This is a genomic window from Streptomyces yerevanensis, from assembly GCF_000716805.1.
Taxonomy (GTDB): domain Bacteria; phylum Actinomycetota; class Actinomycetes; order Streptomycetales; family Streptomycetaceae; genus Streptomyces; species Streptomyces flaveus.
Genome location: NZ_JNWJ01000032.1, coordinates 1 through 97,687, shown reverse-complemented (window position 1 = coordinate 97,687; position 97,687 = coordinate 1). Strand labels below are relative to the sequence as shown.

The 97,687-nt window shown below is 69.8% G+C and carries 80 protein-coding genes, 1 other RNA gene, 7 pseudogenes and 1 riboswitch; of the genes and pseudogenes, 39 read left to right on the top strand and 49 right to left on the bottom strand.

Annotation, left to right across the window (positions count from 1 at the left end; all coding sequences use genetic code 11):
- Together OP79_RS29875 and OP79_RS29870 are read left to right on the top strand one after the other, a co-directional pair.
- Positions 1 to 421: LLM class flavin-dependent oxidoreductase (locus OP79_RS29875; RefSeq protein WP_033324561.1), on the top strand; the 421-nt coding region annotated here is incomplete at its 5' end.
- Positions 422 to 852: 431 nt separating this feature from the next.
- The gene (locus tag OP79_RS29870; RefSeq protein ID WP_245685498.1) at positions 853 to 1,791 is read left to right on the top strand and encodes a glutamate ABC transporter substrate-binding protein; all 939 of its coding nucleotides are present in this window, start codon (positions 853 to 855) and stop codon (positions 1,789 to 1,791) included.
- A 13-nt stretch (positions 1,792 to 1,804) separates the two neighbouring features.
- Here OP79_RS29870 and OP79_RS29865 read toward each other — a convergent pair whose 3' ends face one another.
- A complete protein-coding gene (locus OP79_RS29865) occupies positions 1,805 to 2,056 on the bottom strand; it encodes a hypothetical protein (RefSeq protein WP_033324560.1) in 252 nt (83 codons plus the stop codon).
- Positions 2,057 to 2,241: 185 nt separating this feature from the next.
- Between OP79_RS29865 and OP79_RS57270 the strand changes: the two are divergent.
- Positions 2,242 to 2,331: pseudogene (locus OP79_RS57270) on the top strand (IS5/IS1182 family transposase); the annotation flags it as partial.
- A 68-nt stretch (positions 2,332 to 2,399) separates the two neighbouring features.
- Here the strand turns inward: OP79_RS57270 and OP79_RS29860 are convergent.
- The 6 genes and pseudogenes from OP79_RS29860 to OP79_RS29835 all read right to left on the bottom strand — a co-directional run.
- Positions 2,400 to 2,483 (bottom strand): annotated as a pseudogene (locus tag OP79_RS29860) (type II toxin-antitoxin system Phd/YefM family antitoxin); the annotation flags it as partial.
- 19 nt (positions 2,484 to 2,502) lie between these two features.
- Positions 2,503 to 3,354 (bottom strand): ECF transporter S component, encoded by an 852-nt coding sequence (locus OP79_RS29855; RefSeq protein ID WP_033324557.1) that lies wholly within the window; start codon positions 3,352 to 3,354, stop codon positions 2,503 to 2,505.
- Positions 3,351 to 5,105 carry an ABC transporter ATP-binding protein gene (locus OP79_RS29850; protein WP_078492095.1) on the bottom strand — a complete coding sequence of 585 codons (1,755 nt, stop codon included), beginning with the start codon at positions 5,103 to 5,105 and terminating at the stop codon, positions 3,351 to 3,353. The genes OP79_RS29855 and OP79_RS29850 overlap by 4 nt, the downstream gene beginning before the upstream one ends.
- Positions 5,102 to 6,217, bottom strand: a complete 1,116-nt coding sequence (locus OP79_RS29845; protein ID WP_033324555.1) for an energy-coupling factor transporter transmembrane component T — start codon at positions 6,215 to 6,217, stop codon at positions 5,102 to 5,104. The genes OP79_RS29850 and OP79_RS29845 overlap by 4 nt, the downstream gene beginning before the upstream one ends.
- 11 nt (positions 6,218 to 6,228) lie before the next feature.
- Complete coding sequence (locus OP79_RS29840; RefSeq protein WP_051745025.1) at positions 6,229 to 6,852, bottom strand: SCO2322 family protein; 624 nt, start codon at positions 6,850 to 6,852, stop codon at positions 6,229 to 6,231.
- 59 nt (positions 6,853 to 6,911) lie between these two features.
- Positions 6,912 to 8,177, bottom strand: coding sequence for an SCO2321 family membrane protein (locus OP79_RS29835; protein WP_033324599.1), 1,266 nt, complete (start codon positions 8,175 to 8,177; stop codon positions 6,912 to 6,914).
- 143 nt (positions 8,178 to 8,320) lie between these two features.
- Positions 8,321 to 8,410, bottom strand: a riboswitch (cobalamin riboswitch).
- Positions 8,411 to 8,498: 88 nt separating this feature from the next.
- Between OP79_RS29835 and OP79_RS29830 the strand changes: the two genes are divergently transcribed.
- Positions 8,499 to 9,272: a phosphotransferase gene (locus OP79_RS29830; RefSeq protein WP_078492094.1), complete on the top strand. Its 774-nt coding sequence runs from the start codon at positions 8,499 to 8,501 to the stop codon at positions 9,270 to 9,272.
- On the opposite strand, the gene OP79_RS29825 is transcribed toward OP79_RS29830, so the two are convergent.
- The 11 genes and pseudogenes from OP79_RS29825 to OP79_RS29785 all read right to left on the bottom strand — a co-directional run bounded on the left by OP79_RS29825 (position 9,215) and on the right by OP79_RS29785 (position 18,564).
- The gene (locus OP79_RS29825) at positions 9,215 to 9,913 is read right to left on the bottom strand and encodes a response regulator transcription factor (protein WP_033324553.1); all 699 of its coding nucleotides are present in this window, start codon (positions 9,911 to 9,913) and stop codon (positions 9,215 to 9,217) included. The genes OP79_RS29830 and OP79_RS29825 overlap by 58 nt on opposite strands.
- An 11-nt stretch (positions 9,914 to 9,924) precedes the next feature.
- Entirely contained in the window at positions 9,925 to 11,403 is a 1,479-nt protein-coding gene (locus OP79_RS29820) for a sensor histidine kinase (RefSeq protein ID WP_169786226.1), read from the bottom strand.
- 182 nt (positions 11,404 to 11,585) lie between these two features.
- Positions 11,586 to 12,158 (bottom strand): MFS transporter, encoded by a 573-nt coding sequence (locus tag OP79_RS57265; RefSeq protein WP_281193267.1) that lies wholly within the window; start codon positions 12,156 to 12,158, stop codon positions 11,586 to 11,588.
- Between the two features lie 266 nt (positions 12,159 to 12,424).
- Positions 12,425 to 12,562 (bottom strand): annotated as a pseudogene (locus OP79_RS57260) (MFS transporter); the annotation flags it as partial.
- A gap of 55 nt (positions 12,563 to 12,617) precedes the next feature.
- Positions 12,618 to 13,214 (bottom strand): annotated as a pseudogene (locus tag OP79_RS57255) (MFS transporter); the annotation flags it as partial.
- On the bottom strand, positions 13,211 to 14,017 hold the full coding sequence (locus OP79_RS54230) for an ATP-grasp domain-containing protein (protein ID WP_051745022.1): 807 nt from the start codon (positions 14,015 to 14,017) through the stop codon (positions 13,211 to 13,213). The pseudogene OP79_RS57255 and the gene OP79_RS54230, both read right to left, overlap by 4 nt.
- Complete coding sequence (locus OP79_RS50620; protein ID WP_157857386.1) at positions 14,014 to 15,306, bottom strand: mannitol dehydrogenase family protein; 1,293 nt, start codon at positions 15,304 to 15,306, stop codon at positions 14,014 to 14,016. Before OP79_RS50620 ends, OP79_RS54230 begins: the two co-directional genes overlap by 4 nt.
- Complete coding sequence (locus OP79_RS50615) at positions 15,297 to 16,109, bottom strand: ATP-grasp domain-containing protein (RefSeq protein WP_051745020.1); 813 nt, start codon at positions 16,107 to 16,109, stop codon at positions 15,297 to 15,299. Before OP79_RS50615 ends, OP79_RS50620 begins: the two co-directional genes overlap by 10 nt.
- The gene (locus tag OP79_RS29795; protein WP_051745019.1) at positions 16,106 to 16,969 is read right to left on the bottom strand and encodes an ATP-grasp domain-containing protein; all 864 of its coding nucleotides are present in this window, start codon (positions 16,967 to 16,969) and stop codon (positions 16,106 to 16,108) included. Before OP79_RS29795 ends, OP79_RS50615 begins: the two co-directional genes overlap by 4 nt.
- Positions 16,966 to 17,355 (bottom strand): response regulator transcription factor, encoded by a 390-nt coding sequence (locus OP79_RS29790; protein ID WP_051745018.1) that lies wholly within the window; start codon positions 17,353 to 17,355, stop codon positions 16,966 to 16,968. The genes OP79_RS29795 and OP79_RS29790 overlap by 4 nt, the downstream gene beginning before the upstream one ends.
- Before the next feature lie 183 nt (positions 17,356 to 17,538).
- Positions 17,539 to 18,564 carry a Strvi_7410 family MBL fold metallo-hydrolase gene (locus tag OP79_RS29785; RefSeq protein WP_033324590.1) on the bottom strand — a complete coding sequence of 342 codons (1,026 nt, stop codon included), beginning with the start codon at positions 18,562 to 18,564 and terminating at the stop codon, positions 17,539 to 17,541.
- Between the two features lie 193 nt (positions 18,565 to 18,757).
- On the opposite strand from OP79_RS29785, the gene OP79_RS29780 reads away from it, so the two are divergent.
- Together OP79_RS29780 and OP79_RS29775 are read left to right on the top strand one after the other, a co-directional pair.
- Positions 18,758 to 20,221, top strand: coding sequence for an aldehyde dehydrogenase (locus OP79_RS29780; protein WP_033324549.1), 1,464 nt, complete (start codon positions 18,758 to 18,760; stop codon positions 20,219 to 20,221).
- A gap of 3 nt (positions 20,222 to 20,224) precedes the next feature.
- Positions 20,225 to 20,458 (top strand): ferredoxin, encoded by a 234-nt coding sequence (locus tag OP79_RS29775; protein WP_033324547.1) that lies wholly within the window; start codon positions 20,225 to 20,227, stop codon positions 20,456 to 20,458.
- A 45-nt stretch (positions 20,459 to 20,503) separates the two neighbouring features.
- Here OP79_RS29775 and OP79_RS29770 read toward each other — a convergent pair whose 3' ends face one another.
- A complete protein-coding gene (locus tag OP79_RS29770; protein WP_078492090.1) occupies positions 20,504 to 21,214 on the bottom strand; it encodes a TetR family transcriptional regulator in 711 nt (236 codons plus the stop codon).
- Between the two features lie 219 nt (positions 21,215 to 21,433).
- On the opposite strand from OP79_RS29770, the gene OP79_RS29765 reads away from it, so the two are divergent.
- Genes OP79_RS29765 through OP79_RS29755 form a run of 3 tightly spaced genes read left to right on the top strand, consistent with a single transcriptional unit; the run spans position 21,434 to position 24,677 of the window.
- A complete protein-coding gene (locus OP79_RS29765; RefSeq protein WP_033324545.1) occupies positions 21,434 to 22,861 on the top strand; it encodes a glycosyltransferase family 4 protein in 1,428 nt (475 codons plus the stop codon).
- Entirely contained in the window at positions 22,855 to 23,613 is a 759-nt protein-coding gene (locus OP79_RS29760; RefSeq protein ID WP_033324543.1) for a class I SAM-dependent methyltransferase, read from the top strand. The genes OP79_RS29765 and OP79_RS29760 overlap by 7 nt, the downstream gene beginning before the upstream one ends.
- Positions 23,610 to 24,677 carry a prenyltransferase/squalene oxidase repeat-containing protein gene (locus OP79_RS29755; protein ID WP_033324541.1) on the top strand — a complete coding sequence of 356 codons (1,068 nt, stop codon included), beginning with the start codon at positions 23,610 to 23,612 and terminating at the stop codon, positions 24,675 to 24,677. The genes OP79_RS29760 and OP79_RS29755 overlap by 4 nt, the downstream gene beginning before the upstream one ends.
- A gap of 151 nt (positions 24,678 to 24,828) precedes the next feature.
- Here the strand turns inward: OP79_RS29755 and OP79_RS29750 are convergent, their stop codons facing one another.
- From OP79_RS29750 to OP79_RS29725, 6 genes are all read right to left on the bottom strand, one after another.
- Entirely contained in the window at positions 24,829 to 25,119 is a 291-nt protein-coding gene (locus tag OP79_RS29750; RefSeq protein ID WP_033324586.1) for a hypothetical protein, read from the bottom strand.
- A 54-nt stretch (positions 25,120 to 25,173) separates the two neighbouring features.
- Positions 25,174 to 26,193, bottom strand: coding sequence for an LLM class F420-dependent oxidoreductase (locus OP79_RS29745; protein ID WP_033324539.1), 1,020 nt, complete (start codon positions 26,191 to 26,193; stop codon positions 25,174 to 25,176).
- Positions 26,194 to 26,300: 107 nt separating this feature from the next.
- Positions 26,301 to 27,206 (bottom strand): hypothetical protein, encoded by a 906-nt coding sequence (locus OP79_RS29740; RefSeq protein ID WP_033324537.1) that lies wholly within the window; start codon positions 27,204 to 27,206, stop codon positions 26,301 to 26,303.
- A gap of 161 nt (positions 27,207 to 27,367) precedes the next feature.
- On the bottom strand, positions 27,368 to 28,357 hold the full coding sequence (locus OP79_RS29735; protein WP_033324535.1) for an N-acetylmuramoyl-L-alanine amidase: 990 nt from the start codon (positions 28,355 to 28,357) through the stop codon (positions 27,368 to 27,370).
- Positions 28,358 to 28,391: 34 nt separating this feature from the next.
- On the bottom strand, positions 28,392 to 29,042 hold the full coding sequence (locus OP79_RS29730) for a class I SAM-dependent methyltransferase (protein ID WP_033324534.1): 651 nt from the start codon (positions 29,040 to 29,042) through the stop codon (positions 28,392 to 28,394).
- Positions 29,043 to 29,278: 236 nt separating this feature from the next.
- The gene (locus OP79_RS29725) at positions 29,279 to 30,826 is read right to left on the bottom strand and encodes an MFS transporter (RefSeq protein ID WP_078492089.1); all 1,548 of its coding nucleotides are present in this window, start codon (positions 30,824 to 30,826) and stop codon (positions 29,279 to 29,281) included.
- A 196-nt stretch (positions 30,827 to 31,022) separates the two neighbouring features.
- On the opposite strand from OP79_RS29725, the gene OP79_RS29720 reads away from it, so the two are divergent.
- The 3 genes from OP79_RS29720 (at position 31,023) to OP79_RS29710 (ending at position 34,095) form a co-directional block, all read left to right on the top strand.
- Positions 31,023 to 33,200 carry an acyl-CoA dehydrogenase family protein gene (locus OP79_RS29720; protein WP_033324532.1) on the top strand — a complete coding sequence of 726 codons (2,178 nt, stop codon included), beginning with the start codon at positions 31,023 to 31,025 and terminating at the stop codon, positions 33,198 to 33,200.
- Between the two features lie 95 nt (positions 33,201 to 33,295).
- Complete coding sequence (locus tag OP79_RS29715) at positions 33,296 to 33,793, top strand: hypothetical protein (RefSeq protein ID WP_033324530.1); 498 nt, start codon at positions 33,296 to 33,298, stop codon at positions 33,791 to 33,793.
- A complete protein-coding gene (locus OP79_RS29710; protein ID WP_033324529.1) occupies positions 33,790 to 34,095 on the top strand; it encodes a transcriptional regulator in 306 nt (101 codons plus the stop codon). Before OP79_RS29715 ends, OP79_RS29710 begins: the two co-directional genes overlap by 4 nt.
- 59 nt (positions 34,096 to 34,154) lie before the next feature.
- Here OP79_RS29710 and OP79_RS29705 read toward each other — a convergent pair whose 3' ends face one another.
- Positions 34,155 to 35,144, bottom strand: a complete 990-nt coding sequence (locus OP79_RS29705; protein WP_033324527.1) for a LacI family DNA-binding transcriptional regulator — start codon at positions 35,142 to 35,144, stop codon at positions 34,155 to 34,157.
- 279 nt (positions 35,145 to 35,423) lie between these two features.
- On the opposite strand from OP79_RS29705, the gene OP79_RS29700 reads away from it, so the two are divergent.
- The 6 genes from OP79_RS29700 to OP79_RS29675 all read left to right on the top strand — a co-directional run bounded on the left by OP79_RS29700 (position 35,424) and on the right by OP79_RS29675 (position 44,728).
- Positions 35,424 to 36,353, top strand: a complete 930-nt coding sequence (locus OP79_RS29700; protein WP_033324526.1) for a carbohydrate ABC transporter permease — start codon at positions 35,424 to 35,426, stop codon at positions 36,351 to 36,353.
- Positions 36,354 to 36,357: 4 nt separating this feature from the next.
- Positions 36,358 to 37,308: a carbohydrate ABC transporter permease gene (locus OP79_RS29695; protein WP_033324525.1), complete on the top strand. Its 951-nt coding sequence runs from the start codon at positions 36,358 to 36,360 to the stop codon at positions 37,306 to 37,308.
- Positions 37,309 to 37,412: 104 nt separating this feature from the next.
- Positions 37,413 to 38,747: an ABC transporter substrate-binding protein gene (locus OP79_RS29690; protein WP_033324523.1), complete on the top strand. Its 1,335-nt coding sequence runs from the start codon at positions 37,413 to 37,415 to the stop codon at positions 38,745 to 38,747.
- 196 nt (positions 38,748 to 38,943) lie between these two features.
- Positions 38,944 to 40,986, top strand: a complete 2,043-nt coding sequence (locus OP79_RS29685; RefSeq protein WP_033324522.1) for a beta-galactosidase — start codon at positions 38,944 to 38,946, stop codon at positions 40,984 to 40,986.
- A 118-nt stretch (positions 40,987 to 41,104) separates the two neighbouring features.
- Positions 41,105 to 43,156, top strand: a complete 2,052-nt coding sequence (locus OP79_RS29680) for an RICIN domain-containing protein (protein ID WP_033324520.1) — start codon at positions 41,105 to 41,107, stop codon at positions 43,154 to 43,156.
- A 159-nt stretch (positions 43,157 to 43,315) separates the two neighbouring features.
- Positions 43,316 to 44,728, top strand: coding sequence for a DHA2 family efflux MFS transporter permease subunit (locus OP79_RS29675; protein WP_033324519.1), 1,413 nt, complete (start codon positions 43,316 to 43,318; stop codon positions 44,726 to 44,728).
- 272 nt (positions 44,729 to 45,000) lie between these two features.
- On the opposite strand, the gene OP79_RS29670 is transcribed toward OP79_RS29675, so the two are convergent.
- Genes OP79_RS29670 through OP79_RS29655 form a run of 4 tightly spaced genes read right to left on the bottom strand, consistent with a single transcriptional unit; the run spans position 45,001 to position 48,675 of the window.
- A complete protein-coding gene (locus OP79_RS29670) occupies positions 45,001 to 45,633 on the bottom strand; it encodes a response regulator transcription factor (RefSeq protein ID WP_033324582.1) in 633 nt (210 codons plus the stop codon).
- Positions 45,634 to 45,685: 52 nt separating this feature from the next.
- The gene (locus OP79_RS29665; protein ID WP_078492087.1) at positions 45,686 to 46,984 is read right to left on the bottom strand and encodes a sensor histidine kinase; all 1,299 of its coding nucleotides are present in this window, start codon (positions 46,982 to 46,984) and stop codon (positions 45,686 to 45,688) included.
- A gap of 33 nt (positions 46,985 to 47,017) precedes the next feature.
- Positions 47,018 to 47,734 carry an ABC transporter permease gene (locus OP79_RS29660; RefSeq protein ID WP_033324579.1) on the bottom strand — a complete coding sequence of 239 codons (717 nt, stop codon included), beginning with the start codon at positions 47,732 to 47,734 and terminating at the stop codon, positions 47,018 to 47,020.
- A gap of 17 nt (positions 47,735 to 47,751) precedes the next feature.
- On the bottom strand, positions 47,752 to 48,675 hold the full coding sequence (locus OP79_RS29655; protein WP_033324517.1) for an ABC transporter ATP-binding protein: 924 nt from the start codon (positions 48,673 to 48,675) through the stop codon (positions 47,752 to 47,754).
- Between the two features lie 304 nt (positions 48,676 to 48,979).
- Here OP79_RS29655 and OP79_RS29650 point away from each other — a divergent pair, with 304 nt between their 5' ends.
- The 3 genes from OP79_RS29650 (at position 48,980) to OP79_RS29640 (ending at position 51,982) form a co-directional block, all read left to right on the top strand.
- Positions 48,980 to 49,852: a MaoC/PaaZ C-terminal domain-containing protein gene (locus tag OP79_RS29650; protein ID WP_033324516.1), complete on the top strand. Its 873-nt coding sequence runs from the start codon at positions 48,980 to 48,982 to the stop codon at positions 49,850 to 49,852.
- Between the two features lie 21 nt (positions 49,853 to 49,873).
- Positions 49,874 to 50,950: a Zn-dependent alcohol dehydrogenase gene (locus OP79_RS29645; RefSeq protein WP_033324515.1), complete on the top strand. Its 1,077-nt coding sequence runs from the start codon at positions 49,874 to 49,876 to the stop codon at positions 50,948 to 50,950.
- An 84-nt stretch (positions 50,951 to 51,034) separates the two neighbouring features.
- Positions 51,035 to 51,982: a 3-oxoacyl-ACP reductase gene (locus tag OP79_RS29640; RefSeq protein WP_033324514.1), complete on the top strand. Its 948-nt coding sequence runs from the start codon at positions 51,035 to 51,037 to the stop codon at positions 51,980 to 51,982.
- Between the two features lie 401 nt (positions 51,983 to 52,383).
- Here OP79_RS29640 and OP79_RS29635 read toward each other — a convergent pair whose 3' ends face one another.
- Positions 52,384 to 53,550 carry a hypothetical protein gene (locus OP79_RS29635; protein ID WP_063742014.1) on the bottom strand — a complete coding sequence of 389 codons (1,167 nt, stop codon included), beginning with the start codon at positions 53,548 to 53,550 and terminating at the stop codon, positions 52,384 to 52,386.
- Between the two features lie 282 nt (positions 53,551 to 53,832).
- Here OP79_RS29635 and OP79_RS50610 point away from each other — a divergent pair, with 282 nt between their 5' ends.
- The 3 genes and pseudogenes from OP79_RS50610 to OP79_RS29625 form a co-directional block, all read left to right on the top strand.
- Positions 53,833 to 54,687, top strand: a complete 855-nt coding sequence (locus OP79_RS50610; protein ID WP_051745017.1) for a Nif3-like dinuclear metal center hexameric protein — start codon at positions 53,833 to 53,835, stop codon at positions 54,685 to 54,687.
- On the top strand, positions 54,684 to 55,427 hold the full coding sequence (locus OP79_RS29630; protein WP_211270887.1) for a zinc ribbon domain-containing protein: 744 nt from the start codon (positions 54,684 to 54,686) through the stop codon (positions 55,425 to 55,427). The genes OP79_RS50610 and OP79_RS29630 overlap by 4 nt, the downstream gene beginning before the upstream one ends.
- 21 nt (positions 55,428 to 55,448) lie before the next feature.
- Positions 55,449 to 56,120: pseudogene (locus OP79_RS29625) on the top strand (histidine phosphatase family protein); the annotation flags it as partial.
- Here OP79_RS29625 and eda read toward each other — a convergent pair.
- Genes eda through OP79_RS29605 form a run of 4 tightly spaced genes read right to left on the bottom strand, consistent with a single transcriptional unit; the run spans position 56,095 to position 58,994 of the window.
- Positions 56,095 to 56,760, bottom strand: coding sequence for a bifunctional 4-hydroxy-2-oxoglutarate aldolase/2-dehydro-3-deoxy-phosphogluconate aldolase (gene eda / locus OP79_RS29620; protein WP_245685496.1), 666 nt, complete (start codon positions 56,758 to 56,760; stop codon positions 56,095 to 56,097). The pseudogene OP79_RS29625 and the gene eda sit on opposite strands and share 26 nt — an antisense overlap.
- 45 nt (positions 56,761 to 56,805) lie before the next feature.
- Positions 56,806 to 57,588 carry a peroxide stress protein YaaA gene (yaaA, locus tag OP79_RS29615; protein WP_033324510.1) on the bottom strand — a complete coding sequence of 261 codons (783 nt, stop codon included), beginning with the start codon at positions 57,586 to 57,588 and terminating at the stop codon, positions 56,806 to 56,808.
- Between the two features lie 12 nt (positions 57,589 to 57,600).
- Positions 57,601 to 58,206, bottom strand: a complete 606-nt coding sequence (locus tag OP79_RS29610) for a hypothetical protein (protein WP_033324508.1) — start codon at positions 58,204 to 58,206, stop codon at positions 57,601 to 57,603.
- On the bottom strand, positions 58,203 to 58,994 hold the full coding sequence (locus OP79_RS29605) for a MerR family transcriptional regulator (RefSeq protein WP_033324506.1): 792 nt from the start codon (positions 58,992 to 58,994) through the stop codon (positions 58,203 to 58,205). The genes OP79_RS29610 and OP79_RS29605 overlap by 4 nt, the downstream gene beginning before the upstream one ends.
- 163 nt (positions 58,995 to 59,157) lie before the next feature.
- On the opposite strand from OP79_RS29605, the gene OP79_RS29600 reads away from it, so the two are divergent.
- The 3 genes and pseudogenes from OP79_RS29600 (at position 59,158) to rnpB (ending at position 61,345) form a co-directional block, all read left to right on the top strand.
- Positions 59,158 to 59,997, top strand: a complete 840-nt coding sequence (locus OP79_RS29600; protein WP_033324505.1) for a helix-turn-helix transcriptional regulator — start codon at positions 59,158 to 59,160, stop codon at positions 59,995 to 59,997.
- A 19-nt stretch (positions 59,998 to 60,016) separates the two neighbouring features.
- Positions 60,017 to 60,847, top strand: a pseudogene (locus OP79_RS58625) (DMT family transporter); the annotation flags it as partial.
- Positions 60,848 to 60,932: 85 nt separating this feature from the next.
- Positions 60,933 to 61,345: RNase P RNA component class A (gene rnpB / locus OP79_RS50630), an RNA gene on the top strand.
- 459 nt (positions 61,346 to 61,804) lie between these two features.
- Here rnpB and OP79_RS29590 read toward each other — a convergent pair.
- On the bottom strand, positions 61,805 to 61,978 hold the full coding sequence (locus OP79_RS29590; protein WP_157857385.1) for a hypothetical protein: 174 nt from the start codon (positions 61,976 to 61,978) through the stop codon (positions 61,805 to 61,807).
- 254 nt (positions 61,979 to 62,232) lie between these two features.
- Entirely contained in the window at positions 62,233 to 62,739 is a 507-nt protein-coding gene (locus OP79_RS49905) for a Fic/DOC family protein (RefSeq protein WP_051745015.1), read from the bottom strand.
- A 147-nt stretch (positions 62,740 to 62,886) separates the two neighbouring features.
- Here OP79_RS49905 and pglW point away from each other — a divergent pair, with 147 nt between their 5' ends.
- Complete coding sequence (gene pglW, locus OP79_RS29580; RefSeq protein WP_078492083.1) at positions 62,887 to 67,293, top strand: BREX system serine/threonine kinase PglW; 4,407 nt, start codon at positions 62,887 to 62,889, stop codon at positions 67,291 to 67,293.
- Positions 67,294 to 67,369: 76 nt separating this feature from the next.
- On the opposite strand, the gene OP79_RS29575 is transcribed toward pglW, so the two are convergent.
- The 5 genes from OP79_RS29575 to OP79_RS29555 form a co-directional block, all read right to left on the bottom strand.
- A complete protein-coding gene (locus OP79_RS29575) occupies positions 67,370 to 67,744 on the bottom strand; it encodes a PIN-like domain-containing protein (RefSeq protein WP_033324501.1) in 375 nt (124 codons plus the stop codon).
- A gap of 7 nt (positions 67,745 to 67,751) precedes the next feature.
- On the bottom strand, positions 67,752 to 68,411 hold the full coding sequence (locus OP79_RS29570) for a DUF433 domain-containing protein (RefSeq protein ID WP_033324500.1): 660 nt from the start codon (positions 68,409 to 68,411) through the stop codon (positions 67,752 to 67,754).
- 192 nt (positions 68,412 to 68,603) lie between these two features.
- Positions 68,604 to 70,082, bottom strand: a complete 1,479-nt coding sequence (locus OP79_RS29565; protein WP_033324499.1) for a hypothetical protein — start codon at positions 70,080 to 70,082, stop codon at positions 68,604 to 68,606.
- Complete coding sequence (locus tag OP79_RS29560; RefSeq protein WP_033324497.1) at positions 70,079 to 71,476, bottom strand: KGGVGR-motif variant AAA ATPase; 1,398 nt, start codon at positions 71,474 to 71,476, stop codon at positions 70,079 to 70,081. Before OP79_RS29560 ends, OP79_RS29565 begins: the two co-directional genes overlap by 4 nt.
- 46 nt (positions 71,477 to 71,522) lie before the next feature.
- Positions 71,523 to 72,035 (bottom strand): hypothetical protein, encoded by a 513-nt coding sequence (locus OP79_RS29555; RefSeq protein WP_051745014.1) that lies wholly within the window; start codon positions 72,033 to 72,035, stop codon positions 71,523 to 71,525.
- Positions 72,036 to 72,237: 202 nt separating this feature from the next.
- Between OP79_RS29555 and pglX the strand changes: the two genes are divergently transcribed.
- The gene (gene pglX / locus OP79_RS29550) at positions 72,238 to 76,032 is read left to right on the top strand and encodes a BREX-2 system adenine-specific DNA-methyltransferase PglX (RefSeq protein ID WP_063742006.1); all 3,795 of its coding nucleotides are present in this window, start codon (positions 72,238 to 72,240) and stop codon (positions 76,030 to 76,032) included.
- A 66-nt stretch (positions 76,033 to 76,098) separates the two neighbouring features.
- Here the strand turns inward: pglX and OP79_RS29545 are convergent, their stop codons facing one another.
- Positions 76,099 to 76,287 carry a DUF397 domain-containing protein gene (locus OP79_RS29545; RefSeq protein WP_033324495.1) on the bottom strand — a complete coding sequence of 63 codons (189 nt, stop codon included), beginning with the start codon at positions 76,285 to 76,287 and terminating at the stop codon, positions 76,099 to 76,101.
- Positions 76,284 to 77,132 (bottom strand): helix-turn-helix domain-containing protein, encoded by an 849-nt coding sequence (locus tag OP79_RS29540; protein ID WP_051745012.1) that lies wholly within the window; start codon positions 77,130 to 77,132, stop codon positions 76,284 to 76,286. The genes OP79_RS29545 and OP79_RS29540 overlap by 4 nt, the downstream gene beginning before the upstream one ends.
- 160 nt (positions 77,133 to 77,292) lie before the next feature.
- Here OP79_RS29540 and OP79_RS29535 point away from each other — a divergent pair, with 160 nt between their 5' ends.
- The 3 genes from OP79_RS29535 to OP79_RS29525 all read left to right on the top strand — a co-directional run bounded on the left by OP79_RS29535 (position 77,293) and on the right by OP79_RS29525 (position 79,689).
- The gene (locus tag OP79_RS29535; RefSeq protein WP_245685495.1) at positions 77,293 to 77,724 is read left to right on the top strand and encodes an ATP-binding protein; all 432 of its coding nucleotides are present in this window, start codon (positions 77,293 to 77,295) and stop codon (positions 77,722 to 77,724) included.
- Positions 77,725 to 77,769: 45 nt separating this feature from the next.
- Entirely contained in the window at positions 77,770 to 78,915 is a 1,146-nt protein-coding gene (locus OP79_RS29530) for a hypothetical protein (RefSeq protein WP_157857384.1), read from the top strand.
- A 114-nt stretch (positions 78,916 to 79,029) separates the two neighbouring features.
- On the top strand, positions 79,030 to 79,689 hold the full coding sequence (locus tag OP79_RS29525; RefSeq protein WP_033324490.1) for a hypothetical protein: 660 nt from the start codon (positions 79,030 to 79,032) through the stop codon (positions 79,687 to 79,689).
- Here OP79_RS29525 and OP79_RS29520 read toward each other — a convergent pair.
- The gene (locus OP79_RS29520; protein WP_051745011.1) at positions 79,665 to 80,831 is read right to left on the bottom strand and encodes a hypothetical protein; all 1,167 of its coding nucleotides are present in this window, start codon (positions 80,829 to 80,831) and stop codon (positions 79,665 to 79,667) included. The genes OP79_RS29525 and OP79_RS29520 overlap by 25 nt on opposite strands.
- A 350-nt stretch (positions 80,832 to 81,181) precedes the next feature.
- On the opposite strand from OP79_RS29520, the gene OP79_RS29515 reads away from it, so the two are divergent.
- The 4 genes from OP79_RS29515 to OP79_RS29500 are packed head-to-tail and all read left to right on the top strand — an operon-like array spanning position 81,182 to position 91,357.
- Entirely contained in the window at positions 81,182 to 85,105 is a 3,924-nt protein-coding gene (locus OP79_RS29515; protein WP_033324489.1) for a BREX-2 system ATPase PglY family protein, read from the top strand.
- Entirely contained in the window at positions 85,105 to 87,900 is a 2,796-nt protein-coding gene (pglZ, locus tag OP79_RS29510) for a BREX-2 system phosphatase PglZ (protein WP_033324487.1), read from the top strand. Before OP79_RS29515 ends, pglZ begins: the two co-directional genes overlap by 1 nt.
- Positions 87,897 to 89,228, top strand: a complete 1,332-nt coding sequence (gene brxD, locus OP79_RS29505) for a BREX system ATP-binding protein BrxD (RefSeq protein ID WP_033324485.1) — start codon at positions 87,897 to 87,899, stop codon at positions 89,226 to 89,228. The genes pglZ and brxD overlap by 4 nt, the downstream gene beginning before the upstream one ends.
- Entirely contained in the window at positions 89,225 to 91,357 is a 2,133-nt protein-coding gene (locus OP79_RS29500; RefSeq protein WP_033324483.1) for a DEAD/DEAH box helicase, read from the top strand. Before brxD ends, OP79_RS29500 begins: the two co-directional genes overlap by 4 nt.
- 750 nt (positions 91,358 to 92,107) lie before the next feature.
- Here OP79_RS29500 and OP79_RS29495 read toward each other — a convergent pair.
- Positions 92,108 to 93,013 carry a fumarylacetoacetate hydrolase family protein gene (locus OP79_RS29495; protein WP_078492082.1) on the bottom strand — a complete coding sequence of 302 codons (906 nt, stop codon included), beginning with the start codon at positions 93,011 to 93,013 and terminating at the stop codon, positions 92,108 to 92,110.
- A gap of 76 nt (positions 93,014 to 93,089) precedes the next feature.
- On the opposite strand from OP79_RS29495, the gene OP79_RS29490 reads away from it, so the two are divergent.
- Together OP79_RS29490 and OP79_RS29485 are read left to right on the top strand one after the other, a co-directional pair.
- Positions 93,090 to 93,785, top strand: coding sequence for a FadR/GntR family transcriptional regulator (locus tag OP79_RS29490; protein WP_051745010.1), 696 nt, complete (start codon positions 93,090 to 93,092; stop codon positions 93,783 to 93,785).
- Positions 93,786 to 93,810: 25 nt separating this feature from the next.
- Complete coding sequence (locus tag OP79_RS29485) at positions 93,811 to 95,055, top strand: DUF3500 domain-containing protein (RefSeq protein WP_033324481.1); 1,245 nt, start codon at positions 93,811 to 93,813, stop codon at positions 95,053 to 95,055.
- 109 nt (positions 95,056 to 95,164) lie between these two features.
- On the opposite strand, the pseudogene OP79_RS29480 reads toward OP79_RS29485, so the two are convergent.
- The 3 genes and pseudogenes from OP79_RS29480 to OP79_RS29470 all read right to left on the bottom strand — a co-directional run.
- A pseudogene (locus OP79_RS29480) lies at positions 95,165 to 95,404 on the bottom strand (PIN domain-containing protein); the annotation flags it as partial.
- A gap of 15 nt (positions 95,405 to 95,419) precedes the next feature.
- Complete coding sequence (locus OP79_RS29475) at positions 95,420 to 95,734, bottom strand: hypothetical protein (protein WP_033324478.1); 315 nt, start codon at positions 95,732 to 95,734, stop codon at positions 95,420 to 95,422.
- Complete coding sequence (locus OP79_RS29470; protein ID WP_078492081.1) at positions 95,731 to 96,834, bottom strand: helix-turn-helix domain-containing protein; 1,104 nt, start codon at positions 96,832 to 96,834, stop codon at positions 95,731 to 95,733. Before OP79_RS29470 ends, OP79_RS29475 begins: the two co-directional genes overlap by 4 nt.
- 405 nt (positions 96,835 to 97,239) lie before the next feature.
- Here OP79_RS29470 and OP79_RS29465 point away from each other — a divergent pair, with 405 nt between their 5' ends.
- Positions 97,240 to 97,434, top strand: a complete 195-nt coding sequence (locus tag OP79_RS29465; protein WP_425428624.1) for a hypothetical protein — start codon at positions 97,240 to 97,242, stop codon at positions 97,432 to 97,434.
- Positions 97,435 to 97,687: the final 253 nt, after the last annotated feature.

Genomic DNA, 97,687 nt, shown 5'->3' with positions numbered 1-97,687 from the left:
GACCCTCGCCGCACTGGTCACGTCGCGGCTGGAGATCGGCACGCTGGTGGCCAGCCCGAACTTCCGCCACCCGGTGGCCTTCTCCCGCGACCTGACCGGCCTCGACGAGATCAGCGAAGGGCGTCTCACTCTCGGCGTCGGCGCCGGCGCGACGGGCGGGTACGACGTCGACGTTTTCGGGGCGGGAGCGCCGAAGAGCCGGGTGCGCAGGTTCGACGAGTTCGTCGAGCTGCTCGATCGGCTCCTGCGCGAGGACCATGTCTCCTTCCGGGGTGACTACTACTCCGCCGTCGACGCTCGTTCGGTGCCCGGGGTCGCCCCGTGGCCGCGTGCGCAGGGTCCCTTCTCCGCGCCGCGGTCGGTGGTCGACCGGATCGCCGCGGACGTTCTTCCCCGGTGGCGGACTTCGGGAAACGACTGACCGTCACCAGTGGTCGGGGCATCACAGCGATGCTCCTGACGGGCCCGCGGTCGCCAGGTCCCGTAGGACCGTGACCAGGCGGGACTTGGCCGCGTAGTCGAGGCCGCGGGTCGGCTCGTCCAGGACGCGGGACCGGGCCGGCCGGCGACCGCGATGCCACCGTGCCTTCAGGGCCGTTCGACGATCGGATGCACCGAGGGCAGGGGCAGGGGTTCAGTAACCGGTGATGACGAGGTCTACGAGTTGATGGGCAAGAATGGTGGCGGAGAAGCCCCTTCACACCTCACCCTGGAACAAGTCTGCGGGCAGAGCCCGCGTCACACCACTCCAGCAGGGGGCAGTGCGTGGGAGACAGCGGGCGCTGGAGGCACACACCTGGACAAGGGACGCCCGGCCGGGCCCCGTTCCGTCTGCGCGTACTGCTTGTGGTCATGGCGCCGCTGGTCGCCCTGGCGCTGACGGCGTCTTCCGCGGACGTACGCCCCCCGGTCCACCACTCGCCCGTCGGGGCGGACAAGCCCGCCGACACCGCGTCCGTGGTCACGCGGGCCAAGGCCGAGAACTGTGACCCACTGCGATCGCTGAAGCCGCCGGCCCGGATGCCGGAGCCAGGCGGTCGGATGCCGAGCGGTACGGCGATGGAACGGATCGTCGCACGCGGACGACTGATCGTGGGCGTGGACCAGAACACGTTCCTCTTCGGCTACCGCGATCCCACCACCGGGCAGTTGGACGGACTCGACATCGACTTGGTGCGGGAGATCTCCAAGTCCCTGTTCGGACGGCCGGACCGGGTGCAGTTCAAGACCGTGCCGTCCCGGCGGCGCATCGAGGTGTTGGAGCGCGGCGAAGTCGACCTGGTCGCCCACTCGATGACCATCACCTGCGAGCGCATGGAACGGGTGCTGTTCAGCAGCGACTACCTCGACTCCGGCCAGCGTGTCCTCGTCCCCGACGCCTCCCCCGCCAAGACCCTGGCCGACCTCGCCGGGCAGGACGTGTGCACGGCCCAGGGCACCACCTCACTGGACGCGCTACGCCGGGCCCGACCGAAGGTGCGGCCGGTTGTGGTCGCCGACTGGACCGACTGCCTGGTCCTTCTCCAACTGGGCGACGTGGCCGCCGTGTCGACCACCGACAACGTCCTCGCCGGGCTGAGCGCCCAGGATCCCGCCACCCGCATCACCGGACCCCGGTTCACCTACGAGCCGCACGGCCTCGCCGTAGCGAAGGACGCACCGGAACTCGTCGGCTTCGTCAACGGAGTCCTCGCCCAGCTGCGCACCTCGGGCGGACTCCGTGCCCTGCACGAACAGTGGTTGGGCGAATACGGCGACTTCTACCCGCCCGCACCCCGCTACCTGCCGTGACACCGCCATGGCTTCACGAGCCCGCGCCGGGGATCCAGATCCGCCAGCCGGATCCGTCGTCGGGGGCGTCGGCCGTCACCAGTATTCCGGGCAGCAGCTCCAGGTTTTTGTGCCGGAAGCGGGCCTTCGGGCCACCCGGGGCGTAGACCAAGCGCCGCTCGGAGGGATCGGGTGTGAGCGCGACGAAGCGGGCCGCGCCTTCCCACCCGGCCCACGACCGGGTGTTGGCCCGGGCTGTGGCGGCAGGCCCGGTGTAGCGGACCACCTCCCCGAAGGTGCCGCTGATTTCCCGGTCGAAGGTGCGCAGTTCATCGAGAGGGGTGATGCGCAGTTCCCAGCCGCCTTCACCCTTGGTCTGGATCAGCGTCGGCTCCGGGTCGATGCCGATTCAACGTATGGGACTGCGGCATCCCGGCGGTCGGCGGGCTCGGGCGCGCTGGGCTGAACACCGTGAGCGAGCGCAAGCCCTACAAGACCGACCTGTCCGACGAGCAGTGGTCGCTGATCAAGCCGGTGATCACCGCGTGGAAGGCCGCACGCAGCCGCCCGGGCCGCCGCTCACCCCTTCCGAAAGGGCGAAACGGATATCAACTCACGTACCGTCCTCTGAGACGGCGGGCGTTGGCCGACGATCGGAGGAGGTAGATCGTCTCTTGCCAGGCGTCGTAGTCCTCGGCGGACATGAGGATGGCCATGGCCCTCATCCTAGTTTCAGCTCTGCTGGGTGTGCGGGAGCTCGAACGTCACCGGTGTCTCGAAAGCCGCCCGGCGGGTGGCTCGGCGTAGGGCCTTGAGGATGGTTGGGCCCAGGGTGAGGGTCAGGGCGACCGTGATGGCTGCTCGGCCGAGGTCCCAGCCGAGGGAGGTGGCCAGGCAGTACGCGAGGAAACGGGCCAGGTTGGTGGTGACGTCCGCGTCCGGGTTGAAGGCGACGCTCGACGTCAGCGCGTTCATGAAGGGCCAGCCGGCCAGGTTCATGAGAGTGCCGTACGCGAAGGCCGCGACGAAGCCGTACGTGGCGAGCACCGCCAACTCCGCACGGCCGCGTAGCCGGTCGGGACCCGGGAGCAGGCCCGCGCCCATCGCGAACCAGCCCATGCTGAGCATCTGGAACGGCATCCACGGTCCGACCCCGCCGGTCAGCAGCGCGGACGCGAACATCGTGACCGCTCCGAGTACGAATCCGAAGCCGGGGCCCAGCACCCTGCCGCTCAGCACCATCAGGAAGAACATCGGCTCGATCCCGGCCGTCCCGGCCCCGATCGGCCGCAACGCCGCCCCCGTCGCCGCCAGCACCCCGAGCATGGCCACGGCCTTCGCCCCGATCCCCGACTCCGAGACCGCCGCGCCCACCACCCCGACCAGCAGCACCAGCAGCCCAGCGAACAACCAGGGCGCATCCTGCGCATGGGCGCTGACCTGGGACGTCGGCCCGGAGAAGAGGGGCCAGGTGAAGGCCGCGAGGCCGATGACGCTGACGAGCGCGAGGGCGGCGACGGAGCGGGGGCCGAGACGGATGGCGCGGGCCTGGGGGGTCGCCGGAGGGGCAGTCTGGGGGGTCACGCCTCCGCCTCCCGGTCTGCCGTCGTCGCCCGGCCTTCCGGCTCCCGCTCCGTTGCGCCCACAGCAGCGCGTACTTGAGAGACCGTCAGCCACCTCTGCGGGGCCAGGATCTTCGCCACCTGCGGAGCGAAGGACGGGGACGCCATGACGACCTCGGCGGTGGGGCCGTCGGCCACCGGTTCGCCGTCGGCCAGGATCACCACCCGGTGGGCGAGTTCGGCGGCCAGTTCCACGTCATGGGTGGCCAGGATGATGGCGTGGCCCGCGGTCGCCAGGTCCCGTAGGACCGTGACCAGGCGCGACTTGGCCGCGTAGTCGAGGCCGCGGGTCGGCTCGTCCAGGAGGAGGAGTGGGGGGCGGGCCGTGAGGATGAGGGCCAGGGCCAGGGTGAGTCGTTGGCCCTCGGAGAGGTCGCGGGGGTGGGTGTCGTCCGCGATTCCGGGGAGCAGTTCGGAGACGAGGGCGCGGCAGGTGCCCGGTTCCGCGTCCGCGTCCGCGTCCGCGTCCCGGTCCGCGGCCGTGCACTCGGCGGCCACCGTGTCCGCGTACAGCAGGTCGCGAGGCTCCTGCGGTACGAGGCCGACGCGGCGGACGAGTTCACGGGGTGCCGTCCGGTGCGGTACGACGCCACCGACCCGTACGGAGCCCGACGCCGGCTCGACCAGCCCGACGAGTGCGCTGAGCAGCGTGGACTTTCCGGCTCCGTTGCGGCCCATGAGGGCGATGGTCTCGCCGGGGGAGACGGTCAGGGTGACGTCGTGGAGCGCTTCGATGCGGCCTCGGCGGACGGTGAGGTGGTCGACCGCGGCAACTGCGGTTCCTGCCGGGGCAGTTGGTGTGTCGCGCTTGCGGAAGAGGCGGGAGCGGGGTGGTACGGGGCGGGATGCGGGCGCAGTCACCTCCGCGGACTCGTCCTCGTACGCCACCCCCTTCATCCCCTCCAGCCGTTCCCGCAGCGTCCCCGCCCTCCGGCGTGCGTCGCGCACCGTCAGCGGCAGCGGTGACCATCCGGCGAGGCGGCCCAGGGCGACGACCGGCGGGTACACCGGGGAGACGGCCATCACCTCGGACGGAGGCCCTAGCACGAGCGGGGCGCCCGGGGCCGGGAGGAGGGCGACCTGGTCGGCGTACTGGATGACGCGTTCCAGGCGGTGTTCGGCCATCAGGACCGTGGTGCCGAGGTCGTGGACGAGGCGTTGCAGGACGGCGAGTACCTCCTCCGCGGCGGCCGGGTCGAGCGCCGAGGTCGGCTCGTCGAGGACCAGGACTCTGGGGTGCGGGGTGAGGACCGAGCCGATCGCGACCCGCTGCTGCTGGCCGCCGGAGAGGGTGGCGATCGGGCGGTCGCGGAGGTCCGCGAGGCCCAGCAGGTCCAGGGTCTCCTCGACACGGCGGCGCATCACGTCCGGCGCGAGGCCCAACGACTCCATCCCGTACGCGAGTTCGTCCTCGACCGTGTCCGTCACGAAGTGCGCGAGCGGGTCCTGGCCCACCGTGCCGACGACGTCGGCGAGTTCGCGCGGCTTGTGCGTACGGGTGTCCCGGCCGGCCACCGTGACGCGTCCGCGCAGGGTGCCGCCCGTGAAGTGCGGGACCAGCCCGCTCACCGCTCCGAGGATCGTCGACTTACCGACTCCGGACGGCCCGACCAGCAGCACCAACTCGCCCTCGGGGACGGCGAGTTCAAGACCTCGTACGGTCGGCTCGGTCGCCCCGTCGTACGTCACGGAGACATCCTCGAAGCGGATCACGACGGCTCCTTGGGGGCGATGAAGGACGGGGCGAGGCCGAGCAGGATCGCGGCGGCCGGCCAGAGGGGGAGGGTGGGGGACGTCAGGGGCACGACGCCGGGGTGCAGGGCGGCGGAGTCGTACGCGGCGTACAGGATCAGCAGCGCCGCGACCCCCGCGCCGGACGCGGCGACCAGCCACGCCCGTACGCCCCACACGTCCGGCCGGTACCGGGTACGCAGCGAGCGTCGGCCGCCGAGCCAGAGCCCCGCGAGGGCCGCGCCGAGTCCGGCGAGCAGCACGGGCAGGCCGTACGTGCCGCCTTCGGCGGTGAGCAGGCCGTACGTTCCCGCGCAGACGCCGACCAGGCCGCCGAGGGTGAGTACGGCGGTGGTGCGGCGGACGGCGGGCGCCACCTCGGCGCTGCGGCCGTAACCGCGCGCGTCCATCGCCGCCGCGAGCGCGACCGAACGCTCCAACGCGCCCTCCAGGACCGGGAGTCCGACCTGGAGCAGTCCGCGTATCCCCTTGTCGGGCCGTCCGCGCAGACGGCGTGCGGCGCGTAGGCGCTGTACGTCCGCGATCAGGTTCGGGGCGAAGGTGAGCGCGACGACCACGGCGACTCCCGCCTCGTACAAGGCGCCCGGGAGGGACTTGAGGAGGCGGGCGGGGTTGGCGAGGGCGTTCGCGGCGCCCACGCAGATGAGGAGCGTGGCCAGTTTCAGGCCGTCGTACAGCGCGAAGACCAGGCCCTCGGCGGTGACCCGGCCGCCGATGCGGATGCCCTGCGCCCAGTCGGGGAGCGGGAGTTCGGGGAGGGTGACGAGGGTGTGGGTGCCGGGGATGGGGGAGCCGAGGAAGACGGCGAAGACGAGGCGGATGGCGAGTACGGCGAGGGCGAGTTTGACGAAGGCGGTGTAGGAGCGGGACCAGGGGGATTGCGTGCGGTGGGTGGCTATGACGTAGCCCGTCACCGCTATGAGGAGGCCGAGGAGGAGGGGGTTCGTGGTGCGGGAGGCGGCGGTGGCCAGGCCCAGGGACCAGAGCCACCAGGCGCCCGGGTGCAGGGCGTTCCGTCGTTGGGCCCTGCTTGCCTGCGCACCCGGTGCGGCGGGACGGCTGACCTCGCTCATCGCGTCCACCGTCAGCCGCTGCGCCGCCGACGCGTCTGCCAGACCGCCGCCGCGCCCAGCACGGCGACGGCCCCGATGCCTGCGAGCAGGCCCAGCGACGGGCCCTGGTCGTGGGAGTCGCTCTTGCCGGAGGCGCTCGTATCGCGAGACGTGGCCGAAGGCGTCGTCGTCGGCTCCGTGGCCGAGATCTGTTCGCCGCAACCCGTACGCGGGTAGCCCGCGATGGCGCACAGCAGGGCGTTCGTGTCGTAGCGGAGCGGCTTTGCGACCGTGGCGAGGGCGTCCGCCGTCGTCGCGTCTTCCGGGACGCGGGCGCAGGCCGTACGCGGACGGGGTGGCGTCTCGCCGGACGGCGCGTCCGTGCTGGTGCCGAAGTCGAGGACCAGGGCGACCCGTTTCGAGCCGTCCCGCGCGGGCGTCTTCGCGCAGATCGTCGCGAACTCCGCGGCCCCGCGCGGCTTCACGGCGTCCCGGGAGTCCTCGCTCACCGAGAAGCGGAAGCCCTGTACGTCGCCGTCGGAGGGGCTGGCGGTCGACGGACCCTGGGTCGCGTACACCCAGGTGCCGCCGTCGCGGCCCCAGAAGGACCAGTAGCGGTAACCGGCCGCGTGGGCCTGCCCTGACGAGGCGAGCATGGTGATGACGGCGAACAGTGGGGCCAGGACCAGCAGGAACGTACGACGGCGGAGGCGGATCACGGCTGCGGCTGCTTCTTGTTGCGGCTGCTGATCAGGAAGCCGACGCCGATGCCGCCGACCAGGCCGACGCCGACGATCCACCAGACGCTGACGCCGCTGTCCTCGTCCTGCTCCTTCTCCTTGCTGGGGACGGCGGTGTCGGTGGCGGTGGCGTTCGAGCCACCCGAGCCCGCCGGGCCGGTCGAGCCGAGCTGCTTCACCAGGTCCACGCCGCCGAAGGCGCGCGGGTCCGTACCGGTCGCGTGCGCCGCGAAGATCAGCTGGGCGTACGCGGCCGGGCCGCTCTGCGCCGCCCAGTCGCCGGAGTTCTTCTCCAGCCAGGCGAGCGGCTTCGCGGCGTCGGTGGTCCGGCCCGCGGCGGCGAGCGCGACGACCGCGTCGGCGGTGTTGCCGTGGTCGGGCTGGTCCTCGGCGCCTGCGAGGGCGGACTTCAGGTAGCCGTCCTTGGCGAGGGCGCTCACGAGATACGCGGAGCCGTTGTGTACGGCGTCTTCGGGCGTGGACTTGTCGCCACCGTCGGCACACGCGGGTTCCTCCGCCGCGAGTTCCCCGGTCTTCGCCACGAACCCGCTGCCCAGGCTTCCCAGCACGCCCGCCGCCGTCGCGTCGGCGTTCGCAGCGAGCTTCCCCTTCTTGTCCGGCTGGAAGGCGAACGCGCCTCCGCCGTCCTCGTCGCAGGGGACGGACAGCTTCAGCAGCGCCTGGTACGGGGACTCGCCGCCCTTGGACAGTACGTCGTCAGGCTTCTCGCCCGAGGCCACCAGCGCGCCGATCACGACCGACGTCGAGTTGGCGTCACTCGCGCCGCCCGCCGCGTAGCCCCAGCCACCGTCCTTGTTCTGCACGGACTTCAGCCAGGCCACGGCCTTGTCCGCCGCCATGTCCTGCCCGCCGAGCGACTCCAGGGCCTGCACCGCGGCGGCCGTACTGTTCGTGTCGACCATCGTCTTGGCGTCGCACTTCACGCTCACGTCGGCGCGGTACGGCGCGAACGCCCCGCTCTCACACTGCTGCCCGACGAGCCAGTCGACGGCCGACTTCGCGGGCTTCACACCCACGGTGTGCTGGGCGAGCAGTGCAAGCGACTGCCGCCACACGCCGTCGTACGTCGGATCGGCGCTGCCGAACAGCCCGGACGGCAACGCCTTGGACGACGGCGACGGCGACGGGGAGGGCGACTCGGCGGCGAGGGCGACCGGCGCGCATGCCGCACCGATCACGACGGTGGCGGCCAGTACCGCGGCGCTACGGCGAACGTTCATGATCGGCGGGTGCCTCTCTGAGCTCATCGGCTCTCCCTACAGGGAGCCGGGCAGCCCAGAGCCCCGGGCGGCTCGGCTCCGTATGCCTCGACGGTGCCGGTCACCGGCGGTTCCCGGTGACGCGAGCCGGTCACTTCCGTGCGGGGCATTCCGGCTCACCGCCCGTTGCTCTGCTCTGATGCGCCGGGCGATTCACGGCTGCGGGTCAGCGCCGGTTTTGCACCGGCTTCCCCCCGTACGGGCGTGATGACGACCTGTTTACTGTACCGGCCCGTAGAGAAACGCTGAGGCCCGGCTGTGCGGCGCCGGTAGCTTCGGCTCATGGACAGTCCCATAGGGGTGGGCGGCCTGCTCGGCTCCGGCCGCACGGCGGATGTGTACGCACTCGACGACGAGGGGTGGGTGCTGCGCCGCTATCGCGACGGCTACGGGGACGCGTCCGCAGAGGCGGCCGTCATGGAGTACGTACGCGGTCACGGCTACCCGGTGCCGCGCGTACGAGTGACCGACGCGCCGACCGACCTCGTGATGGAGCGTCTGTCAGGCCCGACGATGCTCGAAGCGGTGGCCTCCGGCGAACTCGATGCCGGGGAGGCGGGAACAACCCTCGCCCAACTCCTGACCCGCCTCCACACGATCCCGCCCCGCCTGTCGCCCGACCTCATCGCGCGCGTCCTGCACCTGGACCTGCACCCGGAAAACGTGATCGTGACCCTGTCCGGCCCGATGGTGATCGACTGGGCCAACACGGAAGAGGGCCCACCCGGCCTCGACTGGGCCATGTCCGCGGTGATCCTGGCCCAGGTCGCAGTCGCCGACGACCCCCGAGCCTCCCTGGCCCACACCATGCTGACCGCCTTACTCCCCACCTGCCCCGCCCCACCCCTCCTGCGAGCCCTGCCCCAGGCACTCCAACGCCGCGCGGCCCAACCGACGATGAGCCCACACGAGCTCGAACTCCTCACGGAGGCAGACAAGTTGATCCGTACGCTGCTGAGCCAGTGTCCTGAGTCTTTATTTCGCTATAGAAGTAGCGGTTATCGGACCGAACGGTCCTCGCCGCCGGGTCGCGGCGGCGGGTCGGCGAGGCGGTAGCCCATGCCGCGTACGGTCTCGATGCGGTCGTGGCCCAGCTTGTTCCTCAGGTAGCGGACGTAGACGTCCACGATGTTCGACCCCGGGTGGAAGTCGTACTGCCAGACGTGGGACAGCAGTTGCTCGCGAGAGAGCACCTGGCTGGGGTTGCGCAGGAAGCACTCCGCGAGGACGAACTCCCTGGCCGTGAGGTCCACGACGCGTCCGTCGACGCGTACGCGGCGGGTGTGCAGGTCCAGGGAGAGGTCGCCGTGGCGCAGCACGGCCGGCTCCGCCGTCCGGTGGTCGCGCAGCCGCAGCCGGATACGGGCCAGCAGCTCCGCGAACTGGAACGGCTTGACCATGTAGTCGTCGGCGCCCCCTTCGAGAGCGGCGACCGCGTCGTGGGGCGAGTCGCGGGCTGTGAGGATGACGACGGGCAGGTCCGCGTTGAACTGGCGCAGCCGGTGCAGCACGGTGAAGCCGTCCAGCACGGGAAGCCCGAGGTCGAGGACCAGCAGGTCGAACTCTCCGCTCGTGGCGCGGTCGAGCGCGGCGGCTCCGTCGCCGACCACGGTGGTGGTGAACCCCTGGGCACGCAGCCCTTTCTCGACGAAGGCGGCGATGCGCGGTTCGTCCTCGGCGATCAGGATTCGGCTCATCGTGATCCGGCTCATCCCACCGGCGCCCGGGCCGGGACGCGGGCTCGCCGGTCGGCGTGCGCCCGGGGGATGAGAAGGGTGAACGTGGTGCCGTGCCAGGGGTGGGAGTCGAGCATGACGCGGCCGCCGTGCGCCTCCGTGATCGCCCGGACGATGGCCAGGCCGAGCCCCGAGCCGTCGCGGCCGCATGCGGTGCCACGCCGGAAGCGGTCGAAGATGCCGGCCGCGTCGTCGGACGCCACTCCCGGGCCGGTGTCGCGGACCCACAGTCGCACGGTCCCGTCCGCCTCGTCGACGGCGGAACCCAGGGCGACCGTATCGTTCTCCCCGGTCAGCGTGACCGCGTTGTGCGCGAGCTCCAGGAGGGCCTGGGTGAGGCGCTGGGGGTCGCAGGGCAGCTCGGTCTCCGCCCGCGCGTCCACCCCCCAGCGGCGGTCGCCGAGTGCACGCGCCTTCTTGAGGACACCGTCGATCAGGCTGCCGACGTCGACCGTCTCGAGGCGCAGGAAGTCCAGTCGCTCGGCTCTCGCCAGTACCAGCAGGTCGTCGACCATGCGGGCCATGCGGTTCAGCTCGTCGATCGCCAGTGCCCTGACCTCGTCCACCTCGGCCGGTTCGAAGCTGTCGAGGAGTTCGAGGTGGCCGCGTACGACGGTGATCGGGGTGCGCAGCTCGTGCCCGATGTCGTCCAGGAACTGCCGCTGGCCGGTGAACGCCTTCTCCAGGCGGCTGAGCATGGCGTTGAAGGTGCGTCCCAGTTCGGACAGGTCGTCGTGCCCGCTGACACTGACGCGCTGGGTGAGGTCGGTGTCGGTGGTCCGCAGGGCGGTGCGCCGCAGGAGCCGGACAGGGGCGAGCAGCCGCCCGGTCACGAACCAGCCGGCGATCGCCGCCAGCAGCAGGGCCCCGAGCGCCGTGAGGCCGTAGGTTCGCATGACGTCGGTGAACTCGGCCTCCTCGCTGTCGGTCCAGTGCACGACCACCCAAGCCCCCGTGTGGCCCTGGCGGACCACCGGGTGTACGGCGATCTGCACGCGCCCCGCGGCCGTGTCGACGGCCCTCAGCGCCGGTTCCCGGTCGGCGGTCACCGTGCGTACCGTGCGCAGGAAGGCGGGGTCTGCGCTGAGCCGTTCACCCCTGGACCCTGGCGAGGAGTAGCGCACCACGCCGTCGATCACGGAGAGCAGCGCCTCGTGCTCGTCGGGGACGTTGCGCTGCGTGGCGGTGAGCAGGAGCCGGTCGAGGGACGCGAACGGCTTACCGGTCCGCGGATCGACCGCTGTGGCGAGGAACCTCTCGAACTCCGCCGCCTCCCGGTCCACGTGCAGCCGCACCCGGTGGTCGATCCGGGAGTTCTGCACCAGGTGGACCGCGACTCCCGCGAGCGTCATCCCCAGCGCGGTGAGCAGCAGGATCGAGGCGAGCACACGCACCCGGACGGATCGCAGCGCGGCGAGGGCGCGCACCCGGTTGCGTCGAGTCGTCGTCATCGACCTCATCGTGGGCCGTGCCGCCGTCTACGGCACTCCTGGTACGGCCGTCAGGGTCTGCGCCGGTCGGGGCTGTGCCGGTCCGGGCCTGCGCCGATTCGGGGGCGGCGCCGATCCCGGTCGCGCCGATCCCGGTCTGCGCAGATCCGGGGCCGCGCAGGCCCGGATCTGCGCAGGTCCGCTCACCGCGCGGGCGCGGTGCGGCGCAGGCGCCGGGTGACGAACAGTTCGGTGGCGATGCCCAGACCGGCGCGGACCAGCAGGAACGCCGCCAGACCCCATATGTCCCACAACAGCGTGGCGATGATCGGTCCGGCGGCCTCGCCGACCGACAGCGCGGTGTCGAGGGCCGCGGCGACCCGGCCCGCCCGGGGTCCGGCGCCGCGTGCCGCCTGGGCCAGCAGGCTCCCCCACGGCGGCCGGAACGCGGCCTTCCCCGCCTCGTCGACCAGTCGGCCGGTCAGCATGCCGGCGGCCGTCGGGAAGATCAGGTACAGCAGGGAGGACAGCGTGTTGGCGATCCCGCGCGCCCCGGTGAGCGGTGCCGCGCCGAACCGGTCGGCGGCCAGGCCCGCCAGTGGCCCCACGAGGAGCAGTACGAAGACGGACGCGGAGTAGATCGCGCCGATCTGCCCGGGGCTCAGGTCCGCGATCTCGGCGGCCATCACGGGGAACAGGCCGTGGGTCATGTGGGCGGTCGCCCCGGCGAGCAGCCCCAGGACACACAGCAGCCGCAGCCGGGGGTCGTGGAACACCCGTGTTCCGGCGGGGCGTTGGGGCTTAGGGGTGCTTTCACTATGCCCGCCCGGGTCGCGTGGTCTGGCACCGCACCTCGCCGCGTTGCCGAAAAGCCCTAGTAGCTCCGCTACGAGGGCTTTCCGGCGCCTTGCGATGCACGGCACCAGACCACGCGACCTGATCGGGCGCTCATAGTGAAAGGACCCCTTACGCGGCGGGCCCCCCGGCCGTGCGGCGTCGGCCGGGCAGTCGGCGGCCAGACCACCGGTACCCGGTCCGGTGGCATGCCCGAGCCGACCACGGCGCCCGGCCCGAACCGGCGGGCGAGACACGGCGCCATGCCCCCGAAGACCGCGGAACAGAGCGGTGGCGCGGAGGTGAGCAGTCCGGCGATGCTGCCGCTCGTCCCGAGCCGTGGCCGGTCCGGTGACAACCGGACCGGCCACGGCCGGACCGGCGGTCACCGCCACGTCCACCGACTGCCGTTCGGGGCGCGGAACCCAGAGCCAGATCACGACGACCGGTACGAGGGAGATGACCGCGACGACCGCCCACAGCAGCCGGAAGTCGTTGCCGCTGCCGGACAGCACGATCCCGCCGAGCGCCCCCGCGGACACGGCGCCCAGGTCCTTCGCGCCGAACGACAGCGAGAAGGTACGGCCGAGCTTCTGCGCGCCGGAGTCGGCCACCACGTTGATCGACGCCGGATCACGCGCGGCCGACGCCGCGCCCTGGACCAGGCGCACCGCGTACAGCGAGGCGGGCGTCGTGGCGGTGAACAGCAGCACCGACGCGACCAGCCGTATCGTCACCGCGGTCAGATAGCCGCGCCGGGCGCCCCACCGGTCCACCGCCCGGCCCATGAAGGGTTTGACGGCCGGCTCGACCATCGCTTTCATCGCGACGAGCACACCGATCTCGGTCAGCGACATGCCCAGCTGCAGGGCGTACAGCGGCATTGCGAAGGTCACCATGCCGAACGCCAACCGGGTGGTGAAGCCCTCCACGACCACGGCCCGCACCGGATGGCCGCCGCGGACGCCGCCCGGGCGGAGGTCTTTCAGCGCGCTCATACCGGTCTCCCGGCCGCGCCTGCGGCGGCGAGGGCGGCATCGGCGATCCAGCCGGCGGCGTCCGGTACGCCCCGGTAGCCGGGGAAGGCGTTGACGTCGACGATGACCGGGCCGTCCGCGCAGGTCACTATGTCGACGCCCCAGCAGACCAGCCCGCACAGTTCGGCGGTACGCAGCCCCAGCCGCACCAGCCCCGGGTCCGGATCGGGTACGGGGACGCGCGGCCCGTCGACGCGGCCGGGCTCGACATGGACCCGCCGCACCGCGGCCAGGCCGCCGACACCGTACAGCTTGTAATCGAATCCGGGCCCGTCGACGACCTCCTGCACCAGCCAGGGGCCGGCGCCCGCCGGACGCTCGCCCGGGCGTAGCAGGCCCGCTCCCTGACCATGCTGTCCGTGCAGCGGCTTCACGAACCGGGGCGTCCCGGCCGTACGGAGCAGGTCCGCCACCGCGTTCGCGTCGGCGGCCACGGTCGTCGCGGGGACCGGTAGCCCCGCCCGGTCGAGCAGCGCCAGCACCCGGGCCTTGTCGCCGGCCCGCAGCGTCGCGGTGAGGTCGTTGAGGCAGGCGCCCCCCGCGTCGGCCGCGGCACCGGCGGCACAGAGCACCGCCGGGTCGCCGCCCTTGACGAGGAACACATCGGCCGTCGGCAGGTCCGCGGGGGTCCATGGCGCGGTGGCGTCGAAGGCCGTGCAGCTCACGTCGCGCACGGCCAGCGCCGCGCGGAGCGGGCGCAGCAACGGGTTACGGCCCGTGTCCGAGCCGGCCTCGACCAGGACGCAGGCCCGCGCCCGGCTCACCGGACCACCTGCCCGGGGAGCCGTTCCCTCCAGTCGTCCCCCCGGTCGGACAGAGCACGGGGGAGCGGAGCCTCCAGGCCGGTGGCGGGGGCCGCCGGCGGGAACCGTACGCCGTCGTCGGTGAACACGAAGCCGTGGTAGCGGGCGGCGACCGCGGCGGCGAACGGATCGTCGGCCGCCAGGCCGCACACACTGGTCAGTACGGCGAACACGCCCCGCTCGTCCAGCAGCCGGCGCAGTCGGCGCGCCGAGGCGTCGGCCGTCGGCACCACCTCGTCGCCGTACCCGTACAGCAGCGCGGCGGCGATGCCCAGCGCGAAGTGCGCCGGTACGCGGTGGGAGGTCCGGCGCAGCAGGGCGACCGGGCCCAGCAGGCGGTCGCCGGGGGCGAGCTTGCGGAGGGGTTCGCGGGCGACCCGGGTGACCGGGTCGGAGAGTTCGGTGTTGCCGTAGCGGGCGAGCGCGTCGGCCACCGGCCCGTGCACGTCACTGCCGTGGTCCATGCTGCGTCCCTGCAGCAGGCCCGGATACGCGGCGAGGATCGCGCGCCGCGCCTCCAGCAGGGCCCCGGCCACGATCGGCCGGACGAACGGGTCGCCGATCGCCGTGTCGATGGTGCGGTGGCCGCGCAGCCAGCCGAGATACGCGGCGAGCGCGTGGCCGGCGTTGTGGACGAACAGCTTCTCGCGCAGCCGGGCCCTGTACTGGCCGGTGGTCTGCACGCCGGGCAGCGCGGGCGGCGCCAGACGCAGCGGACGGGCGTCGACGACCAGCCGTCGCGCGCCGTCGCCGACGAATTCGGGCACCCCCGCTTCGTGCCAGCTGCCGCGGCCCACGGTCACCCCGGCGACCGCCCCGGCGACCCCCACCGGCGGGAGCTGCACCCCGCGGGCCGAGGCGGTGTCGACGAGCGCTTCGCCCACCCAAGGGGCGCATTCGGCGTTCTCCACCACCCACACATCCACCGGACGCCCCCGACGGGCGGCGAGCCCGGACACCAGGTGCGGCGCGGCTCCGGCGGCGTTGGCCACACCGACGCAGAGCACGACCAGGTCCGCGGCCGCGACGGCCTCGTCCAGTTCCGTGGTGCCCACCGCCGCGGTGGCGACGCCGTGGACCTCCTCGGGCGGCTCGCCGGTGACCCGCACCCGCCAGCCGCCGGCGGATCGGATGCGGTGGGCGGTATCCGGGGTACGGCAGCCGAGCAGGACTTCGCGGCCCGCTCCCAGGAACAGGGGCACCAGGTAGCCGCAACCCAGCTTTCCGGCACCGACGATCACTACGCGCATGGCTTCCTCCCGGCCAGGTGCCCCAGGAGGTGGTCGACGAGGAGGTCGAGAGCGCCGGGTACTCCCTTGAACCCCGGGAGGGCGTTGACGTCGACGATCACAGGGCCGTCCGGTCCGTCGAGCACGTCCACCCCGTAGTCGCACAGCCCGAACACACCCCCCGCGGCCAGGGCCAGTGAGGCCAGCTCGGCGTCCAGGTGCAGCGGGCGGCCCAGTTTCTCCGTCAGCGACCGGGTCGGCCAGCGGCGCAGCGTGCCCTGGACGTACCGCCCGACCACGAACAATTTGCGGTCCCAGCCGTCGCCCGGCACCCGGTCCTGGACCAGCCAGGGACCCTGGCCGCCGATCTGCCGGCCCTCACCCCGCTCGAGGATCGCCACCCCCTCCCCGCGGCTGCCCAGCGCTGTCTTCACCACCACGGGCCCGTCGGCGGCGATGGCCGCCACCGCCCGCGGGTCGTGCACGACCCGCGCCGACGGCACCGGGAGGCCCGCCGCTCGAAGCCGCCGCCAGGTCTCCACCCGGTCGGCGACCACGGTCGTGGCCCCCGGAGGATTGCACCAGGCGGCTCCCGGCGGGGCGGCGGCCCTCGCCAGGTCCGCCGTGGCGGGGTGGACCGAGCGCAGGACGATCAGGTCGGCGTCTGCGAAGACGGCCGGAGACAGGTCCGGAGCTTCCTGCCAGGTCTGGACGCGAATTCCCTGGGCGCGCAGCCCAGCGAGCAGGCCCCAGACGATGGAGTGGGACGTCGGCTTCCTGCCGTGGACGAGAACGACGCGCGCGTCGGCCAGGGGCACGGTCACGGGTGAACCACCTCCGTGAGCCGGGACTCGACGAGATCGGCGACCACATCGGGAGCCTCGGCGATACCCGTGTAGTTCGGGAAGTCGTTGACATCGACCACCAACGGCCCGTCGGGAGACGGCAGTACGTCAACGCCGTACAGATCGAGACCGAAGACGTCCCGGCAGGCGAGCGCGAGCGTCCGCAGCTCCCTGGTGACCGGCAGGGGGACCGGCTCGGGCCACTCCTCCGCCGGAGCGAGCAGCGGCGAGGGCCGCCGCACCGCCCACACCCGCTCCCCAGCCCCGTACAGCTTCACGTCGACCCCCGCCACATCGACGTACTGCTGGGCGAGCACCATGCCCTCGGACCAGGGCAGCCGCTCCAGTTCACGCGGGGAGTCCACCCGCACGATCCCGTGGCCGTTGTCCCCGTACGGGGGCTTCAGCAGCAGCGGCCACACCGCGCCCGGCAGACCGGCCAGCGCGCCCGGCCGGTCGGCGAGGAACGTGCGCGGGGTGGGCACCCCGGCCCGGGCCAGCAGCAGCACGGCGTACGGCTTGTCCCGCACCGCCTGGACCGCCTCCCAGCGGTTGACCGTCCGCACCCCGCGAAGCTGCGCCTGGGCCAGCAGCGACAGGGCGAAGGCGTTCCGGGTCCGCGGCACCACGAGATCACCCGGCCGCAGCGCGGGCAGCGCCCGCCGCATCCCCCACACCGGCTCCGGCGCCGTACCCTCCTCCGCCCGCACCTCGGCGACCAGCCGATCCGCCCGGGCCGACACGGCGGGCATGTCCCGTGCACGCAACGCCTCGATCAGAGCGCCAGGCATGCGCTGCCCCAGATACCGGGAGTCGGTGAGCACCACCACGCGGTTCACCGGCCGTCTCCCCGCGCTGCGGCTCCCGCCACGGCGAGCTGCTCACGGACCGCGCTCCGCAGCGCGGCGACAGTGAACGGCTTGGTCAGGAACGCGTTCGCCCCGACGGCCAGACACTCGGCCCGGTGCTCCGGGTCGTCGTACCCGGTCAACACCACGACCGGCAGCTCCCGGCGCTCCTCACGCAGCATCCCCAGCATCACCGCCCCCGGCAGCCCGGGCAGGCCGAGGTCCAGAACCACACAGTCCACGCCGTCCGCCACCGCGATGAACAGCCCGACCTCCCCGTCCTCCGACAGCACGACATCGTGCCCGTCCCGCCGCAACGCCTTCGCCACGAGGGATGCGATGTGCGGCTCGTCCTCGACGACCAGGATTCGAGACAAGGTGACCTCCTGGTGAACTCCAGGCGAATCAGGAGCGTCTTCAGCTTCCCTTCAGCTTGGGCCGTCGCGGTGAGTCCGGTGTGAGAGGGGGATGAGTGTCTTCTCATGCTCCTGGCGCCGGACGTACGGGTGCGGGTACGGGGCAGCGCGTTGATCCGTACGCTGCTGAGCTAGCCTCCGCCCTCAAACCGCCACATACGTCACCGGCTCGCTCCCCGTAACCGCCTCCGCCCGCCCCAGCTTCACCAGCCGGCGCAGATGGGCCTCCGCCTCGGAGACCGCGATGTTCCGTGAGCCGTACGGGATTTGGGCCCAGGGGCGGTTCCACTCCATGCGTTCGGCCAGTTGCCAGGGGGTGAGGGGGGTGGTGAGGAGGGAGAGGAGGTCGGTCAGGCGAGACTCGTGGTGGGTCAGCAGCTCCCGTACGCGGGACGGGGCGTCGGTGAAGGCGTGCTGGTGGGCCGGGAGGACCTCGGCGGGGGCCAGGCGGCCGATGCGTTCGAGGGAGTCGAGGTAGTCGCCGAGGGGGTCCATGACCGTGGCGTCGTCGGGGTCCTCGTACAGGCCGATGTGCGGGGTGATCTCCGGGAGGAGGTGGTCGCCGGAGAACAGGCGGCCCTTGCCGGGGAGTTGGGCCGGGTGGTCCTCCTCCAGATGGAGGCAGACGTGGCCCGGAGTGTGGCCGGGCGTCCAGATCGCGCGGAGGCGGCGGCCCGCGAGGTCGAGGAGTTCGCCGGGGACTATCTCGCGGTCGGGGAGGGCGGGGGAGAGGCCGGGGAGGTTGCGGGGCTGGGCCGTGCGCATGGGCGCCACGTGTTCCTCGGGTGCGCCGGCGGCCGTCAGCTTGTCCGTCATGTACGTGAACCAGCGCTCGGGCCGCGTCTCGCGCGTGCGCCGCACGATCGAGGCGTCCGCCTCGTGCATCGCGACCCAGGCGCCGGAGGCCTCCCGTACCTTGCCGGACAGTCCGTGGTGGTCGGGGTGGTGGTGGGTGATGACGACCCCGTGGATCTCGGATGCCGAAGTGCCGCACCCGGCAAGGCCGTTGGTCAGTGTCTCCCAGGACTCGGGGTCGTCCCAGCCCGTGTCGACCAGGACCGGGCCGCGGTCGGTGTCGAGCACGTACACCAGCGTGTAGCCGAGCGGGTTGTCCGGAATGGGGACCCTGATGGACCGTACGCCCCCGCCATGGTCGGTCACTTGCGTCATCGATTCCCCGTCCATCGATTCCCCATCCTGGTCCTCATCCTGCTCCTCTTCGACATGGCCATTGCTCATGGTAACTAGAACTGGTATCAGTTCCTCGTACGCATCTGAAACAGCGTCAGAAAGTGTCAGTACCTGAGATCAGTAACTGAGATCAGCAACTGGGATCGCCCGGCTCCGCAGGAGGCAGTCGCTCATGACCGAGCTCGTGGAACACGGACAGCTGTTCATCGGCGGGGAGTTGACGGACCCCCTGGGCAAGGACGTCATCGAGGTGGTCTCGCCGCACACGGAAGAGGTCATCGGGAGGGTGCCGCACGCCTCGGCGGCCGATGTGGACCGGGCGGTCGCGGTGGCGCGTACGGCGTTCGACGAGGGGCCCTGGCCTCGCATGACGCTCGACGAGCGGATCGAGGTCATCAGCAGGATCAAGGACGCCTTCGCCGTACGGCACGAGGAGATCGCCCGCGTCATCTCCTCCGAGAACGGCACCCCGTACACCTCCTCCGTGATGGTGCAGGCGCTCGCCTCGATGATGGTGTGGGACGCGGCGATCACCACCGCGCGCGGCTTCACGTACGAGGAGCAGCGCGACGGCGTGCTCGGGAAGATCCTGGTGCGGCGCGAACCCGTCGGTGTGGTCGCGGCCGTCGTGCCGTGGAACGTGCCGCAGTTCACCGCCGCCGCCAAGCTCGCGCCCGCGCTGCTGGCGGGCTGCACCGCGGTCCTGAAGGTGTCGCCCGAAACCCCCCTCGACGCCTATCTGTTGGCGGAGATCGCCGCCGAGGCCGGGTTGCCGGAGGGTGTGCTGTCGATCCTGCCCGCCGACCGTGAGGTGAGTGAGTACCTGGTCGGGCATCCGGGCGTCGACAAGGTGTCCTTCACCGGGTCGGTCGGCGCCGGAAAGCGGGTCATGGAGGTCTGCTCGCGCAACCTCACCCGCGTCACCCTCGAACTGGGCGGCAAGTCGGCCGCGGTGATCCTGCCGGACGCCGACGCGCAGACGGCCGTGGGCGGCATCGCGCCCTTCGCGTGGATGATCAACGGCCAGGCGTGCGTCGCCCAGACCCGCATCCTCGTGCCGCGCTCCCGCTACGACGAGTTCGCCGAGGCCTTCGCCGCCGTCGCGGGCGCGCTGAAGATCGGCGATCCGCTCGACCCGGCCACCGAACTCGGCCCGCTGGTCGCCCGGCGCCAGCAGCAGCGCTCCCTCGACTACATCCGCATCGGCCAGGAGGAGGGCGCCAAGATCCTCACCGGTGGCGGGCGTCCGGCCGGCTTCGACAAGGGCTGGTACGTCGAGCCGACGCTCTTCGGCGACGTCGACAACTCCATGCGGATCGCCCGCGAGGAGATCTTCGGGCCGGTCATCTGCCTCATCCCGTACGGCGACGAGAGCGAGGCCGTGAAGATCGCGAACGACTCGGAGTACGGGCTGAGCGGCAGTGTGTGGACCGCGGACGTCGAGCGTGGCATCGAGGTCGCGCGTCAGGTTCGTACGGGCACGTACTCCGTCAACACCTTCAGCCTCGACATGCTCGGCCCGTTCGGCGGCTACAAGAACTCCGGCCTGGGGCGGGAGTTCGGGCCCGAGGGGTACGGCGAGTACTTCGAGCACAAGATGATCCACCTGCCCAACGGCTACGAGGGTGAGGCCTAGAAGATGGGTGACCGCTGGCACATCGAGGTCGACCGCTCGGTCTGCATCGGCTCGTCCCAGTGCGTCAACCAGGCACCCCACGCCTTCCACCTCGACTCCGCCCGCCAGTCCCACCCCCTGGACCCGGACACGGACGCCAACGAGAAGGTCCTTGAGGCGGCTGAGGGCTGCCCGGTGGAGGCGATCATGATCAGCCTGGTGGGGTCGGGGGAACCGGTGTTTCCGCCGGAGGAGTGACGCTCACTCGAGCCGCTCGTCATGGCCATCGTGGTCGTGCGGGAGTCAGCCCTCGTCGCCCGGGTCCGTCAGGTCGATCAGGCGGCACACCGTCTCGATGTCGATCTTGACCTGGGCGATGGAGGCACGGCCCGAGAGCCAGGTGATGAGGGCTGAGTGCCAGGTGTGGCCGATCACGCGGACCGCGGAGAGCTGGTCGGGGGTGGGGTCGTCCAGGCCCATGGCATCCAGGATGATCATGGTGGTCTGGCGGGAGACCTGGTCCACCTCCGGGCTGACGCTGCGGTCCGCGAACGTCAGGGCGCGGACCATGGCGTCGGCGAGGTGCGGCTCGCGCTGGAGGGCGCGGAAGGCGCGCATCAGGGTCTCGGCGACGCGTTCCGCCGCCGTGTCGCCGGCCGGGGGCTTCTTGCGGAGGGTGCCGTGCATGTGGGCAAGCTGGTCCTGCATCGTGGCGACCAACAGGTGGATCTTCGACGGGAAGTAGCGGTACAGCGTGCCGAGGGCGACCTGCGAGGACTCCGCGACCTCGCGCATCTGCACCGCGTCGAAACCGCCCCGGCTGGCCAGCTGCGCGCTCGCGTGCAGGATGCGCCGCCGCCGGGCCTCCTGCCGTTCGGTGAGTGGCGGCGAGTCCGACTGGACCGTTCGTACCGCCGAACTCGTCGTCGCTTGCGCGCTCTTCGGCTGCGCGGTCTTCGGCTGTGCGTTCTTCGGCAGCGCAGTCTTCGCCGGTGGGTTGGCTTCCGCTGGCATATGTCCCGTTCCGTGACGTTCGTACAGAGGGTCGGTGGGGGTGGGGTGAGCGACAGCAGATTAGGGCCTCGCCGTGGCGTGAATCACCCCATCCACCGCTCACAGGAGGACTACCTGCCGGTAGATTCAGTGCTCCCTGAACGATCAACTCTGAAACTTGTTCTAGATTACCGTCCCGAAGTAATCTCGCGGGAAACTGCTGGAAGAAAGGGGCCCGGAGTGACCGCTGAGGCCAGGGAGGCGGGTCCCGAGGAGGGCTCGGCCGCCGACGGCGACCGACCGTTGCGCATCGCGCTCCTCACCTACAAAGGGAACCCGTTCTGCGGCGGCCAGGGCGTCTACGTACGGCACCTCTCGCGCGAGCTCGCCCGCCTCGGTCACCGGATCGAGGTCATCGGCGCCCAGCCGTACCCCGTACTCGACGTGGACGTACTCGACGCGGGTGAGGGCCCGGGCAGGCTCTCCCTCACCGAGCTGCCCAGCCTCGACCTGTACCGCCCCGAAGACCCCTTTCGCACCCCGAAGCCCGGCGAGTTCCGCGACTGGATCGACGCCCTCGAGGTCGGCACGATGTGGACCGGCGGCTTCCCCGAGCCGCTGACCTTCTCGCTGCGCGCCCGGCGCCATCTCCGCGCCCGTCGCGGCGAGTTCGACATCGTGCACGACAACCAGGCCCTCGGCTACGGCCTGTTGGGCGACATCGGCGCTCCGCTCGTCACGACGATCCATCACCCCATCACCGTGGATCGCCAGTTGGAGCTGGACGCGGCGAACGGCTGGCGCGAGCGGGCCTCCAAACGCCGCTGGTACGCCTTCACCCGTATGCAGAAGCGCGTCGCGCGCCGCCTCCCGTCCGTCCTCACCGTCTCCGGTACGTCACGCCAGGAGATCGTCGACCAGCTCGGCGTACGCGACGAACGTATCCACGTCGTGCACATCGGCGCCGACACCGACCTCTTCTCGCCGGATCCGTCCGTGCCGCAGGTGCCGGGGCGGATCGTCACGACATCCAGCGCGGACGTGCCGCTGAAGGGGCTCGTCTTCCTCGTCGAGGCGCTCGCGAAGGTGCGCACCGAGCACCCCGCCGCCCACCTCGTCGTCGTCGGCAAGCGTGCCGAGGACGGACCGGTCGCCCAGGCCATCGAGCGGTACGGGCTCGAAGGCGCCGTCGAGTTCGTGAAGGGGATCTCGGACGAGGAATTGGTCGACCTCGTACGGTCCGCCGAGGTCGCCTGCGTGCCCTCCCTGTACGAGGGCTTCTCGCTGCCCGCCGCGGAGGCGATGGCGACGGGCACGCCGCTCGTCGCCACCACCGGCGGAGCCATCCCGGAGGTCGCCGGACCCGACGGCAAGACCTGCCTGGCCGTCCCGCCGGGTGATCCCGGGGCGCTGGCCGCCGCCCTGAGCAGGCTCCTCTCGGACCCCTCGCTGCGTGCGCGGCTCGGAACCGCCGGGCGTGCGCGGGTCCTTGAGCGGTTCACCTGGGCGCGGGCGGCCGAGGGGACGGTGGCGCGGTATCGCGAGGCGATCGCCGACGCCGGGGGAGCCCATCGGCCCGCCGCCGTCAGCGCTGTTGAGGCCGAAGCTGTCGAACAAGCAGCCGCAGAAGTAGTCGTAACCGATCGCGAAAGCAGGGCCACGTGCTGACCGTCGACTTCTCCCGGTTCCCGCTCGCCCCGGGCGACCGCGTACTGGACCTCGGGTGCGGAGCCGGCCGGCACGCCTTCGAGTGCTACCGGCGCGGGGCGCAGGTCGTGGCGCTGGATCAGAACGCCGAGGAGATCCGCGAGGTCGCGACCTGGTTCGCCGCGATGAAGGAGGCGGGGGAGGCGCCGGAAGGCGCGAGCGCCGTCGCCATGGAGGGCGACGCGCTTCAACTCCCGTTCCCCGACGAGTCGTTCGACGTCGTGATCATCTCCGAGGTCATGGAGCACATACCCGATGACAAGGGCGTACTCGCGGAGATGGTGCGCGTGCTGAAGCCGGGCGGGCGGATCGCCGTCACGGTCCCGCGCTACGGGCCCGAGAAGGTGTGCTGGGCGCTGTCCGACGCGTATCACGAGGTCGAGGGCGGACACATCCGCATCTACAAGGCCGATGAGCTGCTCGGCCGGATGCGAGAGGCGGGGCTGAAGCCGTACGGCACGCATCATGCCCACGCGCTGCACTCGCCGTACTGGTGGCTGAAGTGCGCGTTCGGCGTCGACAACGACAAGGCGCTGCCGGTGCGGGCGTATCACAAGCTTCTGGTCTGGGACATCATGAAGAAGCCGCTGGCCACGCGGGTCGCCGAGCAGGCGCTGAACCCGCTGATGGGCAAGAGCTTCGTGGCGTACGCGACCAAGCCGCATCTGCCGGTCGAGGCCGCTTCGACCGACGCCTCGGTGGACGCTTCGTGACGACACCCCGTACAGAACACCTCGTCCTGACCGGGGTGCTCACCGCGGAGCAGGCCGCCCAGACGGTGCGGGGCATGCTCGCCGTGCAGCGCCCGGACGGCGCCATACCGTGGTTCCGCGGGCACCACCTCGACCCGTGGGACCACACCGAGGCCGCCATGGCGCTGGACGCGGCGGGCGAGCACGAGGCCGCCGAGCGGGCGTACGACTGGCTGGCCCGCCATCAGAACGAGGACGGTTCCTGGTACGCGGCGTACGCCGACGGGGACGCCGCCGACGTCACCGACCGCGGCCGGGAGACCAACTTCTGCGCGTACGTCGCCGTCGGCGTCTGGCACCACTACCTGGCGACCGGCGACGACACCTTCCTGGACCGGATGTGGCCCACCGTCTACTCGGCCATGGAGTTCGTACTGCGGCTCCAGCTGCCGGGCGGGCAGATCAGCTGGCGGTGCGAGGACGACGGGAGCGGGGCCGACGATGCGCTGCTGACCGGGAGTTCGTCCGTCCACCATGCCCTGCGCTGCGCGCTCGCGATCGCCGAGGAGCGGGAAGAGGCGCAGCCGGACTGGGAGTTGGCGGTGGGGGCGCTGCGGCATGCGATACGGCGGCATCCCGAGCGGTTCCTCGACAAGAGCCGTTACTCCATGGACTGGTACTACCCCGTGCTGGGCGGAGCGCTCACCGGGGCCGAGGCGAAGGAACGCATCGAGCGGGACTGGGACCGCTTCGTGGTGCCGGAAGTCGGCGTACGGTGCGTCGTCCCCAACCCGTGGGTGACGGGCGGCGAGTCCGCCGAACTCGCCCTGGCGCTCTGGGTCGTGGGCGAGTCCGACCGGGCCCTGGAGATCCTCCAGTCCATCCAGCATCTGCGCGACCCGAAGACCGGTCTGTACTGGACGGGCTACGTCTTCGAGGACGGGGCGGTCTGGCCCGAGGAGCTGACGGCCTGGACGGCGGGCTCGCTGCTGCTCGCCGTTGCCGCACTGGGCGGGGACGAGGCGACGTGCGCGGTGTTCAGCGGGGAGCGGTTGCCGTGGGGGCTGGAAACGGAATGCTGCTAGCGCTGTCCTAGCGCCCCGTTAGGGGCGCGGGACTGTATCGATTTGCGGCTCCGCCGCGATGGAGGTCCCCCCGCTCGAGCGCAGCCGAGAGTGGGGGAGCGACCAGCCACAGACGGCCTGCAGCTTTCGTACTGCGTTACCCGCGGAGCGCTCAGTGGTGGCGGTATATGCGGTTGGCGATCACGTGACCCACAAAGAGGTACACGATGGCGGCCAGCCCGTACCCGGCGACGACCCGGGCCCAGTCCTCGTCGAAGGTGAACAGGTCGTAGGACCAGCCGGCGAGCCAGCGGGCCGCGTCCTGGATGAACTGTACGAAGTCGTTCGCTCGGTTCGCGTCCAGTAGGTACATCAGGATCCACAGGCCGAGGATCGCCGCCATGATGTCGGCGACGATCGCGATGGCCCTGCCTGCCTGGTTGGTGCGATATCGAGAGGGCATGCTCATCGAGTGCCCCTTGAATCCTGAATGAAACCGCCCAGGGGTTCGATTCGCCTACGCCGAGGCCACGTTGAGCTCCGCCAGGACTTGGAGGGTGTGACGGTCGGGGGACAGGACCAGCAGGTCTGTCACCGGGCCTTTCCGCCACAACTCCAGGCGTTCGGCGATCCGTTCGCGCGGGCCGACCAGGGAGATCTCGTCCGCGAACGCGTCCGGTACGGCGAGGACCGCCTCCTCGCGCCGGCCCTCCAGGAACAGGCGCTGGATCCGCCGCGCCTCCTCCTCGTACCCCATGCGCGCCATGAGGTCGGCGTGGAAATTGCGCTTCGCGTGACCCATGCCGCCGATGTAGAAGCCGAGCATCGTCTTTACCGGGAGCAGCCCTTCCGACACGTCCTCGCAGACTCTGGCCTGGGCCATGGGGGCGATCAGGAAGTCGTCGCGTACGTCCGTCAGGGACGCCTCGTACACGTCGGGGCGCAGGGGAGACCAGTACAACGGGAGCCAGCCGTCCGCGATCCAGGTCGTCTGCGCGATGTTCTTCGGGCCCTCCGCGCCCAGGAGGATGGGGAGTTCGGGGCGCAGGGGGTGGGTGATGGGCTTGAGGGGTTTACCCAGGCCTGTGGCGTCCGGGCCTTGGTACGGGTGGGTGTGGAAGCGGCCGTTCAGCTCAACGGGGGCCTCGCGGCTCAGGACTTGGCGTACGACATCGACGTACTCCCGCGTCGCCGTGAGCGGTGACTTCGGGAACGGGCGGCCGTACCAGCCCTCCACGACCTGCGGGCCCGAAAGGCCGAGGCCGAGCATCATGCGGCCGCCCGAGAGGTGGTCGAGGGTGAGCGCGTGCATGGCGGTCGTCGTGGGGGAGCGGGCGGCCATCTGCGCCACGGCCGTGCCCAGTTTGATACGGGACGTGTGCGCCGCGATCCACGTCAGCGGGGTGAAGACGTCGGAGCCCCAGGACTCGGCGGTCCACACGGAGTCGTAACCGAGGCGTTCCGCTTCCTGTGCCAGCGGGACGTGGTCCGGGTTGGGGCCGCGTCCCCAGTAGCCGAGTGCGAGACCGAGTCGCATGCCTGCCCCTTTCTGACGAAGCGTCAGCCAAGACGGTGACTGTACGACAACGGCCCCCCGCTCGGAAGAGCGAAGGGCCGTGGGCCGTGAGTCGTGCGCGGGCGGGGTCAGCCGCGCTGGATTCCGCTGGTGTCCTGCAGTACGCCTCGACGGCCGTCCTGCGTCTGGGCCACCAGACCGGGGCCGCGCTGCTCGACGGCCAAGTACCAGGTACCGGGCGCCAGTTCGGCGATCGGCGTCGGCGAGCCGTCCTCCCCGTACAGCGGACGCGGCGCCGGCACCGCGAACCAGAACGGAGAGAAGTCCGCGGCGGGCGGCTGCTGTTGCTGTGCCTGCGGGGCCTGGGCCTGCTGCGGCTGGGGAGCCTGTGCCTGCTGCGGATGGGGCTGCTGCTGACCGGGCTGCGGGCCCTGCGCGCCGAACGGCTGCCCCTGCTGCGGCTGACCGGGCTGGCCGGGCTGGCCGCCGAACGGCTGGCCCGGCTGCTGCTGGGCGCCCGGGTAGCCGTAACCACCCGGCGGCTGGGCGCCGTAGGGCTGGGGGGCGGCGGGCTTGGGGGCGGGGAGGAGGGCGCCCTTGAGGGCCGGGACGAGCGGCGTGGCGATCGCGGCGGCGGCCATGACGAGGGTGGCGATCAGGCTGAGAATTACGCCCATGCCGGCGTCGGGGCCCGAGCCGCCGCCGCCGAAGTTGTCGGCGCCGCCCGCCGGGTCGAACACGTTCCCCAGCGCGCTCCAGGCGGAGAACACGGCGAGGGCGATACCGAAGTGTCCGAGCTCGATACCGGCGACCTTGGGGGCCTGCGGCAGACCACGTCCGAGCACGATGAGTGCCGCGGCGAAGATGCCCGACAGGACCACACCCATGAGGAGCGGACCGCTGCTCCAGGCGCTCGGGATCTCGACGCCCTCGGCGCCTTCGTCGGAATAAATGGCGAGGAACGACGCGGTGAACAGCAACACCGCTGCTCCGATCACCACGCCGTCGCCTCGAGTGAGAGAGCGGATATTCACTTCAGGTCCTTCATCAGTCGTCGTCTCGTCTCCGGTGGAGGCGTCGCTGTCACCATGTCGCCGTATGGCCGCGGTGTGAAGCGCGGGAGTGGCCCCTCATCGTAGGGACGACACTATCGTCCGACCGCGAGGGGTGGGTGGCCGGATCCGTTCGCAGATCATTACCCCCGCAGGAAACTCACGATTCCCGCAGAGATTCCATGCGCCGCCTTCTGCCTCCACGCGCCGCTGGTCAGCAGGGCCGCGTCCTTGCTGTCGCGCATGTTGCCGCACTCGAGGAACACCTTGGGAACCGTTGACAGATTGAGACCGCCGAGATCCGTGCGTACGTCGAGGCCGGTGCCGTCGCCGATGTAGTTGGAGGGTGCGCTGCCGGTGGCGCTGACGAAGTTGCCGGCGATGCGTTCGCCGAGTTCGCGGGACGGGGCGACGATCGGGCGGGTGTCGGCGTCGCCCTCGTTCACGGCGCCCGGCAGGATCACGTGGAAGCCGCGGTTTCCGGCGCCCGAGCCGTCCGCGTGGATGGAGACCACGGCGTCCGCCTTCGCGTTGTTGCCGATGCGGGCGCGCTCGTCGACGCACGGGCCCCAGGGGCGGTCGCCGTCCTGCGTGAACTTGACTGTGGCGCCCTGCTTTTCGAGCAGTGTGCGGATGCGGTGCGAGAGGTCGAGGGTGAAGCGGGCTTCCGTATAGCCGTCGTTGGTGGACGTGCCCGTCGTGTCGCATTCCTTGGAGTTCGTACCGATGTCGACTTGGCGGTTGATCTCGGCGGTGTGGCGGAAGTTGCCCGGGTTGTGACCCGGGTCGATCACGACGACCTTGCCCTTGAGAGGGCCGGAAGCGGCGGGGCGTGAGGTCGAGGAGCCGGCGGGGGAGGGGGACTTGCCGGGCTCCTTGGCGTCGGCGTCGTCCGTCCCGGTGGTGGGTGAGGAGGACGTGTCCGATGCGGACGTATCCGGCGACGGCGACGACTGCGAGGACTGCGCCACCGATCCGTCCGAGCCGCCCCCGCCCGAGTCCCCCACCGCCTGCCACACCAGCCACCCCACCAACGCGCCCGGTATGAGCGCGGCGACGGCGACGGTCAGGGGCCCGCGCCGGGAACGGCGCGGCGGGCGGGGAGGATCGAAGTCCGGACCTACGTACGACACGGCAGCCACCTTACGGGGCTGCCGCCGGGCGCAGTCAGATCCCCGTGCTCGTCCGCCGGAGGACACGCAGCGAGTCGGTGGCCGAGACCTCGGTGAATGCGCCGGAGGCGAGGGCGCGGAGGTATACGCGGTACGGGGCCTGGCCGGTGAACTCGTCCTCCGGGTCGGGGAAGACGTCGTGGATCAGGAGGAGGCCGCCCTCGGCGAGGTGCGGGGCCCAGCCTTCGTAGTCGGCGGTCGCGTGCTCGTCGGTGTGGCCGCCGTCGATGAAGACGAGGCCGAGGGGTGTCCGCCAGAAGGCCGCGATCTGGGGTGAGCGGCCGACCATCGCGACCACGTGGTCCTCCAGGCCGGCCTTGTGGAGGGTGCGGCGGAAGGTGGGGAGCGTGTCCATCCGGCCGAGCTCCGGGTCGACCGTCTCCGGGTCGTGGTACTCCCAGCCGGGCTGCTGCTCCTCGCTGCCGCGGTGGTGGTCGATGGTGATCGCGGTGACGCCGGTCTCGCGGGCGGCGGCTGCGAGCAGGATGGTGGAGCGTCCGCAGTACGTGCCGACTTCCAGGAGGGGGAGGCCGAGTGCGCCCGCTTCTGTTGCGGCGGCGTACAGAGCGAGGCCCTCGCGGGTGGGCATGAAGCCCTTGGCCCGCTCGAAGGCGGCGAGGGTCTCGGGCTTGGGGGCCGCGGGCATGAGGATCCTCCTGATTGTGCGTGGGCGGCGGCCAGCCGGGGAGGGGGAGGCTGTTTCTGGGAAATGTGACAGGTGACCCCCGAAGTGTCACATTCGCGGTGGACACATGTCGCCCCGCGCCTGGACGCGCCCGGGCGGCCCGCGCAAAGGACGGGGCGCCCTTCAGGGGCGCGGGGCTGTATCCATGTTCGGCTCCGCCGCGTGGGCGCGCTCAGCCACAGTCGCTCCGCGGCGTCCTACCCGCGGAGCGGTTGGTGCTCAGCCGCAGCCAGTTCGTAGCTTTCGTGCGGCCCTTTCCCGCGGAGCGGTTGGTGCTCAGCTACAGCCGACCCGCGGCTTTTCAACCGCCCTTCCCGTGGAGCGCGTGGCAGCAGCAGTGCGAACAGCAGCCCGACCGCCACAGCCCCGGCTGCGATCAAGAACGAAACCCTGAAGCCGTGCATCGTGGGAACCGCGACCCCGTTCACCTGGTTCGCCGTGTTCGCCAGCACCATTCCGATCACAGCACTCGACACCGACGTACCGATCGAGCGCATCAACGTGTTGAGGCCGTTCGCCGCCCCCGTCTCGGACGGGTCGACGGCGCCGATGATCAGTGCGGGCAGCGAGGAGTACGCGAGGCCGATGCCCGCGCCCAGGACCACCGCGATGACCACCGTCTGCCAGGCCGCGCTCATCAGGCCGAGGCCGGCGCCGTAGCCGACCGCGATGATCAGCATGCCGATCATGAGCGTGGTCCTCGGGCCGTACTTGGCGGACAGGCGCCCGTACACCGGAGCCGTGAACATCATCGTCAGGCCGAGTGGTGCCACGCACAGGCCTGCGACGACCATCGACTGGCCGAGGCCGTAGCCGGTCGTCGTGGGCAGCTGGAGCAGTTGGGGGAGGACCAGGGATACGGCGTAGAAGGCTACGCCGACCATGATCGAGGCCAGGTTGGTGAAGAGCACGGGGCGGCGGGCCGTGGTGCGCAGGTCCACGAGTGGGGCCTGGACGCGGAGTTCCATCACGCCCCACAGGAAGAGGACGACCGCCGCCGCTGCGAACAGTCCGAGCGTCGTGCCCGAACTCCAGCCCCAGTCGCTGCCCTTCGTGATCGGCAGGAGGAAGAGGACCAGGCCCGCGGAGAGGCCGAGTGCGCCCAGTACGTCGAAGGTGCCCTTTGCGCGCAGCGGGGACTCCGGTACGAAGGCGAGGGTGAGGAGGATGGAGAGGGTGCCGAGGGCCGCCGAGCCGAAGAACAGCGCGTGCCAGTCGGCGTTCTGTGCGACCAGAGCGGCCAGGGGCAGTGCCAGTCCGCCGCCTACGCCGATCGACGAGCTCATCAGGGCCATTGCCGAGCCGAGCTTCTCGCGCGGGAGCGCGTCGCGCATCAGGCCGATGCCGAGCGGGATGGCGCCCATCGCGAAGCCCTGGAGGGCGCGGCCGATGATCATCACCAGCAGTTCGCTGGTTGAAGCGGCGATCAGCGAACCCACCACCATCACGGCCAGGCTCGTCAGCAGCATCCGCCGCTTGCCGTAGAGGTCACCGAGGCGGCCCATGATCGGTGTGGCCACGGCGCCGGCGAGCAGGGTCGAGGTCATGACCCAGGTGGCGTTGCCGGGGGAGGTGCTCAGCAGCTCCGGCAGGTCCTTGATGAGCGGCACGAGCAGGGTCTGCATCACCGCGACAACGATGCCCGCGAAGGCCAGTACCGGGACGATTCCGGCGCCAGTGCCGGCGCCTGCCCCGATCGGCCTCCGTGTGGGGCCTTGGTCCGTCGTTGTCTGGGTCTCGGGCATCGGGTTGGGCCTCCGGGGACGTGAGTGCGGTACGTGCATGGTGAACCCCGTGCGCCAAGGCAACTATTCCGTTGCTTCGGGTCCCTAACGAATTCTTGACCATCTGACCCGGCGTCAGTATCCGGGCGGTGCCTGACCTTCCATCGGATTGGAACGTGTTCTACTCTTTCGCCGACCTTGGGGAGGCGAGGCCTGTATGGGCATCGGGATCACGCGTGAACAGCGGGAGTTGGCCGAAGCCGTGCGCGGGTGGATCGCGCGTGCGGTGCCGCCCGAAGAAGTGCGCAAACTCCTCGATTCGCCCGGCGAGGGCAGACCTCCGTACTGGGACGGGCTCGCCGCGCAGGGGCTGCTCGGTGTGCATCTGCCCGAGGCGTACGGCGGCGGAGGCGGTGACCTCCTCGATTTGGCCGTGGTGGTGGAGGAGGCCGCGCGGGCCGCGCTGCCGGGGCCGTACGTCCCGAGCCTGATCGCCTCGCTCGTGCTCGTCCGCGCGGGCGTGGATGAGGCGGACGAGTTGGTGCGGGCGCTGGTCTCGGGGGAGCGGGTGGCGGCTGTCGCGTTCGGGGCGGGGTCGCTGACCGCTGTCTCGTGTGAGGGGGGCGGGTATCTCCTCGACGGGGCCGCCGCGCCCGTGCTGTCCGGGGCCGACGCCGACCTGCTGATCCTGACCGCCTCGGACAGCGCAAGCGGTCCGGTGTGGTTGGCCGTCGATGCCGCCGACCTGGTCGTACGGGCGCACGAGAGCGCCGACCCTACGCGCGCGACCGCCGAGGTCCGGGCGGACGGGGTGCGCGTCCCCGCCGAGCGTGTTCTCCCCGTCGAGGCCGTCGACTCCGCGCTGGTGCGCGACCTGGCAGCCGTCGTTCTCGCCGCGGACGCCTGCGGCACCGCCGCCTGGGCGTTGCACACCGCCTCCGAATACGCCAAGGTCCGCGAGCAGTTCGGGCAGCCCATCGGGCGTTTCCAGGGCGTGAAGCATCTGTGCGCCGACATGCTGGTACGGGTCGAACGGGCCCGGGCGCTCACCTGGGACGCGGCACGGGCGGTTCAAGAACCGGACGACGTACGGGAGTTGGTGTCGGCCCTCGCTGCCGCCGATGCCCTGGACGCCGCGTACTCCTGCGCCAAGGACTGCATCCAGGTCCTCGGCGGGATCGGGTTCACCTGGGAGCACGACGCTCATCTGTATCTGCGGCGGGCGGTGGTGGCGCGGCAGCTGTTCGGCACGGGCGACGTACACCGGCTGCGCGCCGTGCGGCTCGCGGAGGGCGGCGTACGGAGGGAGTTGCGGCTGGATCTGCCGGAGGGGGCAGCGGGCTACCGTGCGGCGGCCCGTGAGGTCGTGGAGCGGGTGCGTGGTCTTGAACCGGCTGCCGTACGGCGGGAGTTGGCGCCCACCGGATACGCCGCCCCGCATCTGCCCGCCCCGTACGGGCTCGGTGCAGGCCCCGTCCAACAGCTTGCCGTTCAGGAGGAGTTGGCAGCGGCGGGCGTACGGCTGAGTGATCTGGGGATCGCCACCTGGGTCGTACCGTCGCTCATCGCGTACGGGACGCGGGAGCAGCAGGAGCGGTATCTGCTCCCGACGCTGTGCGGGGACGTGCTGTGGTGCCAGCTGTTCTCGGAACCCGGCGCCGGGTCCGACCTCGCCTCGCTGCGGACGCGCGCCGAGCGGATGGACGACGGGCGCTGGCGGGTCAACGGGCAGAAAGTGTGGACGAGTTCGGCCCGCTGGGCGGACTACGGGATCCTGCTCGCCCGTACGAATCCGGAGGCGCCCAAGCACAAGGGGCTCACGTACTTCGTCGTCGACATGAAGAACACGGAGGGTATCGATGTCCGTCCGCTGAAGGAGATCACCGGCGAATCCCTCTTCAACGAGGTCTATTTCGACGATGCCCTGCTCCCCGCGGACGCGGTGGTCGGCTCCGTCGACGACGGCTGGAAGGTCGCCCGCAACACCCTCGGCAACGAACGCGTCCACATGGCCGACCAGTTGACCTTCGGCACCGGTATCGAGGCACTCCTGGCCAGGGACTTGGACGATGCCGTACGGCTCCGGCTCGGCGCCCTGATGGCTGAGGCGCACGCGCTGGCCTGTATCGGCCTCCGTACGACCATCCAGCAGGTGTCGGGCCTCGAGCCGGGCGCGGGGGCCTCCGTACGCAAGCTCATGCAGACGGTGCACCAGCAGAAGGTCGCCGAACTCGCCCTCGAACTCCTCGGCCCGGAGGGCGCGTTGTGCGAGGGGCCGGGGGAGCGGGCCGTGCACAGCTTCCTGCTCTCCCGGTGCCTCACCATCGCCGGCGGCACGACGCAGGTACAGCTGAACGTGGTCGCCGAGCGGATTCTCGGGCTGCCGCGGGACTGAGGTTTCTCTGCCATGCGGACGAGCCGCGCCCGATATTTTCCGTAGTGGAAAGTGATGTCTTGCCGTGCTGGAAACACACGGCTAGTCTTTCCGTTATGGAAACCAACGGAGGCGTCGTCCGCCCGACCCCGGAGCAGGCCCGCGCCGCGCTCGCCGACACTGAGCAGGTCCGAGCGTCCGCCGCCGCCTTGTCCGCCACCCCGTGGCCGGGCTGGTTCGTCACCACGCTCACGCTGTACATCGCTGCCTTCCCGCCGGTCTACGGGGGCATGGTGGCAAGCCGCGAGTGGCTGCTGCCCAATGTGGCCTGGGGCGTCCTCATGGTGGTGATGACCGCGGCTTTCTGGCTGCTGTTCGGGGTCGCCGCCGCGAACTGGCGCAAGGCGACCGGCGTGGCGCTGCGCCTGGACGTATTGCCCAAGCGCGCCGTCGTGCCGCTCATGATCGGGCTGCCCACGCTGTTGCTGGGCTCGGTCCTCGTCTTCCGCCTCACCGGTGAGCCGCTGTGGCTGTTCGCCGCTTCTGTCATCGGCGCCGCGGTGTCGATCGGCTTCCACCTCGCCTTCGTACGCCTGCACCGGAAAGCCTCGTGAACAACGCCGTCACCGACCCCATGGACGGTTTCGACACCACCATCCACGCCCCCAACCGGCTGCGCATCTGCGCCCTGCTCGACACCGCCGGCGAGGCCGAGTTCGCCGTGGTCCAGCGGCAGCTCGACGTCTCCGCCTCGGTGCTGAGCAAGCACGTCACCGTGCTGATGGAGGCCGGCTACGTCGAGCAGCGCAAGGCCGTCCGCGACACCCGCCAACGTGTGTGGCTACGCCTGACCGACCAGGGGCGCGATGCCTACCAGGCCCATCTCGCCGCCCTGCGCGCCATCGTCGGGCCGTAGCGCTTCTGCAGCGTCCGCGCACGGTCGTCGTACGGCCCGGAATGGGTGGGGTGAGGCGGTTACCGGGGCGGCGGCGGTGCCGTGCTGTCGCGTACCACCAGTCGTGTTGGGACGAGCGTGGTGCCGTGTTCGGTTTCGTCGTGGCGCATCTGCCGCAGCACCCCTTCCACGCACAGCCGCCCCACCTCGGCAAAGTCCTGGTGAACCGTGGTCAAGGGAGGCAGAAAGGACCCGGCCTCGGCGATGTCGTCGAAGCCGATGACGCTGACGTCCTCCGGTACCTTCCGGCCCTGTTCGTGCAGGGCGCGCAGCAGGCCGAGCGCCATCTGGTCGTTGGCGGCGAAGATCGCCGTGCAGTCCTTCTGGCGGGCCAGTTCGAGCCCGGCACGGTAGCCGGACTCGGCCGACCAGTCGCCCCGTACGAGAGGCGGGGTGGGGCGTCCGGCCTCGGTGAGTTCGGTGCGCCAGGCCTGGGCGCGGCGCTCCGCTGCGTACGACTCCTCGGGGCCGGCCAGGTGCCAGACCGTGTGGTGGCCGAGGTCCAGGAGGTGGCGTACGGCGGTGCGGCTGCCGCCCGCCTGGTCGCTGTCGACCACGGTGTAGCGGTCGTCGGCGTCCGAGTCGGCCACGACGATGTGGACGTGCGGTGGCAGGGAGAGGGTCACCGCGTCCAGCAGATGCACCTCCAGGATGACGATGACGGCGTCAACAGCCAGTTCCCCCAGGCGGGAGAACGCGCCGCGGACCTCGTTCTGGGTGGGGAGGGCCACGGGCAGGAGTGTGACGGCGTAGCCCTCGTGGGCCGCGGAGGTGGCGATCGCCTCCAGAGTGCGGACGTTGCCCGTGGTGGCCAAGCCGAAGGTGATGACCCCTATGGTGCGGAACTCGCCGCGTTTGAGGGCGCGTGCGGCGCTGTTGGGGCGGTAGCCCAGTTCCTCCATCGCCGCGAGCACCTGGCGGCGGGTCTCCTCGGTCACGCCTTCATAACCATTGGAAACGCGGGAGACCGTCTGTGAGGAGACGCCGGCCAGCCGAGCGACATCCGCCATGGAAGCGCTCTGTGCGCGACGACCTGCTCTTGTTCTGGTACGCACTCGTGCCCGGGGCGCCGGCGCACCGTCCGCAGTGTCCACCCGTCTCCCTTGTCGCTCGGGGCGCAGTTTCCGCTGCCGACCCTTGACCGTCGTCATCGGGGCAGTGTAGACATTCCGCCATCAGATGTTTACGTAAACATAACAGCCCATGGACCCTCGCAAAGAGGAATGTTTACGCAAACATCTTCGGCGGCGCACAACGCCGGTTCCGGGATGGATTGAACGAGGAACGACATGACGACGCTAGAACCGCCGGTGGCCGCGGACCGGCCCCCCGGCCCCCGGCCCCCGGCAAAACGGAACCGCCGCTCCTGGAAGGGGTGGGGGTTCATCGGCCCCTTCGTGGCGGTCTTCGCCCTCGTCTTCCTGGCCCCCATCGCCTACTCGATCTACCTCAGCCTCTTCCGGGACCAGCTGATCGGCGGCAACCAGTTCGTCGGCCTGGACAACTACACCCAGGCCATCGAGGACGACCGGTTCTGGGACTCCCTCATACGGGTCTCGCTCTTCCTCGTCGTCCAGGTGCCGATCATGCTCGGCATCGCCCTGCTGATCGCGCTCGCCCTGGACAGCGGACGGCTGTACGGCAAGGACTTCTTCCGGATCACGATCTTCCTGCCGTACGCGGTGCCCGCCGTGGTCGCCACCCTGATGTGGGGCTTCATGTACGGCACCCGCTACGGCCTGGTGGGCGACATCAACGAGGCCTTCGGTGTCACGCTGCCCGACCCGCTCTCGACCGATCTGGTCCTGGCGTCGATCGGCAACATCGTCACCTGGGAGTTCGTCGGCTACAACATGCTGATCTTCTACTCCGCGCTGCGGGTCATCCCGCACTCCCTCTACGAGGCCGCGGAGATCGACGGTGCCGGACAGTTCCGCGTCATCACCGCCATCAAGCTCCCCGCCATCCGTGGCGCCCTCGTCATCGCGACGATCTTCTCGATCATCGGCAGCTTCCAGCTCTTCAACGAGCCGAACATCCTGCGGCAGTTGGCGCGCAACGCCATCACCACGGACTACACGCCGAACTTCTACACGTACTCGCTGTCCTTCAACGGCCAGCAGCAGAACTACTCCGCGGCGGTCGCCATCATCATGGGGCTGATCACCATGGTGATCGCCTACATCGTGCAGCTTCGCGGCATGCGCAAGGGAGCGTGACCCGATGAGCACCCCTCTCACCGCTGCCGCCAAGACCCCGGCCGCTCCGGCCGCAGGCTCCGGCAAGGGCACCCCCCGGCTGCGTACGCCCGGCAAGAAGCACACTCCCGGGCGCCCCAAGCGCAGTGTCCTGCTGACCGTGCTCACCGGCCTGATGCTGCTCTACACCGTGGTGCCGTTGATCTGGCTGGTCATCAGCGCCACCAAGACCCAGGAAGGTCTTGCCGACTCCTCAGGGCTGTGGTTCGCCGACGACTTCGCCCTGTGGTCCAACATCAGCGACACGTTCACGTACAACGACGGCATCTTCACCCGCTGGCTGCTGAACACCCTGCTGTACGTCGTCCTCGGCGCCGGCGGGGCCACCTTCCTGGCGATCCTGGGCGGCTACGCGCTGGCGAAGTTCGACTTCCCCGGCAAGCGCGCCGTCTTCGCCACGGTCATCGGCGCGGTCGCGGTCCCGGGTACGGCCCTGGCGGTCCCGACCTTCCTGATGTTCAGCAAGATGGGGCTGACCGACACCCCGTGGGCGGTGATCCTGCCCTCGCTCGTCTCGCCCTTCGGTCTGTATCTGATGTGGGTGTTCGCCACCGAGGCCATCCCCGTCGAACTCCTTGAGGCCGCCCGCGTGGACGGAGCGAGCGAGGCGCGCACCTTCTTCCAGGTCGCCCTGCCGCTGCTCGCCCCCGGCATCGTGACCGTCCTGCTGTTCACCACGGTCGCGACCTGGAACAACTACTTCCTGCCGCTGATCATGCTCAAGGACCCGGACTGGTATCCGCTGACCCTGGGGCTGAGCGCCTGGAACTCCCAGGCCGAGACGATCGGCGGTGACGTGATCTTCAACCTGGTGATCACCGGTTCGCTGCTCACCATCGTGCCGCTGATCGCCGCGTTCCTGCTGCTGCAGAAGTACTGGCAGTCCGGGCTCGCCGCCGGAAGCGTCAAGGAATAGGGGGACCCATCAGAAGCCCCCTGACCCTCCCCGAAGGCCCCACGCCCCCACACAACGTCAAAACCCTCACCCTGTCCCACCCACGAAGAAGTGGAAGCACCTCCATGCGCAGAACCACAAGCCGCCTGATGCGCGGCATAGCAGTCCTCTCCGTCCTCGCCCTCGGCGCGACCGCCTGCGGCGGCTCCGACGACAGCGCCGGTGGGGAGCCGGTCTCCGGCGACGACATCACGGCAGCCCTGGAGAAGGGCGGCACGGTCACGGTCTGGGCCTGGGAGCCGACGCTCAAGACGGTCGCCGCCGACTTCGAGAAGAAGTACCCCAAGGTCAAGATCAACCTCGTCGCCGAGCGGTCCGGCGACAAGCACTACACCGCCCTGACGAACGCCATCTCGGCCGAGAAGGGCGTCCCCGACGTCGCGCAGGTCGAGTACTTCGCGCTGAGCCAGTACGCCCTCACCAAGGGCCTCTCCGACCTGGCCCCCTTCGGCGCCGACAAGCTCAAGGACAAGTACACCCCCGGCCCGTGGAACGCCGTGAACGAGGGTGACGCCGTCTACGGCCTGCCGATGGACTCCGGCCCCATGGCGATGTTCTACAACAAGGCGGTCTTCGACAAGCACAAGGTCGCGGTCCCGACCACCTGGGACGAGTACGTGGACGCGGCCCGCAAGCTGCACAAGGCCGACCCGAAGGTCTTCATCGCCAACGACGCGGGCGACGCGGGCTTCACCACCAGCTTGCTGTGGCAGGCCGGTTCGCGTCCCTACAAGGTCGACGGCACCAACGTGAAGGTCGACTTCTCCGACGCCAACGCCAAGAAGTACACCGACACCTGGCAGCCGCTCATCGACGAGAAGCTCGTCTCGCCCATCACCGGCTGGACCGACGACTGGTACAAGGGCCTGGGCGACGGCACCATCGCCACCCTGACCACCGGCGCCTGGATGCCCGCCAACTTCGTCACCGGCGTGCCGCAGGCCTCCGGCGACTGGCGCGCGGCGCCGATGCCTGCCTGGACCAAGGGCGACAAGGCCAGCGCGGAGAACGGCGGCAGCTCCCTGACCCTGCCCACGCTGGGCAAGAACAAGGAACTCGCCTACGCCTTCGCCGAGTACGCGAACTCCGGCGACGGCGTGCAGACCCGCATCGACGAGGGCGCCTTCCCGGCGACCAAGGCGGAGCTGGAGTCCCCGGAGTTCCAGAGCAAGGAGTTCGAGTACTTCGACGGGCAGAAGGCCAACGAGATCTTCGCCGAGTCCGCGGCCAACGTGTCCGACGACTGGTCGTACCTGCCCTTCCAGCAGTACGCCAACTCGATCTTCAACGACACCGTCGGCAAGGCGTACGTCTCCGACACCAAGCTCTCCGAGGGCCTGAAGACCTGGCAGGACGCCTCCATCAAGTACGGCAAGGAGCAGGGCTTCACCGTCGAGTAGTCGAGGTACGCCCTCACGTCGCCGCCCGTGCGACAGCGCTCCGCTGGAAGTGCAGTGATGAGGCTGCGGGCCGGTGGGGGCTAGTCGCGCAGTTCCCCGCGCCCCTTACAGGGCGCGGTACTGCACCGGCCTTCACCAAGGCTGCTCAGCCGAGGTACGCCCCCGCCGCCCCGTGCCGCACACCGGAAGGACCACCATGATCTCCACCCTCCTGTCCCAGCTGCACGGGCCGGACGGTGACTCCACCCCACGCCTCGTGTACGGCGCCGACTACAACCCCGAGCAGTGGCCTCGTGAGGTGTGGGAGGAGGACGTACGGCTGATGCGTGAGGCCGGCGTCAACCTGGTCTCCGTGGGGATCTTCTCCTGGGCCCGCATCCAGCCGGCCCAGGACGAGTGGGACTTCGGGTGGCTCGACGAGATCATGGACCTGCTGCACGCGGGCGGCATCGGGGTCGACCTCGCCACCGCCACCGCGTCCCCGCCACCCTGGCTCACCACGGCGCACCCGGAGATCCTTCCGGTGACCGCCTCCGGTGAGACGGTGTGGCCGGGGGCGCGGCAGCACTGGCGGCCCACCTCGCCGGTGTTCCGCCAGTACGCGCTCCACCTGGTGCGGAAGATGGCCGAGCGTTACGCCGGTCATCCCGCCCTGGTGGCCTGGCACATCTCCAACGAGCTGGGCTGCCACAACATCTACGACTACTCGGACGACGCCGCCCGTGCCTTCCGCGACTGGCTGCGCGCCCGCTACACCACGCTCGACGCCCTCAACCACGCCTGGGGTACGGCCTTCTGGTCCCAGCGCTACAGCGAGTGGGAGCAGATCCTGCCGCCCCGGCTGACCGCCTCCCACCCGAACCCGACCCAGCAGCTGGACTTCAAGCGCTTCTCCTCCGACGCGCTGAAGGAGTATCTGCGCGCGGAACGGGACGTACTGCGGGAGATCACCCCCGACGTGCCGATCACCACCAACTTCATGGTGATGAACGGCACCAAGGGCATGAACTACCCGGACTGGGCGGGCGAGATCGACTTCGTCTCCAACGACCACTACGTCCACCCCGGCCCCCAGGACCGCGACGAGCTGTCCTTCTCCGCCAACCTGACCGGCGGCATCGCCGGCGGGCGGCCCTGGTTCCTCATGGAGCACTCCACCAGCGCCGTCAACTGGCAGCCCGTCAACGTCGCGAAGCGCCCCGGTGACCTGGCCCGCGACTCGCTGCTGCATGTCGCGCACGGCGCCGACGCCGTGTGCTATTTCCAGTGGCGGCAGTCGGCAGCCGGCGCCGAGAAGTACCACTCCGCGATGGTGCCGCACGCCGGAGAGGACAGCGACCTCTTCCGCGCGGTGGTGGCCCTCGGCGACACCCTCAAGACCCTGGCCCCGGTCGCCGGAAGCGAGCGCGAACCCGCCCCGGTGGGCATCCTCTTCGACTGGGACTCGTGGTGGGCGAGCGAGCAGGACTCCCACCCCACCTCCCTGCTCGACTACCGCCAGGAAGCGCTCGACTGGTACTCCGCGCTCCTCGCCCTCGGCATCCGCGCCGACCTCATCACCAGCCGCACCGACCTCGACCGCCACCGGGTGCTGATCGCGCCGGTGCTCCACGTCGTCCCCGCCGAACTCGCCAAGGAGCTCACGCGGTACGTCGAGAGCGGCGGCCACCTGGTCACCACGTACTTCTCCGGAGTCGTCGACGAGAACGACCACATCTGGCTCGGCGGCTACCCGGGCGCCCTGCGCGAACTGCTCGGCATCCGCATCGAGGAGTTCGGTCCGCTGCTCGAAGGCGAGAGCGTCGACCTGGACGATGTCGGCACGGGCTCCCTGTGGACCGACCGGATCACCGTCACCGACCCGGAGGCGGAGGTCCTGGCCCACTACCGCACGGGTACGTATGCCGACCGGCCCGCCGTGACCCGCCGGTCCACGGGCAGCGGTTCGGCCGCGTACGTCTCCACCCGGCTCGGTGTCGAAGGGCTCACAGCGCTGCTGCCGCGGCTGCTCGCCCCGGCCGACGTCGAGAGCGAACTGCCCGCCGCCGCACGCGGGTCGGTCGAGCAGACCGTACGCCGCGGCACCGACGCCCGCTTCCTGTTCCTGGTCAACCGGACCGATTCGGCAGTGCCGCTGACCGGCCTCACCGGAGAGGTCCTGCACGGCACCACCGACGCCGACGGCGATCTCGTACTGGAACCCAGGGGCGTCGCCGTACTACGGCAACCCACCACTTGACCCCCGCACTTGGACTTCCTCGGACAGCACCGCACCCGTCCGAGGGCCATCCCTCCTGCCCCGACGGGTGGGAGGACCACCGCAGCTACCACCACCGCAGTTGGGAGCACACGACACGATGGCACGCCGCACCCGCAACAGACGGCTCCTCGGAGCCGCCGGCCTCACCGCCCTGGCCACCGGGGCCGCCCTGCTCTCCGCCCCGTCGTCCACGGCACAGGTCCCGGAGGCGGACACCCCCTCCGTCACCGTCCGGCCCGACCCCTCCTACAAGCACGACAAGTTCGAGGGCTGGGGCACCAGCCTGGTCTGGTTCGCGAACGCCACCGGCGACTATCCGCCGGCGGTACGGGAGAAGCTGGCGAAGCTCCTCTTCGACGACTCCGGTCTCGCCCTGAACATCGCGCGCTACAACATCGGCGGCGGCAACGCCCCGGACGTCAAGGACTACCTGCGCGCCGGCGGCGCCGTGGAGGGCTGGTGGAAGGCCCCGGCGGGCACCACCCGCGAGGACACCGACTGGTGGAGCGCCGAGGACAAGAACGACTGGAACCCGAAGGCCGACGCCACCCAGCGCTGGTGGGTGGACCGGATCAAGAAGGACATCACCCACTGGGAGACGTTCAGCAACTCGCCGCCCTGGTTCATGACCGAGAGCGGCTACGTATCCGGCGGCTTCGACTCCAAGACCGACCAGCTGAAGCCCGAGTCGATCGACGACTTCGCCAAGTACCTGGTGGGCGCCACCGAGCGCCTTGAGAAGGCCCACAAGATCGACGTCGACACCCTCGACCCGTTCAACGAGCCGAACACCGACTACTGGGGCACCAAGCTGGGACCCGACGGCGAGCCCGTCGGCGGCCGTCAGGAAGGGGCCCACATGGGCCCCGAACTCCAGCAGAAGGTGCTCCGCGCGCTGGCCCCGGTGCTGAAGAAGTCCCGTACCGACGCGGAGATCTCCGCGATGGACGAGACCAACCCGAGCACCTTCACGCAGAACTGGCTCAGTTACCCGCAGGAGGTGCGCGACCTCGTCGACCAGATGAACGTCCACACCTACGGCACCGGCGGCCGCACCAGCGCGCGCGATCTCGCCAAGGCCGAGGACAAGCCGCTGTGGATGAGCGAGGTCGAGGGCGACTGGGGCGACGGCCAGAGCTTCACGGACATGCGTCCGGGCCTGGGCCTCGCCCAGCGCATGGTCGACGACCTGCGCGAACTGGAGCCCAGCGCCTGGGTGTTCTGGCAGCCGGTCGAGGACTACGACAACATGAAGCCCGGCGGGGAGTCCGCGAAGGGCGGCAACTGGGGCTCCATCCAGCTCCCGTTCAGCTGTACCTCCGAGGACACCCTCGAGTCGTGCCCGATCTACACCAACACGAAGTTCGACACCGCCCGGAACTTCACGCACTACATCAAGCCCGGTGACCGGCTGATCCAGGTGAACGACACCTCCAGCGCCGCCGCCGTCTCCAAGAAGGGCGACGGGGCGAGCGTCGTCCACGTCAACAGCACCACCGGCGCCCGTTCGGTCACCGTCGACCTGTCGAAGTTCGGCAAGGTCAGCGGCAACGCCACCGTCACCCCCGTGGTGACCAGCGCCGACAACAAGCTCGAGCGGCACAAGGCCATCAAGGTCAGCGACCGCAAGGCCACCTTCACCGTGCCCGCCCAGTCGGTGACGTCCTTCGTCGTCAAGGGCGTGTCCGGTGTCGCCAAGGACGCCGCGCTGCTCCAGAAGGGCCACACCTACGAGCTGACCGGTGTCCAGAGCGGCAAGGCACTGACGGTCGCCGACAACGGCACCAACCTGGTCATCAGGTCGGCCGCCACGGGTGCCGCTGCGGCCGGCCAGGAGTGGAAGCTGCGGAAGATCAGCGGTAACACGGACAACCGGCAGCGGTACGTGTTCACCAACCCGGTGGAGGACAAGCGTCTCGCCGTCCGTGACGGCGCCCCGATCGTGGAGCCCGACAAGGGCGGACGCGACAAGGCCACCCAGTGGATCATGTCCACGACCGGTGACGGCACCTTCACCCTCGTCAACGCCGACACCGGCCGCCTCCTGGAGGTCGGCGGACAGGCCACCAACGAGGGCGCGGCTGTGACGCTGTGGACGCCCAACTCCGGTTCCAACCAGCGCTGGAGGGTCACGGACGTGACCGACTGATCCACTCGCACCTGTGCGTGGGGCGTGACGCCTCCGGTCCGGCGGCCGGAGGCGTCACGTTTTTCTGCCGTACCGGTGGGTGGTAGGTCCCGCGGCCTAGGGCCCACTCGGACGAAAATCCCATGTACGGGGCGCGGGCCGGTTGAGAGCATGACTGCCATGCTCAGAGCCGCTGTAGAGAGACCCGTGTCCCGCCGTTCCGCGCCGCCCGCCTGGGTGGTGGTAGCGCTCGCCTGCGCGGGGCAGTTCCTCGTGGTCCTCGACGTCTCTGTGGTCAATGTGGCGTTGCCGTCGATGCGCGCCGACCTGGGGCTGAGCGCGCCGGGCCTCCAATGGGTCGTCAACGCGTACACGATCGCCTTCGCCGGATTCATGCTGCTCGGCGGGCGGGCCGGGGACCTGTACGGGCGCAAGCGGATGTTCCTGATCGGGCTCGCCCTCTTCACGCTCGCCTCGCTCGGCGGCGGGCTCGCCCAGGCGGAGTGGCAGCTGCTGCTCGCGCGGGCCGTGCAGGGGCTGGGCGCGGCGGTGCTCGCGCCCTCGACGCTGACGATCCTGACGTCGGCCGTACCGGAAGGGGCGGCACGCGCGCGTGCCATCGCGACCTGGACGGCTGTCGGCGCGGGCGGCGGCGCGGCGGGCGGGCTCGTCGGCGGACTCCTGGTCGAGGGATTGTCATGGCGGTGGGTGCTGCTGATCAACGTGCCCGTCGGCGCCGTCGTCCTGGCCGGCGCCCTGCGGTGGCTCGTCGAGAGCCGGGCCGGTGACGGGCGGCGGCTGGATCTGCCGGGGGCGCTGCTGGTCACGGCGGGCCTCGCGACCCTCGCGTACGGAATCGTGCAGACGGAGGCCGAGGGCTGGACCTCGTCCGCGGCCGTCGCCCCGCTGCTTGCCGGGGCCGCGCTGATCGGGCTGTTCCTGCTGGTCGAGGCGCGGACGAAGACGCCGCTGATGCCCCTGAAGCTGTTCCGCATACGGTCTGTGGCGTCGGCGAACGTGGCGATGTTCCTGTGCGGCGCGGCCATGTTCTGCATGTGGTTCTTCATGACGCTGTACGCCCAGAACGTGCTCGGCTATACGCCCTTGGAGGCCGGCCTCGCGCTGATGCCCAGCTCGCTCGCGGTGGTGCTGGGCGCGAAGCTTGCGCCGCGCCTCATGCGCGTCGCCGGGGCGCGCCATGTCGCGGTGTTCGGGACCCTGGTGGCCGCCGTCGGGTTCGGCTGGCAGTCGACGATGAGCGCGGACGGTACGTACCTCACCGCGATCATGTTCCCCGGGATCCTGATGATGCTCGGCGCCGGACTGGCGGCGACGCCGCTCGGCTCGCTGGCCACGTCGGGGGCGGCGCCGGGGGACGCCGGACTGGTCTCGGGCCTCGTCAACACCTCGCGCACGATGGGCGGTTCGCTCGGCCTCTCGGTGATGTCGACGATCGCGGCGGCGCGGACCGGGGGCGGTACGTCGGCCGCGGCGCTGACGGAGGGGTACGCATTGGCTTTCCGTACGGGTACGGGTGTGCTGCTGGGCGGCGCGGTACTGATGCTGCTGTGGCTACCGAAGCGCTCCGCTTGAAGGGGCGGTTCGTATCTGCGGGTACGTCGTGGCTGGTCGCGCAGTTCCCCGCGCCCCTAAAAAGGCCTGCGGCCTCCTTCGGGGCGCTGGTCGCGCCCACGCGGCGGAGCCGCAAATGGATACAGCCCCGCGCCCCTAACCCCCGCCAGGGGGTGGAGGGTGACAGTCGTGTCGCGGCTGCGGGTGCGTCGTGGCTGGTCGCGCAGTTCCCCGCGCTCCTAAAAAGGCCTGCGGCCTCCTTAGGGCCTGCGGCCCCCTCGGGGCGCGGGGCCTCAGAGCCAGCCCTGCTGCCGTGCCTCTCGCATCGCCTCCATGCGGTTGCGGGTGCCCGTCTTGCCGATCGCGGAGGAGAGGTAGTTGCGGACCGTGGACTCGGAGAGGTGGAGTCTGGTGGCGATGTCGGCGACGGTCGAGCCGTCGGCGGAGGCCTTCAGCACGTCGCATTCGCGGGCCGTGAGCGGACTCGGTCCCGCGCTCAACGCGGCCGCGGCGAGCGCCGGATCGATCACCGTCTCGCCGGTCAGTACCCGTCGGATGGAGGCGGCCAGCTCCTCCACGGGCCCGTCCTTCACCAGAAACCCCGCGGCGCCCGCCTCCATGGCCCGCCGCAGATACCCAGGGCGGCCGAAGGTGGTGAGGATCAGCACCCGGCAGTCGGGCACCTCGTCCCGCAACCGCGCGGCGGCGTCGAGCCCGCTGATCCCCGGCAACTCGATGTCCAGCAACGCGACATCGGGCCGCGACTCCAGGGCCGCGTCCACGATCACGTCCCCCGCCGCCACCTGCGCGACCACCTCGATGTCGTCCTCAAGCCCGAGCAGTAAAGCGAGGGCGCCCCGCATCATCCCCTGGTCCTCGGCGAGCAGCACGCGGATGGACTTGGCGGGACGGTGGTCCCGGGGCATCTCGTTCACGGCCCAAGCGTAGGCTGGGCGGACACACTCCGGACCTGGCTCTTCAGGCCGCCGTCCCCGGCAGCTTCAGCACGCGCGCCCTCTCCGAAACGTCCGCCGGGTCCCCCTCCTCACCCAACTCCGCCGTCTCCACCGGCAGTTCCGCCGACACCACGAAGCCGCCCCGTGGACCGAGCCCCGCCTCCAGCGAGCCGCCCGCCGCCGCGAGGCGTTCCGTGAGGCCCTTGAGCCCGGTGCCGCCGATGCCGCGGATCGACGGGGGCGGGCCGGACGCGGGAAGCGCACCGCGGCCGTCGTCCGAGATGCGCAGGCAGACGCGTTCCGGGCCGCCCTCGACCGCGATCTCGCAGCGGGTCGCGCCGCTGTGGCGTACGGCGTTGGTGACGGCCTCGCGGATCACCCAGCCCAGTAGCGCTTCCGTCTGGGCGGCGAGCGGCGGGCCCGACTGGCGTACGACCGGTTCGATACTGGCCGCCTGCAACGCCGAGCGGGCCCGGTCGAGTTCGGTGGCCAGGCTGCCCTCGCGGTAGCCGGTCACCGCCTCGCGGATCTCCGTGAGCGCCTGGCGGCCCACCGACTCGATGTCCCCGACCTGGACCAGCGCCGCGTCCAGGTCGCGGTGGATCAGACGGCGGACCGCCTCCGACTTCACCACGATCACGGAGAGGGTGTGGCCGAGCAGATCGTGCAGGTCGCGGGAGAAGCGGAGCCGTTCCTCCTCGACCGCGCGGCGGGCCAACTCCTCGCGGGCGGCGCGGAGTTCACGTACGGCCTCGGAGAGGGAGAGGATCGCCGCGGTCACCATGGTGGAGAGGAAGGTGCCGTACGCGACGTTCACCGCACCCCAGCCGTCCCGGACCGCGGCCGTGGCCCCCGCGAGCAGGGTCAGGCCGACGCCGACCCTGCCGAGCCACGGGCCTCGTACGATCGCGCCCGTCGCCAGGCCGAGCAGCGGGAAGAAGAGCAGCCAGCTGTCGCCGTAGACGATGGCCAGCGTGCAGGTCACCACGCCCAGCGCGATCAGCATCAGGCGGGTGGAGCGGGCCTCGCGTGCCTCCTTCGAGAAGGCGCGGAACACCAGCGCGATGTAGAGGGAGTTGAAGGCCACCAGGCCGATGCCGCCGATCCAGGGGTTCGGGGTCTTGCCCTGGAACAGGTTGGAGAAGGAGCCCAGGCCCATCAGAAGCCAGGGGAGGAGGGCGAAGCCGCTGGGCGGCGGGCCGAGTTCCTCCGGCGGCCGGCCGGTCTTCTTCCGGTCGGTCTTCTTCTGGGCCCGGGCCCGCTCACAGCCCTCGGCGTGCCGCAAGGCCAGCCAGTAATTGATCCTGGTCATCCAGGACATGCCCTGCCCCCGCTCAAACGGTTCCAGACAGATTCAGACGGTTCGCGCGGTCCTGCGGTACGAAGTAACAGCGTACGAGCCGAAGGCCAGCAGCCAGAGGCTCAGCACCAATACCGCCCCCAGGGTCGGCGCATGCCCGTCGGCGACCGCCGTGCCGAGCTGCGCGAACCGGTTCGTCGGTGTGTACGCGGACACCGAGCGCAGCCACTCCGGGAAGAGGGCGATCGGGAACCACAGGCCGCCGACGACGGCCAGCACCAGATTGCAGGCCAAGTTGGCGACCCCGGTCGTCTGCGCGGTCAGCCGGTAGCCGTTGCCCAGGCCGAGCAGCGTGAACGGGATCGAGCCCAGCCACAGCAGCAGCGCGATCGCCGCCCACTTCCACAGATCCAGCCGTACGCCATTGACGAGCCCGCCCGCCGCCAGCACCGCAACGATCGCCGGCAGCACCGTCACCGCCCCGGTCAGCGCCCTGCCGATCACCACCTGGCGCGGAGTCATCGGCGTGATCCGCAACTGCCGCAGCCAGCCGGTCGACTTGTCCTCGGCGACGCCGCCACCGGTGTTCAGGGCCGAGCCCATCGCCCCGTACGCGGCCATGCCGACCATCGAGGCGGTCTTCCAGCCGCTGTCGTCGCCGCCGAGGTTGGTGAACAGCAGGTACATCGTCACCGGCATCACAACGGTGCCGATCACAAAGCCGGGATCGCGCAGCGTCCGCCGCACTTCGAGCCGCAGGTACTCCCACACCACACCAGTCACCGCCATCACACCCTTTCCAGCACGCTCGACGAGCCCGACGTCAGCGCCAGGAATGCGTCGTCCAGCGACGCGGGCGCCACCTCCAGGCCGCGCACGGCACCCATCCCGGCGAGCGCTATCACCGTCGCGTCCGAGTCCTCCGTACGCAGCCGCGCCCGGTCCCCGCGCACCTCCACCGACACCACACCGGGCAGCAGGGTCAGGCCCTCCGTGGAGCGGCCCGCCAGGTCGAAGGCGACCAGGTTGCCGCCCGCCGCCCGCCTGAGCTGCTCACCGCTGCCGTCGGCGACGATGCGGCCCCGGTCGATGACCACGATCCGGTCTGCGTTGGCGTCCGCTTCCTCCAGGTAATGCGTGGAGAAGAGGACGGTGTGGCCGCGCCGCGCGTACGCCCGCATCGAGTCCCAGAAGGCGTACCGCGCCTCGACATCCAGCGCGGCGGTGGGTTCGTCGAGCACGATCAGCGCGGGGTTCCCGGTGAGCGCGACCGCGAACCGCACCCGCTGCGTCTGGCCCCCGGAGAGCCGGTCGACGCGCCGCCCGGCCAGCTCGGCGATGCCCGCGAGCTCGAGCGCCTCGGCGACCGGCATCGGCGCCGGATACGTACGGGCGACGAATCCGACCAGCTCGCCCACGGTCACCCGCGGCACCGGTCGGCCGTCCTGGAGCATGGCGCCCACCCGGCCCGCGCGTGCGGCCTCTTCCGGCGCCGCGCCGAAGAGCCGTACGACACCCTCGTCGGGCTCGTTCAGGCCGAGGAGCAGCGAGATCGCGGTGGACTTTCCGGCGCCGTTGCGGCCGAGCAGCGCGACGGTCTCACCGCGCGCCATCTCCAGATCGATCCCGTCCACGGCGCGTACCGAGCCGAAGGTCTTGACCGCCCTCGTGAAGGACACGGCCTGATGCGTCGTCCCAGTCGTTTTCTTCATGGGTACGACGCTATGAATCCGGGGGCCGGGCACGGCAGATGCGCTTGTACGGACTCGGGCGGGACAAATGTCACTGCCCGCTCCCCACAGCCCCATAGGCCCACAGCCCTGGGCAGCTCATCTGACATAGCGTCAGGAGTCTTCACAAGTACCGGGAGCTGGGCTATACAGAGGGTCGCCGTACTGGAACGCGTTCTAGAACGGGCGGGTTCCGCGGCCCGAGGTCGACCTCGGTGCGTCCGACGGTGCGGACGGCCGCACCGAGGTCTTCTCCGCCGAAGATCCGCCAGCAGTCAGGAGCCGCATGCCCATCGACCCCGCCAAGGCCCTCGCCGCCGAGCCCCGGACCGGCGAGATCACCTGGAACCACAAGGACGTCCAGCTCTACCACCTGGGAGTCGGCGCGGGCGTCCCGGCGACCGACCCCGACGAGCTGCGTTACACCCTCGAGTCCAGGCTGCACGTCCTGCCGAGCTTCGCGACCGTCGCGGGCGCGGGCTCTCCGGGCGTGATCGGCGGACTGTCCATGCCGGGCGTCGAGGTCGACCTCGCCCACGTACTGCACGGCGGCCAGAGCATCGAGCTGCACCGCCCGATTCCCGCCGAGGGCAAGGCTGTTGCCACCGCACGGATCGCGGCCGTGTACGACAAGGGCAAGGCCGCCATCCTCGTCATGCGCACCGAAGTCGCCGACGACGAGGGCCCGTTGTGGACGAACGACGCCCAGATCTTCGTACGCGGGGAAGGCGGCTTCGGTGGCGAACGCGGCCCCTCCACCCGCCTCGACCCGCCGACAGGCGACCCGAGCAGGGAAGTCGAGCGTCACGTCCGCGAGGACCAGGCCCTGCTCTACCGCCTCTCCGGCGACTGGAACCCGCTGCACGCCGACCCGGAGTTCGCCAAGCGCGCCGGGTTCGACCGGCCGATCCTGCACGGGCTGTGCACGTACGGGATCACGCTCAAGGCGGTCGTCGACACGCTGCTCGGCGGCGATGTGGCACGGGTCCGCTCCTACAGCACGCGCTTCGCCGGGGTCGTCTTCCCCGGTGAGACCCTCCGCATCCGCATGTGGCAGGACGGCCAAGGCGGCCAGGACGGCAGGGTCCGGGTGACGGTGACGGCGGTCGAGCGGGACGACGCGCCGGTGCTGGCCGACACCATCGTCGAACACTCTTGAACTCCTGAGGGGAGCCGCACCATGCGGGCAGCCGTACTGCACGAGATCGGCCAGGACAAGCTGGAGGTCCTCGACGACGTCGAGGTGGCAGGCTTCGGTCCCGGCCGGGTGAAGATCCGGGTACGGGCCACCGGACTGTGTCACTCGGACCTCTCAGCGATGTCCGGAGTCCTGCCGCAGCCGGGGCCGTTCGTGCCCGGGCACGAGGGGGCGGGCGAGATCCTCGATGTCGGCGAGGGTGTCACGAACGTCAAGCCCGGCGACCGCGTCGTCGTCTGCTGGCTGCCCGCCTGCGGCGCCTGCCCCGCCTGCAAACGCGGCCAGACCGAACTGTGCCTGGCCGGGTTCATGAACGCGGGCACACCCAACTTCAAGCGCCCCGCAGGCGATGTCTTCGGCATGGCGGGCACCGGCACCTTCACCGAGGAGGTCGTGGTCGACGCGGGCTGCGCCGTACCCATCCCGGACGACGTGCCCTTCGACATCGCGGCCCTCATCGGCTGCGGGGTCACCACGGGACTCGGCGCCGCTCTCAACACCGCCGATGTGGAAGCCGGTTCGTCGGTCGCCGTCATCGGCTGCGGCGGCGTCGGCATCTCCGCGATCCAGGGCGCGCGGCTCAAGGGCGCCGCCGAGATCGTCGCCGTCGACCCGGTGGCCTCACGCCGCGAGTCCGCGCTGAAGTTCGGCGCCACCAGGGCCGTATCGCCGGACGAACTCCCCGACATCAAGCAGTCGTTGACCGCGGGCGAGGGCTTCGACTACGTCTTCGAGGTCGTCGGCAAGTCCGCCACAGCCCGCACTGCGTACGAGAACACCCGCCGCGGCGGCACGCTGGTCGTCGTCGGCGCCGGCGCCATGGACGACTTCCTCCAACTCAGCATGTTCGAGCTGTTCTTCGACGAGAAGCGGATCCTGCCGAGCATGTACGGCGGCGGGGACGTCCTGCGTTCGTACGAGCGGACCATCGCGCTGTGGCGTGCCGGACGCATCGACCTGGAGGGGCTGATCACCCACCGGGTGCCGCTGAGCGAGATCAACGAGGCGCTGGACCAGATGCGTACGGGGGTCGCGCTCCGTACGTGCATCGAGATCTGACCCAGGTGTATTCGCGGAATGTGACACATCGGGGTCGATGTGTCACATTCCGCCAACCGACTGCCGACGGCTGAAGGGACCTTGATGTCACTGCCACTTGAAGGGCGGGCCGCGATCGTCACCGGTGCGGGCCGCGGGCTCGGCCGGGCGGAGGCGCTGGAACTCGCCCGCCTCGGCGCCGCCGTCGTCGTCAACGACTTCGGCCAGCCGGGGCGGGACGGTTCCGGCGACGCGTCGGCCGGGCCGGCCGAGGAGGTCGCGGACGAGATCCGTCAGGCCGGCGGCCGAGCGGTCGCCCACACCGGTGACGTGGCCGACCACCAACAGGCCCAGGGGCTGATCGAGTTGGCGGTCGCCACGTTCGGGCAGCTGGACATCCTCGTCAACAACGCGGGCATCCTGCGCGACAAGATGGTCTTCTCGATGTCCGAGGACGAGTGGGACTCCGTCATCCGCGTCCACCTGAAGGGCCACTTCAACACCACCCACTTCGCCGCCGCACACTGGCGCAACCGCTCCAAGGCGACGGGAGCGCCGGTGTACGGGCGCATCGTCAACACCTCCTCCGAGGCGTTCCTCGCGGGCTCCGCAGGCCAGCCCAACTACGCGGCGGCCAAAGGCGGAATCGTCGGCCTCACCACCTCCACGGCCTTGGCCCTCGCAAAGTACGGCGTCACCGCGAACGTGATCTGTCCGCGCGCCCGCACCCGGATGACAGCGGACGTCTTCGCCGGTTCCGGGGAGTCGACCGACGGCCTCGACCCGCTCGCCCCCGAGCATGTCGCCCCGCTGGTCGGCTACCTGGCCTCACCCGCCGCCGCACGCATCAACGGCCAACTCCTGGTAGCCCACGGCGGCATGGTCGCAATAGTCGAACGCCCCCGAGTGTCAGCCAAGTTCGACACCAAACAGGACGCTTTCACCTACGACGAACTGGACACGCACCTCACCCCGTACTACGCGGAACGCCCCCCGAACGAAACGTTCGCGGCAACGGAGGTCCTGGGCCTGAAGCACGAAACGTCCACCTGATGCCTACCGGGTGGGTGGGTTTGGGTTCGTGGGCGGGTGCGGGTGTGTTGTGGTTGGTCGCGCCGTTCCCCGCGCCCCTTGGGTGCGTGGGGGGTGCGGGGTCGTGGGCCGGTGCGTCAGCCCGTCGCAGGGCGGGCATACGACCCTGGCCCGGTACAAGGCCCTGGTCCTCCGAGACCGGACCTAAGCGACGGGCATAGGACGCACCGGCCCACGACCCCTCCCGCCGGAGGGAAACTGCGGGCAGTTGGGGGTGCGGGCTTCCCCGGGGCGCCGGGGTCTTCGGGGCCCGGGCAGCCGCAGGCTTTTGCTTTTCAGGGGCGCGGGGAACGGCGCGACCAGCCACAGACGGCCCGCAGTCGCCAACGGACTGAACCCACCACCCCCGTAGGCACCCCTGCTCAACCGCCGGAGGCAGCCCGCCGCCCGGCAAAGGCGCTAGAGAGCCTCCGCACAGTGAACGGCGCCTGTTGCAAAGGCACGGGACAACCCGACGAGGACAACTCGTCGTCAGGAGGCGCGACCAACGACGCCCCGTCCACGGCTTCCACAGGCGCCACCACCCGCGAAACCCCACACGGCAACGTCTCCGTCGCGTACGGCAGCCGGAGAACCCCGTCCTTGGTCCACAGTCCGGCACCCGGCAACCACCCGTCGGGCGCGGCCAGTTGGTGCACCCGTCGCTCAACGGGCCGCCACACCCCCAGCCAACTGCCCCCGCGCCCGCCCCCGCCATCGATCCGCAACGCCACCGCGCAGTACTCCGGCATCAGCATCTGCCCCGGCTGGATGGCGAAAGGCGTCACCATGTGGCCGGCCAACCGCAGCGAGTCCGGAAAGCGCACCGGCAGCGTGCTGCCCAACACACCCCACCCGAGCCGGTCCTGACCAGGCGACGCCGCGTCCGAGCGGATCAGCAGCAGTCCGCTGTCGGCGTCCGCGAGCAGCAACCGGTCGTTGCTCTCCTCGGCGATCTGCAGCAGCGGCGACACCTCGCCGCCGCGCTCCAGGTCGACCACCACCGTCTTGGTCCGGCCGTCCAACTCCCGGTCCAGGGCGAGCAGTCGGTCCCCGCCGGACAGCCACACCCCGCCCGAGCAGCGACCCGGCACCGTGGTGAGACGCTCGGGTCCGAAGGCGCCGCCCGCCACCAGCCATACGGAGGTGGAACTGAGGCCCACGGCAACGGCGTACGCCCTAAGGCCGCCCGGCGCGGGTGGCAGCAACCGCAACTCCGTTGTCCCGTCCCGGCATTCCACCGCGCCCAGCGGCACCTCGCCCGTCCCCGGCCCTGTGGGATACAGCAGCGCGAACGTGTGCCGCCCCTGAGGCACCCGGTGGATGAGCACCCGCCCGTCCGCCATCGGCTGCACCTCCGTGCCGGGCTCCTCCGGCCGCTTGCCCGGCAGCGGCACGGCGTACGGCTCGGGGCCGTCCAGGGTCCAGCGCTCCGGGAACCAGGAGTCGCCGCGCGGGGCGAGGCGGGCCGCGTAGGACCCGTCAGCGGTGATCACACATCCTGCCCGCGTCTCGTTCTCAGCGGCGGATTCGATGGCACAGGCCGTCATCGTCTGGGTCACCTCCGGCCATGAAGGTAGTTTTCGTACGCACAGACGGAGCATCGACTGGCAGACGCTTCACACATACGGGTGGCAATGTCGCGATTCGCCTGATGAAACGGGGACAGGTGTGCTGGCCGGGATCCGACGGTTCAAGGTGAGGCTCACCTGAACATGACCTCGGGCTCGAGGGCACCGCGGCGGACAAGGTGCTGGACGACCTGCGCGGTTACCTCATGAAGTGAGCCGGCGCCGACGGGGCACGCGGGAGAGGCGAGTAGCCTTTCTTACGTGCCCCGTCTGTCTGAAGTCATCGCCGCGCTCGAATCCCTCTGGCCCCCCGAGAGGGCAGAGGACTGGGACGCGGTCGGCACGGTCTGCGGAGACCCGGACGGCGAGGTCACGCGCGTACTGTTCGCCGTCGACCCGGTCCAGGAAATCGTGGACGAGGCCGTGAAGCTGGGCGCTGACCTGCTGGTCACCCACCATCCGCTCTACCTGCGCGGTACGACGACGGTGGCGGCCTCGACCTTCAAGGGCCGCGTGGTCCACACCCTCATCAAGAACGACATCGCGCTGCACGTCGCCCACACGAACGCCGACCGTGCGGATCCGGGCGTCAGCGACGCTCTCGCGGGCGCGCTGGACATCCGGGTCGTACGGCCCCTCGTGCCGGACCCGACCGACCCCGAGGGCCGCCGGGGCCTCGGCAGGGTCTGCGAGCTGGACCATCCGCTGACCGTCCGCGAACTCGCCGCGCGCGCCGCCGAGCGGCTGCCCGCCACGGCGCAGGGCATCCGGGTCGCGGGCGACGCGGAGGCGCTCGTACGGACCCTCGCGGTGAGCGGCGGATCCGGCGACAGCCTCTTCGACGACGTACGCGCCGCCGGTGTCGACGCCTTCCTCACCGCGGACCTGCGCCACCATCCGGTGTCAGAGGCTCGCGCCCACAGTCCTCTCGCGCTGCTCGACGCGGCGCACTGGGCCACCGAATGGCCCTGGTGCGAGCTGGCCGCCTCCCAGCTCGACGAGATTTCCGACCGGAACGGATGGGGACTTCGTGTCCACGTCTCCAAAACGGTCACCGACCCCTGGACGACCCACGCGGCGTCCAACCCGACGAACACCCCTGGAGCCCCCAACTGAACGCCGAGCCCGCCGACCAGATCCGACTTCTCGACGTCCAGGCCCTCGACGTACGCCTTCAGCAGCTGGCGCACAAGCGGAAGTCGCTGCCCGAGCACGCCGAGATCGAATCGCTGAACAAGGACCTCACCCAGCTGCGTGACCTGCTCGTCGCCGCGCAGACCGAGGAGAGCGACTGCACCCGCGAGCAGACGAAGGCCGAGCAGGACGTCGACCAGGTGCGCCAGCGCGCCGCCCGCGACCAGCAGCGCCTGGACTCCGGCGCCGTCACGTCCCCCAAGGACCTGGAGAACCTCCAGCACGAGATCGCCTCCCTCGCCAAGCGGCAGGGTGACCTGGAGGACGTGGTCCTGGAGATCATGGAGCGCCGCGAGTCCGCGCAGGAGCGGGTGGCCGAGCTGACCGGGCGGGTCACCTCCGTCCAGTCGAAGACCGACGACGCGATGGCGCGGCGGGACGCGGCCACGGAGTCCCTCGACAGCGAGATCGCGACGGCGACGAAGGAACGCGAGGTCATCGCGGCCTCGGTCCCCGCCGACCTGCTGAAGCTCTACGACAAGCTCCGCGAGCAGCAGGGCGGCATCGGCGCGGCCCGCCTCTACCAGCGCCGCTGCGAGGGCTGCCGCCTGGAGCTCAACATCACCGAGGTGAACGAGGTGAAGGCGGCGGCACGGGACGCGGTGCTGCGCTGCGAGAACTGCCGCCGGATTCTGGTCCGTACGTCCGAGTCGGGGCTGTAGGGGCCGCGCGTGGGTGAGTCCGTGCGGGCGGCGCGGGGCGTCGCCTCGGCCGCCGCGCCTCCTGACCTGGGGGCGCCCGCCACCTTCGTACTCCTGCGGCATGGGGAGACGCCGCTGACGCCGCAGAAGCGGTTCTCCGGGAGTGGGGGGAGCGACCCGGGGCTGTCGGAAGCAGGCCGGGGGCAGGCCGAGCGGGTGGCGGAGGCGCTTGCCGGGCGGGGAAGCGTTCAGGAGATCGTCTCGTCGCCCCTTGCCCGGTGCCGGGAGACCGCGGGGATCGTCGCCGCGCGGCTCGGCCTTGCCGTGTGTATCGAGGACGGGCTGCGGGAGACCGACTTCGGGGCCTGGGAAGGGCTGACCTTCGGGGAGGTTCGGGAGCGGTATCCGGAGGAGTTGGACGAGTGGCTGGCGGCGCCGGATGCCGAGCCGGCCGGCGGGGGCGAGAGCTTCGCGGCGGTGGCCGAGCGCGTGGCCGCCGCCCGGGACAAGCTGCTCGCCGCCCACCCGGGCCGTACGGTGCTCGTCGTCTCCCACGTCACGCCCATCAAGACCCTCGTACGGCTGGCTCTCGGCGCCCCGTCCGAGTCCCTGTTCCGCATGGAGTTGTCGGCCGCCTCCCTCTCGGAGGTGGCGTACTACGCGGACGGCAACGCGAGTCTGCGTCTGCTCAACGACATGTCCCATCTGCGCTGAGCGCCGCCGCCTCGCGGGCCAGTGCTTCGATCCGCGCCCAGTCCTTCGTGGCGATGGCGTCTTCCGGCAGCATCCAACTCCCGCCAACACAGCCGACGTTGGGCAGCGCGAGGTAGTCGGGCGCCGATGCAAGCCCGATCCCGCCCGTCGGGCAGAACCGCGCCTGCGGCAACGGCCCCGACAGGGACTTCAGATAGGCCGTACCGCCCGCCGCCTGAGCCGGGAAGAACTTCATCTCCCGCACCCCGCGCTCAAGGAGCGCCACCACCTCCGACGTGGTCGACACCCCCGGCAGGAACGGCACCCCCGACGCCTGCATCGCCTCCAGCAGTACGTCCGTCCAGCCCGGACTCACCAGAAACCGCGCCCCGGCAGCCACCGACTCCGTCACCTGCCCCGGCGTGAGCACCGTACCCGCCCCGACCACCGCCTCCGGCACCTCACCGGCGATCGCCCGGATCGCGTCCAACGCGGCCGGTGTCCGCAGCGTCACCTCGATCGCGGGCAGGCCGCCTGCGACGAGTGCCTGCGCGAGCGGAACGGCGTCGGCGGCGTCCCGTACGACGACCACGGGGACGACAGGGGCGAGATCGAGCACAGAGACGACCATGCTCCATATCGTGCCGTCGTTGAGCAGCATGCGCAAAGAGCGTTGCGCATGCTGCAATATGTAATCAGTGGAAGCTCAATGGACCTCGTCCACCAGCACATCCAGCGCCCACGCAGTCCCCGCCCGCCCCGGCGCCTCCGCCTCCACCGCATACCCGAGATCCCGCAACGCCTCCACCAGCTCCGCCGGCCCCTTCGGCGCGGCCCCGGCCAGCAGCAGGCTCCGTACGATCCGGCCCTTCGTCGCCTTGTTGAAGTGGCTGACCACCTTCCGGGTCGGCGCGTGCAGCACCCGCACACTCGCCGTACGCCCCGCCACCTCCCCCTTCGGCTTCCACGCCGCCGCGTACGCGGAGGAACGCAGATCGAGCACGAGCCCGTTCCCGGCGGCCTCGGGCAGAACGGCGGCCATCGGCGTACGCCAATGCCCGCCCAGCGCCCCGAGACCCGGCAGCTTCACGCCCATCGAGCAGCGATACGAGGGAATCCGGTCCGTCACGCGGACCGCGCCCCACAGCCCGGAGAAGACAAGCAGCGAACGCGCCGCCCGCCGCTTGGCCGCCGTGTCGAGCGAGGCCAGGTCAAGGGCGTCGTACAGCACCCCCGTGTAGATCTCCCCTGCGGGCCGCGCCCCCGCGGTCCGCAGCACCGCGTTCTTGGCGACCTCGCCCCGCAGCCCCTCGCTCAGCCCGAGCACCTCACGCGCCTTCTCCTCATCACCCACGCACAGCTCGACCAGCTCGTCGAGCACCGCCTGCCGCGCCTCCGCCAGCCCCGGCAGCGACAACGACTCCGGCTTCAGCGGCGCGCCCCGCCCGGAGGGTGCCTTTCCTTCGGATGGCGGTAGCAGGACGAGCACGGTGGTTCTCCTTCAATGCGTACGAGGGGCAGGCGCCAGCGTACGCATCTCGCGTATCGCCCGAACGAGTACGTCCGGTTCGTCGGTGTGGAAGCGGATCAGGTGTGCGTCCCTGGGGCGGCCGAGGAAGGTCAAGTGCCGTATGGATTCGGTCAGTTCGAGGGTGATCGTGGTCTGTGAGCCGATGGCCAGGTCGAGCTCGCCCTCGCGCTTCTCGTGTGTGTAGCGCGTCTCGCGGCGTACGGACGCGATGAGGTCCAAGGGGACGCTGAGGTCCACGTGGGCGGCCCGGCGGATGCGCAGCGAGGTGTCGTCCAGGACGTGCGGGCGGCTCACGGAGGCCGCGTGCATGCCGATGACCATGAGCACGCCGTAGAGGTCGAGGACGAGTACGGGCCGCTCGACGACGGGCCAGGGCCGCAGGAGCACCGCCAGGGCGATCGTCTCGAGCACACACACGAAGCCGAATCCCAGCATGGGCGCACCCTGGCCCCGCGCGTATCCGAACGCCTTCCCGTGCCGGGTGCCGTGTGTGCGCCGGGCCGTCCAGAGGGCGATGCTCACGAGGAGCCGCAGCTCGTGCTCGGCCAGGCGCCGCGCCGGCCTGACGGCCTTCACCGCGCACCTCCTGCGTGGCGCTGCACGAGGAGCCGCATCGTGCGGCGGATCGCCTCCGCCTGCGCGGGCGCGAAGTCGTCGAGGAAGGCCCGCAGGAAGCTGTGTTCGTCGCTTACGTTCCCGATGCCGAGCCCGTCGAGAGCGGAGTCCGGCAGGCAGGAGGCGAGCAGCTCGGCGGCCTCGTCCACGCGGGGGTCGCCCGGGTCGGCGTCGACGAGTGCGTCGAGCAGCGCGTACGCCTCGTGTGCACGGTCCACCGCGCCCGGCTCGCCGGCAAAGCTGCCCAGCGCGGACAGCAGCCGCTCCCGCTCCTCCGGGGGTGCGGCGGTGTCCAGCAGGGCGATGATCTCGCGGTCCTTGGCGGCCATGGGGGACTCGGGCAGCCCTGTCGAGGTCTGCGCCAAGTCGGCGAAGAGCGCGGCCAGTTCGGGCGACACCGGCCCTTCGACGGGCAGCCGCCCCGCCTCGGCGTCGGCCAGCAGGGCCCGCAGCCGAGCCCGCCGCTCCCGGATGGCCTGCTCCTGCCGCGCGAGGTCGTCATCGAGCTCGGCCAGTACCTCGGCGAGGTCGCGCCCCGCGTCGTCCGCGAGCACGTCCCGCACCTCGGCGAGCCCGAGCCCCAGCTCGGTCAGCCGCCGGATCCGGGCGAGTGCGACGGCGTGCCGCAGCCCGTAGTCGCGGTAGCCGTTGGGCCGCCGCTCGGGTTCGGGCAACAGCCCGAGGTGGTGGTAGTGCCGCAGGGTCCGCGTGGTGACGCCGACGGCCGCGGCGAGCTCTCCGATTCGCATGTGGCCAGTAGAAACGTTGACGTTGCGGCGGGGTCAAGGGACGACGTCAGTGACTCCCCCGGATCGAGGGAACGTCTCTCGATCTTGTGGCGGCGTGTGCTCCGGCGCCTCAGCCTGGTGATCATCGGGCATAGAGACAGCCTGCGCGGGTGTTGCACCGAGCGTGCGAGGCGAGACAGCGATCAGTCGTGAGCAGGCAGTCTGGACCAGGGCGACCCTGGGCCGGGCCGGCCGTCCGCTAGACCTCCTGACCGCCCGCTTCGACCGCCACCGCTACGCGCCCCACGCCCACGAGGAGTTCACCATCGGCGTCTGCGTCGGCGGCTCCGAGATCATCGACTACCGCGGCGGCCGGATCCAGCCGGGCCCCGGCTCGATCGTCGTCCTCGCCCCGGGAGAAGCGCACACCGGCGCCCCGGCCGCGTCCGACGGCTACGCCTACCGCGCCCTGTACGCCGAGACGGCCCTGCTCACCGAGGGGACGTGGAGCGTCCCGCACTTCCGCGAACCCGTCCTCGACGACCCCGAGCTGGCCGCCGCCCTACGCCTCACGCACACCGAACTCAGCGCCTGCCCCGACCCGTTGGAGGCCGAGTCCCGCATCCCCTGGCTGCTCACCGCCCTCGCCCGCCGCCACTCCTCCGCCCGCCCGGTGTGCGACACGATCCCGGGCGCGGGCCACCTGGCCGAGGCCGTACGCGACCGCCTGGCCGACGAACTCCTCGCCCCGCCCTCCCTCTCCGACCTGGCCGCCGACCTGGGCCTGTCCCGCTACCAGCTCCTGCGCGCCTTCCGTACGAGCACGGGCATGCCGCCGTACGCATGGCTCGCGCAGCACCGGGTGAACCGGGCCCGCGGGCTGCTGGAGTCCGGCCACCGCCCCGCCGAGGCCGCAGCGCTCGTGGGCTTCGCGGACCAGGCGCACCTGACGCGCTGGTTCCGCCGGGTGCTCGGGGTGACCCCGGCGGCGTACCGCAACAGCGTTCAAGACGCACGCCGCTGACCCGGCCGAGACTGCGCGCATGACTGCACGCGGCTGGTTCCTCTTCTCCCTCATGGGAGTGCTCTGGGGCATCCCCTACCTGATGATCAAAGTGACCATGGACGGTGGTCTGTCCCCGTCCATGGTGGTGTTCACGCGATGCGCGCTCGGTGCGGCACTGCTCCTGCCCTTCGCCATCCGGCAAGGGGGCCTGACCGACGTCGTACGAACGCACTGGCGTCCCATGCTGGCCTTCGCCTGCATCGAGATCATCGGCCCCTGGTGGACCCTGACCGACGCCGAACGCCACCTCTCCAGCTCGACGGCGGGCCTGCTGATCGCGGGCGTACCGATCGTGGGTGTGGTCCTGGCCCGCTATTTCGGCGACACGGAACGGCTCGGCGTCCGCCGCACGACCGGCCTGGCGCTGGGCCTGGGCGGAGTGGCGGTCCTCACCGTCCCCCACCTGACCGGCGGCAACGCCCGCTCGCTGACGGAAATGCTGGTGACGGTGGTGGGCTACGCAACGGCCCCCCTGATCATGACCCGCTACCTCAAGCCGGTCCCGACCCTCCAGCTGATAGCCCCGTGTCTGCTGCTCGCGGCGCTGGTGTACGCCCCCGCCGCGGCCGTGACGTGGCCCTCCGAGCTTCCTTCCACCGAGGTCCTGGCCTCCCTGGCCGGGCTGGGCGTGATCTGCACGGCCCTCGCCTTCGTCGTCTTCCTGGAACTGATCCGGGAGGCAGGACCGACGCGGGCGGTGGTCTTCACCTACGTCAATCCGGCCGTGGCGGTCTCGGCCGGAGTGGTGTTCCTGGACGAAGAGCTGACCGCGGGTGTGGTGGCTGCCTTCACGCTGATCCTGCTCGGCTCCTTCCTGGCCACGGCGTCGTCGCTCCCGTCGACCTCGGAACCGGGGCGGGGCGTACGCCCGGTACCATGGTCGACACGGCAGACGAGCCGGGCGGACGGTCGCGTGGAGGTCCCTGTGGACCTCCCCGAGGAACGTCCGGGCTCCACAGGGCAGGGTGGTGGCTAACGGCCACCCGGGGTGACCCGCGGGACAGTGCCACAGAAAGCAGACCGCCGAGAGCTCCGGCTTTCGGTAAGGGTGAAACGGTGGTGTAAGAGACCACCAGCGCCTGAGGTGACTCAGGCGGCTAGGTAAACCCCACCCGGAGCAAGGTCAAGAGGAGCCGCCTCTTCGAAAGAAGGGCGATTCTGCGCGGACGTTCGAGGGCTGCCCGCCCGAGTCCGCGGGTAGACCGCACGAGGCCGGCGGCAACGCCGGTCCTAGATGGATGGCCGTCGCCGGAGGGTTCGCGAGGACCCTCCGGGACAGAACCCGGCGTACAGCCCGACTCGTCTGCCGCCAAGGGCCTCTGACCAGGGTAATTGCAGGACATGGGCCCTTCTTCGTGGATTGGCGGGCCTAGTCTGACCCCGGTCCGTACCGGTTCAAACCGGACCTCACGGCTACGAACGTAGCCACCAAGGTAGCCACTGTGGGCACTCGCCCTGATCACTGGGCTGTGGTGATTTGAGGGTGTCAGGGGCTCGATGCGTGACGCCTGGGAGGCGTCACGCGGCGATGCGAGGTACACGCACGGAGGCCTGGCCAGCATCATTGGTTGGGTCTCCGTGCGTTCAGGCGCGCTACGGCCTATGCCGGATTGATCAATTCAGCCACGGGCTTAGCGCCACACGACGGGACGGACAGCTAGCGGTGATCTCCCACGACACCTCTCCGCTTTCGAGCTTTGGTCTGCGGGTCAACGCCGCCAGGCGAGGCGTCGGTCCACCGCATGGGCTGTCCGAGGTAGAGAGCTCAGTCGAGTTTTGTCTCGGACCAGGACGCACGGCGGCCCAGAGCATGCGTCGCGCCCGCGGATTCGTTGCGAAGGTGCTGCCTGCGCTGCTCGCTGGCGCTCCCGGCGCCCAAGGCGTCGAGGAAACGGCGCTCGCCGTCCTGACTGAACTCGTCGATGTCGCCGCTCGGCATCGCGCTAGCGTCGACCTGAGTGGCCGAGTCTCGTGTGACCGGGATCATGTGCTGATTACGGTCGGAGAGATGGGTCGGCCGCTGCCCGCGCCCGAGGGACCCTCCCCCCTCGGAAAGCGGCCCACCTCTGACGCTGCGTTCCTCGGCTCAGGGCACTCCGCGCCGACGGATGTCGGGGAGATTCGTCGACGGCGGGCTGTTCCCGAGGGGCGACGCCCTGTTCCGAGGATCCTTGCCAGCCGGAGTGACGGGCGTCAGCTCGTGGTGACCAGTTCGTCGAGCAGCTGCTCCAACAGATTGTTGTCACCGAGGAAGCTCTTCACCGAGGCGTCCTCGTTGCGTTGAGGGTCCATGCCCGACCAGTTCAGGGCGTATCCCGCGTCGGCGCTGAGCTGGGCCAGGAACGCCCGCTGGGCACGGCCGTTGCCCTCGCGGAACGGGTGGAGGACGTTCAGGTCGCCGTACAACGTGGCCAGTTGGATGACGAATTCCTGCCGGGGGAGATTCCGCAGATGACCGGAGGAGGCGGGACGGCCGAAGACCTCTCCAGCGTAGGGCACCAGGTTCCTCGCCGGGCAGAACGGTGTGCGCTTGGCGATGTTCACGGCGCGTAACTCGCCTGCCCACGGATAGATGTCGCCGAAGATCGCGGCATGGAACGCCTGGAAGTGCCCGAGGTCGTACGCGCCGGGTAGGGGCGTTCGGCGAGCATGACGAGGCGTGCCCGGGTGATGTCGGCCTCCGCTGCCGCACAGCCACATCCTGTCGCCCCCGCCGTGACCGAGCCGTGAAAGGCACAAGGATCCGGCCTGTCGGTGGGGCGCGGTAAGGTCGATCAGCGGATTTCGCCCTGAACGGCGTGGAGCAACAGCGGAGGTCGGACGGTGACGGCAGGAGACTCGCGTCCGGTGCCCAAGCCGGGACCGCTGCATCCGGCGCAGCAGTGGTTTCAGGATCGGCGCTCCCCTTTCCCCTGGGAGCAGGACGCCCTGGATCACGTGCGCCGCCTCATGCCGACCGTAGAGCCCTATCGTGCCTGGGCGACGTTCTCCTTCACCGCTCAGTCGGGCCGTATCAACGAGTGCGACCTGTTGATCGCCGTACCCGCCGGGCTCTACCTCATCGAGATCAAGAGCCACCCCGGCCGACTGGAGAACTCGGGATCGACGTGGAACTTCCACGGCTCCGACCGTACCCGGACGATCAACAACCCGCTGCACTTCAACGACGCCAAGTCCAAGGACCTCAAGAGCCAACTGCTGTGGGCTGCCCGCAAGCTCCACATTCCCGAGCGCTCAGTGCCCCGTGTGGAACCGGCGATCTTCTTGTCGGCGCCGGATCTGGAAAGCCACCTCGACGATGTCCAGCGGGTCAAGGTCTACGGCCGTGACGACCGGAACACGGGCCTGAAGCGGATCTGGCAGGACTTCCTCGGCCTCCCGCCCGACCGTCCCGAGCGCCGCATCACGCCCGACTTCTCCCGGAACACGTTGCCGCGCCTGCTGAAGGCCGTCGGCATCGCGCAGTCGACGGCGCATCTGCGGTTCGGCGACGCGTGGAAGATGCAGCCCCACCCGCTGGACGCGGGGTCGTCCTGGGAGGACCGGCTCGCCACGCGTGACGACGGTCTGGTCCAGGAAGAGGGCCGTGTCCGTGTCTACCTGGTCAGCCAGGGAGCGACCGAGGCGGCGAAGAAGTCCACCGACCGCGCCGCCCGCCGCGAGTACCAGGTCCTGCAGGGCATCACCCATCGTGGCATCGTCGAGGCCGTCGAGATCCGCGAGCACCAGGGCGGGCCCGCGATCCTCTTCCGTCACCGTCACACCGACCTGCGACTCGACCAGTACCTGGCGACCTACGGTGGCAAGCTCACCCCTGAGATCCGCCTGGACCTCGTACGACAGCTCGCCGAGGCCCTCCGTTACGCGCACAACCGCTCGCTCTACCACCGCGCGCTGGCAGCCAGGTCCGTCTACGTCTCGTTCAAGGCCGACGGTCTGCGACCCGAGCTGCGCATCACCGACTGGCAGACCGCGGCCCGCGACTTCGACAGCAACGCCACCTTCTTCCAGTCCATAGGAGGCTCCGCGCTCGACGCCGCCCTGATCGAGGACGCCGCCGGTGTCTATCTCGCCCCGGAGACGGACCAGCCGTACGCCGATCCTGCGGACCTGGACGTGTTCGGTCTCGGCGCGCTCTCGTATCTGATTCTCACGGGCCAGCCCCCCGCGCCTCAACGAAGCGGTCTCAGTGAGCGGCTTCGCACGGACGGGGGCCTGCGTCTGTTCGCCGTCGCCGACGGCTTCTCCGACGCGCTCGACGATCTCGTCTTCCAGGCGACTCGAGCCGACGTCAATGAACGTCTCGGCTCTGCCGAGGAATTCCTCGACCTGCTGGACAACGCCGAACGGGCCAGCGTGCTCCCGGAGACGCCGACAGCCGTCGGTGTCGACCCCCTGGACGCACTGCCCGGCCAGTCCTTGGACGCCGAGTGGTCCGTGGCCCGGGTCCTCGGCACCGGGGCCACCGCCCGTGCCTTGCTCGTGGAACGACTGGTCGAGGACGAGGACGGCCGGGTGGACGTCGACGAACGCGTCTTCAAGGTCGCCCTCGACGAACAGAAGGCCGAACGACTGCGTGTCGAGGCCCGCGTCCTCAAGGAGGTCGGCGGCGGTGCTGTGGTGCAGCTGCGCGGTGAGGGCCTGTGCGAGATCCAGGGACGGACCGTCCTTCAGCTCGAGTACGCGGGTGAGCAGTCCCTGGGTGCCCGGCTGCGCAGCAAGGGGCGGTTGACCTACCACGAGCTGGAGCGCTTCGGCGACGACCTGTTCAAGTCCCTCGATCAGCTCGCCGCCAACGGCGTACGCCACCGGGACCTGAAGCCCGACAACTTCGGTATCCACCACAGCAAGGACCGCATCTGGCGGCTGAAGCTGTTCGACTTCTCTCTCGCCGACGCCTCGGAAAGGGACATCAAGGCCGGAACGCGCGGGTACCTCGACCCGTTCCTCGGTTCACTACGGCGGCCCTACTACGACGACCACGCCGAACGCTACGCGGCGGCCGTCACCCTGCACGAGATGGCCAGCGGGGAGCGCCCCATGTGGGGCGACGGCCAGGTGGACCCGCTCACGAACGAGTCCGCCGAACTCTACGTCGCGACTGAGTTGTTCGAGTCCGCGCTGAGTGACGGCCTTACCGCCTTCTTCCGGCGCGCGCTGCACGGGGACATCGAGCACCGCTTCGACAACCTGCGGCAGATGCATGACGCATGGCGCGATGTCTTCCGGGTGGCGGACTCGACGCGGCCTGCCACCACGCCGGCCACGGTCGGCCAGCTGGCCGAGGACACCGAGGAGGCGCGTAATGCCGCGGCCGTGGCCGCCGACTCCTCGACGCTCCTGGAAGCCGCAGGCCTCTCGCCGCGAGCCGTCTCCGTGGCCAACGCTCTGGGCGCGACCACGGTCGGGGAGCTGCTCGAGGTCCCGCCGTACGCGATCTCGAAGGCGCGTGGCGCCGGAGCGCTCGTCCGTAAGGAGCTGAACCGCCGTCGTAAGCAGTGGGCGAGTGCGGCCCGGACGGCGACCGTCCCGGAACTTCGCCGCCCGGCGGCGTCCGCCGAGGACATGGGGGACGCGACCGATGCGGCTCTCTCCTCGATCCTGTCGATAGACGACATGGCGGCCCGGCTCACGCCTGCCCCGGGCCGGAAGGGATCGCACCGCGCGGACGTGGTACGGCTCACCCTCGGCCTGCCCCCTGAGGAGGGCGGGCTGTCGCCGCTCGGCCCGTGGCCGGTCCAGGCCCGAATCGCCGATCACCTCAAGATCAAACAGCCGCCCGTCTCCCGTCACCACCGCCTCGAGATCAAGCAATGGGCCGAGCTGGAGTGGCTCACCCATGTCCGCAAGGAACTCGTCGAGGTCGTCGAGGCCGCGGGCCGTGTGATGACGGCACACGAGGCCGCCGTCGAACTGCGCGTCAGGCATGGTGCCGGCAACGACACCACCGAGCGCACCCTGGCGAAGTCGCTGGCCGTCGTACGGGCCGCCGTGGAAGCGGAGATGTGGGAGGGCGAGGGCGCCGAACAGCACGAACCGCTGCTCGCCGTTCACCGGCGCGGGGAGACCGTACTGATCGCGGCGGAGTCCCTGCCCGGGACCGACGACCCGAGTCCGCGCGAACTCGCGGACTACGCGACCGAGCTGGGGGTCGAGGCCGAGCGCCTTGCGCGCCAGGAGCCGCTTCCCGGCCGGGCCGCCGTGGTGCGGGAACTGAGGGCCGTTGGGGCGCCGGACGGGTTCGTCCCGCTCGCGGACACCCGCTTGGTGGCGCTGGCCGCCGCGGTGGCCCCGATGATCGAGGTCACCCCGCGCCTCGAGCTGTACCCGCGTGACCTGACCCTGGAGCGCGCACTGCGGATCTCCCAGGCGGGCGCCGGGGTCCGCAGGGACCGTGGCATCACGGTCGCCGAACTGGTCACCAGGCTGCGGGCCCGCTTCCCGGACCTCGACGTGTTGTCCGGAACCCGGGAACCGACTTATGTGGAACTGGAGTCGGCGCTCGCGGAGGCACGCTTCGACCTGAGCTATGACGCCAAGTCGTCGGCGTTCCTGCCGCCCGTGCTGGAGTCGGCCGTCTCATGGACGTCGACCGGCAACCACACGAGCTACCTGTCCTACGCCGCCCGTGTTCCGGTGCTGGGCGACGCGCCCATCGACCCACACGAGGTGATCCGGGCCAAGCTCGCGGCGTGCGTCGAACGCGGAGGCTTCCTCGCGCTGACGGTGCGCGCCTCCCGGCTTCCCGGCGCCGCCCAGGCGGTGGCCGCGGTCTATCCGGTCGAGAGTGCCGACCTGGGACGTGAATTCCTGGCCGAATTCCGGGCGTTGGCTGCGGAGAAGGGCCAGGACTGGGAGAAGGTTTTGCGCGCCGACGCGGGATCCGTCCCGGGCCAGATCAAAAGAGGGCTCGCCTCCTTCGTCCGTGTCGTCTGGCCTCGCGTCGAAGCCCGCTTGCTGGCCCGCGCCGCCGCACCGCGCACGGTGCTGTTCCTGCACAACGCGGGCCTGCTCGCCCGCTACTGGGACGAAGGCGGCCACGACACCCTCGTCCGCCTGCAGGCGGCGGCCCGACGTCCCGCCGACGATCCACACGGGATGTGGCTGTTGTGCCCGACGGAGGTGCGATCGCGGATGCCGCAGCTCGACGGGAAGACGGTCGAGGTGATTGGCGGGGACGGGGAACGGGCCTATCTGGACAGCAAGTTCCTCGATTGGCTCGCGGGCGAGCAGGAGGCGGAAGAGGCGTCCTAAGGACGGTTGGCGCACCGTCGGGCAGGCGGGGTCTTCCAGGCAGTCCGCCTGGCCCTGGATCTCGAATTCCGTCGGCTCAGGTGTCCGGCCAAGTCTTGTTGATGCCGCCGTTCTTGATGGCGTAGATGGCAGGGCCTCCACGGGTCACGGCCCGGTAGATCTGGGCCTGTGCCTCGTGGATGCGCTGAACCATCTCGTCGATCCTGAGGCTCTGATTGTCCAGGTAGAAAAAGACCCCGGCGAGGCGCTCGATCGGCTCACGTTCGCCGTCTCGTCCCCTGATGCGGCCGTCCTTGCCGAGCGGTACCCAGCCGCGCAGGAGCGCGTGCTCGACCCATTCCTCATCCGGTGTCCGCTGCCCGTCGTCCGGGAACTCGTCGGCGACAAGGTGCAGGTGCCATCCCAGCTCGCTGAGCCGCGCCGGGACCGACTTGCCCAGGTTGCGGTCCACAAGAAACTCAGGCGGCTTGGTCTCGTGTCGCGACCTGGCAGACCGCTTCGACCTGGTCACGAGACAGCCCGTACTCTGCCGCGACCGTTTCCAGCGACTCGCCGGCTTTCCACATGCCGACAATGGCGTCGACCTGGATGTTCGGTCCGTCCACGACCGGAGCGCCCCACCCGAAACGCGGGTCGATGATCACCGGTGCGACGTCCGGGTACTGACGCAGCCGGAGTCGGTAGGGGTACTGCTCGCCCGGCTCCCAGCTGATGTAGTGGAGATAGTCCGTGATGACCTCGCGGATCGGCCGCTGGCCGTCGCGCGCCCGAGCCAGCTCGCCATCCGCGTACTCCACGAAGATGTCCACGCCGTCCGTCGCGATACGGCGAGTGGCCAGCCCGTACTCGTCGTCGAAGGTGTTCCGTACGGCCTCCGTGGCGTCCCGGATGCGGGGCATGCTCAGGTACCCGCGCAGCGAGCGCAGCACGTAGGCCTCCACGATCGCCACCAAGGGCAACGAGGGCCAGCCGCGTTTCCTCGGTTCCACACTGTGGACCAGTGGCGCTCCTGCCGCGTTCTCGTGACGCAGCCAACGCTGCAGCGTGCGGTCGGGCAGCTGGAGGTGCCTGGCCGCTTCTTGGATGCTCAGCAGCGGGTCGCCGAACCTGTCCACCATTGCCGACACCTCCATCCTCTGTATAGCTGCATTCGGGCACAGCGCTGTCCCTCCCCCCACCGTAGGCCGAGGCCCGCACGGTAGCGAGACAACCCTCACCTGGGGAGGACAACGCCAGGGTGATTCACCGAAATGAGTCCCCGCAGGTGATTGCGCGCCCTCGGAGCGGTTGCGCTGTGCCGGGCCGGTGGCCTACTTGGCGGTCCGCCGGGGCCGGGAGACTCCGCCCTTGCGGCCGATGTCGAAGGCCAGACGGTAGACGTCGGGGAGATCCACGGCGCCGCTGGCGCGTTCTGTCATGACGCCGAGGGCCGTCAGTTCCTTGATCAGGCCGAAGTAGTCGCCGACGTCGGCCGGGCCGCTGCCGTCCTCGCTGTCCTCCAGTAGCTTGCGCAGTTCGGTGGCGAGGGACTCCGTGGACCAGATGTGGATGACCACGGAGGGCTCCATGGGGACCTGCGTGCCGCGCAGTTTCTCCACGGCTGCGGCGGCCCAGCGGATGTCCTCCTTGATCTCGGCCACGCGGATCTGGGACGCGTCCTGGACGGCCTGCCGGATCGCGTCGTGATGGAGGGCGAACTCATGCCCGGGATGCCGGTCCCGCGTCACCTCGGCGGCCTTCGACACTGCGCGGAGCATCGTGCGAGGACTGATCTCACCGTTGCCGTCCTGAAGGTGGTTGGGCAGCCAGGTGTACGTGTAGCCCTTGCGGTGATCGGCGCCCATGTATAGGCCCGCCATCGCTCCGAAGACCTTCTCCTGCCGTTCGGGGTCGGCGATGACCTCGACGGGAGCGGTGTACCTGCTGTCGCCCTGCGGGTGCCAGGGGCCGGTCCGCGCCCGGAACTTCTCGGCCTCGGGGCCGGGCTGGTTGCCGAGCCGGTGGAACAGCATGCCGTAGAGGTTCTCGGGGGTCCAGGTGAGTTCGGCGCGGTTGGCGTCGAGTTTCGAGGCGTCGGCGAAGTCCTTGGGTGCGCTGGCGTACATGTCGGGGCGTACGAAGATCTTGGCCCGGATGCTGCGGAAGCTGAGCCTCAGGTCCAGGGCCACCGCGAAGAGGGCTGAGACGAGCTTGTCGACGACGGAGCGGTCCTGATGCAGATGCTCCAGCGCGTCGAAGATCAGCAGGTGGGGACTGCCGTTCTGCTGGGCATCCCTGTCCCTGTCCCACAAGGCGGCCTCGGATTCCTCGGGATGCTCCGCCACCCAGTCGATCCGAGCCTGCCAGTCGGGGAGGTGCAAAACGGTCGGGACTTCCAGGGCGAGGAGAATGATCGCGAACCAGAAGTTTTCGCAGAACTCGCGGAACTCCTCACCCTCAGGCGCCTGTTGGACCAGCTTGCGGACGATCTTCCGCGTCGGGTATGCAGCTCCGCTGCCTCCGCCCCGTCCGTGACCGGTCGTGACATCCAGGTCGCTCAGGCGCGGGATCATGTAGGAGGCCGCGGCGACCTTCCGCAGCTCTTCGGTCTCGAGCACCTTGGTCCAGTACGTCTTGCCGGTGCCGCGCGCACCGAGAACCACGGTGACGTCGGGGTCGAGGGCGCGCCGGTGGCTGGATGGCGTGAACATCTTGAGCAGGTCCGGCTGTTCGGTGTCCGCGTCGAACGCGCTGCCGGGTGCCTGGACGAGCAGAGTCCGGTACTCGTCGGTGGTCAGGTCGTGAGTCATGACGCTTCCGTACGGTGCTTGGGGACCAGCCGATCGAGCGCGGCGAGGAACCGTGCGTAGGCGGCCTCGATGAAGGGCAGTTCCAGCCAGTCGCGGCTGCGGTATGGGTCGAGGCCGACCAGGTCGTTGCCGAAGAGGATGGGGATGGGGGCGTGGGGCGCGTCGCCGTCCTGGGGCGCGGGATGGAAGACCGCCGGGGCATCCGGGTCGGGGTCGAACTCGTCCTCGGCATCCGCTTCCACATCGTCGTACAGAAGCTCCGAGAACGTCTCGTACGCCTGGTCGCGCAGGGCACCGAGTCGCTTGGTGTCGCCCGCGGAGTGGAACATCGCGGCGACGATCCGCAGCCGACTGCGTAGTTCGCTCGCCAGGTCCGGTCGCTGGGCCCACTGCCCGAACAGCATTCGGTACCCCTCCCAGGTGGAGGGGTTGTTCACAGCGAAGAGCAGCGCGAGACCGCTGAGCTGCGTCAGGGTGACCGCCGCGATGTCGTGGATGCCGGCACGGCTGTCGAGCAGTACGACGTCCGGCCGCCGGGAGCGCTCAGCCACCAGGTCCTCGCAGGCCTTGATGGCGTCATCGAGACGTGCGCAGAAGGGACGCGGCTGGCTGCCGGGTTCGGCTGCGGGCAGGTCGCTGTAGATGCGGTTGAGCTTGGCGAGGTAGTCGTACGGCTCTCCCTCGCGCGGCTTTCCACTCGCGGGCACGAGCCACACCTCGCCGTTGCCCTCGATGCCGGGCAGGACGCTGCTGCGGGTGACGAGGTCCAGGTCCGCCTCGTTGCCGACGGCGGATTCGACAAGGTGGTCGACGATGCCGTGTGCGGGCAGTCCGGCCGGGTTCTCCAGGAGGGACGATACGCCGGGGGATTCCAGGTCCAGGTCGACGACGAGCACGCAGTAGCCGCGGCTCGCCAGGTGGCGCGAGAGTATCGCCGTCGCTGTGGAGCGGCCGACGCCGCCCTTGAAGCCGTAGAGGGCGATGCGCCTCTCGCGCCGTTCGGCGGAGGGCGATGCGTCGGAGTCGGTGTCGCGGGACCAGTCGGCGCCGACGACGGTGCGTTCGAGGACGCCGACCTGGCCGGCTCCACCGGGTTCGCGTTCGCTGCGTACGACGAGTTCGGCGGAGTCGAGGAACATTTCCGGGGCGAACAGCGCCGAGGCGGTTTGAACTGGATCGCCGCTGATGAAGGGGCGAGTGGCCGCAGCGAACTCCTCGCGTAGCGCGGTCAGTTCAGCGGAATCGGCGGCCAGCGGCTTGTCACGGTCGTCGACGAGGAGTGAAACCCGGCCGAGCAGGTCTCGTACGAGGACGACGTCCGGGCCGGAGGCGGCGGTTCGGTCGGCCAAGCGCAGAGCGGCGTCCCAGGCGGTGTCGAATCGGGTGGGCTTCATAGGGCTGTTGCTTCTTCTCCCGGCCTGCGGCTCATCCTGCTCTGCTTCATTGCGCGAGGTAGTACGCGGCTATGAGGGTACGGGCCGCTTCGAGGTGACGTGCCACGCGCTCCTCGGATATCTGCTGGCCGTCGACGTAGCGGTGGTCAACGCTCCATTCGTCGGCTGACTCGGCGAACGGGTTGTCCTGGGGGAGGCGACTGAGGATGAGTGATCCGCGTCGACCGTCCGCGAGCTTGACGAGGTCGTTCCAGACATCGGGCATGTGCCAGTGCCTGGACTCCTTCTCCGCCTTCTTCTCCTGCGTCTTGCTGGGCACCGGCCGGTTCTTGATCTTGGGGCTGTACGGGATTCCAAGCGGCGTGTCCTGTACGGAACCGAAGTAGTCCATGAGCATCGCCTTGACCGCGCACTCGGCGGCGAGACCCGCGAGGTGGTCCGTGGGGCCGACGTGCTTCGCGTCTTTCGCGAGCTGCGCCGCCGCGTCGTAGTGGCCGCGGCCCGCCTCAAGGAAGGTGTGCCGAGGTGCCGGAACCGGTGTTTGAGATGCCCCCGTCATGAGGGGAACTTTAACCGCGTGATCTTGGGTGGTGGGAGTGGTTTCCGAGTTCTGTGGCTTCTGCCGGGAAGACGAGGGTTGCGGGGGGCGTCGGCCTGGGAGGTGGGGCTGGCAGGATGGAGGAGAAGTTTCCGGTCGTGAGTCCTGGTGACGGGTTCGGCCCTGCAGGAGACGGCGAATACGGTGCGGTGCGGTCAGAAGGATGCGAAGAGTGACGGTCACGGATGCGGTTGCGGGGGCGGGCTCGGGTTCGGGGTCCGGTTCCGGGGTGGACAGGGTTGCGCTGCTGAAGGACCTGAAGCGGCAGGTGACCGCCCTAGAGGACGATCTGCGCGAGCGCAGTGACTCCGTCGAGGAGTTCCGCGTCCGACTGAGTGCCGAGTACGGGCAGGCCTTGGAGGCGTCGCGTACGGCGGCGACGTACGGGGCGTGGCGTGACGAGCGGGTCACGCAGGCTGCGGCGGCGTGGGTGCTGGCCTGTGTCTTCGTACGGTTCTGTGAGGACAACGGGCTGATCGAGGAGCCGTTCATCGCCGGGCCGGGGGAGCGGCTTGTTGAGGCGGAGGAGCGGCACGAGGCGTTCTTCCGGGAGTTCCCGCACCTCAACAACCGGGACTGGCTGATCGCGGCGTTCGATCATGTGGCGTCGACCAATGAGACGGCGGCCGGGCTGTTCAGCCGCGCACACAATCCGCTGTGGGGGCTGACGCCGAGCTACGAGGCGGCGACCGAGCTGCTGGGCTTCTGGCGGAGGTGGGGGGCGGATGGCGAGATCCGGTACGACTTCACCGACCCGGAGTGGGATACGCGGTTCCTCGGTGACCTGTATCAGGACCTGAGTGAGCATGCGCGCAAGACGTACGCGCTGCTGCAGACGCCGGAGTTCGTCGAGGAGTTCATCCTCGACCTGACGCTCGAACCTGCCGTGAGCGAGGAGGAGTTCGGGCTGGATCCGGTGTGGGTCGGGCCTGAGGGGGAGGAGCGGCGGGGGTTGCGGACCATTGACCCGGCTTGCGGGTCCGGGCACTTCCTGTTGGGGATCTTTCACCGGCTGGTCGAGAAGTGGCGGGTCGCTACGCCTGCTGCGGATGACTGGACGGTGGTTCGGCGGGCGTTGGAGTCCGTGCACGGGTGCGACAAGAATCCGTTTGCAGTGAGTATTGCGCGATTCCGGTTGCTTGTTGCGGCTATGAAGGAGGCGGGGGCGCGGAGGCTGGCTGAGGCGCCGGTGTTTCCTATTAATGTGGCTGTGGGGGATTCGCTGCTGCACGGGAGGGGGACGGCGGGCATCCAGCAGGAGCTGGATTTGTTTGCCACGGAGGAGAGGGACGTTTTTAGGGAGACTTTTGCCTACGAGACCGAGGATGTCTGGGAGTTTGCTCGGCGGGTTGATTTGCTGGGGCGGGGGACTTATCACGTCGTAGTGGGGAATCCGCCGTATATTACAGTTAAGGACAAGCAGGAGAACGAGAACTATCGAAAGACATATGACGCGTGTGCAGGGAAATACGCCTTGTCTGTTCCGTTCGCGCAGAGGTTGTTCGAGCTTGCTGTAAAGGGGGTGGGTGGCTCCCGCAGGGGTGGTGGTTTCGTTGGGCAGATCACTGCGAACTCTTTTATGAAGAGGGAGTTTGGAAGGAAGCTGATCGAGGTAGTCTTCCGCGGACGCGTCGCGCTTTCGCACGTGATTGATACATCCGGAGTTTACATTCCGGGCCATGGCACTCCCACAGTGATCTTGATCGGCCGCAACCGTGTGCCCAGTACTGAAGAAACAGTGCGGGTGGTGCTGGGGGTCCGTGGGGAACCGTCACAGCCGGAGGTTGCGGCAGATGGTGTCGTTTGGCGGGCTATCACCGAGCAGATCGCGAAATCAGGGAGTGAGTCCGAATGGGTCAGTGTGGCTGATTCTCCCCGCTTGAATTTCAGTGATTATCCGTGGAGTCTGAGCGGGGGAGGTGCCGGGGATTTGGTTGATGCTTTGCGGGCTGCGCAAGAGCAGACTCTGGGGCAGGCGTTGAACGCGCAGGCAGGTTTCTCCGGTTTCTCGGGTGCTGATGATGTCTTCTACTTGCAGCCGCAGTGGCATGAGCGGTTTGGTACGCCTCCGCGCATGATTCGAAGGGTCGCGGTTGGGGACGAGTTGCGAGACTGGATCATTACGCCTGAAGAACTCGCTATTGCGCCGTACGGTAGCGGCGGCGAGGTACTCGAGGTTGATATCCGGGACTCGTGGGCTAAAGGCCTTTGGCGCGTTAAGCAACCTCTGGGGCGACTTGCTGATTTCTCAGGTAAGACGCGGTTTGAGATGGGCGTTCCCTGGTGGTCGTGGTATAGGTGGACTCATTCGCGTGCTGACGCCAGGCGTACTGTTGTGCTATCAAAGGTGGCAACACACAATCATGCGGCAATGAATTCGAGTGGAATTATCACCACACAGCACATGCCGGCCTTGGCGGCTCCTGAAGATATTTCCGACGGCGAGTTGCTGGCTCTTGTTGGTGTGTTGAATTCGTCTACAGCGTGTTTCTGGTTGAAGCAAGTTTGTCATGACAAGGGGAATGGGGGTATTGGCGGGGGAATTGCCAGTGAGGACTGGGAGAAATTCTATGAGTTTACCGGGATCAAGTTGCAAGAGCTCCCTCTGCCGCAGCGGTTGCCGGTTCAAGTGGCAGGCTTGCTGGATTGTCTAGCGCAGGATCTGACAAAGAGCGAACCATCTGCCGTCTGTAGAGTTGTCGCTCCCACACGCAAGGCTCTAGACGACGCCCGCGCCGAGTTCAATCGCACGCGCCAGCGTATGGTGTCTATGCAAGAAGAACTGGACTGGCAGGTGTACGGGGCCTATGGGCTGTTGACGGAAACGGACATGGCGCGGACCGTCGACCCGTCATCAGCGTTGGACAGGACCCCCGAAGTTCGCCTCGGCGAACGAGCATTTGAGATTGTGCTGGCGCGGAAGGTGACCAGGGGCGAGATTGAGACCGCATGGTTCGAGCGGCACGGGTCTACTCCCATCACCGAGATTCCCGCCCGTTGGCCTGACTGGTACCGAAACGTCGTCCAGGCTCGCATCGACATCATCGAGAGCCGCAAGGACATTGGGCTCATCGAGCGGCCCGAGTGCAAGCGGCGGTGGGCCATCGAGCCCTGGGAGAAGAAGGAGAAAGCAGCTCTCCGTACCTGGCTGCTGGACCGGTGTGAGGATCGTTCCCTTTGGTTCACCCTTCGCGACGGAATGGAGCAGCCCCGTATTCTCACTGTCAACCAAATTGCCGACGTGTTGAGTTCAGATGCCGAAGTCACCTCCGTCGCCTCGCTTTACGCCGCTGATCACCTCGGCAAGCCGGACCTTCCCCTGGCACAGGTCCTCGCAGACGTCGTCGCCGACGAACACGTGCCCTACCTCGCGGCCATGCGCTACAAGGACTCCGGCCTACGTAAGCGTGAGCAGTGGGAAGAGGTCTGGACGCTGCAGCGGGAAGAGGACAAGAGCGGCGAGCGGCTCGACATTCCTGTGCCGCCGAAGTACATCTCCGCCGATTTCCTCAAGGCGTCCTACTGGTCAAATCGCGGCAAGCTCGACGTCCCCAAGGAGCGGTTCATCTCCTACCTGGAAGCCAGCCCCGATGCCGACCCGACCGTGCTCCTAGGGTGGGCTGGCTGGGATCATAAGGACCAGGCACAGGCGCTGATCAACCTCATCGAGGACCGTACGACACAAGGCGGTTGGGGTGCCGAGCGGATCACCCCCCTCATCGCCGGGCTGCGGGAAGTCATGCCTTGGGTGCGGCAGTGGCACGGTGAGTATGACCCTGAGTGGGAGAGTGTGCCGGCCGAGGACTGTGATGCCTACCTGGAGGAGCAGATGGCCAAGCACCAGCTCAGTGCGGCCGACCTGAAGGCGTGGCGGCCCGTGAAGAAGACGCGGGGGCGGAAGGCCGCTCCCAAGAAGTCCGAGATCGCTGCTGATCAGCCCGCACTCGACATCGAGTAGTCCGCAGACGGCTTGGGGCGGCCAGAGCGTGAAGGCTCTGTGCCGTCCCATTGGCACCGGACTGCCTCAGACTTGGGCGTCGATGGCGTACACGACGAACTCCGACCAAGCGGTAGGGGAGAGGGCGAGCTGTCCGCCCTCTCGCTGCTTTGAGTCCCGCACGTGGATGGCTCGGTCCACCGCGACTTCGACGCAGTTGTCGCCCTCGCTGCCGCTGTAGCTGCTCTTGAACCATGCCGGTTCGGTGGTGCTCATAGCGCTCCTCGGATCTGTGTCAGCAGGCTCACGGTGGCCCTGCAATCGAGGGCCTGCGCACGCAGCTTGCCATAGCGCTGAAGCAGTACGCTCACGTCTTCTGGCGCAGTGATCAGGTTGCTTGAGCGTTGGCCCTCGGTGTAGCCAACCCACTGATGTTCAGGAGTCTCTGCCAGGTACATCTGGCCGTCAACGCCTACGTGATCCTCTTGCTGAAGCGGCATGATCTGGATCTCGACGTTGCGCAGCTTCCCGACCTCCAGAAGGTGGTTGATGAGCGCCTTGGTCACGCCAACGCCGCCCACCCGTCGTTCGATGAGTGCCTGCTCGATGACGAAGCTGAACGCGGTGTTCGGCCTCTTGGTCAAGAGCTGCTGCCGTTCGAGTCGAGCCGCGACCTCCCGTTCAAGCCGCTCCTCGGTGACGGGCGGCAACCGCCTCTCAAAGATCGCCCGAATGTAAGCCTCTGGCTGCAACAACCCGGGAATAGCCCTGCACTCATACGCATAGAGCGAGATCGCCTCCTCCTCGATCCCCGCCCACTGCTGGAACCACGACGCCAGCCCCTGCCTCCGCGTCAGGTTCCTAGCAGCCGCCCGCAGTACCTTCGGCGCCCCCAGCACATCCCCTGCCCGCGCGATGAACTTCGGCTGCGGAAAACGTCTGCCCTGCTCCAGCTTGGCGATGGCGTGGACCGAGTAGCCGACGATCTCGGCGTACTCCTCCTGCGTCAGCCCAGCCGTCTCCCGCAGCGCCTTGTGTACCGCGCCGAAGGTCTTGAGGCTGTCCGACGCCTCTGGTTCACTGCCACCGACCCCGGCCCTCGCGTCCTCGACGTCCACCACGCCCGGCCACCTCCCGCACTCGCCCGCCGACCCGCCGGAACAACAACCCGCCCATGGTTACAAGGTGTTACTAGCCCTGTCCATCGCGTGAACCAGTACAACGCGGCTGTACCAGTGTCGTGCCTGTTGAACGGCCCACCTCACCGGAACGCTGGGCGCCATGACCGCACCACACCCCCAAGTCCCGGTTACCGTACGTATGTTCAACCAGCGGCTCAGCGCCACCCGCCGCGGTGCCAGACTCGCTCGCCGCTTCACCACCCAGCAGCTCGACGCCTGGGGAATCCCATACGGCTCCGACGTCTCCGAAACCGCCGCCCTGATCGTGGCCGAACTGGCCGCCAACGCCGTACTCCACGGGCGCGTACCCGGTCGGGACATCGCCCTGCGCCTAACCTCCAGCGTGGGAACGGTCCGCGTGGAGATTGCCGACGCCCAAGGCGAGCGCCTTCCCGTACTCGCGTCGACCCCTCCCGATGGAGATGCCGACACCGGGCGTGGCCTTCTCCTGGTCGAAGCTCTCGCCACGCGCTGGGGTGTCGACTCCGAGCCTGGTCCGAGCAAGACGGTCTGGGCCGAGATCGATCACTGAGCTTGTGCCCGGGCCACTGTCAGTGCGCGATGCGACGCTTCCCACATGAAACAGGCGTACTTGTGGTTCGTCTTCAACCTCTGGCTCCTCATCACTCCCTACACATTGATCGGTTACTACATCCCGTGGGCCGGCGGAACGCGCATCCCGGGGAGGCGCCTCAGCCGTCTGCCCCTCCTGGGAAGCGTCGGTCGGCCCAGGGCGAAAGCCCGACTCAGTGCCGTCAAGGAAGTGCTGGGAGACCGCCCCGAGTACCGGGTGCTGGAAAACGAACACTGCGAACACCTCCTGAGCCAAGTGCACGCCCACGCCACCTGGGCCAGACTCAGCAGGGTTTTCCTGATGGCGCCCGGTGCGCTGGCCGTCGTCGCGCTCGCCTTCGTCCTCGCACCCGCCGCAGGACACACACCGTCGCCGCCGCTCATCGGGCTCTACACCGCGTTTTTCCTCTTCTCCGTCTGCCTTACCGGGATCGACAGCAGGGCGATCCGCAATGCCGACTCGGCCGGTACCGTCAGCGTCGCCGCCGTGGCCGTACTGGAATCCTTCACCACGCGAGCCGACGCCGTACCCGCCAAGTCGACGCCGGCTCTCTGGCAGAGCGGGTTGATCGAGGAGCTATGCACAGCGCTGGTACGGAGAGCGCATCGGGAATCCCTCGGTGCTGTCCCTGCCAGTCGTCAGAGCATGGCGAACGACACCGCACTCCTCGTGCGCAACCTCCGCCACCGCGCCGCGCTCGTGCACAGCGCGAACGAGGACGAGACACGACGAGCCCGCGAACATGAGCTGTGGTCGCTGGTCTGCGGCGTGCTCACCTACAGCAGCCGACCGCGAGCGCAGGTGCGGGACTTCCATGTGGTCGACGCCGGCCTCCTCAGCGATGTGTCCGATGCGGGCGCGGCAGAAGCGACCGTGCCTTCGCTGAAGGCGCGTGTGCTGGTCCCACTCGTCTTCATGGGCGCCGTCATCGGCGTCGCCGTGGTTCTCGGTGTGACCGGGGCCGCGGGCGAGTTCGCCCCGCTGATCGTCTTCGCCATGGCCGCGGCTGCCGCGCCGCTCGCGCACAGATTCGGGGTGACCGTGCTCGACGCCCTGGTCGAGCCGCCCGCCCTGCCTGTTGCTCCGCCCGCCGCTCCCCGACAGGACGAGCCTGAGCGCACGCCGGAGCAGGTTCGGAGCGCCGCATAGTAGTTCGCTCGATGAGTCGGCGAGGGCATTCCACAAGGGAGGTTGTGCCGAGCGTGCACGGGGCTGATAGACAACAGGAGTCGAACCAGCCCCGACCGACAAGGACACAAGGAGATGCTGCTTACCGAGCAGGCGCTCGTCGGGCTGAGGCTGCGAGGTCAGCAGGTGCAGGCCGCCGTCACGGTGTTCGGAGACGAGGTCCGCCGCCGCTCCGACGCCGGCCTCGGAGCTGTCGACGGCCGGGCGCTGCTCACCGCGCTGTACGACCTACCCGTAGGCCTCCCCATACCGCTCGGGTCGCTGGATGCGTACGCCCTGCGTGTGCTTCACGCGGCACCCCCAGGCGTCGTAGACATAGGAATCGGCGAGAACCCCGCCTCGGCCGTACGGCGCCTGGTCCCCGCTACCCGCGTCGAGCTGGTCCTCGTCCACGGCCCCGACGGCATCCCCCCCCGCGAGTGGGACTCCGCCGTCCGGGACGCCTCGCAGTTCGCGCCGTTCTGCGCGCGCGGAGTCGTCGTATCAAAGTCCACGGAATCGGAACATGGCGACAAACCCGCCTCTCCCGACCATGTCCCTGACCCCCAACCCCACCCCGACCTCGATCTCCTCCTCCTCAAGGCCCGCTTCTACGGCGTCGGCGTCGCCACCCAGAGCCCCCGGGGGCTGCGCTGGCTCCTGGAACCCGCCCCGTACCGCCCCCAGCGGCACTCACCCGCCCAGTGGCTGTTCCACGAGCAGGCCTGGCGTCAGCTCGGGCCGGACTGGTCCTGACCGGCGCTACGGGGTTTCTCCGTCGCGGGCGACGGCAACGGCAGCGGGCTCGGCCGGCGCCAGGCCTGAAGCACCTTCGGAAACGAGACCTCCGTGTCCGTCTGCGAGGCCAGCAGACGGTGATGCTCCCAGGAGTCGGTGAGTTTCTGTCGCCACCACTCGATGCGTTCGTGCCCCGGTAGCGTCGAGTCCAACTCTTCGTGCAGCGCGTAGAGTTCGCGGACCGTGTGCTGCAATGCGGCAAGCACGTCCGCGTCGCTGTCCGTGAACCGCGTGAGAGCCGCGCCCTTGCACACTGCACAGTCGCATGTCCACGGATCGGTGCGGGCGAACCAGTCCTGGAGCGTCGCCACGCGCAGGTAGCGCAGCAGCCCCCGTACCAGCACCACCGTGTACGGCTTGTGCCCGCCGCCCCCGTTGTCAGGGCGCGGAGCCACGCCGAAGCGGAGAACCGCCGATGCCCCGACCGCCGCTCCCAGTGCCCCGTGAGCCATCGCGTCGAAGGCGGCGAGGTCGGTCCGCCAGAGAAGCAGGCGCGGACAGGAGCGGCACAACTGCCTCAAGCCTTCGGGTACATGGGATCGATTGAGGGGATCCGTGTCCGCCTGCATGATCAGGGCCACCGGGTGTCGACAGGCCCGTATCTGCTCTACGAGATGCAGCAGCGAAACACCCTTCAGCCACCGGTAACTGCACGGCAGCAGCACCACGGTGTCCTCGCGGCGCAGCCGGTTGGCCTCCCTGATCACCGCCTTGAGCACTGCCGCGTCACCCGTCTCGTCCGCCGGGATGAAACACGTGGGTGTCACCGCGAACGACGCCTTGTTCTCGCGCTGGCCGTCCAGAATCTCGTTCAGGTCGGTCAGGTCCAGAGAGCGCCAGCCGTAGCCGGTCCTGAGGCCGAAGGGCGCGTCGGCCGAGGCGACCTCCCGTGTGTGGCTCTCGAGATCCATCGCCACGACCATGCTGGGGAAGGCGTTGCGGATCTCCCTGCACCTGACCGGGGCGTCGGCGCCGGTCAGGACCAGCCCTCCTGTCCGAGGTCGGACGTGTGGCAGTACATCGATCGCCCACCGATCCCTGGCCATGATCAGCAATCGGTCCCGCAGCAGCTCGTCGATTCCTTCGATCCCGTCCCCCATGAGATCGTCCCCCTCACGGTCATCAAAACCGGCCCGCTCGCCCTCACTGTCAGAGCCGTGAGACGGGGCCCGCAAGACCGCCTGCCTGCGGTGGAGCCGTTCCAAGCCACGCCATCTGTGGCGCCGACAAGGCTCCTTGCGCGGCTCGAGGTCGCCGCATACGTCCCTTTCGTCACGCACGGCGACCAAAGTCCGCCCGGTGGTCGCCCAACGTGATCGAGGGGTCACGGAACTTGCTCCCGGCCTGGGCGCCGGGCATGCCGAGACTGGCAAGATTGGAGGTCGCGCCCGTGCAGGCGTGGTCCGAGTGCCGTCAAGGCCGTCGAGTGAGCAGAGGGAACGAGAGCCGGATGCCGACCAGTGAACTCTTCCTGCGGGATGTCATCGAGATCAAGGAAGACGTCCATGCCGGCGACTTCAAGATCGAGCTCTCCAGTGGGTTCACCGAGACCGATGCCCGGGTCGCGGAGTACGTGGTCACCGACCAGTTGCAGGAGGCCTTCCGGGACGCGCTCGGTCTGGTCAAGACGGCCGTCAGGTCGGGCAACTCGCACGCGGCCTATCTGCACGGTTCCTTCGGCGCAGGTAAGAGCCACTTCCTGACCGTGCTGCACGCCGTGCTGAACAACAATCCAGCGGCCCGCGCCAAGCCCCGCCTGCAGGAAGTCATCGCCGAGCACGACGACTGGCTGCGCGACCGGCGGTTCCTGATGGTGCCCTACCACCTCGTCGGGGCGACGGACCTGGACTCGGCCCTGCTCGGCGGGTACGTGCACGGGGTGCGCACCCAGGAGCCGGGCAAGCCGACGCCCGCCGTCTACCGCGCGGACGCCATGCTCGCGGACGCGCGACGGCAACGGGAGTTCCTCGCCGACGACGCGAAGTTCGTGCAGTGGCTGGGGGAGGGCGCCCTGGCGGTGGCCCCCGGGGGCGCGGTGGCTGCCGGGGAGGAGGACGAGGACGACCTGGAGGTTCTCGACGCGGGCGACGGGCCGGCCAGGAGCAGCTGGACCTCCGCCGACCTCGACCGCGCCTTCGAGGCCCCGGCCGGACACCCCGACCGCGACGCGCTCGTCTCCGCCCTGCTGTCCGGGCCCATGGCGGCGTACGCCCAGGGCGCCCGTGGCGACAGGGAGGCCTTCCTGCCGTTGGAGAACGGGCTGTCGGTCATCTCCCGGCACGCCAAGTCCCTCGGCTACGACGGCGTCGTACTGTTCCTGGACGAGCTGATCCTCTGGCTGCAGGCGCACATGGGCGAGCAGGACTTCGTCCGCGAACAGGTGCAGAAGCTGGTCAAGCTGATCGAGTCGGGGGACAACGACCGGCCGGTTCCGATCGTGTCGTTCATCTCCCGGCAGCGTGACCTTTCGCAGCTGATCGGCTCGGACGTGGCCGGGGCCGACGTCCAGAACCTGGAACAGCAGATCAAGTACCTCGCAGGACGTGTCGAGGTCGTCGATCTGGAGGACAGCAACCTCGTCGAGATCATCAAGCATCGTGTGCTCGCACCCAAGCCGGGGATGGAGCAGGCGCGCGACGACGCCTTCAGGATCGTCGAGTCGTCGAAGGACGAGGTGCGGCAGGTCCTGCTGGACGCGCACGGGCGTACCGACGCCGACTGGGACGACTTCCGGACCCTGTATCCGCTCTCTCCCGCGCTGCTCAACGTGCTCGTCGACCTGTCCGGCGCGCTGCAGCGGGAGCGGACCGGTCTGAAGCTGGTGCAGGAGCTGCTGAAGCGGCGCCGTGACGATCTCAAGATGGGTGACCTGATTCCCATAGGGGACCTGTGGGACGTCATTGCCGAGCGCAAGGGCGAGGCGTTCACCGCCAAGCTGCGCAAGGAGTCGGAGATCGCGGACCGGTTCCACGCACGCGTGCGGGCGCATCTGCTGCAGAAGTACGGATCCGTCGACCATCCGCACTACCGGCGTGACAACCGGCTCATCAAGACGCTGCTCCTCGCCGCGCTCGCGCCCAACGTGCCCGCGCTGGCGCGGCTGACCGGCGGACGGCTGGCCGCGCTCAACCACGGCACCATCAAGACCCGGGTCGGATCGGCAGGTTCGGTCGCGGCGAAGGCGCTGAAGGAACTGCAGGCCGCCGAGTTCGGTGAGCTGCGCAGCGAGGGCGACAGCACGGGCGACCCCGTCTTCCACCTGCACCTCTCGGACGTCGACGTCGAGCCGCTGCTCGAAGAGGTGCAGGGGAGCGCGGACCAGCCCGGCCTCAGGCGGCAGTGGATCAAAGATCAGCTGTGGGCCGCGCTCGGCATCAGGGACACCCAGGCGTTCGTGTGCGAGCGGGAGATCGTGTGGCGGGGGACGAAACGGACGGCCGAGTTCGTCTTCGGCAACGTACGGGATTCGCATCTTCCGGACGAGCAGTTCCAGCCGCAGACCGAGGGCAACATCCGGTTCGTGCTGGACTACCCCTTCGACGACGGCAAGCACTCGCCGATGGACGATGTGCATCGCGTCGAGACGCTGCGGCGGGCGGGCAAGGACGAGGCCACCGTCGTATGGTTGCCGGACTTCTTCTCCGAGCAGAAGCTGACCCAGCTCGGACGGCTCCTGAAGATCAACTATCTGCTGGAGCGTGACCGGCTGGACGAGGCCACCGCCACCCGCTCCGCCGACGAGCGCATCCAGATCCGCCACCAGCTCAAGGCGCAGAGCGAGAACCTCACCTCACAACTCACCGCCGTACTGCAGCAGTTGTACGGCATCGCCAAGGCGGAGGCGGCCAACGTCGGCGCGGAGGTGCCCGAGCGCCAGCACCTGTGGTCCCTCAAGTCCGGCTACACCAGGGCGCGGCCGGAGGCGGGGGCCGGTTTCGAGCAGAACCTGTTCATCATCGCGGACGAGCTGTACGCCGTGCTCTATCCGAAGCATCCTGACTTCGATCCGGGCGCGGCTCCGGGGCCCGGACGCCGTGCCGTCACCTCGCGCGAGCTGAAGACCGCCCTCGAATGGATCGGGCGGGCCATGGAGGACGGGTCCCGCCGGGTCGTCGTGGACGGGCACCAACTGGCCACTGTCCGGAAGATCGTGCACGCCCTCGGCCTCGGCGAGGTCCACGACGGGCCGCTCAACCTGACCTTCGACTGGCGGCTGCGCATCAACCAGAAGGCCGCCGACGCCCAGGCCGGACCGGACCTGTCCGTCGAGGACATCCGCACCTGGATCCGCGAACTCGGCTACACCGGCCTGGAGAAGAACGTCGTCAACCTGATCATCGCGACGTACGCGCTGCTCGACGACCGGACCTGGGTCTACCAGACCTCGCCGCTGCCGCAGGCCCCCGAACTCGAACGCATCGGCTCCGGCTACGGGCTGCGGGCCGTGGAAATGCCCAGCGACGAGGAGTTCGCCACGGCCCGGGAGCGGGCCGGGAGGATCTTCGGCGTCCCCGTGCCCCCGGCGCGGGTCGCGCGGAACGTCGCCAAGCTGGCCGGTGGAGTGCTCAAGGAGGCCGCGGAGTACCGCGAGCACGTGGACGGCATGCGGACCTCGCTGCGCAAGCATGCCGAAGCCCTCGGCCTGAGCGGGCCGCACGGCGCGGACGCCCCGCGCATGAAGTCCACCGACGCGGCCGCCGACCTCATCGCCCGGCTGGTACGGCTCGGCGACTCCACCGCGGTCGTGCGTGAACTCGCCGCCGTCGCCTACGAGGCGACGGACCAGGAGATCGGGACCGCCCTCAAGCAGGCCCCCGAGGTGCTGCGCGCCCTCGACGGCACCAACTGGCGGCTGCTGGCGAGCGTGCGTGCCTTCGCGGAGCGCGACGACAGCGTGGGGGACCGGGCGGCGCGGTTGATCGAGGCCGTGCACGACACCGCGAACGACCATGAGCAGGTGCGCTCCCTCGTGCCCGTGCTCGATCGGCTGCAGGAGCAGGCCCTCGGCCTGGTCAACGAGGTGGCGCGGCTGGCCCAGGTCGCCCAGCCGGTACCGCCGCAGCCCCGGCCGACCGCGGACGACGTCAGCCTCACCGAGCACGGGCAGCCGACGGTCTCCTCCGACCCGGGGGCGGTGTCCGGCGGGTCGCGGCAGCCGACCTCGCGCGACGAGCCCCAGGGCGGCGGCGCCGCGCGTACGCCGAGTCCCCGCGCCCCGCACGTGGTGGAGCCGACACGGCTCGAAGCGACTCTCGCCGCCATGCTCGCCGACGTACAGGACGAGATCAGGCTGTACGTCGAGGCGCACCCCGGCACGCGTATCCAGGTGTCCTGGCAGCCGGTGCCCGCCGAGACCGAGGAGACCGGGCGCTGATGGCCGCGACCCTGCCGCCGGTCGGCCGCCGTACGGTCGAGGCACTGCTCGCCGCCTACGCCAAGGGCTTGAAGGACCACAGGCTCGTCCTGGTGCACGGACGGTACGCGGACAACGCTCCGCCGGAGTTCAGCGTCAAGGTGGGGGAGGAGACCCGGCGGGTCCGGGTGAGCCACCAGTCGTCGGTGCTCGGCATCGTCGGCGAATGGGCGGAACACCAGGAGAAGACGGCCGATGCTGACCTGCTCGTCGTGACCACCGGGGTCGACGACGACCAGCTCGGGTGGGACTTGCGCGGTCACGCGGTGAAGCGGCAGACCCTCACCGTGGACAACGCCGAGATCGTCATGCAGCGCTTCGGCGCCACGAGCCTCGACCCGCGCATGTACGCGCGCGAGGAGGCATGGCTGCTCGAAGCCCTGCTCGAGGCCGAACCCGGCCAGGGCTGGGAGCGCGGCCGTGCCGTCCTGACCCGCGACGCGGCCGTGCGCGCCCTCGTCGTGGCCAGACTCGGACTCGGCGGCGACGGGAACGGTGGTACGGCGGGGCAGGACGTCGCCGTCGACGCGGACACCCTGCTCGCCTGGTCCCGCACGCCCGCCGGGCCACTGCGCTTCGCCGAGCTGCAGCAGACCGAGCGCACCGAGATGAAGAAGTGGCTCGGTGAGACGGCGGGCCAGGCGGTGCCTGTCCTCCTGTCTCTGGTCGAGGCCGGGCACGGGCACGACGCGATGGCGCTCGGGCTGCTCGGCGCCGCCCTGCGCGACCCCGCCGCGAGCCCGGACACGGTGCTGGCCCTGGGCGGGCTGTTCGGGCAGGTGATGCCGCGCCGTGGTGAGCTGCAGGCCTTCACCGAGGCGGTCGAGGGAACGCTGATCCGCTGGATCGGCGAGGCGCACGGCAATCCCGCAGCGCGGCAGCGGGTCTTCGCCGTCCTCGACCGCGCCGACAAGCTGGCCGCGGACACGGGGCTGACCTCGGGGCTCGTCTCCAACCGCTTCCTGCCGTCGAGTTTCACGGCGCAGCTGCGCCACGTGACCGCCGCGGCACGGCAGTCACCGGAAGCGGCCCAGGCCGCACTCGAGGAGCTGAACGCCCACGCGCTCGTGAAGCTGTACGCGGACCGTCACCGGGCAGCCGCCACGGCCGTGCGCATCGCACGTTGGCTCGCTCTCCCCGACCCCCGAGTCCCCTCTGTCGCGGCAGGCGTTCGGACGCAGCTCGCGGACTGGGGGTGGGTCGACCGGGCGTTGGCCGTGTTGTGGGCCGGCGACCCCAGGGGCGATCAAGGCGTGGCACAGGACTTCCGTGTGCTGTACGAACTGGCGCAGGCCCGACGGGAGCGACTGGACGAGGAGTTCGCCGGGCGGCTGGCCGCCTGGACGGAGAACGCCACGGCTCAGTTCCCTGGTGGTTGCCTGGTCGTCGAGAATGTGCTGCCCGAAGCGGTCAAGCCGGTTGCCGCCACGGGCGCGGCACCCCTGGTCCTCGTACTGGACGGCATGAGCAGTGCCGTCGCCGTCCAGCTCGGAGAGGAGGTCGAGCGCGAAGGGTGGACCGAGGCCGTTCCCAGGCCCTCCGAGGGACAGGCCCTGCGGCGCATGGCAGCCGTGTCGATGCTGCCCTCCGTCACCGATGTCAGCCGTGCCTCCCTGCTCACCGCTTCGGCCACCAAGGGCGGCCAGAGCACGGAGAGTTCGGGATTCGCCGCGTTCTGGAAGACGCAGCGGAGAGAAGGGGTCCTCTTCCACAAGGCCGGTATAGGGGGAGACGCTGGGCGCTACCTGTCCGAGCACGTCGTGGCCGCACTCGCCACCGACGCGGTCATCGGCGTCGTACTGAACACCATCGACGACGCGCTCGACAAGGGCCAGCAGGGGCAGCGGACCCGCTGGAGCGTCGACGACATCACCTACCTGCGCGAGTTGCTCACCGCCGCCAAGGGATACGGCCGCCCCGTCGTGCTGGTCGCCGACCACGGCCATGTGCTGGAGCGCGGCACGAGCGACGGCCCGACGAACGGGGGAGGCGCGGCAGCGGCCAGGTGGCGTACGGGCACCTCCCGTGACGGCGAGGTTCAGCTGGCCGGTCCCCGCGTGTGGGAAGGCGGCGGCACCATCGTCGCTCCCTGGCGCGAGGACATTCGCTACACCGGCCGCAGAGCGGGTTACCACGGCGGGGCGTCCCTGGCAGAAGTGACGGTGCCGGTGCTCGTCCTCCTCCCGGACAAGGCGATGATGCCCAAGGGATGGGAGGTGCTGCCGCGCGAGCAGGCGACCCCGGCGTGGTGGCAGGCATCGGTGCTCGAGCCGGTGGCCGAACAGACCGGGACGGCGGTCGAGGAGCGGCAGAAACAGGCGGTCAGGCCCAGGTCCGGCACCAGGCGGACGCGGGCGGAGGGCGAAGGTCTCTTCGCCGAGGCCGATCTCGGGGTGCCGTCCGGCGGAAAGGCGGCCGTGCCCGACACCCCGGCCACCCTTGGTGCGCGCGTCGTCGCCAGCGAGGTGTACGAAGCCCAGAAGGAATACGTGCGGAAGGCGCCCGAGGCCAATGTGGTGGCTGCCGTCATCGACGCGCTGACCGAGGCGGGCGAGACCATGTCGCCGGCCGCTCTCGCCTCGGCGGTCTCCGCGACCGGGCGGGTACGGCGCAACATCGACGGTTTCATCGCGACCTTGCAGCGACTGCTGAACGTCGAGGGATATCCCGTACTCGGGTTCATCGACGCCGGGCACACTGTCCGACTCGATGTGAAGCTGCTGCGGGACCAGTTCTTCCCGAAGGAGAGCAAGTGAGCTCCGCACCCGAGGTCAGCGCCGTCCGGCGGCGGGAAGTCGTCGACGCACTGCGCCGGGGCACCGTGCCGCACTCCGGGCTCGACCTCTTCGCGGTCGGCCTCGACCGGTTCACCGGCGCACTCGACGACGATGTGGCCACGGTGGCGCGGGGCGGAGCCGCCTTCCACGCCATCCGTGGCGAGTACGGATCCGGCAAGACCTTCTTCGCACGCTGGCTCGCCGAACGAGCCAAGCGCGCCGGGCTCGCCACGGCCGAGGTCCAGATCTCCGAGACGGAGACACCTCTGCACCGGCTGGAGACGGTGTACCGCCGGCTCACCGAGCGGCTGTCCACGGCGACCCACCAGCCCAGTGCGCTGCGCGCGATCGTCGACTCCTGGTTCTACACCCTGGAGGAGGAGGTCCTCGACAACGGGGACGTGGACGAGGAGGACGAAGCGGCGCTGGGCCAGGCCGTCGACGCACTGATGGAGCGTCGGCTCGCTGAAGTGGCCCGCACCACACCGGCGTTCGCCGCGGCACTGCGCGGGTACCGGCGCGCGGTCGCGGCCGACGACGCGGCGACTGCCGAAGCCCTCATCGCCTGGCTCGGCGGTCAGAAGTCCGTCGCCGCATCGGCACGCCGGGCCGCCGGGGTGCGGGGCGACCTCGACCACTTCGCGGCGCTCGGCTTCCTACAGGGGCTGCTCACCGTGCTGCGGGACTGCGGCCACCCCGGTCTGCTGCTCGTCCTCGACGAGATCGAGACCCTTCAGCGGGTGCGCGGTGACGTACGGGAGAAGGGACTCAACGCGCTGCGGCAGCTTCTCGACGAGATCGACGCGGGACGCTTCCCAGGGCTGTTCCTCGTCATCACGGGGACACCGGCCTTCTACGACGGTCAACAGGGCGCACAGCGGCTTCCGCCGCTCGCGCAGCGGCTGGCGACCGACTTCACCACCGACCCGCGCTTCGACTCCCCGCGGGCGGTCCAACTGCGGCTCGCCGGCTTCGACCTGGAGCGGCTCGGCGAGTTGGGCAGGCGCGTGCGCGACCTGTACGCGGGCGCCGCCCGGCATCCGGAACGAGTCGAGCAGCAGGTGGACGACGCGTATCTCATGGAACTCGCCACTGCCGTGACCGGCGGACTCGGGGGCAAGGTCGGGGTCGCGCCCCGTGTCTTCCTGCGCAAACTCGTCGCCGATGTACTCGACCGGGTGGACGAGTTCCAGGACTTCGATCCACGCAAGCACTACGCGCTCACCATCGCGGACGGCGAGCTGACCGAAGTGGAACGCAACGCGGCTGCCGCACGCGCGGAAGACATCGACCTGGAGATGCCGTGAGCGGCATCGACGATCTCGAACCCGCACTAGTCCACCACGTCGTCAACACGCTCGGCTGGCCCGGACTGCGCCCGCTGCAGGAGGAGGCTATCGGGCCGCTACTCGCGGGTGACGACGCGATCCTTCTGGCGCCCACTGCCGGAGGTAAGACGGAGGCCGCGTCGTTTCCGTTGCTGTCGAAGATGGTGCAGCAGAAGTGGTCGGGGACGTCCGTCCTCTACGTGTGTCCGCTCAAGGCGCTGCTGAACAACCTGCTGCCCCGGCTGGAGACGTACACCTCGTGGCTCGGACGCACGGCCGCCCTGTGGCACGGGGACGTCACCTCCGGCGCGCGGAAGCGGATTCTGGCCGCGCGGCCAGACGTCCTGCTCACCACGCCGGAGTCGCTGGAGGCGATGCTGGTGAGCGCGAACGTCGATCACACCTCCTTCTTCTCCGGACTGCGCACCGTGGTCGTCGACGAGGTGCACGCCTTCGCCGGGGACGACCGGGGCTGGCATCTGCTGGCCGTCCTGGAGCGGCTACAACGTGTCGTCGGACGTCCCATTCAGCGAGTCGGGCTGTCCGCGACGGTGGGAAACCCGGACGAGCTGCTGCTGTGGCTGCAGGGATCCGGAGCGGGGAAGCAACCGTCCGCGGTGGTGGCACCGAACCTGGTAGATCCGAAGCCGGAGACATCGGCAGCGGCGTCGCCGGCCCCGGCGGACGTCCAGCTCGACTACGTGGGCTCCGTCGACAACGCCGCCACCATGATCGCGGCTCTGCACCGCGGCGAGAAACGGCTCGTCTTCTGCGAGTCCCGCAGGCTCGTCGAGGAACTGGGCGAGAAACTGCGCGCCAAGGGCGTGACCACCTTCCTCTCCCATGCCTCCCTCTCAGTTGACGAACGCCGCCGCGCGGAACAAGCCTTCGCCGAGGCCCGCGACTGCGTCATCGTCTCCACGAGCACCCTCGAACTCGGCATCGACGTCGGTGATCTGGACCGGGTCATCCAGATCGACGCCCCGCTCACCGTCGCCTCCTTCCTGCAACGGCTGGGCCGCACCGGACGCAGGACCGGAACGTCACGCAACTGCCTGTTCCTCGCGCTGGATCGCGATGGACTGCTCGGCGCAGCGGCTCTTCTCATGCAGTGGTCGCGCGGCTGGGTGGAGCCCGTCATCGCCCCGCCGGAGCCGCGGCACATCGTGGCCCAGCAGCTTCTCGCTCTGTGCCTGCAGGAACCGCAGGTCGGGGACCGTCTCTGGCAGGAGTGGTGGAACGGTCTCGGCCCGTTCGGCGAGTCCGCCGAGCCGATCGTCCGGCACCTGGTCGACAACGGCTACCTGGACCAGGACGGCGGACTCCTGTTCATCGGTCCTGAGGCCGAACGGCGCTTCGGACACCGGCACTTCATGAACCTCACGGCGGTGTTCACGGCTCCACCGCAGTTCACCGTGCTGCAAGGCCGCAGGGAGATCGGCAGGACGGATCCGAGCCTGCTCACCGAACGGATCGAGGGACCGCGGAGGTTGCTCCTGGCCGGGCGAAGCTGGCAGGTCACGTACATCGACTGGAAGCGCAAGCGGTGCTTCGTCGAACCCGTCGACGGCGGCGGCAGAGCGAAGTGGAGTGGCGCAGGACTCGACTTCGGTATCTCCTTCGAACTGACACGCGCGGTCCGGGAAGTGCTCCTCGGGGCGAACCCGCCGGTGGACCTAACGGCGCGTGCGGAGAAGTACCTGGCCGAAGCACGGGAGCACTTCATGGAAGAGGTGCATTCCGGAGGCACGGTGATCATCCGTGGCTCGGGTGGATACGTGAAGTGGTGGACATGGGCCGGCCATCGGGCGAACGCCACGCTTGCGGCGACGCTCGCCGAGGTTGCCGTACCTGCCCAGCAGATCAACGACTGCTGGATCCGTCTGCGTGAGGACCTCACCCCCGACGCCTGGAAGCAGGTTTCGGTCGCCGCCCCAGACCATCTGTGCCTGCCGGAGGTCGACGAGCGGGCGGTCAAGGGCCTGAAGTTCGCGGAGGCACTGCCGCCCAAGCTCGCCGAATCGACGCTGGCGAAGCGGCTGACGGACCTGGGGTCGGCAGCGCGAGTGCTTTCCGAATCTGTGCGGTTCGTTGTGCGTCCACGATGAGTACCTGGGCGCCCGCCAGGAGTCGCGTAAAGGCGTCAGTTTGGGGCCGAGCAGGCATTTGGCGAGCCTCACACGAGTCGACCCGGTACCGCATCCGGCCGAGCGCCGCTGCCAACAGCCTCTTACCTCCCGAGGTGATGCCGCCGCTGCTCCAGGTACCTCAGCCACAGCGCATGAGCTGCCCGTGCCTCCCGCAGCGACTCCTGTGCAGACTGCTCGTCCCGCGAAGCCGGTCCGCCACTGTGACCACCGGTACGGCTGCGGTACCGCCAGGGGTACCCTCCAACACATCGTCAACGCGGCCCGACGGGCTTCCGCTCCACCCCGGTGGAGTTTCGAAGGACCTGCCCCCACGCACGAGTCTCTTCGTGCTGCTTGGGGGAAGTCCTTGCTCTTTCGCGCGTCCGCCAAAACGGTCGCCGTCATGGCACTCGACGGTTCGCTGTTCCTGCACCTCACCGACCAGTTCGTCCACATGCATGGCTATCCAATAGTGGCGCAGCCCGCGTCCGGACCGCTCCACGGAGGGATGTCGTCCTACGTAGCCATCAAGGTAGCCACACAAGAGCCCTCATTGCCTGTTTGCCCAGGTCACAGCGCCGCGGTGACACTCCCCGGCGTACAGCCCGACTCGTCTGCCAGCAGGGCTCTGGCCTGGTCCTTTGGCCTGGCCGGGGTCCTTTTCCGTAACTGGGCGCTTCCCGCGTCCGGAACTGGATCCAACCTGCCTGTCCCGTCGGGGGAAGGCGACTACTCCTGCCGGGAGAGGACCGCAGGAACACCGGCGTCCTCATCGAGCAGATCCCCGGGAGGGGAATTCCGGCGGTGCTCCGCGCCCACGATCGTGTTGCGCAGGATCCCGAGGCGTTCGACCTCGACCTCCACCACATCGCCGGGGCGCAGCAGCCAGGGCGGCGTGCGGGCGTAGCCGACACCGGACGGGGTGCCGGTGGCCAGCAGGTCGCCGGGGTGCAGCGTGAGGGTGCGTGAGATGTGGGCCAGCGTTTCGCCCACGCGGTGGATCATCTGGCGGGTGGAGGCGTCCTGGACGGTTGTGCCGTTGACCCGGGTCCGCACCCGCAGTCCGTCCCGCAGGTCGCCCACCTCACCGGCAGGCACCACGGGACCCAGCGGGCCGGAGCGGTCGGCGTTCTTCCCGAGGATCCACTGTGAGGTCAGTTTCTGCGCCCGCCGCGCGGTGACGTCGTTGAACGTCGAGTAGCCGACCACTGCGTCGAGTGCCTCGGCGGGGGACGCGTCCACCAGCGTGCGGCCCACCCAGGCCACGATCTCGCCCTCCCAGTCCAGACCGTCCTCGGTGGCAGGTACGGGGATCTCGGCACCGCCGACCGTCAGGGACCGTGTCCACCGCGCGAACAGCGTGGGGTGCTCGGGCAGTTCCTGGTCCCGGTAGGACCCTTCGGCGGCGTGGTCGAGGTAGTTCAGCCCGACGCACAGCATCTGTGCCTCCGGCAGCACCGGCGGCACCAGGCGCGCCTGACCTGCCGGCAGCGTCTCGCCGTCCGGGCGGGCCAGGCACCCTTCGGGGTCGGCCCAGAACTCCCGCAGTCCGGCCACCAGGGTGAGCCTCCCGCCGTCGGGCGACAGGTTCGCCACCTGCACCGTGTTGCCGTAAGCCACTCCCACGATCTGCATCCGCACTCCCCGGCTCAGACGACGACAGGTCGCCATACACCTCTAAAGGTTACAACCTTTATGATTGAATGGCGGCATGGCAATCGAGAAACGCGCCCTGCTGGCCGGCCTGAGCGCTCCCGGCGGCACGCGGGCCGAGCAGCTCGCCGCAGCACTTCAGGGCCGTATTCGCGAACTGAGTCCCGGCTCCGCGATCGGCACCATCGAGGACATCCGGCAGGAGTCCGGTCTGGCCCGCGCCACGGTCAGCGAGGCCATCCGGCTCCTGCGCGACCGAGGGGTGATCGAGATCCGCCCCGGTCGCGGCGGCGGACTGTTCGTCGCCGACCAGAGCCCGGTGGTCCGGCTGCGCCACACCCTGCTCAGCGTCGCGGGGGAGCCCGGAGCGGTCGCGGACGCCATCGAGCTCCGCAACCACCTGGAGGAGCTCATCGACGTCGGCGCCGCCCGGTGCGCGGGCGAGGACGACATCCCGGCGCTGCGGGCCTGCCTGGCCGCCATGGCGGCCGCGCCGGACTGGGACGGGCTCATGCGCGCCAACTGGGCGCTGCACGAGCGCATCGCGCAGCTGTGCCCGAACACGATGGCCCGCGCGGTCTACGTCGGCACGCTCGGGCACCTCACGTCGTCCACCGCTCGCACCGCCGACCGGGACGCCGACGCCTACCGAGCGGCGCGGCTGCGGATCCACGCCGACCTGGTGGAGGCGATCGCCGCCGGGGACGAGGACGCCGTCCGCGCGGCCGTCGCGCACCACAACCACACCGACTGAACGCACTTAAGGCACGGGAGCCGTCATGTCCTCAGCCGAGTACCGCAAGTACCTCTACCCGTCGGACTCGCCGCGCCTGTCCTCGATCAGGGGCATGGACGCCTACGCATACCGCGAGGCGGCCAAGAGGGACCCGTTCACCGGCGGGCTGATCCGCGGCTGGCAACCCCTCCAACTCGCCGAGTTCCGCGGGGTGACCGAGGACGGCACGCTACGGCCCGAGGTGCACGCCTGGGAGCCGGCCCGCCCCGGCGAGGAGGCGCCCGTCGCCGACATGGTCGCCGCGGCGCGGGACCTGCTGGCGGCGGTGAACGACGAGGGCCGTGCTCAGCTGCTCCACCCGGCGGACGCGGTCGAGTGGCAGACCTGGGCCAACCCGGAGTTCCTGCAGTTCGACACCGGCATCCGCCTGGAGTTCCAGCCACCCGAGGTCCGGCAGAAGGCCCTCGCCCTGGTCGAGGCGTCGCTGAGCCCCGACGGCTTCCGCCTGGTGCACGACATGATGCTGATCAACGGCTTCCTCGGCGAGGTCGTGGGCCTGCAGAGCATCCTCAACGAGTTCAGCTACAACGTCGCCCTGTACGGCAACCCCGATCCCACAGCTCCGTGGGGCTGGCAGCTGTTCGGCCACCACTGCGCCGTCCACTGCCTCGTCGTCGAGGGCCGCATGGTCGTCAGCCCCGTCTTCCTCGGCGCCGAACCCAACGAGATCGACGAGGGCCCCCACGCGGGCAGGCCGGCGTTCACCGACCGGATCCGGCTCGGCACGGACCTGATGGCCGTACTCCCGCCGGACCAGCGCGCCACCGCGACCGTGTACCAGCACATGGTCGACCACGCCATGCCGCCCGGCCGTATCCACCCCGGCGACGAACGCCACCTCGCCGGAGCCTTCCAGGACAACCGGGTGATCCCGGTGGAGGGCCTCCAAGCCGCGGACATGCCCGAGCAGGCGCGGGAGATCCTCCTGAAGATCGCCGAGTCGTTCGTGTCCCTGCTGCCCCAAGGCCCCCGCGCGGCCCGCCTCCGCGAGATCAGCGACCACCTCGACGAGACCTGGTTCAGCTGGATCGGCGGACACGAGGTCGGCGACGTCTTCTACTACCGCCTCCAGTCCCCGGTGCTGATCGCCGAACTCGACCACCACTGCGGCGTCTTCCTCGACTACGACACCCCGAAGCCGTTCCACATCCACACCATGCTGCGCACCCCGCACGGCAACGACTACGGCCGCGCCTACGTACGCGCCTGGCAGCAACGGAACACCTGACTCCTCACCCGCCTGGACGCCGCCGTGCGGCGCGGGGGCTTTCTCGCGCTGGCGTCAGGGGCGTCGGCCGCCGGGATCGGAGCCAGGGCTCAGGACACGTAGAGGGATCTCACAGGAGGCTCTTCTGCTTGGCCCAGTTGATGAACTGGCCCCGCTGGCAGGGGCAGAACATTCCGCTGTCCATGAGTGCGTCTACGAGGACGTTGGCCGCGTATTCGGTGGCGCGGCTCTCCTTGACCGCTTCGGCGATGACGCGGAGGGAGCCCCAGACCTCGAGCCCGGCTCGTCGTGCGATGCGCCGTGCGTCACCGTCGTCGACCACCGCCACCGCACCGTGCACTTCGGCCCAGGCGAGGACGGTGGCCTAACCCTCGTTCGATTTCTGGCCGGACACCAGATCCATCCACTTGACCAGCGCCGCGAGTTCCTCGAGGTGATCGACGTGTACTACCTCGAGCCAGTCGAGTCCGGCCAGGGGCAGGCTGTACCGGCTGATCTCGTCGAGAACGGTCTGCGTGGTGACGTTGCGGCGTGGGGTCCCGTTCCAGGTCCGCGCCATGTCGGCCAGCAGGTCGATCTTGTCTGCCTTGATCGCATGGTGGAGCGGAGAGGTGTCCCAGACGCATACCTGACCAACGGTGCTCGATGCTGAGGATGCCGGAGGCGGGGCCTGGGTCACGGCAGGCACTCCTCCAGGTTTCGGCTGGGCAGTTCGTCTTCAGCCACCGCGCCGTAGAGCAGTTCGACCGTGCGGGCGGCTGTGATGGCTCCTTGGGCCCAGGCGGAGAGAGCTGCCTTTCGCCAGTCGGTACCCGTGGCTCCGATCTCGAGATCGGGAACCGGCTGGCTGCCGTGTGCCGCCAGGAAGTCGCCCCGGACCGGCGTATCCGCCTGCTGCCGCTGTGCTTCTGCTCTGTCGAGCAGCTCCAGGTGGCGTGCTCTGCGCACCACTGCGCTCCAGGACAGCCGATAGGAGGCGGCCAGGTCGAGCAATACCGACCTCGGGGTGTGGCCTTCATCGACACGCTTCCAGGCGTTGACGACGTCCCTGGCCGGGAGCAGGAAATCTTCGGTGAATCGGTCGATGACCTGCTCACGCTCATCCCGCCCGGCCGCCACGCCCGCATCAGAGTGGTACTCGTCCTGCAGCAGGTGGTGGCCGAGTTCGTGGGCTGCGGTCCAGCGGCGCCTGCCGGGAGCGGCTTGGCCGCTGATCACGGCCACTCCAAAGCCGTCGAGCAGCAGCGAAGCCCCTTCGGCAGCCTCATCGACCACAGTCAGATAAAGCCCCAGGTGCTCAACGACATCCGCAAGCGGCCCCAGCGGCCCGGAAGGGACTCCCAGCGCCCTGCGTGCAGCGCCCGCGAGAGCGACCGGGTCGGCATCCGAGGCGCTCCGCTTGAGCGAGGGATCCGGCTCCGGCGGAGACAGGAACCGGTGCGCGATGAGCCACTGGGCATGGCGGGCGTGCTCTTCGAGCCGGGCGTCCAGACGGTATCGGGCACGTGAGGTGTCGTCCGCGTTCTCATCCAGGGCGCTGCGTCGCGATACCAGCGGTGCTGGAGGCCGTGAAACGAGGTGTGCGAGTGGCACGCCCAGGGCTTCGGACAGGCGGAACAGCTCGAGCGCGGTGATGCGTCGGTCGCCGGACTCTATGCGGACGACGGCGGTGCGCTCCAGATCGACTCTCGAGGCCAGCTCGCCCTGGCTGAGTCCCGCGGCAAGCCGCGCCTCAGCGATGCGCTCACCCACTTCGGCCCAGCTCTGCACGCCATCCATGTGTGTGATTTTTGCACACCCTATTCGGGATCGATAGTTGCCAAGCGATTTCACGGCCGCTTGGAGATGTCGTTCGCGGGCTGAGGTGCTGATGGGGCTGGCAGGATGGAGGGTCGAGCTGCCGGTCTGCGGTGGGTGGCGGTGCGGCGCGAGAGGGATGCGAACGAAGGTCAGTTTCCCGCCGCAGGGCATCGCAACCACGTGATGGCGGCCGACGACCCGGGAGCGAGGGCTACGCGTGGGCCAGGGCGAGGCAGGTCAGGTGCAGGACAGGGCGAGTGTGGCGAGTGGCATGCCGTCGTCAAGGGAAGGGCGTCGCCCAGGGTGGGGGCTGGAGAAGTGGCGCCGGCCCTTTCGGCGTAGCGGCGATGCGGGAGACGACCCGCAGGCACGCTCGACTGCGGTGTGGCCATCGACGCCTTCGCCGTCCGCATGACCTTCGTCTCCGCCCTGCTCGCCCTCGCAGGGAGCCACGCCTGGTGGCTGCCGGCCTGGCTCGACAAGGTGCTGCCCGACCTCGACATCGAAGGCACCAGCCTCCAGAAGGATTCGCCGGCATACTCCCCGGCACACTCCGAGGAACCCCAGCCCGTCCCCTGAACCGACCCGACGACGGCGACGAACCCCCCCCGGGCCGCCACGGCATCCCGGTGGGTTCGCGACGCGGGCGGTGCCGCGAGCCCACCTCCTCGAGCTGCGTTGCCGGCACCCAGGTCCCGTACCCGACGGGCCGCTCAAAGGGCGATGGCCTACCAGGCCGATGGCTCACGACCTTCAGGACCTGAGGCGGGCGCCTGTTCCCAGCCGGGCGGTGACGTCACGGGGGGTGAGGGTGGAGTGTTCCGTGGAGCAC

What these genes read in the sequence shown, in the direction of transcription:
- OP79_RS29870 (WP_245685498.1), top strand. Translation starts at nt 853, where the DNA reads ATGGCGCCGCTGGTCGCCCTGGCGCTGACGGCGTCTTCCGCGGACGTA.
- OP79_RS29845 (WP_033324555.1), bottom strand. Translation starts at nt 6,217, where the DNA reads ATGAGCGAGGTCAGCCGTCCCGCCGCACCGGGTGCGCAGGCAAGCAGG.
- OP79_RS29840 (WP_051745025.1), bottom strand. Translation starts at nt 6,852, where the DNA reads ATGCTCGCCTCGTCAGGGCAGGCCCACGCGGCCGGTTACCGCTACTGG.
- OP79_RS29835 (WP_033324599.1), bottom strand. Translation starts at nt 8,177, where the DNA reads ATGAACGTTCGCCGTAGCGCCGCGGTACTGGCCGCCACCGTCGTGATC.
- OP79_RS29830 (WP_078492094.1), top strand. Translation starts at nt 8,499, where the DNA reads ATGGACAGTCCCATAGGGGTGGGCGGCCTGCTCGGCTCCGGCCGCACG.
- OP79_RS29825 (WP_033324553.1), bottom strand. Translation starts at nt 9,913, where the DNA reads ATGAGCCGAATCCTGATCGCCGAGGACGAACCGCGCATCGCCGCCTTC.
- OP79_RS29820 (WP_169786226.1), bottom strand. Translation starts at nt 11,403, where the DNA reads ATGACGACGACTCGACGCAACCGGGTGCGCGCCCTCGCCGCGCTGCGA.
- OP79_RS50620 (WP_157857386.1), bottom strand. Translation starts at nt 15,306, where the DNA reads ATGCGCGTAGTGATCGTCGGTGCCGGAAAGCTGGGTTGCGGCTACCTG.
- OP79_RS29785 (WP_033324590.1), bottom strand. Translation starts at nt 18,564, where the DNA reads ATGACGCAAGTGACCGACCATGGCGGGGGCGTACGGTCCATCAGGGTC.
- OP79_RS29780 (WP_033324549.1), top strand. Translation starts at nt 18,758, where the DNA reads ATGACCGAGCTCGTGGAACACGGACAGCTGTTCATCGGCGGGGAGTTG.
- OP79_RS29775 (WP_033324547.1), top strand. Translation starts at nt 20,225, where the DNA reads ATGGGTGACCGCTGGCACATCGAGGTCGACCGCTCGGTCTGCATCGGC.
- OP79_RS29770 (WP_078492090.1), bottom strand. Translation starts at nt 21,214, where the DNA reads ATGCCAGCGGAAGCCAACCCACCGGCGAAGACTGCGCTGCCGAAGAAC.
- OP79_RS29750 (WP_033324586.1), bottom strand. Translation starts at nt 25,119, where the DNA reads ATGCCCTCTCGATATCGCACCAACCAGGCAGGCAGGGCCATCGCGATC.
- OP79_RS29745 (WP_033324539.1), bottom strand. Translation starts at nt 26,193, where the DNA reads ATGCGACTCGGTCTCGCACTCGGCTACTGGGGACGCGGCCCCAACCCG.
- OP79_RS29730 (WP_033324534.1), bottom strand. Translation starts at nt 29,042, where the DNA reads ATGCCCGCGGCCCCCAAGCCCGAGACCCTCGCCGCCTTCGAGCGGGCC.
- OP79_RS29725 (WP_078492089.1), bottom strand. Translation starts at nt 30,826, where the DNA reads ATGCCCGAGACCCAGACAACGACGGACCAAGGCCCCACACGGAGGCCG.
- OP79_RS29720 (WP_033324532.1), top strand. Translation starts at nt 31,023, where the DNA reads ATGGGCATCGGGATCACGCGTGAACAGCGGGAGTTGGCCGAAGCCGTG.
- OP79_RS29715 (WP_033324530.1), top strand. Translation starts at nt 33,296, where the DNA reads ATGGAAACCAACGGAGGCGTCGTCCGCCCGACCCCGGAGCAGGCCCGC.
- OP79_RS29705 (WP_033324527.1), bottom strand. Translation starts at nt 35,144, where the DNA reads ATGGCGGATGTCGCTCGGCTGGCCGGCGTCTCCTCACAGACGGTCTCC.
- OP79_RS29700 (WP_033324526.1), top strand. Translation starts at nt 35,424, where the DNA reads ATGACGACGCTAGAACCGCCGGTGGCCGCGGACCGGCCCCCCGGCCCC.
- OP79_RS29695 (WP_033324525.1), top strand. Translation starts at nt 36,358, where the DNA reads ATGAGCACCCCTCTCACCGCTGCCGCCAAGACCCCGGCCGCTCCGGCC.
- OP79_RS29690 (WP_033324523.1), top strand. Translation starts at nt 37,413, where the DNA reads ATGCGCAGAACCACAAGCCGCCTGATGCGCGGCATAGCAGTCCTCTCC.
- OP79_RS29685 (WP_033324522.1), top strand. Translation starts at nt 38,944, where the DNA reads ATGATCTCCACCCTCCTGTCCCAGCTGCACGGGCCGGACGGTGACTCC.
- OP79_RS29680 (WP_033324520.1), top strand. Translation starts at nt 41,105, where the DNA reads ATGGCACGCCGCACCCGCAACAGACGGCTCCTCGGAGCCGCCGGCCTC.
- OP79_RS29675 (WP_033324519.1), top strand. Translation starts at nt 43,316, where the DNA reads ATGCTCAGAGCCGCTGTAGAGAGACCCGTGTCCCGCCGTTCCGCGCCG.
- OP79_RS29670 (WP_033324582.1), bottom strand. Translation starts at nt 45,633, where the DNA reads ATGCCCCGGGACCACCGTCCCGCCAAGTCCATCCGCGTGCTGCTCGCC.
- OP79_RS29665 (WP_078492087.1), bottom strand. Translation starts at nt 46,984, where the DNA reads ATGTCCTGGATGACCAGGATCAATTACTGGCTGGCCTTGCGGCACGCC.
- OP79_RS29655 (WP_033324517.1), bottom strand. Translation starts at nt 48,675, where the DNA reads ATGAAGAAAACGACTGGGACGACGCATCAGGCCGTGTCCTTCACGAGG.
- OP79_RS29650 (WP_033324516.1), top strand. Translation starts at nt 48,980, where the DNA reads ATGCCCATCGACCCCGCCAAGGCCCTCGCCGCCGAGCCCCGGACCGGC.
- OP79_RS29645 (WP_033324515.1), top strand. Translation starts at nt 49,874, where the DNA reads ATGCGGGCAGCCGTACTGCACGAGATCGGCCAGGACAAGCTGGAGGTC.
- OP79_RS29640 (WP_033324514.1), top strand. Translation starts at nt 51,035, where the DNA reads ATGTCACTGCCACTTGAAGGGCGGGCCGCGATCGTCACCGGTGCGGGC.
- OP79_RS29635 (WP_063742014.1), bottom strand. Translation starts at nt 53,550, where the DNA reads ATGACGGCCTGTGCCATCGAATCCGCCGCTGAGAACGAGACGCGGGCA.
- eda (WP_245685496.1), bottom strand. Translation starts at nt 56,760, where the DNA reads ATGCTGCTCAACGACGGCACGATATGGAGCATGGTCGTCTCTGTGCTC.
- OP79_RS29605 (WP_033324506.1), bottom strand. Translation starts at nt 58,994, where the DNA reads ATGCGAATCGGAGAGCTCGCCGCGGCCGTCGGCGTCACCACGCGGACC.
- OP79_RS29590 (WP_157857385.1), bottom strand. Translation starts at nt 61,978, where the DNA reads ATGCCGAGCGGCGACATCGACGAGTTCAGTCAGGACGGCGAGCGCCGT.
- OP79_RS49905 (WP_051745015.1), bottom strand. Translation starts at nt 62,739, where the DNA reads ATGTGGCTGTGCGGCAGCGGAGGCCGACATCACCCGGGCACGCCTCGT.
- OP79_RS29570 (WP_033324500.1), bottom strand. Translation starts at nt 68,411, where the DNA reads ATGGTGGACAGGTTCGGCGACCCGCTGCTGAGCATCCAAGAAGCGGCC.
- OP79_RS29565 (WP_033324499.1), bottom strand. Translation starts at nt 70,082, where the DNA reads ATGACTCACGACCTGACCACCGACGAGTACCGGACTCTGCTCGTCCAG.
- OP79_RS29560 (WP_033324497.1), bottom strand. Translation starts at nt 71,476, where the DNA reads ATGAAGCCCACCCGATTCGACACCGCCTGGGACGCCGCTCTGCGCTTG.
- OP79_RS29555 (WP_051745014.1), bottom strand. Translation starts at nt 72,035, where the DNA reads ATGACGGGGGCATCTCAAACACCGGTTCCGGCACCTCGGCACACCTTC.
- pglX (WP_063742006.1), top strand. Translation starts at nt 72,238, where the DNA reads ATGCGAAGAGTGACGGTCACGGATGCGGTTGCGGGGGCGGGCTCGGGT.
- OP79_RS29545 (WP_033324495.1), bottom strand. Translation starts at nt 76,287, where the DNA reads ATGAGCACCACCGAACCGGCATGGTTCAAGAGCAGCTACAGCGGCAGC.
- OP79_RS29535 (WP_245685495.1), top strand. Translation starts at nt 77,293, where the DNA reads ATGACCGCACCACACCCCCAAGTCCCGGTTACCGTACGTATGTTCAAC.
- OP79_RS29530 (WP_157857384.1), top strand. Translation starts at nt 77,770, where the DNA reads ATGAAACAGGCGTACTTGTGGTTCGTCTTCAACCTCTGGCTCCTCATC.
- OP79_RS29525 (WP_033324490.1), top strand. Translation starts at nt 79,030, where the DNA reads ATGCTGCTTACCGAGCAGGCGCTCGTCGGGCTGAGGCTGCGAGGTCAG.
- OP79_RS29520 (WP_051745011.1), bottom strand. Translation starts at nt 80,831, where the DNA reads ATGGGGGACGGGATCGAAGGAATCGACGAGCTGCTGCGGGACCGATTG.
- OP79_RS29515 (WP_033324489.1), top strand. Translation starts at nt 81,182, where the DNA reads ATGCCGACCAGTGAACTCTTCCTGCGGGATGTCATCGAGATCAAGGAA.
- pglZ (WP_033324487.1), top strand. Translation starts at nt 85,105, where the DNA reads ATGGCCGCGACCCTGCCGCCGGTCGGCCGCCGTACGGTCGAGGCACTG.
- OP79_RS29495 (WP_078492082.1), bottom strand. Translation starts at nt 93,013, where the DNA reads ATGCAGATCGTGGGAGTGGCTTACGGCAACACGGTGCAGGTGGCGAAC.
- OP79_RS29490 (WP_051745010.1), top strand. Translation starts at nt 93,090, where the DNA reads ATGGCAATCGAGAAACGCGCCCTGCTGGCCGGCCTGAGCGCTCCCGGC.
- OP79_RS29485 (WP_033324481.1), top strand. Translation starts at nt 93,811, where the DNA reads ATGTCCTCAGCCGAGTACCGCAAGTACCTCTACCCGTCGGACTCGCCG.
- OP79_RS29470 (WP_078492081.1), bottom strand. Translation starts at nt 96,834, where the DNA reads ATGGATGGCGTGCAGAGCTGGGCCGAAGTGGGTGAGCGCATCGCTGAG.